The organism is Rhodoglobus sp. GW821-FHT12B09 (genome assembly GCF_058809925.1).
In genome coordinates this window covers 65,346-177,796 of sequence record NZ_JBXATB010000001.1, presented here as the reverse complement: position 1 = coordinate 177,796, position 112,451 = coordinate 65,346, and the positions used below count along the sequence as shown (strand labels likewise).

General features: G+C 70.1%; 108 protein-coding genes (1 of these 108 only partly in view). 27 read left to right on the top strand and 81 right to left on the bottom strand.

Annotated elements, in window-relative coordinates; translation table 11 throughout:
• Together AC1RTC_RS00850 and AC1RTC_RS00845 are read left to right on the top strand one after the other, a co-directional pair.
• Positions 1–1,807, top strand: the 3' portion of a protein-coding gene (locus AC1RTC_RS00850) for a glycoside hydrolase family 2 protein (RefSeq protein ID WP_493153561.1). The gene continues 593 nt to the left of window position 1, outside the view; 1,807 of the gene's 2,400 nt are visible here — the last part of the coding sequence; the start codon falls outside the window, past its left edge; its stop codon occupies positions 1,805–1,807.
• A 45-nt stretch (positions 1,808–1,852) separates the two neighbouring features.
• A complete protein-coding gene (locus tag AC1RTC_RS00845; protein ID WP_493153560.1) occupies positions 1,853–4,648 on the top strand; it encodes a GH92 family glycosyl hydrolase in 2,796 nt (931 codons plus the stop codon).
• Positions 4,649–4,774: 126 nt separating this feature from the next.
• Here AC1RTC_RS00845 and AC1RTC_RS00840 read toward each other — a convergent pair whose 3' ends face one another.
• The gene (locus AC1RTC_RS00840; protein WP_493153559.1) at positions 4,775–5,977 is read right to left on the bottom strand and encodes a serine hydrolase domain-containing protein; all 1,203 of its coding nucleotides are present in this window, start codon (positions 5,975–5,977) and stop codon (positions 4,775–4,777) included.
• Positions 5,978–6,146: 169 nt separating this feature from the next.
• On the opposite strand from AC1RTC_RS00840, the gene AC1RTC_RS00835 reads away from it, so the two are divergent.
• Complete coding sequence (locus AC1RTC_RS00835) at positions 6,147–7,286, top strand: GDSL-type esterase/lipase family protein (RefSeq protein ID WP_493153558.1); 1,140 nt, start codon at positions 6,147–6,149, stop codon at positions 7,284–7,286.
• Positions 7,287–8,160: 874 nt separating this feature from the next.
• Here AC1RTC_RS00835 and glgP read toward each other — a convergent pair.
• Positions 8,161–10,716, bottom strand: coding sequence for an alpha-glucan family phosphorylase (glgP, locus tag AC1RTC_RS00830; RefSeq protein ID WP_493153557.1), 2,556 nt, complete (start codon positions 10,714–10,716; stop codon positions 8,161–8,163).
• Here glgP and AC1RTC_RS00825 point away from each other — a divergent pair.
• A complete protein-coding gene (locus AC1RTC_RS00825; protein WP_493153556.1) occupies positions 10,706–12,844 on the top strand; it encodes a maltotransferase domain-containing protein in 2,139 nt (712 codons plus the stop codon). The genes glgP and AC1RTC_RS00825 overlap by 11 nt on opposite strands.
• The gene (glgB, locus tag AC1RTC_RS00820) at positions 12,844–15,024 is read left to right on the top strand and encodes a 1,4-alpha-glucan branching protein GlgB (RefSeq protein ID WP_493153555.1); all 2,181 of its coding nucleotides are present in this window, start codon (positions 12,844–12,846) and stop codon (positions 15,022–15,024) included. Before AC1RTC_RS00825 ends, glgB begins: the two co-directional genes overlap by 1 nt.
• 18 nt (positions 15,025–15,042) lie before the next feature.
• Here glgB and AC1RTC_RS00815 read toward each other — a convergent pair whose 3' ends face one another.
• Genes AC1RTC_RS00815 through AC1RTC_RS00805 form a run of 3 tightly spaced genes read right to left on the bottom strand, consistent with a single transcriptional unit; the run spans position 15,043 to position 18,067 of the window.
• Positions 15,043–15,423: a hypothetical protein gene (locus AC1RTC_RS00815; protein ID WP_493153554.1), complete on the bottom strand. Its 381-nt coding sequence runs from the start codon at positions 15,421–15,423 to the stop codon at positions 15,043–15,045.
• Entirely contained in the window at positions 15,423–16,334 is a 912-nt protein-coding gene (locus AC1RTC_RS00810; RefSeq protein ID WP_493153553.1) for a tetratricopeptide repeat protein, read from the bottom strand. The genes AC1RTC_RS00815 and AC1RTC_RS00810 overlap by 1 nt, the downstream gene beginning before the upstream one ends.
• On the bottom strand, positions 16,331–18,067 hold the full coding sequence (locus AC1RTC_RS00805; RefSeq protein WP_493153552.1) for a DUF8094 domain-containing protein: 1,737 nt from the start codon (positions 18,065–18,067) through the stop codon (positions 16,331–16,333). Before AC1RTC_RS00805 ends, AC1RTC_RS00810 begins: the two co-directional genes overlap by 4 nt.
• A gap of 272 nt (positions 18,068–18,339) precedes the next feature.
• Between AC1RTC_RS00805 and AC1RTC_RS00800 the strand changes: the two genes are divergently transcribed.
• Together AC1RTC_RS00800 and AC1RTC_RS00795 are read left to right on the top strand one after the other, a co-directional pair.
• Positions 18,340–20,391 carry a hypothetical protein gene (locus AC1RTC_RS00800; RefSeq protein ID WP_493153551.1) on the top strand — a complete coding sequence of 684 codons (2,052 nt, stop codon included), beginning with the start codon at positions 18,340–18,342 and terminating at the stop codon, positions 20,389–20,391.
• 49 nt (positions 20,392–20,440) lie between these two features.
• Positions 20,441–21,502 carry an AI-2E family transporter gene (locus AC1RTC_RS00795; RefSeq protein WP_493153550.1) on the top strand — a complete coding sequence of 354 codons (1,062 nt, stop codon included), beginning with the start codon at positions 20,441–20,443 and terminating at the stop codon, positions 21,500–21,502.
• Here AC1RTC_RS00795 and AC1RTC_RS00790 read toward each other — a convergent pair.
• The 11 genes from AC1RTC_RS00790 to rpsB form a co-directional block, all read right to left on the bottom strand.
• Positions 21,499–22,209, bottom strand: a complete 711-nt coding sequence (locus tag AC1RTC_RS00790) for an alpha/beta hydrolase (RefSeq protein ID WP_493153549.1) — start codon at positions 22,207–22,209, stop codon at positions 21,499–21,501. The genes AC1RTC_RS00795 and AC1RTC_RS00790 overlap by 4 nt on opposite strands.
• Complete coding sequence (locus AC1RTC_RS00785) at positions 22,209–22,502, bottom strand: Rv1322 family protein (protein WP_493153548.1); 294 nt, start codon at positions 22,500–22,502, stop codon at positions 22,209–22,211. The genes AC1RTC_RS00790 and AC1RTC_RS00785 overlap by 1 nt, the downstream gene beginning before the upstream one ends.
• A gap of 21 nt (positions 22,503–22,523) precedes the next feature.
• Positions 22,524–24,299, bottom strand: a complete 1,776-nt coding sequence (locus AC1RTC_RS00780) for a cation:proton antiporter (protein ID WP_493153547.1) — start codon at positions 24,297–24,299, stop codon at positions 22,524–22,526.
• 20 nt (positions 24,300–24,319) lie between these two features.
• Entirely contained in the window at positions 24,320–24,943 is a 624-nt protein-coding gene (locus tag AC1RTC_RS00775) for an aggregation-promoting factor C-terminal-like domain-containing protein (RefSeq protein WP_493153546.1), read from the bottom strand.
• A 46-nt stretch (positions 24,944–24,989) separates the two neighbouring features.
• Positions 24,990–25,541 carry a DivIVA domain-containing protein gene (locus tag AC1RTC_RS00770; protein WP_493153545.1) on the bottom strand — a complete coding sequence of 184 codons (552 nt, stop codon included), beginning with the start codon at positions 25,539–25,541 and terminating at the stop codon, positions 24,990–24,992.
• A gap of 14 nt (positions 25,542–25,555) precedes the next feature.
• Positions 25,556–26,431, bottom strand: a complete 876-nt coding sequence (locus tag AC1RTC_RS00765; RefSeq protein WP_493153544.1) for a phosphatidate cytidylyltransferase — start codon at positions 26,429–26,431, stop codon at positions 25,556–25,558.
• Positions 26,431–26,982 (bottom strand): ribosome recycling factor, encoded by a 552-nt coding sequence (gene frr, locus AC1RTC_RS00760; protein WP_493153543.1) that lies wholly within the window; start codon positions 26,980–26,982, stop codon positions 26,431–26,433. The genes AC1RTC_RS00765 and frr overlap by 1 nt, the downstream gene beginning before the upstream one ends.
• A 9-nt stretch (positions 26,983–26,991) precedes the next feature.
• A complete protein-coding gene (locus AC1RTC_RS00755; RefSeq protein ID WP_493153542.1) occupies positions 26,992–27,843 on the bottom strand; it encodes an EamA family transporter in 852 nt (283 codons plus the stop codon).
• Complete coding sequence (gene pyrH / locus AC1RTC_RS00750) at positions 27,840–28,550, bottom strand: UMP kinase (RefSeq protein ID WP_493153541.1); 711 nt, start codon at positions 28,548–28,550, stop codon at positions 27,840–27,842. The genes AC1RTC_RS00755 and pyrH overlap by 4 nt, the downstream gene beginning before the upstream one ends.
• A 675-nt stretch (positions 28,551–29,225) precedes the next feature.
• Positions 29,226–30,053, bottom strand: a complete 828-nt coding sequence (gene tsf, locus AC1RTC_RS00745; protein WP_493153540.1) for a translation elongation factor Ts — start codon at positions 30,051–30,053, stop codon at positions 29,226–29,228.
• Between the two features lie 30 nt (positions 30,054–30,083).
• A complete protein-coding gene (gene rpsB / locus AC1RTC_RS00740) occupies positions 30,084–31,130 on the bottom strand; it encodes a 30S ribosomal protein S2 (protein WP_493153539.1) in 1,047 nt (348 codons plus the stop codon).
• Between the two features lie 182 nt (positions 31,131–31,312).
• Between rpsB and AC1RTC_RS00735 the strand changes: the two genes are divergently transcribed.
• A complete protein-coding gene (locus tag AC1RTC_RS00735; protein WP_493153538.1) occupies positions 31,313–31,957 on the top strand; it encodes a M23 family metallopeptidase in 645 nt (214 codons plus the stop codon).
• Positions 31,958–32,093: 136 nt separating this feature from the next.
• Here AC1RTC_RS00735 and AC1RTC_RS00730 read toward each other — a convergent pair whose 3' ends face one another.
• A complete protein-coding gene (locus AC1RTC_RS00730; protein ID WP_493153537.1) occupies positions 32,094–33,002 on the bottom strand; it encodes a tyrosine-type recombinase/integrase in 909 nt (302 codons plus the stop codon).
• Between the two features lie 53 nt (positions 33,003–33,055).
• Positions 33,056–33,985, bottom strand: a complete 930-nt coding sequence (locus tag AC1RTC_RS00725) for a phosphodiesterase (RefSeq protein ID WP_493153536.1) — start codon at positions 33,983–33,985, stop codon at positions 33,056–33,058.
• Between the two features lie 116 nt (positions 33,986–34,101).
• On the opposite strand from AC1RTC_RS00725, the gene AC1RTC_RS00720 reads away from it, so the two are divergent.
• A complete protein-coding gene (locus tag AC1RTC_RS00720; protein ID WP_493153535.1) occupies positions 34,102–35,166 on the top strand; it encodes a hypothetical protein in 1,065 nt (354 codons plus the stop codon).
• Positions 35,156–35,488: a hypothetical protein gene (locus AC1RTC_RS00715; RefSeq protein ID WP_493153534.1), complete on the top strand. Its 333-nt coding sequence runs from the start codon at positions 35,156–35,158 to the stop codon at positions 35,486–35,488. Before AC1RTC_RS00720 ends, AC1RTC_RS00715 begins: the two co-directional genes overlap by 11 nt.
• A gap of 25 nt (positions 35,489–35,513) precedes the next feature.
• On the opposite strand, the gene dprA is transcribed toward AC1RTC_RS00715, so the two are convergent.
• The 7 genes from dprA to rplS all read right to left on the bottom strand — a co-directional run bounded on the left by dprA (position 35,514) and on the right by rplS (position 41,097).
• Positions 35,514–36,701: a DNA-processing protein DprA gene (gene dprA, locus AC1RTC_RS00710; RefSeq protein ID WP_493153533.1), complete on the bottom strand. Its 1,188-nt coding sequence runs from the start codon at positions 36,699–36,701 to the stop codon at positions 35,514–35,516.
• Positions 36,698–38,233, bottom strand: a complete 1,536-nt coding sequence (locus AC1RTC_RS00705) for a YifB family Mg chelatase-like AAA ATPase (protein WP_493153532.1) — start codon at positions 38,231–38,233, stop codon at positions 36,698–36,700. Before AC1RTC_RS00705 ends, dprA begins: the two co-directional genes overlap by 4 nt.
• A complete protein-coding gene (locus AC1RTC_RS00700; RefSeq protein WP_493153531.1) occupies positions 38,233–38,589 on the bottom strand; it encodes a YraN family protein in 357 nt (118 codons plus the stop codon). The genes AC1RTC_RS00705 and AC1RTC_RS00700 overlap by 1 nt, the downstream gene beginning before the upstream one ends.
• Before the next feature lie 331 nt (positions 38,590–38,920).
• Complete coding sequence (locus tag AC1RTC_RS00695) at positions 38,921–39,244, bottom strand: DUF2469 family protein (RefSeq protein ID WP_493153530.1); 324 nt, start codon at positions 39,242–39,244, stop codon at positions 38,921–38,923.
• 12 nt (positions 39,245–39,256) lie between these two features.
• Positions 39,257–39,913, bottom strand: a complete 657-nt coding sequence (gene rnhB, locus AC1RTC_RS00690; protein WP_493153529.1) for a ribonuclease HII — start codon at positions 39,911–39,913, stop codon at positions 39,257–39,259.
• On the bottom strand, positions 39,910–40,668 hold the full coding sequence (lepB, locus tag AC1RTC_RS00685; RefSeq protein ID WP_493153528.1) for a signal peptidase I: 759 nt from the start codon (positions 40,666–40,668) through the stop codon (positions 39,910–39,912). The genes rnhB and lepB overlap by 4 nt, the downstream gene beginning before the upstream one ends.
• Positions 40,669–40,746: 78 nt before the next feature.
• A complete protein-coding gene (gene rplS, locus AC1RTC_RS00680) occupies positions 40,747–41,097 on the bottom strand; it encodes a 50S ribosomal protein L19 (RefSeq protein ID WP_493153527.1) in 351 nt (116 codons plus the stop codon).
• 224 nt (positions 41,098–41,321) lie between these two features.
• Between rplS and AC1RTC_RS00675 the strand changes: the two genes are divergently transcribed.
• Positions 41,322–41,957, top strand: a complete 636-nt coding sequence (locus AC1RTC_RS00675; RefSeq protein WP_493153526.1) for a TetR/AcrR family transcriptional regulator — start codon at positions 41,322–41,324, stop codon at positions 41,955–41,957.
• The gene (gene map, locus AC1RTC_RS00670; RefSeq protein WP_493153525.1) at positions 41,954–42,727 is read left to right on the top strand and encodes a type I methionyl aminopeptidase; all 774 of its coding nucleotides are present in this window, start codon (positions 41,954–41,956) and stop codon (positions 42,725–42,727) included. The genes AC1RTC_RS00675 and map overlap by 4 nt, the downstream gene beginning before the upstream one ends.
• 42 nt (positions 42,728–42,769) lie before the next feature.
• Here the strand turns inward: map and trmD are convergent, their stop codons facing one another.
• The gene (trmD, locus tag AC1RTC_RS00665; RefSeq protein ID WP_493153524.1) at positions 42,770–43,447 is read right to left on the bottom strand and encodes a tRNA (guanosine(37)-N1)-methyltransferase TrmD; all 678 of its coding nucleotides are present in this window, start codon (positions 43,445–43,447) and stop codon (positions 42,770–42,772) included.
• A 242-nt stretch (positions 43,448–43,689) separates the two neighbouring features.
• Between trmD and AC1RTC_RS00660 the strand changes: the two genes are divergently transcribed.
• Positions 43,690–44,568, top strand: a complete 879-nt coding sequence (locus tag AC1RTC_RS00660; RefSeq protein WP_493153523.1) for a hypothetical protein — start codon at positions 43,690–43,692, stop codon at positions 44,566–44,568.
• 54 nt (positions 44,569–44,622) lie between these two features.
• Here the strand turns inward: AC1RTC_RS00660 and rimM are convergent, their stop codons facing one another.
• The 7 genes from rimM to AC1RTC_RS00625 all read right to left on the bottom strand — a co-directional run bounded on the left by rimM (position 44,623) and on the right by AC1RTC_RS00625 (position 50,164).
• Positions 44,623–45,264, bottom strand: coding sequence for a ribosome maturation factor RimM (rimM, locus tag AC1RTC_RS00655; RefSeq protein ID WP_493153522.1), 642 nt, complete (start codon positions 45,262–45,264; stop codon positions 44,623–44,625).
• Positions 45,265–45,267: 3 nt separating this feature from the next.
• Positions 45,268–45,504 (bottom strand): RNA-binding protein, encoded by a 237-nt coding sequence (locus tag AC1RTC_RS00650; RefSeq protein WP_493153521.1) that lies wholly within the window; start codon positions 45,502–45,504, stop codon positions 45,268–45,270.
• Between the two features lie 2 nt (positions 45,505–45,506).
• Complete coding sequence (gene rpsP, locus AC1RTC_RS00645; RefSeq protein ID WP_493153520.1) at positions 45,507–46,040, bottom strand: 30S ribosomal protein S16; 534 nt, start codon at positions 46,038–46,040, stop codon at positions 45,507–45,509.
• A 143-nt stretch (positions 46,041–46,183) separates the two neighbouring features.
• On the bottom strand, positions 46,184–47,119 hold the full coding sequence (locus AC1RTC_RS00640; RefSeq protein WP_493153519.1) for a DMT family transporter: 936 nt from the start codon (positions 47,117–47,119) through the stop codon (positions 46,184–46,186).
• Between the two features lie 76 nt (positions 47,120–47,195).
• On the bottom strand, positions 47,196–47,972 hold the full coding sequence (locus AC1RTC_RS00635; protein WP_493153518.1) for an LLM class F420-dependent oxidoreductase: 777 nt from the start codon (positions 47,970–47,972) through the stop codon (positions 47,196–47,198).
• A gap of 29 nt (positions 47,973–48,001) precedes the next feature.
• On the bottom strand, positions 48,002–49,555 hold the full coding sequence (ffh, locus tag AC1RTC_RS00630) for a signal recognition particle protein (RefSeq protein ID WP_493153517.1): 1,554 nt from the start codon (positions 49,553–49,555) through the stop codon (positions 48,002–48,004).
• 12 nt (positions 49,556–49,567) lie between these two features.
• On the bottom strand, positions 49,568–50,164 hold the full coding sequence (locus AC1RTC_RS00625) for a dihydrofolate reductase family protein (protein WP_493153516.1): 597 nt from the start codon (positions 50,162–50,164) through the stop codon (positions 49,568–49,570).
• Between the two features lie 117 nt (positions 50,165–50,281).
• Here AC1RTC_RS00625 and AC1RTC_RS00620 point away from each other — a divergent pair, with 117 nt between their 5' ends.
• Complete coding sequence (locus AC1RTC_RS00620) at positions 50,282–50,821, top strand: gamma carbonic anhydrase family protein (RefSeq protein ID WP_493153515.1); 540 nt, start codon at positions 50,282–50,284, stop codon at positions 50,819–50,821.
• Here AC1RTC_RS00620 and AC1RTC_RS00615 read toward each other — a convergent pair.
• On the bottom strand, positions 50,818–51,132 hold the full coding sequence (locus tag AC1RTC_RS00615; protein ID WP_493153514.1) for a hypothetical protein: 315 nt from the start codon (positions 51,130–51,132) through the stop codon (positions 50,818–50,820). The genes AC1RTC_RS00620 and AC1RTC_RS00615 overlap by 4 nt on opposite strands.
• A gap of 17 nt (positions 51,133–51,149) precedes the next feature.
• Between AC1RTC_RS00615 and AC1RTC_RS00610 the strand changes: the two genes are divergently transcribed.
• The gene (locus tag AC1RTC_RS00610) at positions 51,150–51,512 is read left to right on the top strand and encodes a hypothetical protein (RefSeq protein WP_493153513.1); all 363 of its coding nucleotides are present in this window, start codon (positions 51,150–51,152) and stop codon (positions 51,510–51,512) included.
• Here the strand turns inward: AC1RTC_RS00610 and ftsY are convergent.
• Complete coding sequence (gene ftsY / locus AC1RTC_RS00605; protein ID WP_493153512.1) at positions 51,509–52,378, bottom strand: signal recognition particle-docking protein FtsY; 870 nt, start codon at positions 52,376–52,378, stop codon at positions 51,509–51,511. The genes AC1RTC_RS00610 and ftsY overlap by 4 nt on opposite strands.
• A 103-nt stretch (positions 52,379–52,481) precedes the next feature.
• Positions 52,482–56,018, bottom strand: coding sequence for a chromosome segregation protein SMC (smc, locus tag AC1RTC_RS00600; protein ID WP_493153511.1), 3,537 nt, complete (start codon positions 56,016–56,018; stop codon positions 52,482–52,484).
• Between the two features lie 153 nt (positions 56,019–56,171).
• Between smc and AC1RTC_RS00595 the strand changes: the two genes are divergently transcribed.
• Together AC1RTC_RS00595 and AC1RTC_RS00590 are read left to right on the top strand one after the other, a co-directional pair.
• Positions 56,172–57,242 (top strand): GNAT family N-acetyltransferase, encoded by a 1,071-nt coding sequence (locus AC1RTC_RS00595; RefSeq protein ID WP_493153510.1) that lies wholly within the window; start codon positions 56,172–56,174, stop codon positions 57,240–57,242.
• Entirely contained in the window at positions 57,239–58,297 is a 1,059-nt protein-coding gene (locus tag AC1RTC_RS00590) for a GNAT family N-acetyltransferase (protein ID WP_493153509.1), read from the top strand. The genes AC1RTC_RS00595 and AC1RTC_RS00590 overlap by 4 nt, the downstream gene beginning before the upstream one ends.
• Positions 58,298–58,313: 16 nt before the next feature.
• Here AC1RTC_RS00590 and AC1RTC_RS00585 read toward each other — a convergent pair whose 3' ends face one another.
• Positions 58,314–58,805 carry a hypothetical protein gene (locus AC1RTC_RS00585; protein WP_493153508.1) on the bottom strand — a complete coding sequence of 164 codons (492 nt, stop codon included), beginning with the start codon at positions 58,803–58,805 and terminating at the stop codon, positions 58,314–58,316.
• 121 nt (positions 58,806–58,926) lie between these two features.
• Here AC1RTC_RS00585 and AC1RTC_RS00580 point away from each other — a divergent pair, with 121 nt between their 5' ends.
• Positions 58,927–59,601: a response regulator transcription factor gene (locus AC1RTC_RS00580; RefSeq protein WP_493153507.1), complete on the top strand. Its 675-nt coding sequence runs from the start codon at positions 58,927–58,929 to the stop codon at positions 59,599–59,601.
• A complete protein-coding gene (locus tag AC1RTC_RS00575) occupies positions 59,598–60,866 on the top strand; it encodes a sensor histidine kinase (RefSeq protein WP_493153506.1) in 1,269 nt (422 codons plus the stop codon). Before AC1RTC_RS00580 ends, AC1RTC_RS00575 begins: the two co-directional genes overlap by 4 nt.
• 6 nt (positions 60,867–60,872) lie before the next feature.
• On the opposite strand, the gene mutM is transcribed toward AC1RTC_RS00575, so the two are convergent.
• The 12 genes from mutM to AC1RTC_RS00515 form a co-directional block, all read right to left on the bottom strand.
• Positions 60,873–61,742 carry a bifunctional DNA-formamidopyrimidine glycosylase/DNA-(apurinic or apyrimidinic site) lyase gene (gene mutM / locus AC1RTC_RS00570; RefSeq protein WP_493153505.1) on the bottom strand — a complete coding sequence of 290 codons (870 nt, stop codon included), beginning with the start codon at positions 61,740–61,742 and terminating at the stop codon, positions 60,873–60,875.
• Between the two features lie 2 nt (positions 61,743–61,744).
• Positions 61,745–62,449, bottom strand: a complete 705-nt coding sequence (gene rnc, locus AC1RTC_RS00565; protein WP_493153504.1) for a ribonuclease III — start codon at positions 62,447–62,449, stop codon at positions 61,745–61,747.
• A gap of 54 nt (positions 62,450–62,503) precedes the next feature.
• Positions 62,504–62,707 (bottom strand): 50S ribosomal protein L32, encoded by a 204-nt coding sequence (gene rpmF / locus AC1RTC_RS00560; protein WP_493153503.1) that lies wholly within the window; start codon positions 62,705–62,707, stop codon positions 62,504–62,506.
• 18 nt (positions 62,708–62,725) lie between these two features.
• Complete coding sequence (locus AC1RTC_RS00555) at positions 62,726–63,283, bottom strand: YceD family protein (RefSeq protein ID WP_493153502.1); 558 nt, start codon at positions 63,281–63,283, stop codon at positions 62,726–62,728.
• A 136-nt stretch (positions 63,284–63,419) separates the two neighbouring features.
• Positions 63,420–64,739, bottom strand: a complete 1,320-nt coding sequence (locus AC1RTC_RS00550; protein WP_493153501.1) for an aspartate aminotransferase family protein — start codon at positions 64,737–64,739, stop codon at positions 63,420–63,422.
• A 66-nt stretch (positions 64,740–64,805) separates the two neighbouring features.
• Positions 64,806–65,984, bottom strand: a complete 1,179-nt coding sequence (locus tag AC1RTC_RS00545; protein ID WP_493153500.1) for an ABC transporter substrate-binding protein — start codon at positions 65,982–65,984, stop codon at positions 64,806–64,808.
• A 46-nt stretch (positions 65,985–66,030) separates the two neighbouring features.
• Complete coding sequence (locus AC1RTC_RS00540) at positions 66,031–66,792, bottom strand: ABC transporter permease (protein WP_493153499.1); 762 nt, start codon at positions 66,790–66,792, stop codon at positions 66,031–66,033.
• Entirely contained in the window at positions 66,789–67,574 is a 786-nt protein-coding gene (locus AC1RTC_RS00535) for an ABC transporter ATP-binding protein (RefSeq protein ID WP_493153498.1), read from the bottom strand. The genes AC1RTC_RS00540 and AC1RTC_RS00535 overlap by 4 nt, the downstream gene beginning before the upstream one ends.
• Entirely contained in the window at positions 67,571–68,464 is an 894-nt protein-coding gene (locus tag AC1RTC_RS00530) for an ABC transporter permease (protein WP_493153497.1), read from the bottom strand. The genes AC1RTC_RS00535 and AC1RTC_RS00530 overlap by 4 nt, the downstream gene beginning before the upstream one ends.
• Complete coding sequence (locus tag AC1RTC_RS00525) at positions 68,461–69,477, bottom strand: TIGR03842 family LLM class F420-dependent oxidoreductase (protein ID WP_493153496.1); 1,017 nt, start codon at positions 69,475–69,477, stop codon at positions 68,461–68,463. The genes AC1RTC_RS00530 and AC1RTC_RS00525 overlap by 4 nt, the downstream gene beginning before the upstream one ends.
• A 96-nt stretch (positions 69,478–69,573) precedes the next feature.
• A complete protein-coding gene (gene hydA / locus AC1RTC_RS00520; RefSeq protein ID WP_493153495.1) occupies positions 69,574–71,013 on the bottom strand; it encodes a dihydropyrimidinase in 1,440 nt (479 codons plus the stop codon).
• Positions 71,014–71,115: 102 nt separating this feature from the next.
• On the bottom strand, positions 71,116–71,964 hold the full coding sequence (locus tag AC1RTC_RS00515) for a nitrilase-related carbon-nitrogen hydrolase (RefSeq protein WP_493153494.1): 849 nt from the start codon (positions 71,962–71,964) through the stop codon (positions 71,116–71,118).
• A gap of 187 nt (positions 71,965–72,151) precedes the next feature.
• Between AC1RTC_RS00515 and AC1RTC_RS00510 the strand changes: the two genes are divergently transcribed.
• From AC1RTC_RS00510 to AC1RTC_RS00500, 3 genes are read left to right on the top strand one after another with little or no spacing between them, the layout of a single operon-like run.
• Complete coding sequence (locus AC1RTC_RS00510) at positions 72,152–73,117, top strand: putative F420-0 ABC transporter substrate-binding protein (RefSeq protein ID WP_493153493.1); 966 nt, start codon at positions 72,152–72,154, stop codon at positions 73,115–73,117.
• Positions 73,110–74,132, top strand: a complete 1,023-nt coding sequence (locus tag AC1RTC_RS00505; RefSeq protein WP_493153492.1) for a putative F420-0 ABC transporter permease subunit — start codon at positions 73,110–73,112, stop codon at positions 74,130–74,132. Before AC1RTC_RS00510 ends, AC1RTC_RS00505 begins: the two co-directional genes overlap by 8 nt.
• Positions 74,129–74,899, top strand: a complete 771-nt coding sequence (locus AC1RTC_RS00500) for an ABC transporter ATP-binding protein (RefSeq protein ID WP_493153491.1) — start codon at positions 74,129–74,131, stop codon at positions 74,897–74,899. Before AC1RTC_RS00505 ends, AC1RTC_RS00500 begins: the two co-directional genes overlap by 4 nt.
• 16 nt (positions 74,900–74,915) lie before the next feature.
• On the opposite strand, the gene AC1RTC_RS00495 is transcribed toward AC1RTC_RS00500, so the two are convergent.
• The 4 genes from AC1RTC_RS00495 to AC1RTC_RS00480 all read right to left on the bottom strand — a co-directional run bounded on the left by AC1RTC_RS00495 (position 74,916) and on the right by AC1RTC_RS00480 (position 79,917).
• Positions 74,916–77,150 (bottom strand): transglutaminase TgpA family protein, encoded by a 2,235-nt coding sequence (locus AC1RTC_RS00495; RefSeq protein ID WP_493153490.1) that lies wholly within the window; start codon positions 77,148–77,150, stop codon positions 74,916–74,918.
• A complete protein-coding gene (locus AC1RTC_RS00490; protein WP_493153489.1) occupies positions 77,137–78,456 on the bottom strand; it encodes a DUF58 domain-containing protein in 1,320 nt (439 codons plus the stop codon). Before AC1RTC_RS00490 ends, AC1RTC_RS00495 begins: the two co-directional genes overlap by 14 nt.
• 13 nt (positions 78,457–78,469) lie before the next feature.
• The gene (locus tag AC1RTC_RS00485) at positions 78,470–79,438 is read right to left on the bottom strand and encodes an AAA family ATPase (RefSeq protein WP_493154264.1); all 969 of its coding nucleotides are present in this window, start codon (positions 79,436–79,438) and stop codon (positions 78,470–78,472) included.
• 119 nt (positions 79,439–79,557) lie between these two features.
• Positions 79,558–79,917, bottom strand: coding sequence for a PLD nuclease N-terminal domain-containing protein (locus AC1RTC_RS00480; protein WP_493153488.1), 360 nt, complete (start codon positions 79,915–79,917; stop codon positions 79,558–79,560).
• A gap of 58 nt (positions 79,918–79,975) precedes the next feature.
• On the opposite strand from AC1RTC_RS00480, the gene cofD reads away from it, so the two are divergent.
• Positions 79,976–80,932 (top strand): 2-phospho-L-lactate transferase, encoded by a 957-nt coding sequence (gene cofD / locus AC1RTC_RS00475; RefSeq protein ID WP_493153487.1) that lies wholly within the window; start codon positions 79,976–79,978, stop codon positions 80,930–80,932.
• On the opposite strand, the gene AC1RTC_RS00470 is transcribed toward cofD, so the two are convergent.
• The 7 genes from AC1RTC_RS00470 to AC1RTC_RS00440 form a co-directional block, all read right to left on the bottom strand.
• Positions 80,907–81,479, bottom strand: a complete 573-nt coding sequence (locus AC1RTC_RS00470; RefSeq protein WP_493153486.1) for a CofC family guanylyltransferase — start codon at positions 81,477–81,479, stop codon at positions 80,907–80,909. The two genes, cofD and AC1RTC_RS00470, sit on opposite strands and share 26 nt — an antisense overlap.
• Positions 81,463–82,209, bottom strand: coding sequence for a coenzyme F420-0:L-glutamate ligase (locus AC1RTC_RS00465; RefSeq protein WP_493153485.1), 747 nt, complete (start codon positions 82,207–82,209; stop codon positions 81,463–81,465). Before AC1RTC_RS00465 ends, AC1RTC_RS00470 begins: the two co-directional genes overlap by 17 nt.
• Positions 82,209–83,210, bottom strand: coding sequence for a TIGR03557 family F420-dependent LLM class oxidoreductase (locus AC1RTC_RS00460; protein ID WP_493153484.1), 1,002 nt, complete (start codon positions 83,208–83,210; stop codon positions 82,209–82,211). The genes AC1RTC_RS00465 and AC1RTC_RS00460 overlap by 1 nt, the downstream gene beginning before the upstream one ends.
• A 49-nt stretch (positions 83,211–83,259) precedes the next feature.
• Positions 83,260–83,745 carry a hypothetical protein gene (locus AC1RTC_RS00455; protein ID WP_493153483.1) on the bottom strand — a complete coding sequence of 162 codons (486 nt, stop codon included), beginning with the start codon at positions 83,743–83,745 and terminating at the stop codon, positions 83,260–83,262.
• A 640-nt stretch (positions 83,746–84,385) separates the two neighbouring features.
• Positions 84,386–84,892 (bottom strand): DUF4365 domain-containing protein, encoded by a 507-nt coding sequence (locus AC1RTC_RS00450; protein ID WP_493153482.1) that lies wholly within the window; start codon positions 84,890–84,892, stop codon positions 84,386–84,388.
• Positions 84,893–85,090: 198 nt separating this feature from the next.
• Complete coding sequence (locus AC1RTC_RS00445) at positions 85,091–86,773, bottom strand: AAA family ATPase (protein WP_493153481.1); 1,683 nt, start codon at positions 86,771–86,773, stop codon at positions 85,091–85,093.
• Between the two features lie 142 nt (positions 86,774–86,915).
• Positions 86,916–87,599 carry a hypothetical protein gene (locus AC1RTC_RS00440; protein WP_493153480.1) on the bottom strand — a complete coding sequence of 228 codons (684 nt, stop codon included), beginning with the start codon at positions 87,597–87,599 and terminating at the stop codon, positions 86,916–86,918.
• A gap of 97 nt (positions 87,600–87,696) precedes the next feature.
• Between AC1RTC_RS00440 and AC1RTC_RS00435 the strand changes: the two genes are divergently transcribed.
• The gene (locus AC1RTC_RS00435; RefSeq protein WP_493153479.1) at positions 87,697–88,281 is read left to right on the top strand and encodes a TetR/AcrR family transcriptional regulator; all 585 of its coding nucleotides are present in this window, start codon (positions 87,697–87,699) and stop codon (positions 88,279–88,281) included.
• Here AC1RTC_RS00435 and coaD read toward each other — a convergent pair.
• Both coaD and AC1RTC_RS00425 read right to left on the bottom strand, forming a co-directional pair.
• Entirely contained in the window at positions 88,278–88,766 is a 489-nt protein-coding gene (gene coaD / locus AC1RTC_RS00430; protein WP_493153478.1) for a pantetheine-phosphate adenylyltransferase, read from the bottom strand. The genes AC1RTC_RS00435 and coaD overlap by 4 nt on opposite strands.
• Before the next feature lie 42 nt (positions 88,767–88,808).
• A complete protein-coding gene (locus AC1RTC_RS00425) occupies positions 88,809–90,938 on the bottom strand; it encodes an ATP-dependent DNA helicase RecG (RefSeq protein ID WP_493153477.1) in 2,130 nt (709 codons plus the stop codon).
• 39 nt (positions 90,939–90,977) lie between these two features.
• On the opposite strand from AC1RTC_RS00425, the gene AC1RTC_RS00420 reads away from it, so the two are divergent.
• Positions 90,978–91,805 (top strand): site-2 protease family protein, encoded by an 828-nt coding sequence (locus AC1RTC_RS00420; RefSeq protein ID WP_493153476.1) that lies wholly within the window; start codon positions 90,978–90,980, stop codon positions 91,803–91,805.
• Between the two features lie 10 nt (positions 91,806–91,815).
• Positions 91,816–92,367: a 16S rRNA (guanine(966)-N(2))-methyltransferase RsmD gene (gene rsmD, locus AC1RTC_RS00415; RefSeq protein WP_493153475.1), complete on the top strand. Its 552-nt coding sequence runs from the start codon at positions 91,816–91,818 to the stop codon at positions 92,365–92,367.
• A 4-nt stretch (positions 92,368–92,371) separates the two neighbouring features.
• On the opposite strand, the gene AC1RTC_RS00410 is transcribed toward rsmD, so the two are convergent.
• Entirely contained in the window at positions 92,372–93,367 is a 996-nt protein-coding gene (locus AC1RTC_RS00410; protein WP_493153474.1) for a thiamine-phosphate kinase, read from the bottom strand.
• Positions 93,368–93,391: 24 nt separating this feature from the next.
• On the opposite strand from AC1RTC_RS00410, the gene AC1RTC_RS00405 reads away from it, so the two are divergent.
• Positions 93,392–93,880 carry a DUF3515 domain-containing protein gene (locus AC1RTC_RS00405; RefSeq protein ID WP_493153473.1) on the top strand — a complete coding sequence of 163 codons (489 nt, stop codon included), beginning with the start codon at positions 93,392–93,394 and terminating at the stop codon, positions 93,878–93,880.
• A 12-nt stretch (positions 93,881–93,892) separates the two neighbouring features.
• On the opposite strand, the gene AC1RTC_RS00400 is transcribed toward AC1RTC_RS00405, so the two are convergent.
• The 18 genes from AC1RTC_RS00400 to AC1RTC_RS00315 all read right to left on the bottom strand — a co-directional run bounded on the left by AC1RTC_RS00400 (position 93,893) and on the right by AC1RTC_RS00315 (position 112,221).
• A complete protein-coding gene (locus tag AC1RTC_RS00400) occupies positions 93,893–94,978 on the bottom strand; it encodes a D-alanine--D-alanine ligase family protein (RefSeq protein WP_493153472.1) in 1,086 nt (361 codons plus the stop codon).
• Between the two features lie 2 nt (positions 94,979–94,980).
• Complete coding sequence (locus tag AC1RTC_RS00395; protein ID WP_493153471.1) at positions 94,981–95,982, bottom strand: NAD(P)H-dependent glycerol-3-phosphate dehydrogenase; 1,002 nt, start codon at positions 95,980–95,982, stop codon at positions 94,981–94,983.
• The gene (locus AC1RTC_RS00390; RefSeq protein WP_493153470.1) at positions 95,979–96,734 is read right to left on the bottom strand and encodes a lysophospholipid acyltransferase family protein; all 756 of its coding nucleotides are present in this window, start codon (positions 96,732–96,734) and stop codon (positions 95,979–95,981) included. The genes AC1RTC_RS00395 and AC1RTC_RS00390 overlap by 4 nt, the downstream gene beginning before the upstream one ends.
• The gene (gene murA, locus AC1RTC_RS00385; RefSeq protein ID WP_493153469.1) at positions 96,734–98,101 is read right to left on the bottom strand and encodes a UDP-N-acetylglucosamine 1-carboxyvinyltransferase; all 1,368 of its coding nucleotides are present in this window, start codon (positions 98,099–98,101) and stop codon (positions 96,734–96,736) included. Before murA ends, AC1RTC_RS00390 begins: the two co-directional genes overlap by 1 nt.
• Before the next feature lie 40 nt (positions 98,102–98,141).
• The gene (leuD, locus tag AC1RTC_RS00380) at positions 98,142–98,738 is read right to left on the bottom strand and encodes a 3-isopropylmalate dehydratase small subunit (protein WP_493153468.1); all 597 of its coding nucleotides are present in this window, start codon (positions 98,736–98,738) and stop codon (positions 98,142–98,144) included.
• Positions 98,738–100,231 carry a 3-isopropylmalate dehydratase large subunit gene (leuC, locus tag AC1RTC_RS00375; RefSeq protein WP_493153467.1) on the bottom strand — a complete coding sequence of 498 codons (1,494 nt, stop codon included), beginning with the start codon at positions 100,229–100,231 and terminating at the stop codon, positions 98,738–98,740. The genes leuD and leuC overlap by 1 nt, the downstream gene beginning before the upstream one ends.
• A gap of 159 nt (positions 100,232–100,390) precedes the next feature.
• Complete coding sequence (locus AC1RTC_RS00370; protein ID WP_493153466.1) at positions 100,391–101,467, bottom strand: FHA domain-containing protein; 1,077 nt, start codon at positions 101,465–101,467, stop codon at positions 100,391–100,393.
• Between the two features lie 432 nt (positions 101,468–101,899).
• Positions 101,900–102,916, bottom strand: a complete 1,017-nt coding sequence (locus tag AC1RTC_RS00365; protein ID WP_493153465.1) for a TerC family protein — start codon at positions 102,914–102,916, stop codon at positions 101,900–101,902.
• Positions 102,917–103,066: 150 nt separating this feature from the next.
• Entirely contained in the window at positions 103,067–104,290 is a 1,224-nt protein-coding gene (locus AC1RTC_RS00360) for an HNH endonuclease signature motif containing protein (protein WP_493153464.1), read from the bottom strand.
• 411 nt (positions 104,291–104,701) lie between these two features.
• Entirely contained in the window at positions 104,702–105,562 is an 861-nt protein-coding gene (locus tag AC1RTC_RS00355) for a type II secretion system F family protein (RefSeq protein WP_493153463.1), read from the bottom strand.
• 12 nt (positions 105,563–105,574) lie between these two features.
• Positions 105,575–106,537 carry a type II secretion system F family protein gene (locus AC1RTC_RS00350; RefSeq protein ID WP_493153462.1) on the bottom strand — a complete coding sequence of 321 codons (963 nt, stop codon included), beginning with the start codon at positions 106,535–106,537 and terminating at the stop codon, positions 105,575–105,577.
• Complete coding sequence (locus tag AC1RTC_RS00345) at positions 106,537–108,012, bottom strand: TadA family conjugal transfer-associated ATPase (RefSeq protein WP_493153461.1); 1,476 nt, start codon at positions 108,010–108,012, stop codon at positions 106,537–106,539. Before AC1RTC_RS00345 ends, AC1RTC_RS00350 begins: the two co-directional genes overlap by 1 nt.
• Positions 108,009–109,184, bottom strand: a complete 1,176-nt coding sequence (locus tag AC1RTC_RS00340) for a CpaE/TadZ family protein (protein ID WP_493153460.1) — start codon at positions 109,182–109,184, stop codon at positions 108,009–108,011. The genes AC1RTC_RS00345 and AC1RTC_RS00340 overlap by 4 nt, the downstream gene beginning before the upstream one ends.
• On the bottom strand, positions 109,181–109,894 hold the full coding sequence (cpaB, locus tag AC1RTC_RS00335) for a Flp pilus assembly protein CpaB (protein ID WP_493153459.1): 714 nt from the start codon (positions 109,892–109,894) through the stop codon (positions 109,181–109,183). The genes AC1RTC_RS00340 and cpaB overlap by 4 nt, the downstream gene beginning before the upstream one ends.
• A 27-nt stretch (positions 109,895–109,921) precedes the next feature.
• Complete coding sequence (locus tag AC1RTC_RS00330) at positions 109,922–110,941, bottom strand: TadE/TadG family type IV pilus assembly protein (RefSeq protein ID WP_493153458.1); 1,020 nt, start codon at positions 110,939–110,941, stop codon at positions 109,922–109,924.
• A complete protein-coding gene (locus AC1RTC_RS00325; protein WP_493153457.1) occupies positions 110,929–111,327 on the bottom strand; it encodes a TadE/TadG family type IV pilus assembly protein in 399 nt (132 codons plus the stop codon). Before AC1RTC_RS00325 ends, AC1RTC_RS00330 begins: the two co-directional genes overlap by 13 nt.
• An 81-nt stretch (positions 111,328–111,408) precedes the next feature.
• Complete coding sequence (locus AC1RTC_RS00320) at positions 111,409–111,597, bottom strand: Flp family type IVb pilin (RefSeq protein ID WP_493153456.1); 189 nt, start codon at positions 111,595–111,597, stop codon at positions 111,409–111,411.
• A gap of 87 nt (positions 111,598–111,684) precedes the next feature.
• A complete protein-coding gene (locus AC1RTC_RS00315) occupies positions 111,685–112,221 on the bottom strand; it encodes a prepilin peptidase (protein ID WP_493153455.1) in 537 nt (178 codons plus the stop codon).
• Positions 112,222–112,451 lie beyond the last annotated feature (230 nt).

The following is a 112,451-nucleotide window of genomic DNA, read 5'->3' as shown; positions in this document are numbered from 1 at the left end:
GGACGCGGCGGACCGGGGAGCCGTCCGCTTCGAGGTCGAGCTCGAGCGGGTGAGCGAGTCGCCCGTGACCGTGCGGGCCTCGGTCGGCGGCGTGACTGTCGAGGAGACGGTTGCTGCGGGGCGGGCATCCGTGTCGCTCGTCGTCGACGTCGACCACGTCGAGCGCTGGTGGCCGCGCGGGCGCGGCGAGCAGAACCTGTACGAGGCGGTGGTCGAGCTCGTGGGGCTCGACACGTGGAGCAAGCGCGTGGGGTTCCGCGAGCTCGAGGTCGAGCAGCTCGAGGACGCCGATGGCGAGGGCAGCAACTTCCGCGTGATCGTGAACGGCGAGCCGCTCTTCATCCGGGGCGTCAACTGGATTCCCGACAGCTCGTACATCGCCGCCGTCGGGCGCGAGAGGTACCGGGAGCGGCTCGGCCAGGGAGTCGCTCTCGGCATCAACCTCGTCCGCGTGTGGGGCGGCGGGGTCTTCGAGAGCGACGACTTCTACGACACGTGCGACGAGCTCGGCGTGCTCGTGTGGCAGGACTTCCTGTTCGCCTGCGCCGCCTACCCCGAGGAGGAGCCGTTCGGCACCGAGGTCGAGGCCGAGGCGCGCGACAACATCACGCGCATCATGGCGCACCCGAGCCTCGCGATCTGGAACGGCAACAACGAGTGCGTGTGGTTCTGGTTCCTGCACGACTGGCAGACCGTGCTCGAGGGCAAGACGTGGGGCGAGAAGTTCTACTTCGACCTGCTGCCCTCGCTCGTGGCCGAGCTCGACCCGCAGCGCTTCTACCTCGCGGGCAGCCCGTACTCGGGCGCGCGGGACCGCGAGCCGCTCGACCCGCGCCGCGGCGTCGTGCACTCGTGGGTGCCCGGCGACTACCGCGAGTACGAGGCGATCCGCCCGCGCTTCGTGTCGGAGTTCGGCTTCCAGGGGCCGCCGACGCGCGAGCTCTTCAACACCGTGGTGCACGTCCCTTCGCCGACGCCGTTCGATCCCGCGGTCGCCCAGCACCAGAAGGCGGCGTACGGCACCGAGCGCATCGAGGACGTCATGCGCATCCACACCGGCATTCCGGCCGACTTCGACGACTGGTACTGGACCGCCCAGCTCACCCAGGCCCGCGCCGTGAAGTTCGGCATCGACTTCTTCCGGGCGCTGTCGCCGTGGTGCTCGGGCACCATCGTCTGGCAGCTCAACGACTGCTGGCCCGTCATCTCGTGGTCGATGATCGACTCGTCCACGCGCTGGAAGCCGGCCGCGTACGCGATGCGCACGGCGTTCGCCGACCGCGTGGCCTCCCTGCACCGGGTCGACGGCGTCGTGCGCATCGCGCTGGGCAATGAGGGCCCGGATGCCTGGGCCGCCGCCGCCCGCATCGAGCGGTGGCACCCCTCGGGCCGCCGCGCTCACGGCACCGTCGAGGTGTCGACCCCCGCACGCTCGACCACGTGGATCGACCTCCCCGCCGAGGTCGGCCAGCCCGCCGCCGACGAGCTCATCGTCGTGACCGTGGGCGACGTGCGCGCGACGTTCCTCGGCGGGGTCGACCTCGACTTCGCCGACGCCGCGCCGGCGTTCTCCGTCGCGGTCGCCGCCGCCCGCGACGGCGTCGACGTGACGATCACCGCCGAGAGCCTCCTGCGCGAGGTGTGCCTCTTCCCCGGCTCGATCGACGAGAATGCCCACAGTGACAAGAACCTCATCACCCTGCTCCCCGGCGAGTCGGAGACGTGGCACGTCTCGACGAGCCGCCCCGGCGGCTTCACCTCCGAGTCGGTGCGCGCGCTGGTGCGGACGGCCCGGCGGGTTGAGTAGGCCGCCCGGGGCCGTATCGAAGCCGGGCGCAGCCGGGGTTCGCCCATGATCCTCGAACCGGGCGCGGGCCCCGCGCACGCCCCCGCCTCGGCCAGCGCCGGACTGTTCACCGACGCGCCGCTGCGCTACTCGGGCCGCGGGCGCGTCACCCTCGGCGACGCCGGCGCGGGCGACGAGCTGCGGTACGCGGTCTTCCCCGTCTACGCGGACGGCTTCGGCGCGACCGCGATCGCCGTCGACGTGCTCTTCGACGACGGCACGCGGCTGCTCGACCTCCCGGCGGTCGACCAGTACGGCCTGCCTGCAGACGCCCTCGGCTCCCTTGAGAGCCACGCGCTCATGCCCGACCAGTGGAACCTGCGCCGCATCGGACTCGGCGGCCGCCGGGCTGTCGCGCTCGAGGTCGTGTCGGAGACGGACGGAGAGGGCTGGCTCGACGGGGTGGCCGTCGGCGACCCGCGTCCGCTGCCGCGCGTCGACACCCGCCGCGGTAGCCACTCCTCCCCGTACCTGTCGCGCGGCAACACCGCCCCGTTCGTCGCGGTGCCGCACGGCGCGGTCTTCGCGACCCCGATGACCGACGTCTCGAACCCGCACTGGAACTACACCTGGAACGCCCACGGCCCCGGTCGAAAGCCGTCGCTCGCGGGCCTCGCGATCTCGCACTCCGCGAGCATCTGGATCGGCGACTGGGGAGTGGTGCTCTTCACCCCGCACGGCGACGGCGCCTTCGACCACGACAACGAGACCGCGCTGCCCCACCGCTACTCCGTCACCCGTGACGACGGCGTCCGCGCCGAGGCGACCGCGAGCGACTGGGGCCTCGTCCTCCGCTTCCGGTTCCCGGCCGGCTCGGGCGCGATCGACGTGTCGTCGTTCGGCCCCGCCGAGTTCGCCTTCGACGGCGGCCTACTGAGCGGCTGGGTGGACGGGTCCACCGTGCACGGCCAGGTCATCCCCCGGATGCACCTCCGCGCGGCAACGGAGGGCGTGCTCTCGTTCGACGGCACGACTCTGACGACCGGCCCCGAGGCGACGCTGCACATCGGCACGTCGCTGATCGGCGAGCCGAGCATCCCGGACGACTTCGACGCCGTCGCCCGAGACGCCGAGCAGCGCTGGGAGGAGCTCTTCCAGCAGGTGCACGTGGAGGGCGCTACCGACGACCAGCTCCTGACGCTCTACTCGAACCTCTACCGCATGCACCTCTACCCCACCAGCCTTGGCGAGCGGATGCCCGACGGCACGCTCGCGCACTGGTCCCCCGCGCGGGGCGAGGTGGTGCCCGGCGGGCTCAGCGCGAACAACGGCTTCTGGGACACCTACCGCACTATCTGGCCGGCGCTCGTACTGCTGCAGCCCGATCGCGCGGCGGAGCTGCTCGACGGCTTCGTGCAGCACCACCGGGAGGGCGGGTGGGTCCCGCGCTGGTCGGCTCCGGGCAGCCTCGACGCCATGGTCGGGACGAGCTTCGACATCGTGTTCGCGGACGCCGCTTCGAAGGGCGTCATCGACCCCGAGGCCGGGTACGGGGCGGTCCTGCGCGACGCTACCGCGCGCTCCGAGCATCCCGCAGACGGTCGCAAGGGGCTCGGCTCGTCGCTCTACCGGGGCTACGTCGACCGCACCACGCCCGAGGGCCTCTCGTGGACCATGGAGGGCGCCCTCAACGACTTCGGCCTGTCGGTGCTGGCCGGGATGCTCGGGCACGAGGCGGAGCGCCGGTACTTCGCCTCCCGGGCCCTCGCGCACGAGGCGCTGTGGGACGAGGCAACCGGATTCTTCCGCGGTCGCGAGGCATCGGGGGAGTTCGGCTCCGCCTTCGACCCGTTCGTGTGGGGCGGCGACTACACCGAGACGAGCGCCTGGACCATGGCGTTCGCCGCTCCGCACGCCGCCGCTGGCCTGCGCGACCTCGGCCCGCGCCTCGACGAGTACTTCGCGACGCCCGAGCGGGGAGACGAGAGCGTCCGCGGGGAGTACCCCACGGTCATCCACGAGATGATCGAGGCGCGCGACCTGCGCATGGGCCTCTGGGGGCTGTCGAACCAGCCGGCGCACCACATCCCGTTCCTCTACGCGCACGCCGGGCAGCCGGCCAGGATGCAGCGGATCATCGCCGAGGCTCGGCAGCGGCTGTTCACGGGCTCCGAGATCGGCCAGGGCTACCCCGGCGACGAGGACAACGGCGAGATGTCAGCCTGGTGGTTCTGGGCCGCGCTCGGCCTCTACCCGCTCACGCCCGGCTCGGGCGAGTACGTGGTGTGCGGCCCCCTGTTCGACCGGATGACCGTCGCGCTGCCCGGGGGCACCCTGGACGTGGTGTCTCACGGTTCGGGGCCCTATGTGCAGTCCGTGCTGGTGAACGGCGAGCCGTGGGAGCACATCGCTATCCCGCACGCGACCATCGCCGCGGGCGCGACCCTCGACTTCCTGATGGGCCCTGAGCCTTCCGAGTGGGGAGCCGCCTCCCGGCCGTTCTCGCACGCGGCCGATCGGCTCGTCGACGCGTCGCCGGGTGCGATGGTCTCGGTGCCCGCGCTCGTCGACGACGCGGGCGAGACCGTGGTGGCGCTCGACGAGGTCACGTGGGAGTTCGCCGCGCCTACGACACCCGAGCTCTACACGGTCACCTTCGCCCAACCCGGTACGCACGCGTGGCGGCTCGAGGCGTCGGACGACGGCGTTACCTGGACCGTGCTCGACGAACGGGTCGAGGCGACGGACTGGCCGATGCAGCTGCGGCCGTTCGAGGTCGCGACGGCGGCTGCGCGATGGTTCCGTGTCGTCGGGGACAGTACGCCCGTGACCCAGCTGGAGCTGCTCACGCGGGTCGAGTAGGCCGCCCGCGGCCGTATCTCAGCCGGGGTCAGCTCTCGCCCATGCGGAGGTTGTGACACCGTGCGGCTGCCGCCGCGGCCGCGTCGCGCCGCAACCTCCGCGCGGGTTTCGACACGGGCGCCCTACTCAACCCGCCAGCGCGGCCTTCACGGCCGGCAGGATGCGGTTCCAGCGCGGGTCGAACGTGCCCGGGGCCGGGTACGCCATGCGCTGGCTCACGTAGCCGAACGACACCCCCGAGCCGAGCTGCGCGAACCCGAGGCGCCCGCCCATGCCCGAGTGACCGAAGGACCCGGGGCCGAGCATGGGGTTCTCGTAGTTGCTGATCTCGAAGCCCACGCCCCACACCTGCTGGGTGCCGCTCTCCCACGGGTCCGCCCCCGTGCCGGGCTTGCGCACTCCGCCCGCCTGGTCGCTCGCCGCCTCCGCGACGGTCTCGGGGCCGAGCAGCCGCACGCCGTCGACCTCCCCGAGGCAGGCCGCGTACATGCGCGCGAGAGAGCGCCCGTTGGTGATGCCGTTGCCGGCCGGGATCGTGGCACCCCGGAACCGCGGCTGGTTGAACGGCTCGCTCCCCTGCACCCCGCCCACCCGGCGGAACAGCGGCATGAGCTGCACGCCCGAGAGCGCCGTCGAGCGCCAGATCGCGGGCTCCTCGGGAACGGTCACGACCGGTCCGAGCTCCACGTCGTCGGTGAGGCCCGCCAGATACTGGCTCTCGGCAGAGGCGGGCTGACCCACCCAGAGGTCCAGCCCCAGCGGTCGGGAGATGTGCTCGTCCACGTACTCGCCGAACGGCTGGCCGGATGCCCGCCGCACGACCTCCCCGACCAGGAACCCGAAGCTCAGGGCGTGGTACGCGAAGTACTTCGCCGTGTCGTACTGCGGCGCCTGTGCCGCGAGAGTGGACGTGGCCACGTCCCAGTCCGCCACGCCGAGGATGTCGTCGATCTCGATGACGGGAAGTCCCGCGCGGTGCGAGGCGAGCTCGCGCACCGTGATGCGCTCCTTTCCCGCCGCCGCGAACTCGGGCCAGTAGGTCGCGACCGTGGCGTCGAGGTCGACGACGCCGCGCTCGACGAGCTGGAGGAGCGCGATCGCGGCGACTCCCTTCGTCACGGAGAAGCCGATCGTCACCGAGTCGCGCTCCCACGCGCGGCCCGTGAGCGGGTCGGATCCGCCCCACACGTCGACCACGGGCACGCCGTCCACGGTCACCGCGAGGCTCGCCCCCGCGTCCAGTCCCTCGGCGATGTTCTCCGCGAACGCGTCGCGCACCCCCGCCCAGGCCGGATCCGTCTCGCCGTTGACAACCACACCGTCGTTCATGGCTATAGTCTACGTCGAAGTGCCAAAGCGCTTTATCACTTTTCGAGTTCGAGCCTGGAGTTGCGATGACGCAGTCCCGCCCCGTCGTCACGACGATCCCGCCCAGCACCGCCGCCGCCGTCGGGCTGCCCGACGGCCGCGGGTTCGCGGTCGGCTCGGGGGTGCACTCGTGGACGTTGTAACACGCTTCCCCTCGCCCGACATCGAGGTGGTGGGCGCCCTCGACCTCGAGCCCTCGGGCGGGGCCGCCCGCATCCGCCGCCTGCCGGCGTGGACCCGGCGCCAGGTGCCGACGGAGAACTTCGCCTTCGTGCTGCGCATGACCTCGGGAGTGCGCCTCGCGTTCGACACCGACGCGGACGAGCTCGAGCTCGTCGCCGACATCATCGGCATCAACCCGTACGGCGCGGTGCCCGTGCCCGCCGTGGTCGAGCTGCTGGTCGACGGAGCGCCCCGCGAGCGGCTCGTGGTGCCTCCCGACCGCATGACGCTCGTCGAGCCCGCGCACTACTCGGTCGAACGACAGGCAGAGCCCCTCAGTCTCCGATTCACCGGCCTCGGCACCGCGCCCAAGTCCATCGAACTGTGGCTTCCGCACACGGCCGCGTGCGACCTCGTGGCGCTCCGGTCGAGTGCGCCCGTGCGCCGCACCGCCGAGACGCGGCGGCGGTGGGTGCACCACGGGTCGTCGATCAGCCAGGGCGGCGAGGCCGAGGCCCCCACCGAGACGTGGCCGGCGCTGGCCGCCGCGCGTGCGGGCGTGGCCGTGCACAACCTCGGCTTCAGCGGGAACGCGGTGGGCGACCCGTTCGTCGCGCGCACCATCCGGGATCTGCCCGCCGACGTGCTGAGCGTCGAGATCGGCATCAACGTCGTCAACGCCGACCTCATGCGGCGGCGCTTCTTCGAGCCGGTGCTGCACGGGTTCATCGATACCGTGCGCGACGGGCATCCGGATGCCCCGCTCCTGCTCATCGGGCCGATCCCGTGCCCGGCCGTCGAGACGGTGCCGGGTCCGACGGTGTGGGACGACGCGTCCCGCACGACGGGCACGGCGGGCGACCCCCGGCAGCTCGCCGAGGGCGGCTTGAGCCTGACGGGCATCCGCGAGTCGATCGCCACGGTGCTCGCCGCGCGCGCTGACGACCCGCATCTGCACTACCTCGACGGGCGCGTGCTGCTCAGGCCGGAGGAGACTGACGACCTCGAGGACGGGCTGCACCCCAACGCGCGCGCGTACCGGCGGATGGGCGAGCGCTTCGCCGCGACCGCGTTCGGGCCGGGCGGTGCGCTAGCCCGGGTGCGCTAACCGCGGTGCAGCGGGCGCCGTCTAGCGGGCCGCGATGAAGAAGCCGATGACGGCGAGTGCGACGATCGCGGCGGCAGCGGCGAAGTAGAACGGCGAGAGGCCCTGGCGGCTCTTGCTCTCATTGCGGATCGACATTGCTCCTGGTTTCGGGTCAGGCGGAGAGCGGGTCATCTCCTGCTGCGAATCTAGAGTGTGGGCACAAGTGCGGACAAGGTGTGTCCCCCACCCACTTCGGGGGACATGAACGCAACTCACCAAATATTCGGAGCGGGGCCGCCACCGGATTGGCCCGTTAACGACGGTGAGCCGGCGCCTCGGGTGGCTGCCGGCTCGTCGTCGGATGGAACAGAGGTGGTGCCCTAGGACATGAGCGCGACCACGGCGGCGATGGCCACGAGGGCGATCGTCATTCCGATGGCGGCGATGAAGAAGGGCGAGAACGCCTTCTGCTTCGGCGCCGCCTGGTCGATAGTGCTCACTCGGGTTGTCCTGTCAATCGTTTCGGTACTCATGCGATGGTCCTGGATTCGGGTTTCCTGGAAGAGATCGGGTATCTCTTGAATCAATCTTCGCTGTCGGCACTAGGGGGGACAAGCCATGTACCCTCCCCACAACGGGGGCAGCCGATATACCGGCCCTGGCCCCCGAGTTTCCGGCGTTCTCGTCAATCGGGGGACGGGTTGGCTCCCGCATGAGGAGTACCGGCATCATGGAGGACAAAACGGGGTACAGGGATGCCCCGGCAGGCGATCCCGTGCGCATGCCCCCAGTTCGGGGCGAGACGACGAAATCCGCAGGTCGAACCGTCGAAAAGCGCTCTGTTCTGACTCAGGTGCAGCACTTTGTGACGGTTCGCCCGCGCGGGGGCGACGGTTTACTCCGCTACCGCGACCAGCCCCAGCTCGGCCGGGGAGGCCAGCAGCGCGTTCTGCGGCACCACCCGCACCGTGTAGCCGAAACTGCCGGCGCGGGCGAGCGGCACGGTGCCCGCGAAGGTCACGGGTGCACCGGGCTCCGACGCGAGGGCGAGCGGGGCGTGCTGCACGTCCTCGAGGCGGTCCCCGTCGCGCGCGCGGCCGTAGACGACCTCGACGGCGAGATCCTCGGGCGCCAGACCGCCGGTGTCGATGGTGGCGCGCAGGTGCAGGTCGTCGCCGACCTGCGGCACGGCGTCCACTCCCCCGGACTCCACGTGCGTGACGTGCACGTTGGGCCAGGCCGCCGTGACGCGGGCCTTCCACGCCGCGAGGTCGCGCGCCGGCTGCCAGGAGCTCGCGCTGATGGTGTGCTCCGCGGCGGCCGCCGGGATGTAGAGGCGCTCCACGTACTCCTTGACCATGCGGTCCGCGGAGAGCGCGGGCGAGAGCGTCGCAAGGGTGTGGCGGATCGAGTCCACCCAGCGCTTCGGCACGCCGTCCGCACCGCGCTCGTAGAACCGCGGCGCGATCTGGTGCTCGATCAGGTCGTACATGCTGTCGGCCTCGAGCTTGTCGCGCTCCGCGCCGTCCCCGGCGGAGTCGGCGGACGGGATGGCCCAGCCGTTGTCCTCGTCGTAGAACTCCGCCCACCACCCGTCCAGGATCGACAGGTTGAGCGAGCCGTTCAGCGCCGCCTTCATCCCGGACGTGCCGCAGGCCTCGAGCGGGCGCAGCGGGTTGTTCAGCCAGATGTCAGTGCCGGGGTAGAGCAGTTTCGCCATGCCGATGTCGTAGTTGGGCAGGAACACTATGCGCTTGCGCACCTCCGGCTCCATGCTGAACTCGACGAGCTTCTGGATGAGGCGCTTGCCCTCGTCGTCGGCCGGGTGCGACTTCCCCGCGATGACGAGCTGGATCGGCCGCTCCGGGTGGAGCAGGAGCGCCCGCAGGCGGTCCTGGTCGTGGAGCATGAGCGTGAGGCGCTTGTACGTGGGCACACGGCGCGCGAAGCCGATGGTGAGCACGTTCGGGTCGAGCAGCTCGGAGAACCAGGTCGGGTCGCCCACGCCGGGGTTCTGCTCCTGCCAGGCGGCGCTGACGCGGCGGCGCGCATCGGTGACCAGCTGCTCGCGCATCCGGCCCCGCACGGCCCACAGGTCCGCGTCGGAGACGGCCTTCGCCGAGGCCCAGTCGACCGCGGTGGTGTCGACGGAGCCGAACTTCTCCTGCGCGAGCTCGAGCATCGCGGGGTCGGTCCAGGTGGGGGCGTGCACGCCGTTCGTCACGGAGGTGATCGGCACGTCGTCCGCGTCGAAGCCGGGCCACAGCTCGCCGAACATGCCGCGCGAGACCTCGCCGTGCAGTAGGGAGACGCCGTTGGCGCGCTGGGCGAGCCGCAGGCCCATCACCGCCATGTTGAACATGGCCGGGTCACCGCCGGCGTAGTTCTCCTCGCCGAGGTTCACGACGTCCGCAACGGCCACCCCGGGCAGGAGGTCCGTGGAGAAGTACCGCGTGATCATCTCGATCTCGAACCGGTCGATGCCGGCGGGCACGGGCGTGTGGGTGGTGAAGACGGTTCCCGCCCGGACGACCTGCAGCGCCTCCGCGAAGCCGAGGCCGTCGCCGATGAGGTCGCTGATGCGCTCGAGGCCGAGGAATCCGGCGTGCCCCTCGTTGGTGTGGAACACCTCGGGGAACGGGATGCTCGTGAGCTCGGTGTACGCCTTGATCGCCCGCACGCCGCCGATGCCGAGGAGCAGTTCCTGCAGCAGCCGGTGCTCGCCGCCGCCGCCGTAGAGGCGGTCGGTGACCGTGCGCAGCGAGTCGTCGTTCTCCGGGATGTCGGTGTCGAGCAGCAGCAGGGTGATGCGGCCGACCTTCACCTGCCAGACGCGCGCGTACAGGGCCTTGCCGTCGGGCAGGGAGAGCGCCACCTGCGCCGCGGTGCCGTCCGGGTGGCGCAGGACGCTCAGCGGCAGGCCGTCCGGGTCGAGGACGGGGTAGCTCTCCTGCTGCCAGCCGTCGCGGGAGATCGCCTGGCGGAAGTAGCCGGCGCGGTAGAAGAGGCCGACGCCGATGATGGGCACGCCGAGGTCCGACGCGCTCTTGAGGTGGTCGCCGGCGAGGATGCCGAGGCCGCCGGAGTACTGCGGGAGGGCGGCGGCGATGCCGAACTCGGGCGAGAAGTAGCCGATCGAGGCTGGCGCATCGGTGAGCGACTGGTACCAGCGCGGCTTCTCCAGGTAGTCGTGGAGGTCGTCGACGAGGGTCTTCGTGGTGGAGACGAACGCGGCATCCCGGGCCAGTTCGTCAAGCCGGGCGGGGCCGACGGCGCCGAGGAGGGCTATCGGGTCGTGGCCGGTGACCTCCCAGAGCTCGGGGTCCACCGACCTGAACATCTGGCGCGTGGGCTCGTGCCACGACCAGCGCAGGTTGCTCGAGAGCTCGTCGAGCGCGGAGAGCGACTCGGGCAGGACTGTGCGGACGGTAAACCGGCGGATGGCTTTCACCCGAACCACCCTAGGCCAGTGGGATAGCCCGGATGTAAAGCGCTTGCAACCCCCACCGGTATCCTTCGGTGACAAACTACGAGGGAGTAGCGTCGAAGCCGTGACTACCGACACCGAGCACATCGACTACGTGCCGCGCCTGGGCCGCATCCCGATCCGCTACCTGACGCCGCAGCAGCCCGAGAACCGATGGCCGTCCAAGGCCTTCGCCGGCGAGGTGGTGCCCTTCGGCGCGACAGTCTTCCGCGAGGGCCACGACCTGCTGGGCGTGCACCTCATCATCACGGACCCGAGCGGGGTGTGGACAACCCACCGGATGCGCCCCGTCGCGCCCGGCACCGATCGCTGGCAGGCCGACGTGGCGCTGCCCGTCGCGGGCACCTGGACCTGGCGCGTGCGCGCCTTCGCCGACGAGTGGGCCACGTGGCTGCACAACGCCGAGATCAAGATCCCGGCGCGCATCGACGTGCCGCTCATGCTGCAGATCGGCCGCGGACTCCTCGCCCGGGCGGGCTCGCGGAAGGTGGTCCAGGACGCGATCGCCGCCTTCGACGACCCGGCACTCTCCGCCGAGAACAAGCTCGCCGTCGCGCTCGACCCCAAGCTGGCGCTCGCGATCGACGCCAAGCCGCTCGCCGCGCTCGTGACGGACAGCGAGTCCCTCGACCTGCGGGTCGAGCCCGCGCGCGCCGGCGTCGGCAACTGGTACGAGTTCTTCCCGCGCAGCGAGGGCGCCAAGCAGGCCAAGGACGGCACCTGGACCAGCGGCACGTTCCGCACCGCCGCGAAGCGCATCCCCGCGGTCGCGGCGATGGGCTTCGACGTGCTGTACCTGCCCCCGATCCACCCGATCGGCGAGGCGTTCCGCAAGGGGCCGAACAACACCCTCGACCCGAAGCCGGGCGACCCGGGATCGCCCTGGGCGATCGGCGGGGCCGCCGGCGGGCACGACACCGTGCATCCCGATCTCGGCGATCTCAAGGACTTCGCCTACTTCGTCGGCGTCGCCACGAAGCACAACATCGACGTCGCCCTCGACTTCGCGCTGCAGGCCTCCCCCGACCACCCCTGGGTCGCCGAGCACCCCGAGTGGTTCACGACCCTCCCGGACGGCTCGATCGCGTACGCGGAGAACCCGCCGAAGAAGTACCAGGACATCTACCCGATCAACTTCGACAACGACCCGGAGGGAATCCGCGAGGAGGTGCTGCGCCTGCTGCGGCACTGGATCGGGCTCGGGGTGCGCATCTTCCGGGTCGACAACCCGCACACGAAGCCCCTGCAGTTCTGGGAGGTCGTGCTGCACGAGATCAACGCCGAGTTCCCCGACGTGGTGTTCCTCGCCGAGGCGTTCACGCGGCCGGCGATGATGCAGTCGCTCGCGCAGGTCGGTTTCCAGCAGTCGTACTCGTACTTCACCTGGCGGAACACGAAGGAGGAGCTCGCCGAGTTCTTCGAGTCGATCTCGCACGAGACCTCGGGATGGTTCCGGCCGAACCTCTTCGTGAACACCCCCGACATCCTCACCGAGTACCTGCAGTTCGGCGGCCCCGCCGCCTACAAGATCCGCGCGACGCTCGCCGCGACGGCCTCGCCCAGCTGGGGCGTCTACGCCGGCTTCGAGCTGTACGAGGATGTCGCGCGCCCCGGCAGCGAGGAGAACATCGACAACGAGAAGTACGAGTACAAGGCCCGCGACTGGGCTGCGCACGAGAAGGCGGGCGACTCGCTCGCGCCGTACCTGCAGCACCTGAACCTGATCCGCGCGGCGCACCCCGCCCTGCGGCAGCTGCGCAACCTCGACGTGCACTGGAGCGACGACGAGTCGATCCTCGTGTACACGAAGTACCTCGCCGCCGAGCACAACGGCGGCGCCGCGGACGCCCTCATCATCGTCGCCAACGTCGACCCGCACTCGGTGCGCGAGACGACTGTGCACCTGGACCTCACGCGCATCGGCCTTGCCCCGGATGCCCGGTTCCAGGTCACCGACCTCATCACCGGCGCGACCTTCGAGTGGGGCATGGACAACTACGTGCGCCTCGACGCGTTCGGCGAGCCCTGCCACATCCTGCACGTTCACACCGAGCCCCCCAAGAACACCGAGCCGACGAAGAAGGGCCGCTGATGGCTACCAAGAAGGTCGCTCCGGACCTGCCCGAGCTGCATCCCGACCACATCGGCTCACTCGCGAGCGGCTCGCACCCCCGCCCGCACGACGCCCTCGGGCAGCACCCGGTCGACGGCGGGTTCGTCATCCGCGCCGTGCGGCCCCTCGCGTCCGCGGTCACCGCGGTGCGCGCCGACGGCAGCCGCATCGCGCTGTCGCACGTCTCCGACGGGCTGTGGCAGGGCTTCGCGCCCGCCCCCGGGCAGGCCTACCGGCTCGAGACCGAGTACGAGGGCGGACCCACCTGGACCGCGGACGACCCGTACCGCTTCGTCCCCTCCGTGGGCGAGATCGACCTCTACCTGTGGGGCGAGGGCCGCCACGAGCAGCTCTGGCACGTGCTCGGCGCACACTTCCGCCCGCACGAGGACGTCATCGGCACGTCGTTCAGCGTGTGGGCCCCGCACGCCCGCGCGGTGCGCGTCGTCGGAGACTTCAACGACTGGAACGGGGTCGGCCACGCGATGCGCCGCCTCGACGACAACGGCGTCTGGGAGCTCTTCGTGCCCGGGCTCGAGCCGGGCGTCGCGTACAAGTTCGAGCTGCTCACCCCGTCTGGCGAGTGGGTCAAGCGGGCCGACCCGATGGCGCGCTACACCGAGGTGCCGCCGCAGACGGCCTCGAAGGTCGGGCAGTCGCTCTACGAGTGGGGCGACGGCGACTGGATGGCACGGCGCGCGGCCACGGACCCGCACAACTCCCCCATGAGCGTCTACGAGCTCCACGTGGGCTCCTGGCGCCCGGGACTCGACTACCGCTCCCTCGCAGACGAGCTCATCGCCTACCTCCAGCAGACCGGGTTCACCCACGTCGAGTTCATGCCGCTGGCCGAGCATCCCTTCGGCGGCTCGTGGGGCTACCAGGTCACCGGGTACTACGCGCCGACGTCGCGTTTCGGGCATCCGGACGACCTCAAGTACTTGATCGACAGGCTGCACGGCGCCGGCATCGGCGTGATCATGGACTGGGTGCCGGGGCACTTCCCGAAGGACGAGTGGGCGCTCGCGAAGTTCGACGGGCAGGCGCTCTACGAGCACAGCGATCCGCGCCGCGGCGAGCAGATGGACTGGGGAACCCTGATCTTCGACTTCGGCCAGTCGCAGGTGCGCAACTTCCTGGTCGCCAACGCGCTGTACTGGCTCGAGGAGTTCCACATCGACGGCCTGCGCGTCGACGCCGTGGCATCCATGATCTACCTCGACTACTCCCGCAAGGAGGGCGAGTGGCTGCCGAACAAGTACGGCGGGCGCGAGAACCTCGAGGCGATCAGCTTCCTGCAGGAGGTCAACGCCACCGCGTACAAGCGCAACCCCGGCATCGTCATGATCGCCGAGGAGAGCACCTCGTGGCCCGGCGTGACCAAGCCGACCGCGGAATCCGGACTCGGCTACGGCCTGAAGTGGAATATGGGCTGGATGCACGACTCCCTGCAGTACATGCAGGAGGACCCGATGTACCGCTCGTACCACCACAACGACATCACGTTCTCGTTCATCTACGCGTTCAGCGAGAACTTCCTGCTGCCGATCAGCCACGACGAGGTCGTGCACGGCAAGGGCTCGCTGCTGCACAAGATGCCCGGCGACCAGTGGCAGAAGCTCGCCAACGTGCGCGCCTACCTCTCGTTCATGTGGGCGCACCCGGGCAAGCAGCTTCTCTTCATGGGCAGCGAGTTCGGCCAGCCCTCCGAGTGGAGCGAGGAGCGCGGACTGGACTGGTGGATTCTCGACCAGCCCGTCCACCAGGGGCTGCTGTCGCTCGTGTCGTCGTTGAACGCGGCCTACCGCTCCCACCCGGCGCTGTGGGAGCAGGACAACGACTCCGCCGGCTTCGAGTGGATCGACGGCGGCAACTCCGCGCAGAACGTCGTCGCGTTCCTGCGCTGGTCGCGCTCCGGCGCCCCCCTGGTCGGAATCTTCAACTTCAGCGGAACCCCCATCGGCCCCTACCGCGTCGGCCTGCCCTTCGCGGGCGTCTGGGACGAGGTGATCAACACCGACGCCACGGAGTTCGGCGGCTCGGGAGTGGGCAACTACGGCTCGGTCACCGCGACGGACGAGCCGTTCCAGGGGCGCCCCGCGTCGGTGGAGCTGACCCTGCCGCCGCTGGGCGGCCTGTGGCTCGCGCCGCGGGGGTAGCGGGCGGACGAGACAGGCCTACTGCTCGTCGTCGAGCCGTTTCGCGAGCACCGTGCCCGGCTTCACCGTGAGCATCGAGCGCAGCACGGAGCGGCGGCCGAGGGCCGCCGGGGCGGCGTCTGCCGCGCGCAGCAGCTCCTTGGTGCGGGGATGCCGCAGCTCGTAGCCCGCGAAGTCGAAGAGTGTCGAGTACCCCGCGTCCTTCTCGAGCGTGACCGTGCGCGAGCTGCGCAGCCCCAGCACCAGCGCGGCCACGATCGCGGCGAGCGACAGGCCAGCTAGCACGAGGCTCGCGGGAGGGGCGAGGAACAGCGCGACGACCCCGAGCACGAGCGCAGCCACCCAGGCCACGCGGCCCCAGACGTCGAGCTCTGCAGCGGTGCGGCCCGGGACGAGCATCAGTAGAGCAGGCCCGTCAGGCGGCGGCGGGCCGCGATCACGCGCGGGTCATCCGCGCCGGCGATCTCGAAGTACTCGAGCACGCGCGTGCGCACGGTGTTCTTGCCCGCGGCGTCCAGGGTCGGGAAGAGGTCGAGCAGCCGCCCGAACGCGTCGTCGAGGTGGCCGCCGCTCACGTCGAGGTCGGCGACCGCGAGCTGGGCGGGGAGGTCGTCGGGACCGGAGGCGGCCGCCGCACGGACTGTCGCGGCATCCGCACCCTCCAGGCGCGCCAGCAGGGAGACCTGGGCCAGGCCGGCGACCGCGAGCTGGTCGCGCGGGTTCTGCGCGATCGCGGTCTCGTACTCCTTGATCGCCGTCGCGAAGTCGCCCGCGGCGATCGCGTCGTAGGCCTCCTGGTGGTGCGGGGGCAGCGGCTCCTCGACGGGCTCGGCCGGTTCGGCAGAGTCGTCGGCCGACACCGGGATGGAGCCCTGCACGCCGTTCTGCGCGGCGAGCTGCAGCACCTGCTCGATCACGTCCCGCAGCTCGGCCTCGGGCAGCATGCCGGTGAAGAGCTGGATGGGGCGGCCGCCCACGACCGCCGCGACGGTCGGGACCTGCTGCACCTGGAAGGCCTGCACGAGCTGCGGGTTCGCCGTCGCATCCACGGTCGCGAGGGCGACACGACCGCCGTACTGCGCGACCAGGCCGCCGAGGGAGGGCTCGATGCCCTGCCCGAAGAACTCGACGATCACGGGGACCGTCGACGAGAGGTCGAGGATGCCCGTGAAGGTGGCGTCAGACGCCGAACGCACTACACCGCCCGCGCCGGCAGCCGGCGCTCCCCCGGCGGGTGCCGGAGGGCGCACGAGCGACGAGAGATCCACGGCTCCGCGAAGATTCGCGCCGCCGAGTGGTGCGTTGGTCATCCGACCTCCCCTGCCTTGACAAGGCCCTGCGTGTAGCCGAGCAGAACGATCTTCGCATCAGTGCCGGCCGGCGGCACGTAGAACAGCAGCTGATCGCCGTAGGTCGCGATCACGCCCTTCGTGCTGATGGCGAGGCCGGAGAGCGCCTTGACCTGGCCCGACGGGTTTACCGCCGCACCTGCCTCCACGGGCGTCACCGTCGTGATCTCGTTGAGGTTGACGGCGATGAGTGCGCCCGCGTCGTTGGTCGCGAAGGCGATCGCGTCCGCGGCGCCCAGGGCGTGCCCGAAGGTCACGGTCGCGGTCGACGGGAGGTCGGCGCGCACCTTGGCCTTGTACGTGACACCCACGCTGCTGCGCAGGCTGTCGCCCTCGGCCTCGAAGTCGAGGTATGCGTCGCTGTCGACATCCTTCTCCAGGATGTCGGCGTAGCCGAGCGCGAGCTCGTCGGGCGAGAGCCTGAGCACGGAGCTGTCGTCGGCGAGGCGGGAGGTGCCGAGCGCGGCGGGGGCGACCTTCGGCAGCACGGCGGAGGGCTCGAGGGTGACCGCGTAGGAGACCTTGTAGTTCGAGCGCGGGTCCTCCTGCTCGAGGAAGATCGCGAGCGGCGGGATGGTCGAGTCCTTGTCGTCCTGGATGACGGCGAACACGGTGCGTGGCCAGGTGTCGGTCTGCTGCGGCAGGGTCACCTTGACCGGTCCCGCGGGGAAGGCAGCCAGCGCCGGCTGCGAGGAGTCCGCCGTCGTGATCGCGTAGTTCGCGACCCGGAGCTCGAGCGCGGCACCCTGGAAGCGGGTGCCGAGGAGCGTGGCATCCTTGTCGGCGTCGGCCTTGGCGGCGGTCGCACTGATGTCGGCGACAATGCGCTGCACCTGGCGGACCGTCGCGGCGGGCGGCGGGACCTCGGCGCCCTCGGGCACAGCCGTCGGGCTCGCTGAGGGGCCGGTGCCGGTCGCCAGGTCGGCCGTGCAGCCGGCGAGCACGAGGGCGCCGACGAGGACCAGCGGGATCGCGATCATGCCCGCCGCGGAACGGCGGCCGGTCGACGGCTTCTCGATGGCGGCCTTGCGGCTCGGCTTGTAGAGGGGCTTGCGCGGCACCTTGGGCATCTTCTGCGGCTTGCGGCGCGGTCCGCGCGAGCTGCGCATGTGGTTGGTGGCCCACAGCAGGAACGCGAGCCCGAGGAGCAGCGCGACGGCGCCGGCGATGATCAGCGGGCCTGCCCACGGCGTCGAGTTGTCGAGCGGCCAGGAGATCGCGACCTTCGACGGCGCCGGCTTCACCCCGTCGGAGATGACGATGAAGGAGATGTCGGCGGGCACCTTGACCGTGAGGCCCAGGGAGTCGGCGCGGGCGTACTCGTCGAGCCACAGGTCGGAGCCCTTGATCGTGGGCACCTCCTTCTCGGCGCCGGGAACCAGCTTGCTCGTGAGCTCGCCCGTCTCCTTGTCGAAGCCGATCTCGGTGTACTCGGTGTCGCCGATCCAGGCGAGCACGTCGGTGGTGCGCCCGTAGGCGGCGATGATCTCGTCAGCCCCGGAGAGGGTGACGGTCTGGGAGCCGTCGTACGCGTTGAGCGCTGCGCCGTCGATGACGGTCACGGCGGCCCCCGTGGACGACGTCTCCGAGAGGTGCACCTCGTCGGGCTCGAGCAGGATGGTGCGCTGGGCGATGCCGGCGCCGATCATGACGGCAGCGACAACGAAACTGACAATGGCGAGAACGAACCGCACGGATTACTCCTTTCGTGTTGCCGGTAGGACCCATAGTCCTCAACACCCCTCCGCCGCATTCAGGCGGGCGCTCGCACTAGGGACGAGAGGAAGGGCTCACGCACAAGCGCGGATGGCAACAACAAAGACGTTCAAGAATAGCGGACGCCCTTGGACCGGCCTAACCCATGGTCTGGGAAGTTGCTGGGAGTGAGGTGGGAGCGGTCGCCGTTTTGCCCGTCCCCCGAGGGGGATAAACTCGCCTGATCCCCCCTTCGTTGCTAGGAGAAGCCATGGCCGCAGACGACACGACCTTCAGCACCGAGATGCGCGGCTACCGCAAAGAAGAGGTCGATTCCGCGATCCAGGAGCTGCGCCGGGAGCTCATCAAGGCCAACGCCGACCGCGCGGAGTCGGCGAAGGAGGTCAAGCGCCTCCTCGCCGTGAACGAGGACCTGCAGGCCGAGCTCGACGAGTCGGGAAGCCCCACCTACGCCGGCCTCGGCACCAAGCTCGAGAACACCCTGCGCGTGGCCGAGGAGCAGTCGACACGGCTCATCAGCCAGGCCGACATCGACGCCGAGAACCTCCGCACGTCGACCGCGGCCGAGATGGCGAAGCTGCGCGCCGAGACCGAGGCGCAGTCGAAGCGCATCACGGATGACGCCACCGCCGCCGCGACGAAGCTCCTGGCCGACGCCCGCGAGCAGGCCGACACGCTGCTCTCGCGCACCCGCTCCGACGCGGAGGCCCTCACGGCGGACGCGACCCGCGAGGCCGCAGCCCTCCGCGGCGCCGCCGCCACCGAGGCCGCCGACGCGCGCACCACCGCCAAGCGCGAGGCAGCAGCCCTGCGGGCCGAGGCCGAGCGCGAGGTCGCCGAGCTGCGCGCGACCGCCACCCGCGAGGCCACGGAGGCGCGGGAGGCCGCCGCCGAGCTCGCGCGCGACGCCGAGAAGGGCCGCGCCGACTACGAGAACGAGAACGCGAGGCTGCGCGCCGACCTGGCCCGCGATCTCGAGCAGGGGCGCACCGACCTGGCGCGCGAGCTCGAGACCGGCCGCGCCGAGCTCGAGGCGGAGATCCGCACGGCCCGCGAGGCCCTCGCGAACGACACCGCGGCGGCGCAGGAGAAGCTGGCCAACGACACCGCTGCCGCGCAGGAGAAGCTCCGCGTCGAGACGCAGGCCGCGCGCGCGAAGCAGCAGGCCGACGCCAAGGCGGCGGCCGACGCACTCGCCGCCGACACGGAGGCGGCGCGAGCGGCACTCGAGGCCCAGACCACCGGGGCGCGCGACGCCCTCCAGGCGGAGACCGAGGGTGCGCGCGCCGCGCTCGAGGCCGAGACCTCCGGCGCCCGCGCTGCACTCGCCGCGGAGACGGCCGGCGCCCGCACCGCACTCGAGGCCGAGATCACCGGCCGCAAGGCCGAGCTCGAGGCCGAGATCACCAGCCGCACGGCAGCGCTCGAGGCCGAGGTCGCGAGCACGAAGGCCGCGCTGCAGTCCGAGGTCGAGTCGACGCGAGCGGCACTGGAGCAGGAGCTGGCCTCCGCGCGCGCAGAGCTCGAGCACGAGCTCAGCACCGGCCGGGCCGACCTCGAGGCGCGCACCCTGGCAGCGCGCAACCAGCTGACCTCCGAGAGCGCGTCGGCGCGGGCATCCCTCAACGCGGAGATCGCCGAGAAGCAGGCAGCACTCAACGCGGAGATCACCGAGCGCCGCGCCGCCCTCGAGGCGGAGGTCGCCGAGACTACCGCGCGCCTCGCGAACGACGTCGAGAAGCAGACTGCCGACCTCGCACGCGACATCGCCCGCCAGCGCGCACAGCTCGCGAGCGAGACCGAGACCACCCGCGCCGCCCTCGCCCACGAGCGCGACGAGACCCGCTCCACCCTCGAGCGCGAGGCGACGGATGCCCGCGCCGCCCTCGAGGCGGAGCTCTCCGCCCGCCGCGACGAGGCGGAGAAGGAGGCCCTCGCCAAGCACCAGGAGGCCACCGCGCAGACCCAGCAGTACCTGGAGGAGGCGCAGGCGCAGCTCGCCGAAGCCGTGCGCCAGGCCGCCGCGAAGCGCCAGGAGGCCGCCAACCTCGACACGACCGCCAAGAACGAGGCGCGCGCCGTGCGCGAGGCGGCGGCAGCCCACGCCAAGGAGCTGGTGGACGCGGCCGAGGCCCGGGCCACAGCGCTCACGGACGACGCGGAGCGCCGCAGCACGCAGCTCGTTTCTGACGCCGAGGAGCGTCTCGCCAAGATTAGGATGGAGCGCGACACGGTGGCCGGATACTTCGAGAACCTTCGGGGCGTCCTGTCCGAGGCCGAGAAGGTCGCCTCCGAGTCGTAGCTCGTTCTCCTTCGCTGTCTCCGACAGCCCCGACGACTGAGGTGCCGCCGTGAAGATCCAGAACCCGTTCCGCCTCGGCCTCTTCGGCGGCCTCGGAGTGCTCGTCGCCGTCGCCATCGGCGCGACCGTGGGCAACCTCGCGACGATCCTCACCTACATCGGCGCCGCGCTGTTCCTCGCGCTCGGCCTCGACCCGCTCGTCACGTGGCTCGAGAAGCACAAGTTCCCGCGGCCGCTCGCGATCGTCACGGTGCTCGTCGCCGTGCTCGGCGTGTTCGTCGGCCTGGTGTTCGCGATCATCCCCGTGATCACCGAGCAGGTGAACAAGGCGGTCAAGGCCGTGCCCGGCCTGATCAACGGCTTCCAGGACGGCACGATCGCGGAGAACATCCAAAACGCCCTGCCGTGGGTCAACGTCAAGGACATCGTCAAGGGAATCAACGAGTGGTTCACGACGCTCGACTTCACGAGCATCGGCGGCGGCGTGCTCACGGTCGGCATCGGCATCGCGACGGGCGTCACCGGCGCCGTGGTCGTCCTGATCCTCACCATCTACTTCGTGGCCTCGCTCTCCAACCTCAAGCGCGGCCTGTACCAGCTCGTGCCGGCGTCCAAGCGGCCCAAGTTCATCGACCTCGCCGAGCAGGTCGCGGCCGCCGTGGGCCGCTACGTGATCGGCCAGGGCTCGCTCGCGCTCGTGAACGGCGTGCTGTCGTTCATCGTGCTCACCCTGATCCTGCCGCTCTTCGGCCTGCCGATCAGCTACTCCGCGCTGCTCGCGTTCATCGCGTTCCTCGGCTCGCTCATCCCCCTCGTCGGCACCGTCTCCGGCGCGGCCGTGATCACCCTCCTCGTGCTCATCTTCAACGGCCCGCCGAGCGTCATCGTCGTGGCCATCTACTACCTCGTGTACATGCAGGTGGAGGCGTACTTCCTCAACCCGCGCATCATGGCCCAGGCGGTCAAGGTGCCCGGCGCCGTCGTGGTGATCGCGGCTCTGGCGGGCGGCACCCTGCTGGGCATCCTCGGCGCGCTCATCGCCATCCCCGTGGCGGCGGCGATCCTGCTCATCATCAACCAGGTCGTCGTGCCGAGGCAGAACGACCTCTAGTAGGCGGTCGGCAGGGGCAGTGCTGCGGGATTCACCCGCGCCACGATCTCGCTGAGCACGCGGTAGGTCTGCGCCTCCCCCACCCACAGGTGGCGGCCGCCCTCCACCGCGACGAACTCCGTCTCGGGCACCACCGCGAACCGGGCTGCGGCCTCGGGCGGGCGCAGGAAGTCGTCGAGCTCCGGCACGACGGCCACGAGCCGCTTGCCGCTGCCGGCCCAGGCGGCGAGCTCGGCGTCGGTGGTGCGGCGCAGCGGCGGCGAGAGCAGGATCGCGCCCTCCACCGGCTGGGCGAGGCCCCACTTGAGGGCGACCTCCGTGCCGAACGACCAGCCCAGCAGCCAGGGATGCGGCAGCTCCCGCTCGCGGACGAAGTCCATGGCCGCCTGCAGGTCGAAGCGCTCGTCCACGCCGTCGCCGAACTCTCCCTGCGATGTGCCGCGCGGAGAGCTGACCCCGCGGAAGTTGAACCGCAGCACCGCAACGTCGGCGAGGGCCGGCAGTCGCGCCGATGCCTTGCGCAGGATGTGGGAGTCCATGAAGCCGCCGTGCGTCGGCAGCGGGTGCAGCGCCACGAGGGTGGCGACCGGGTCCCCCGACTCCGGCAGCGCCAGTTCGCCGACGAGGGTGAGGCCGTCACCGGTGTGCAGCTCGATCTCCTCGCGGATCGCGGGAAGCTCGGTCGCGCTCTTGATCTCGTCGGGCATCAGGGCCTGATCTTCCAGCAGTGCAGGTGCCAGTGCCTGCGGCCCGCAAGGTCGTCGGCCTCGCCCATGATGCCGTCGGCTCGCCACGTCACGGTGTGGGCGATTCCGGGCTCGATCTCGAGCCCGCACCCTGGGCAGATGTAAACCTTGACGGCGTTGCCCGCCGACAGCGGCTGCACGTTCCACAGCCCGTCCCGCTTCGAGACTGTCGTCTTCGCCCCGAGCAGCGCGCGGGAGAGGTCGAGCTCCGGCTCCTCGCCGCGGCTGCGGCGCGGTCGGTTGGAACGAGGCATACGTCCAGCTTACGAGACGCGCTAGCCGCCGCCGGGGTTGTCCATCTGCTCGAGCCGAGTCTCCTCGAGGTCGATGAGCGCCTGGGCCCGGTTCAGGATGCGGGAGGGGTAGGTCCCCTCGGACTTCGCCTCGAGCAGCGCCTCGCGCTCCGCCTGCAGGACTTCGCGGCGCAGGGCGCGGTACTGCCGCTGCGGCGAGCGGGTCAGTCCCGCCTCCCCCGCCCCGTGGTCGGCGCGCTCCCAGGCCGACTCGGCGGCGAGCAGGGTGTCGTTGCGCACCCGCTCGATCACCTCCTCGTCGATCTTCTCGCCGCCGGGCAGCTCGAAGTCGGGGTTGTCGAGCACCGCGAGCCCCGCCTCCCCGATCTCGTCGAGGAGCGACGCCAGCTCGCGCCGGTCGGCGGTCTTGTCGGTGCCCTGGATGCCCGTGAGCCTGATGAGCCACGGGAGCGTTCCCCCCTGCACCAGCAGGGTCGTGACCGCCACCGTGAAGGCGATGAGGACGAGCTGGGCGCGGTACGGCGTTCCCTCGGGCAGGGACTGTGCAGCGGCGAGGGTCACGACCCCGCGCATCCCGGACCAGCCGAGCACCACGCCGCCGCGCCAGCCCAGCCCCTCGGACGTGAGCTGGGCAACGTCCGCCTTGCGGCGCGCGTGCGACTTCTCGATGCGGGCTTTGCGCCGCTGCACGCGCTCGTTGCCGGCGAGCTCGGGCACCGCGTCGATGCGGCTGCGCATCCGCGACACCACGACGCCCCACCGGCGGGTCTGCCGCTCGTTGAGCGCGTCCTGCCGCCGCAGCAGGAACACCAGCGGCACGAGGAAGGCGAAGCGGATGACGAGCACGAGCAGGGTCATCCCGAGCCCGATGTAGATCGCGGTGTCGGCGCTCAGGTCGAACTTGTGGGTCTCGTCGATGAGAGCGCTGATCTGCACCCCCATGAGGAGGAAGACGCCGTTCTCCAGGACGAACTGGACGGTGCGCCAGTTCAGCCGCTCGGAGATGCGCGCCTGTGCGGAGAACCGTTTAGCGCCGTTGTGGCCGGAGTAGAGGCCGGCGACCACCACCGCGAGCACTCCGCTGGCGTGCACGAACTCGGTGGGCAGGAACGCGAGGAACGGCACGGCGAACGAGATCGCGGTGTCGAGCATCGAGTCCTTGAGCTTCGACCGCACCCATACGGTCACGAACCCGACGACGAGGCCGATCGCGATGGCGACGATGACCGCGAACGCGAAGTCGCCGGCGATGTCCCAGAACGCGACGGTGCCCGCCGTCGCCGCCACCGCGGAGCGCAGCAGCACCAGCGCGGTCGCGTCGTTCACCAGGCTCTCGCCCTCGAGGATCGTCACGAGGCGCGGCGGCAGCCCCAGCTTCTTGCCGAGGGCCGTCGCGGCCACCGCGTCCGTCGGGCTGATGACGGCGCCGATCGCGATGCCCGCAGCCAGGCTGAGCCTCGGGAACAGCAGGTAGAGGATGAAGCCGGTGACGACGGCGGTCACGATCACGAGCGCCACACTCAGGGCGGAGATGCTCGCGATGTTGCGCCGGAAGTCCACCACCGGCACGTTGAGCGCGGCCGAGTAGAGGATGGGCGGCAGGAGCCCGATCAGGATGATCTCGTGCGGCACCTCGACCGGGGCACCGGGGATGAAGCTGAAGCCGAAGCCCACGACGATGAGGATGAGCGGGGCAGCGACGCCGAGCTTCTTGCTGAAGGCCCCCGCCGCGACGATGGTGACCAGTGCCACGACCCCGAGCAGCAGGAGCCTGATGATGTCGGCGCTCTCACCCATTCCGCCAGTTTATGGGCGGACTAGTACCAGCCCTGGTCCTCCGAGTGGGCCCAGGCGCCGCAGGGGGTGTCGTAGCGGCCGCTGATGTAGCTCAGGCCCCACGTTATCTGGGTCGCGGGGTTCGTTGCCCAGTCGGAGCCGACCGCGGCCATCTTCTCGCCGGGGAGGGCCTGCGGGATGCCGTAGGCGCCGCTCGACTCGTTGAACGCGTAGATGTTCCAGTGCGACTCCCGGTCCCACAGGGCCACCAGGCAGTTGTACTCGTCGTCGCCCAGGCCCATCGACTTCAGCATCGAGTAGGCGATCGCCTGCGCGCTGCCCGGATCGGGCACTCCCGCCGCGGGCGCCGCACTGGCGGGCGCCTCGACCACCGGCTCCGAGATCGTGAAGCTGTCGCGCCCGGGCGCGTTGCTGTAGGTGCCGTCGACCGCGAGCGTCTGCCCCTCGCGAATCTGGCCGGGGGCGTACGCGTACGCCGTCGAGGTCGCCATGGGCGGCGCGATGCTCACCGCGAGGAAGGCGAAGGTCACGAAGGTGGCGAACAGCGGGAGCGACCACGGAGCGCGGACATGGCGCCCCGAAACGTCCCCGCCCGCGCTCTTGAGCTGGGCGCGGAGCTCGATTACCCGCGCGCTTGTCCCCACGTCGGTCGATTTTAGCCGACGGGACCGGAAAAGCCTGAGAGGCGGGTCAGCGCACCGCGAGCATGACGTCGATCACGGCGTCGAGAAGGAGGTCGACCTGCGTCTCGTTGTAGCCGCGCTTCACGCTGCGGAACACCACGGTGCGCACCTGGTCGACGCTCATCGGCTTGCCGTGCTGGAAGTAGCCGACGAGTCGGTCGGCGAAGGCGTCGACATCCTTCGGGCTGTAGCCGGTGGTGAGCAGGCCGACCCGCGAGAACCGGTGGCCGGGCTCGCGGGCGAGGCGGTCGAGGATGGACTGCGCTGAGCTGCGGGCCTTCGCGTACCAGGCGGCGTCGCCCACCTCGGCGAACGCGCGCTCCCGCTCGCGCGCGGCGAAGGCGTCCTCCAGGCGCTCGAGCGCGGCATCGACGTGGTTCGTCGAGTAGCCGCCCTTCTGCATGCGGAAGGCCATCGTGCGGATGCTCTCGGCGTTGAGCACGGACAGCTGGCCGGCATCGGCCGTGTACGCGCGGCGCGCCTCCTCGAGGAAGTCCTCGACCTGGTCGACGTCGTAGCCCTGCTTGGACTTGCGGCTCCGGGGGAAAGTTGTGCTCACGCCCCTATTGTGCCCTACGCGAAGATGAGAAACAGCGCATAGGCGACGGCGCCGGAGAGCAGCGCCGAGTCGAGGCGGTCGAGGAATCCGCCGTGGCCGGGCAGGAAGCTCGAGATGTCCTTGATGCCCAAGTCGCGCTTGATGAGCGACTCAGCGAGGTCTCCGGATGTCGCGGTCAGCACCATCGCGAGGGCGAGGATGACCCCCACCCACCACGGCTGCTGCAGCATGAAGATCGCCAGCAGGATTCCGGCGATGAGGGCCGCGGCGACGGAGCCGGCGAACCCCTCCCACGTCTTCTTGGGGCTGATGGTCGGCGCCATGAGGTGCTTGCCGAACGCGAGTCCGCTCGCATAGGCGCCCGTGTCCACCGCCACGACGACGATGAGGAAGGCGAGCGTCCACCACTGGCCGCCGTCCTGCGCGGTGAGGAGCACGGTGAATCCGGCCATGAAGGCCACGTAGATCATGATGAGCGCGCCCGCACCGAGATCGAGCAGGACGTTCTTCGCCGAGGCGCGGGCGCTCGGCCGCACGAGCTCCACGAGCCGCCAGAGGCTGATCACGGCGATGCCGCCGAGGGTCACCCACCAGTGGCCGTCGTCCAGCCAGTAGAACGTCGCCGGCACGACGGCGACGGCGGCGACCACGGTCGGAACGCGCGGGATATCGCGGCCCGCCGACCGCAGTGCCGTCGCGAGCTCGTAGGCGACGAACGCCACGAGGGCGCCCGCGAACACCATGTAGAGCTCTTTGATGATGAGCAGGCTGACGAGCAGCGAGCCGCCCAGGAGCAGGCCGACGCCGATGGCGCGCAGGAGGGGTCGCCCGGTGCGCGCGTTGATCTTGTCGTTCGCCGCGCGCGCCTGGGTCTCGAAGTCTGATGCCATCAGACCTCGAGCAGCTCGGCTTCCTTTTTCTTGAGCGCGTCGTCGATCGCGTCGACGTGCTGCTTGGTCGCGGCGTCGAGGTCCTTCTCGGCGCGGGCGATCTCGTCCTCCCCGACCTCCTTGAGCCCGTCGAGGTCGTCCTTCGCCTTCCGGCGGATGTTCCTGAGCGAGACCCGCGCCTGCTCCGCCTTGTCGCGCACGATCTTCACGAACTCGCGGCGGCGCTCCTCGTTGAGCTCGGGCAGGGTCGCGCGGATGACGTTGCCGTCGTTTCCGACGCTCGCCCCCAGGTTCGCCGCGCCGACGATGGCCTTCTCGATGTCCTTGAGGGCGCTCTTGTCGAACGGGGTGATGAGCAGGGTGCGCGCCTCCTGGTTGACCATCGAGGCCAGCTGGGCGAGGGGCGTCGGCGTCCCGTAATAGTCGACGAGCACCTTCTGGAAGAGCGCGGGGTTCGCGCGGCCGGTGCGCACCGTCCCGAAGTCGTCCTTGGCGGCCTCGACGGCCTTGCCCATCTTCTCTTTGGCTTCGGCCAATACGTCGCTGATCATGTACTGAGTTTAGAGGGCAAGCAGGGCCACACCGGCAAGCACGACCCCCGCGCCCACCAGCCGCTGCACCGGATGCGGCTCGCGGAACAGCAGCCACCCCGCCAGCCCCACGAGCACAACGCTCACCTCGCGGCCCGGCGCGACGATCGACACCGGCGCCAGCTGCATCGCGAACAGGATCGCGATATAGGAGACGGGCGAGAGGATGCCGACGACCAGGGCGTCGCGCCAGTGCCTGCCCGCGACCTCCCGGAGCCGCTGGGGCCGCGCGAGCGCGAGGGGAGCCAGCAGCACCGCCTGCCCGACAGTGCTCCCCAGGCTCAGTACCACCGGGGCCACGGCGAGGGCCGTGACCGCGTGCGCGTCCCAGAGCGTGTACGCCGCGATCATGCAGCCCGTGAGCAGGCCGTAGGCCACGCCGGGCCCGGCCGCGCGCATCCCGTGCAGACCGCCCGCGAAGCCGATCACCATGACGCCCGCGATGACGATCGCGGCGCCGATGACGGCGTGCAGGCCCGGCCGCTCCCCCAGGAACAGGATCGCGACAACCACCGTGATGAGCGGCCCGCTGCCGCGGGCGAGAGGGTAGACCACGGAGACGTCGCCGGCCCGGTACCCGCGCTGCAGCAGCAGGAAGTACGCGATGTGCAGCACGGCGCTCACCGAGCCCGCGAGGAGCACGAGGTTCCAGTCCACCTCGTTGTGGAGGACGAGGGCGAACGGCAGCACGAACACGGATGCGACGACCGCCTGCAGCCACACGAACGTGGGGCCGCCCGCGCCGGTGCGCTTGATCCAGAGGTTCCACGAGGCGTGGGTGACCGCCCCCACCGCGATGAGGGCGAGGACCGCCGGCGTCACTTGCTGACGAGGGTGCCGATACGGTCGCCGCGGATCGCCTTGGTGAGATTGCCGGCGGGCTCCATGCCGAACACCACCATGGGCATCCCGTTGTCCATGCACAGGCTGAAGGCCGTCGAGTCGACGACCTTGAGGCCCTGCACGAGCGCCTCCTGGTAGGTGATCTCGTCGATCCGCTTCGCGTCGGGGTTGTGGCGCGGGTCGGAGTCGTAGACGCCGTCGACGCCGTTCTTCGCCACGAGGACTACCTGCGCGTCGATCTCGAGCGCCCGCTGCGCCGCCACGGTGTCGGTGGAGAAGTACGGCAGGCCGGCGCCGGCGCCGAAGATGACGACGCGCCCCTTCTCGAGGTGGCGCTCCGCGCGGCGCGGGATGTACGGCTCGGCGACCTGCGTCATCGAGATCGCGGACTGCACCCGCGTCGCCGCCCCCGCCTGCTCGAGGAAGTCCTGCAGGGCGAGCGCGTTCATGACGGTGCCCAACATGCCCATGTAGTCGGCGCGGCCGCGGTCCATGCCGCGCTGGCTGAGCTCGGCGCCGCGGAAGAAGTTGCCGCCGCCGACCACGATCGCGATCTCGACCTCCGCGGAGGCCGCGGCGATCTCCTTCGCGAGGCTCGAGACGACGTCGGGGTTCACGCCCAGGGATCCCCCGCCGAACGCCTCCCCCGAAAGCTTCAGGAGAACCCGTCTCTTGCGTTCCGTCATGGGTGCTCCCTCTCGCGCGCGTACTCGTTACAGGCTACCGGGCCGCGGGTCGGGCGCCGAACGCGCGGGGGGCAGTACCGTCGCGTGCCGCCGCCCGGTCGCGTCCCGTCCCGCCGCATGCGCCCTTTCCGCCCGGTCGCGTCCCGTCCGTCCCGTCCCGTCCGTCCCGTCCCGTCCGTCCCGTCCCGCCCCGCCCCGTTCCGTGCCGTCCCGCCGCCCCGTCCCGTGCCGTCCCGTCCCGCCGCCCCGTCCCGTGCCGTCCCGTCCCGCCCGTCCCGTCCCGTTCCGCCGCCCCGCCCGTCCCGTCCCGTCCCGCCGCCCCGTCCCGTGCCGTCCCGTCCCGCCGCCCCGTCCCGCGCCGTCCCGTCCCGCCGCCCCGTTCCGCCCCGTCCCGCCGCCCCGTCCCGCCGCCCCGCCCCGCCCCGCCCGTCTCGCCCGTTCCGTTCCGGAGGACGGCACGCCGTCCGCGGCGGTCTTACGAGCTGTGCTGCGGCGCGCCGTCCTCCCCACGAGACCCCGAGACCCCGAGACCCCGAGACCACCAGCCCCGAGACCCCGAGACCCCGAGACCACCAGACCACCAGACCACAAGCACCGAACGCGCGGCCGTGACCGGCGTCCGGGCATGCAAAAGGGCCCGGGATGCGGCATCCCGGGCCCTTCGTACTGTGCTGCTTAGGCGCCGACCTTGAAGCGGGCGAAGCCGGTCACGTTCAGCTTGGCGTCGGCGACGACCTTGCTGATGGTGAGCTTGTTGTCGCGGGCGTAGTCCTGCTCGAGCAGGGCGACCTGCTTGAAGAAGGCGCCGACGCGGCCCTCGACGATCTTCGGGAGGGCGGCCTCGGGCTTGCCCTCGCCACGGCTGATCTCCTCGACGATGCGGCGCTCGTTCTCGACCTCGGATGCCGGGACGTCCTCCTTCGAGAGGTACTGCGGGTCGGCGAACGAGATGTGCTGCGCGATGCTGCGAGCGGTCTCGACGTCATCACCCTCGTACGCGAGAACAACGCCGACCTGCGGAGGCAGGTCCTTGTTGGTGCGGTGCAGGTAGATGGAGAACTTGTCACCAGCGATGCGGACGATACGGCGGAGCTCGACCTTCTCGCCGAGGATCGCGGCCTCGTCGTCGATCAGCGCGGCGACGGTCTTGCCGTCGACGGCGACCGCGAGGGCTGCATCCAGGGTCTCAGCGCCCGAGTCGGCGAGCGCGGCGAGCACCGTGTTGCCGAGCGCGACGAACTTGTCGCTCTTGGCGACGAAGTCGGTCTCGCAGGCGAGCTCGATCATCGTGGTGGCGGTAGCGCTCTCGACGGCGGCGATGAGGCCCTCGCTCGTGGAGCGGTCGGCACGCTTCGCGTTGCCCTTCGCGCCCTTGAGGCGAAGGATCTCGACGGCCTTCTCGAAGTCGCCCTCTGCCTCGACCAGTGCGTTCTTGGTGTCGACCATGCCGGTGCCGAGGCGCTCGCGCAGGGCCTTGATGTCAGCGAGACTGACGTCTGCCATTTTGAGTGTTCCTAACTGGTTGCGCGAGAGTTACTTCGCGGCGGGCTTCTTGGGGGCAGCCTTGGCTGCGGGCTTCTTCTCGGCGTCGGTGGCCTCGGCTTCGAGCTTCGCCTCGGCGGCCTCGTCGGACTCGACGTGGTGCTCGGGGACGATGGTCTCGTCGGCGGCGGCCTCGTGCTCGGCGACGACGGCGTCTGCGTCGTTCTCCTCGACGGGGACCTCGGCGGCGATGACCTCGGCGACAGCCGCGGCATCCGGAGTACCGCTCACGGCGCCGTCAACGGCCTCGATCTTCTCGGCCTCGGTCTGCGGGGTCTCGGAGGCCGCGAGCAGCTCCGCCTCCCACGCGGCCAGCGGCTCGACCTCGGCGCCGTCCTCGGGCTTCTGGTGGCGCTGGATGAGGCCCTCGGCCGCAGCGTCCGCGATGATGCGGGTCAGCAGGCCGACGGAGCGGATGGCGTCGTCGTTCCCGGGGATCGGGTACTGGACGTCGTCCGGGTCGCAGTTGGTGTCGAGGATCGCGATGACCGGGATGCCCAGCTTGTGCGCCTCGTCGATCGCGAGGTGCTCCTTCTTGGTGTCGACGATCCACACGGCCGACGGGGTCTTCGTGAGGTTGCGGATACCGCCCAGGCTCTTCTGGAGCTTGATCAGCTCGCGCTTCTGGATGAGGAGCTCCTTCTTCGTGTAGCCGCTCTTCGCGGTGTCGTCGAAGTCGACCTCCTCGAGCTCCTTCATGCGCGCGAGTCGCTTGGAGACCGTCTGGAAGTTGGTGAGGAGGCCGCCGAGCCAGCGCTGGTTGACGTACGGCTGGCCGACGCGCTGCGCCTGCTCCGCGATCGAGCCCTGGGCCTGCTTCTTGGTGCCGACGAAGAGGATGGTGCCGCCGTGGGCAACCGTCTCCTTGACGTAGTCGTAGGTCGCGTCGATGTGCTTGAGCGACTGCTGCAGGTCGATGATGTGGCTGCCCGAGCGCTCGGTCAGGATGAATCGCTTCATCTTCGGGTTCCACCGACGGGTCTGGTGTCCGAAGTGAACGCCGCTGTCGAGCAGCTGGCGGATGGTGACGACGGCCATGGCCGTGCTCCTTAACTGGCATGGCTCAGCCATGCCTACTCAGTTGATATCGAGGCCGGTCGGTCTCGAACCTGGTGCCCGGGCACACATCCGCACTCTTTCGAGAGACTGGTGGTTGTGTGCGTCGCCTAGATCGGCAGAGGGCACGCGTAGTCACCCGGATTACTCCGAGTGCTTCGGAAATGATAGCACTGCTCCCCCTCCACGGCGTAGCTGCGGAGTTCCCCACCGGTTCGCCGCGGCATCCCGTCGCCCTGTGCCCTGTCGACAATCATGGCGGGATGCCCCACGCCCTCGCCCTCGCACTGCTCGTCGCCCTCGCGCCGCCGTGGGGGTGGCCTGTCGACCCGCCCCACGCCATCGTGCGCCCGTACATCGCACCGGAGACTCCGTACTCCGCCGGCCACCGCGGCGTCGACCTCGCCGCACCCGGCGGCACGGTCCGCGCCCCCGCCGACGGGGTTGTGCACTACTCCGGCAGGGTGGTGGACCGTCCCGTGCTGTCGATCGCGCATCCCGGCGGCGTGCTCACGAGCTACGAGCCTGTCGAGTCAGTGCTCGCGGCGGGCGACCGCGTGGTGCGCGGGCAGGTGCTGGGGGTGGTCGTTGCGGGTCACTGCGCCGATGCGTGCCTGCACTTCGGCGTGCGCGTGCACGGGAACTACGTATCGCCGCTGAACTGGATCGGCGGTCTTGAGCCTGCCGTGCTCCTGCCCGCGCGTGCAAGCGCCCGCCCACGGTCGAGGGCCACGGATCATCTCTACCCTCGAAGACCCGTGGGCGAGCGCTCGCCCCTCCACCTGCGAAGGGCGGTGCCACGCGGTTAAGCGCGTAACAGCATGTTATTCGACAAACCAGCTATCGTGGCCGGCGCCGGACTGCGCGGATCGCGCAGCACGCGTCAGCTCAGGCAGCTCGCGCAGCTCGCGCGGCTCACGCACCCGACCGCGCAGCTCACGCAGCTCACGCGCGAGGGTGGGCCAGACGGTAGCTCTCTTTGAGGCGCTCCGCGGAGACGTGGGTGTACAGCTGAGTGGTGCCGAGCGACGCGTGGCCGAGCATCTCCTGGACGGCGCGGAGGTCTGCTCCCCCGTCGAGGAGGTGGGTCGCCGCGGTGTGCCGGAACGTGTGCGGCCCCGCCGGGCCCGAGCCCGGCACGCCGGCGAGCAGGCCGGACACCAGCTCGTACACCGCGCGGCTGGTCAGCCGGCTGCCCCGAGCGCCGACGAAGAGCGGGGATGCCGAGGCCCCCTCCTTCGCGAGCGCCGGCCGGCCCCGGTCCAGCCAGGCGACGACAGCCTCGCGCGCCGGGACGCCGAACGGCACTACCCGCTCCTTGGCGCCCTTCCCGAGGACCCGCACCGTGAGGCGGCCCAGGTCGACATCGCCGATCGCGAGCCCGGTCAGCTCGCTCACGCGCAGCGCCGAGGCGTAGAGGAGCTCGACGATCGCGAGGTCGCGGAGCGCGACGGGGTCGCCGGTGTCCGCGCGCGCGGCAACCTTGGCGAGAATCACCTCCATCGAGTCACGGGAGAGCACACGGGGCAGGTGGTGGTCGGATTTGGGCGCCTTCAGGCGAGCCGCGGCATCCCTCGGAGTTGCCTTCGTCCGCGCCAACCACGCACTGAAGCTGCGGGCGGACGCCGCCCGGCGCGCGAGGGTCGACTTCGCGAGGCCGTCCTGGGACGACCGCCAGAGCCAGTCGCGCAGCAGTTCGAGATCGAGGTCGTCGGGGTCGGAAGCACCTCGGGCGGCCGCGAACTCGACGAGCTGGGCGAGGTCCGAGCGGTAGGAGCGCACGGTGTGCTCGCTGAACCCGCGATCAGCGGCGAGGTACGACGCGAAGTCGTCGACGGTGCGCTGGAGGTCCACGGGACAATCGTCGTCCACCCACTGCCCTCCGGGACGCAGGGCGGTGGCGTTTCTCAGTTCGAGCTCTCGACCTCGGCCGCGTTGAACGACGAGTTCTTCGCCGACAGCACCTCGATGCGCCGCTCGGGGGTCATGGCCTCGATCTGCGCCCACGCCGCGGCGGGCTGGCCGGTGACCTCCGGGACGTCCCCGACCGGGATGATCGAGTGGACCAGCTGCTCCTCGTAGACGTGCACCACGTTGACGGACTGGCCGAAGTCCACACCCGAGAGCAGGCGGTCCTCCGCGGTCAGGTCGAGCGTGTAGCAGGTGGCCGAGGCGACCGAGACGGGGATGCCGGCGAAGGTGCTGTGCGTGGAGTAGTGCAGGTGGCCCGCGAGGATGCCGCGCACATCGGTTCCGCGGAGCACCGCCGCCAGCCGGGGCTGGTCGTTCAGCTCGAGGATCCCCATCGCCTCCAGCAGCGGGGTCGGGATCGGCGGGTGGTGGAGGGCCAGGATCGTGCCGTGAGGAGCCGGGCTCAAGAGCACATCGGCGAGCCAGTCGAGCTGGTCGTCCGTGATCTCCCCGTGGTGGTAGCCCGGAACTGTGCTGTCGAACGAGATGATGCGCAGGCCGTCGATGTCGTAGACGCGGTCCTGCGGCGCGTCCGACTCCTCGTCGAACAGGAGGCGCGAGTAGTCGGGGCGCTCGTCGTGGTTGCCCATCACCCAGATGACCTGGGCGTTCATCCGCGCTGCGGCCGGCTCGACGATCTCGCGGAGGCGCACATACGCGTCAGGCTCGCCGAGGTCTGCGAGATCGCCGGTGAACACGATGGCCTGGGGCTTGGCGGTCGACCGCTCCAGCTGGGCCAGCGCCTGCCCGAGGTGCTCGATCGTGTTGACCTTGCCGTACAGGGGGCGCCCGCCTGCGAGCAGGTGCGTGTCGCTGATGTGGGCGATGACGTGGGAGGCGGCGGGGTACTGGCCGAGTTGGATCACGGACCAAGACTATTCGCCCGCGGTGAACGGCATGTGGATAGATCCGAATCCCTCAGAACCATACTTGTATGGTCATACTCCAGTGAGGGCGATGGTCGCCCGCGAAAGGAACAACAATGAACGTGCTGGCCGGCATTACGGCACTCGCTCTCGTTGCCTCGGGCGCTGTGCTCAGCGCGCCGACAGACGACCCCGGCGGTGTCCTCGACTCGCCCGTCGTGAGCGGGATCATCGACGACGCTGCCGCGGGGGTCGAGCAGGCCGACGCTGTCGTGGCCGACGCGGGAGGCTCGACCGTGACCCTCCCGATCGACTCCGGCGAGCCGGTCACTCTCGCGACCGAGGAGGGCCCGGCGCTCTCGATCTCCCTTCCGCAGTCGTCGACGGGCAACTCCGAGGCGGCTGCCGAGAACGGGGCGGTGGTGCACGACCTCAACGACGGCACCGTCATCCTCCCCATCGCGAAGGACGACGGGTCGGTTCAGATCCTCTCCGTGATCGACGGGCCGGATGCCCCGCACACCTTCTCGTACGTCCTCGACGCGTCCGGCGGCGTCGCTCTCGAGCAGCAGCCCGACGGCGGCGCGCGCGTCCTCAGCGCCGACGGTGACGAGCTGGCATCGATCGCCGCGCCCTGGGCCGTGGATGCCTCCGGCACCGCGGTGCCCACGTCGTACACGATCGACGGCGCGACACTCACGCAGCACGTAGACGCGGCGGAGGGCGCGAGCTACCCGATCGTCGCCGACCCCGCGGTGACCCAGACGCGCTACGAGTACAAGTACGTCAACGTCTCCAAGACCTCGAACTTCACCAACAAGGCCCGCCAGCTCGGCATCTGCAAGGTGACCAGCGGCGGAGCCGGAACGAAGTGCTCCATCTCGAACTCCTACAGCGTGGACACGACCGTCGACCTCTCCTTCGGGCTGAGCAGGGCGGCCGTCAGCGCCGGCATCAAGATCAGCGCCACCCAGTCGGCGTCCGGCACCGTGTCGTGCACGTCTCCGCCTCTTCCCGCCGGGGCCTCCTACAAGGCCTGGGCGGTCGGAACCCGCACCACGTACCAGATCCAGAAGTGGAAGATCGTGAAGGCGGGCGGTCGCACGATCACCTCCCTCGAGGGCACCTCGGGCAGCCTGACCGCGTTCAGCCCTGTCGTCGGGTTCGCCTGTGGCCAGTAGCGCGATTCCGGATGACGACGTCGCTCCCCTGACGGCGGGACCGCACTCGCGGCGCTCCTACATCGCCCTGTGGATCGTTGACCTCGTGTTGCTCGCGGTCGGTACCGTCCTCACCGCACTCCAGAATGTCTACGTCACCGAGTCGGCACCCGATGCCAACGGGGTGTACCCGACCGTCGCCGTCTTCGTCGGCGGCTGGGGTGCCGGTCTGCTCGGGGCCGGAGTGGCGACCCTGATCGTCCTGCTGTTCCTGAACGCCTTCACGGGCGGACCTCTGTTCATCCGTGAACGGGTCGAGGCCGAAGGGGACCGGCCGCACTGAGCGGACCCGGGCGGAACGGGGTGACTCATCGAGCACCCCGTTTCGTCCAGCCCCGGTCCACTTCCCGCACGAGGCCGTCGAGCGCGAGGCGCCCGAGCTCGGACTTCGTCTCCGCTACCGAGAGGCCGGACCGAGCGGCAAGGTCGTCCGGGGTCCTCGGAGCGCGCGTGCTCATCGCGTCGAGCAGCCGGGTGCTGCGGCGCGGAGTGGAGCGCGTCTCCTCTGCCTCGGGCTCCCCCGCCAGCTCCGCCATCTCGGCGGCCGTCGTCACGAGAACGGCATCCCCCTCCCGCACCAGCCGGTGGCAGCCCGCAGAGGCGGCGCTCGTGACCGGACCGGGCACCGCTCCCACCGGTATGCCCGCATCCGCCGCGTGATGCGCCGTGTTGAGCGCGCCGGAGCGCCAGCCGGCCTCGACGACCACGGTGGCGAGGCTCGACGCCGCGATCAGGCGGTTTCGTTGCAGGAACCTCCACCTGGTCGGCGCCGAGCCGCAGGGAAGCTCCGAGGCGACGAGGCCGTGCTCCACGATCCGGGTGAGGAGTGCGTCGTGCCCGCTCGGGTAAAAGCGGTCAACGCCGCCCGCCAGGAAGGCGATCGTGTTTCCATGGCTAGCGAGAGCAGCCCGGTGGGCCATGCCGTCGATGCCGTAGGCGGCACCCGAGACTATGGCGAAACCGCGGTCAGCCAGCGCCGCGGACGCCTCCATCGTCACGTGCTCGCCGTAGCCCGTCGCGGCACGAGCGCCCACGAGTGCGATGGACCGCGAGAGGGCCGCAAACGCCTCCTCGCGGCCGCGCGTCCACAGCGCGAGCGGCGCGTGCCGGTGCAGCCCCGCGAACCCGGCCGGCCACGCGGGGTCCCCCGGAACCCGGAGTCGCACTCCGTACCTCGCCGCCTGCCGGAACCACTGCAGCATCATGGGCGGCTGGAGCCGCGGCATCCAGCGATCCAGCCCCAGTTGCACGTCGGCCGCCTTCAGCTCCGGCCCCTCAAGTTCGCTCGCTGGTCGCCGTTCCATCACCGCAGCGAGCGCTCGGGCAGCGCCCAGCTGCGCCACGAGCAGGCCCGCAACCCCATCGCCCGGCTCGACCAGCCCCGACCAGACCGCGTGGGCGAACCGGGTCTCGATCTGCTCGCGGCCGAGCCCGCCCGGCGACACGGCGCGCACGAGCTGCGCCACCTCCGCCTCCGTGAAGCCGAACATGGTCATGATGAGATAGCCCTCCTCAGGTACAGCGCCTGCCCTACGTGGTCCGCGTCCGGTCGCGCCGCCCCCGCCAGATCGGCAATGGTCCAGGCGACCCGCAGCACTCTGTCGTAGCCGCGCATCGTGATGCCGCCACGTTCGAGAGCGCGGTCGAGGGATGCCGTCACCGAGGCGCCGAGGCGCACACCGGGGCCGCGCAGCCATGTCCCGGGAACCTGCGAGTTGACCGCCCAGGGAGTGCCCGCCAATCTCTCCCCCGCAGCGGACCGTGCGGCCGCCACCCGTGCCCGGGCATCGGCACTCGTCATCCGCGCCGACTCACCGGACATCCGCAATTGGGCGGCCGTGATCCGCTGCACCCTGAACTGGATGTCGATGCGGTCGAGCAGCGGACCGGAGAGGCGGCCGATGTAGCGCCGCCGCGAGTGGGGCGGACAGGTGCACTCCGAGTCGCGCGCGCCATACTGGCCGCACGGGCACGGGTTCGCGGCCATGACGAGTTGGAACCGGCCCGGGAAGTGCGCAACGGCGTTCGCCCGATGGATGGTGATCACGCCCGACTCGAGGGGCTGGCGGAGTGCGTCGAGCACTGAGCTGGGGAACTCCGGCGCCTCGTCGAGGAACAGCACCCCGTGAGAGGCGCGCGCGGCGGCCCCCGGCCGGATCTGGCCGCTGCCGCCGCCGACGAGTGAGGCGGCGGTTGCCGTGTGGTGCGGCGCCTCGAACGGCGGCCGCGAGGAGAGGGATGCGCCCACGGGCATCCCGGCCAAGGATCTCAACGAGCTGACCTCAAGAGCGGCGTCCGCGTCGAGGTCGGGGAGCAGGCCCGGCAGTCGGGCGGCGAGCATCGTCTTGCCCGCGCCGGGCGGCCCGAGCAGGAACACGTGGTGACCGCCCGCAGCAGCGACGAGCATGGCCTCGACCGCGTCGTCGCTGCCGACGATGTCGGCGAGGTCGGGCTCGTGGTCGTCGTCAGGCGAAGGCGCCGTCCGGAGGATCGGCTCGACAGCCTCCGGTTCGAACTGGCCGCCGTGCCAGATCACCGCGTCGCGGAGTGAGGCGACGGAGATGATCCGCACGCCCGGCACCAGGGCAGCCTCGTCCGCGTTCCCGACCGGGACCATGACGGTCTCGAAGCCCGCGCGCGAGGCGGCTAGAACGGCCGGCAGGATGCCGTCGATCGGTCGCAGCCGCCCGTCGAGCCCGAGCTCACCGAGGTGGAGGACGCGCCCGATCGAGTCCGTGTCGACCGTCCCGGCGGCGGCGAGCGCCGCGAGGGCGATAGCGAGGTCGAATCCCGAGCCCTGCTTGGGCAGGGCGGCCGGCGACAGGTTGACCGTGATCTTGCGCGCGGGAAGGCCGCAGCCGGAGTTGGTGGCCGCGGAACGGACGCGGTCCTTCGCCTCGCCCAGAGCTGCATCGGGCAGGCCGATCAGCACGAACGCGGGCAGACCGTTCGAGAGATCGGCCTCGATCTCGACCACAGCCCCGCGCAGGCCCAGCAAGGAAACCGACCACGTGCGCCCGATGCCCATCAGAGCACCCGCTCGAGGTGCTCGACCGCGATCTCGCCGACGCGTGGGGCGATGACCGCGACGGCATCGATCCGGATGCGCCCGTGCTCCTCCGGGTGGGCGAGGCACCACGCCCCCGCCAGCCGCTTCAGCCGGGCGAGCTTGCGCGGTGTGATCGCCTCGAGCGGATGCCCGTAGTCGACGCTCGACCGCGTCTTGACCTCCACGAACACCAGCTCGTCGCCGTCACGGGCGACGATGTCGATCTCGCCGTGGACACAGCGCCAGTTGCGCTCGACGATCGTGTGGCCCGAGCGCACGAGGTGCCGCGCCGCGATCGCCTCGCCCCTGCGCCCGAGAGCGTCTTTTGCTGCCATGGGTCAAGCGTCGGGCGGTGGCGCGGTCGCGGCGCGCACCCGGACCCCATCCGTGGTGGAGAGCCGGCGGTCTGTCAGTGGGGAGGAGCCGCGATGATGCCCCGGATGGCGGCGATCGACCGCGATGTCGTCTCGTGCGGGCGCACGCCGAGCCGTTCCTCTGTGAGGAGGCAGAGAGATCCGCCCGATCGGCGGACAGGCCGAGGGCCGTGACGACGCGGGTTCGGAAGTCGGCCTCGGAATGTCCTACAAACTGTGAACGACGCAGGGTGCCGGGCGAGGCACCCGCGAGGCTCTCCCACCGCGAGATCGACCGCCTCGAGAACTCCCGCTACTCGTCGAGCGCGAGCTCCTTGGGCAGCTCCAGCTCTTTGGCTGACAGCTCCTCCACATTGACGTCCTTGAACGTCAGCACGCGCACCGACTTGACGAAGCGGTCGGAGCGGTAGACATCCCACACCCAGACATCGTTCATCGTCAGCTCGAAGTAGAAGTCGTGCTCCGTGTCCTGGCGGACCAGGTCGACCTCGTTCGCCAGGTAGAACCGGCGCTCAGTCTCGACCACGTAGCGGAACTGGCTCACGACGTCCCGGTACTCCCGGTACAGCGCAAGCTCGACCTCCCGGTCGTAGTCTTCGAACTCGTCTTCATCCATGCTCAGGCCAGTCTAAGCCTGAAGCACCGGACGTTCATGAAGCCAGGTCTGCCTGTGCAGCTCCGACGGCCCCAGGCTGTCGATCGCGGCGTAGTGCTCGGTCGAGCCGTAGCCCTTGTTGCCACTCCAGCCGTACCCGGGGAACGCGGCATCCGCGTCGATCATCAACCGGTCGCGGTGGACCTTGGCGATGACGGATGCCGCGGCCACCGACGCGCAGTCGCGGTCCGCCTTGACGCGGGTGCGCACGCGCGGGGGCTTCGCGAGGCCGGGGGTGAGCCAGTCGTGGGAGCCGTCCAGCAGGATGACGCTGTCGTGGATCGCGAGCCCCGCCTCGTGCAGCTCGGTGAGAGCGCGCCGTCCCGCGAGGGCGAGCGAGGCAATGATCCCGATGGCGTCCACCTCGAGCGCCGATGCGAGGCCCACGGCGGAGAAGTGCGACCACTTCCGCGCGAGCGGCGCCAGCTCCTCGCGGCGCTTCTCGCTGAGCATCTTCGAGTCGCGCAGGCCTGCGGGATGCCTCCCGATGCCGACGCCGACGACGGAGAGCCCGACGGCCACCGGGCCGGCGATTGCACCACGGCCGACCTCGTCGCACCCGATCACGAACTGGATGCCCTCGCGGTGCATGGACCGCTCAAGGCGCAGGGTCGGATCCGCGACGGTCATTTGCTCTCGGCGGCGTCCACGTCGTGGAACGTCACAGGGTAGTTGTCGAGCCACGTCCAGCGGTCGATGGGCCAGCTGATCAGGAGCGCGCGGCCCACCACGTTGTCGATCGGGACGAAGCCGCCGGTGGGGTCGTCCCGGTGGTACGCGGAATCCGCCGAGTTGTAGCGGTTGTCGCCCATCACCCAGAGCTTGCCCGCGGGCACCGTGACCTCGAAGTCGTCACGGGTGGCCTTCGTGATGTCCGGTGGGAGGTTGATGTACGGCTCCTCGAGCGGGACGCCGTTGACGGTGAGCTGGCCGAAGTCGTTGCAGCACACAACTGTGTCACCGGGCAGGCCGATGACCCGCTTGATGAGGTGGTCGTTGCTGTCGGGCGCGCTGAGCCCGACGAACGCGAGCACGGCATCCACGGCTCCGACGAACCAGTTCACGGGCTGGTCGACCTGCGGCGTGAGCCAGCCCCCGGGGTCGCGGAAGACGACGACATCGCCGTGCTCGATCGGCATGAGCTTCGGCTCGAGCTGGTTCACGATGATGCGGTCGTCGATGTGGAGCGTCTCCTCCATCGACGACGAGGGAATGTAGAACGACCTGATCAGGAACGTCTTGATGAGGAACGAGATCAGCAGTGCCGCGAGGAAGATCAGCACGATATCGCGGAGGAAGATCTTCCAGCCGCGCTTCTGCTTCGACTTCGGTGCACGGACGGGCTTGTTGCCTGCGTCCGCGTCGTACTCCGTGCGATATGTCACTTAAACCCCTGAGCTCCCAGCAAGCATAAGCGGGCTGGGAGCTCAGGAAAGTCGAAACGCGGAGGCCGCGAAACCGAACTAGGAGAAGTCGCGCTTCTCCTTGATCTTGGCCTTCTTACCGCGCAGGTTGCGCAGGTAGTAGAGCTTCGCGCGGCGCACGTCACCGCGGGTGACGAGCTCGATGTGGTCGATGATCGGGGAGTGCACGGGGAACGTGCGCTCGACGCCGACCTGGAAGCTCACCTTGCGCACCGTGAAGGTCTCGCGGACGCCCTCGCCGGAGCGGCCGATGACGACGCCCTGGAACACCTGGATACGCGAGCGCGTGCCTTCGACGATGTTCACGTGCACCTTGACGTTGTCGCCGGCGCGGAAGTCGGGGATGTTGTCCTTGAGGGATGCTGCATCGACGCTGTCGAGGATGTGCATGAGTTTTCGCTCTCTGCGCCCGCCACAGGTCGAACGCGTATTCAATGATGAAAGAATGGAGTGTCGCGCCCGAGTACTGAACCGGTTCCCCTGTGGCAGAGCCGTCAAGCAGGCACGAACGGCAATTCTCGCACAGAACCACCACGGGTTGCCACTCAGCAGGCTCAGAGGTGCGCCGAGCTATCTTCTGGGTGCGCCCACCATTGAAAGTTGAGCAGTACACCATGAACGACACAACCGACTTCGTGCCGGCAACCGTCCGCACCGAGCCGGTGCAGCAGCGCTCCGCGGAGCGCATCACGAGCCTTCTCGACGCAGCGGCGGACCTGATCGACCAGAACGGCATCGACGGCCTCACCACGAGCGACGTTGCCACGCGCTCAGGCTCCTCGGTGGGCGTGGTCTACCGCTACTTCCCCAACATCCAGTCGCTTCTGCGCGCACTCGCCTCCCGCAACATGGAGAGGTTCACGAACGACATCTTCGGGGCTCTGTCGGAGCAGCCAGAGGGCTGGATGGACGCGATGAACGCCGCCATCGACGGCTACGTCCACCTGCTGCGCACCGAGCCGGGCTTCCGCGCTCTCGGCTTCGGCGACGTCATCGACAAGCGCTTCATCCAGCCCGACCAGTCGAACAACTCCGTGCTCTCGAAGCAGTTCATGGACCTGTTCACCCGCAAGTACGGGCTCGTGCCCTCCGCCGAGCTCTCTCTCGACCTCGAGATCATCGTCGAGATCGCGGATGCCCTCCTGCACCGCGCCTTCCTCTACGAGCGCCAGGGCGACGAGCGCTTCATCGAGAAACTGCGCACCATCGTGTTCGAGTACATGGGCAAGCACGAGGCCCTCGCCTCATGATCGAGCTGCGCACCCCCGCCGAGATCGACCGGATGCACGCCGCCGGCACGTTCGTCGCGGGCGTGCTCGAGGCGACCGCCGCGGCATCCGCCGTCGGCACGAACCTGCTCGAGATCGACCGCCTCGCGCACGACATGATCCGCAAGGCGGGCGCCGAGAGCTGCTACATCGACTACCACCCGTCGTTCGGCGCCTCCCCGTTCGGCAAAGTGATCTGCACGTCGGTGAACGACGCAGCACTGCACGGCCTCCCGCACGACTACCGCCTGCGCGACGGCGACCTGCTCACCCTCGACTTCGCGGCCTCCGTGGACGGCTGGGTCGCGGACTCCGCCATCAGCTTCGTGGTCGGCACTCCACGGGAGGAAGACCTGCTGCTCATCGACACGACCTCCCGCGCGCTCGATGCCGGTATTGCCGCCGCGGTCGTGGGCAACCGCATCGGCGACATCTCGGCGGCGATCGGCGAGGTCGCCCACGCAGCTGGATACAGCGTCAACACCGACTTCGGCGGCCACGGCGTGGGCCGCACCATGCACGGCGACCCGCACATCCCCAACGACGGCCGTCCCGGGCGCGGACTCCCGCTGCGCGCCGGCCTGGTCTTCGCGATCGAGCCGTGGTTCATGATCGGCACCGACCGCATCTACACGGACAAGGACGGCTGGACGCTCCGCAGCGCCGACGGCTCGCGCGCGGCTCATTTTGAGCACACCGTCGCGGTGACGGAAGACGGCCCGCTCGTTCTGAGCGCGCGCAAGGGTAGTTGAGCAGGGGCTTCGACACGACCGCGGGCGGCCTCCTCGGCCCGCCTAGGACAGCAGGTCGGGGCGGCGCAGGCGCGTGCGCTCGAGCTGCTGCTCGCGGCGCCACGCGGCGATCGCGCCGTGGTTGCCGCTGAGCAGCACCGGCGGCACCTCGAGCCCGCGCCACTCGGCGGGCTTGGTGTAGCTCGGGTACTCGAGAAGCCCGCCCTCGTGACTCTCCTCGTCGAGGCTCGCGGCGTTGCCGATAACCCCGGGCACGAGGCGTCCGACGGCCTCGATCATCGCCATCACGGCGACCTCTCCCCCGTTGAGCACGTAGTCTCCCAGGCTGATCTCGCGGACCCGGGCGACGGATGCCGCGTGGTCGATGACCCGCTGGTCGATGCCCTCGTAGCGGCCGCAGCCGAAGACGAGGTGCGGCTCGAGCGCGAGCTCCCGCGCGGTCGCCTGGGTGAACCGCTCCCCCGCCGGTGACGGGAACACGACTACCGACTCGGGCGTGACGACGGAGTCGAGCGCCTCGCCCCACGGCTCCGGGCGCATGACCATGCCCGCACCGCCGCCGTAGGGGGTGTCATCCACGGTGCGGTGCCGGTCACGGGTGAAGTCGCGCAGGTCGTGCACTGCGACGTCGATGATGCCCGCCTGCCGTGCCTTGCCGAGCAGGGAGACATCGAGCACGCCGAAGAACTCAGGGAAGATCGTGACGATGTCGATGCGCACCTGACCAGCGTACGGGCGAGTGCCCCGCCCCGCGCACGCGCCGCCCCGCGCACGCCCCGCCGCCCGCACGCCCCGCCCGCGCACGCCCCCGTCGCGTGCGGCGGAGGACGGCGCGCCGCCGGACTGCGGCCGTCCCCGGCAGGGCCGGCGTGTCATCCTCCGCAACGAGAGCTCAGGGAACTACCGCACAGAGTGGGGCTCAACGCCCACGGCCGGCACATCCCGCAGGGACCATTCTGCCCATGACAGATCCACTACTCACCGCGCGCCGCCTGGGTGGCGCCGCGCGCACCGCAGCACTCACCTCAGCCGGCGCCACCCCCGGCGACATCAGCTCGGCTCTGCGCCGCGGCACCCTGGTCCGGCTGAGAAAGGGCTGGGTGGCGCTGCCGGATGCACCGGGCGAGGTCATTCGCGCCGTGGAGATGGGCGGCCGGGTGGCCTGCATCTCCGCCGCGCGGCTCCACCGGCTCTGGACGCCCAGGGAGGACGAACGGCTGCACGTTGCGGTCCCGCGGCACGCCGGCCGCGCGGGCGAGCATCCGCCGGACGCCGTTCGGCACTGGCAGTCGGACTCGTGGGCGCGGCATCCGTTCGTCGTTGAGCCGGTGGTCGACCTCGTGCGGCAGATGCTGCTCTGCTGCGAGCGGGAGGACGCGCTGGCCGTGATCGACTCGGCACTCAACACCGGGACGCTGTCGAAAGCTGCACTGTCGAGGCTGGTGCGCACCCTTCCGCCGCGGTTCCAGACTGTGCCTGACGAGGCAGATTCTCGCAGCGAGTCAGGGCTCGAGACCTTCTGCCGTGTTCGCTTCGTGCCCATGGGACTGCCCGTGCGAACCCAGGTGCGCATTCCCGGCGTCGGGAACGTGGACATGGTGATCGGAGACCGGATCGTCGTCGAAGCCGACGGGAAGGAATGGCACGAAGGAGCGGACGCCTTCATCAGGGACCGGTCGCGGGACCTCGCGCTCGTGCGCTTGGGCTACGTCGTCATCCGCGTCGGGTACCCACATGTCGTCCACGAGTGGGAGCTCGTCGAGCTGGCCGTGCGGGGACTTGTCGCGCGCGGTGAGCACCGATGGAGCGCGGCGCACCGCCGGGCGGGGCTGGCGCGCTGAACGCCGTCCGTTCGGGAGGACGGCGCGCCGGAAAACCCGCGCCGTGCGGCACGACTACGGCGTGCCGTCCTCCGCAGCGGGAGGGGCGGGGGCGGGAGGAGCAGGCGCGGCGGGGGCAGCGGCGGCGGGCTCGTCGTCCTCCGCGACCTCTTCGAAGAGGCCCAGCGGCGGGGTGACCGTCATCGTGCCGGCCGAGATGTCGACGGATGCCACGATCGCCTTCACGAACGGAACCAGAACGTCGCCCGTGCTCGTCGCGACCGTCAGCAGGTCCTGCGCCGGGAAGTGGTCGATCTGCGAGACGGTGCCGACCTCGGCGCCGTCGCGGAGCACGCGCAGGCCGACGAGCTGGTGGTCGAACCAGGCGTCCTCCTCATCGGACTCCTGGTCGAAGTCCTGGTCGATCCAGAGGATCGCCTTGATGAGGGTCTCCGCCGCGGTCCGGTCGTTGACGTCCTTGAAGAACGCGACCGGCTGGGCGTTGTAGAACTTCAGCTCGAGGAGCTCGAGCTTCTTGCCGTGCCACTCCGAGCTCGTCGGAACCTGCAGCGAGAACGTCGCGCCCGGGATGAACCGCTTCTCGGGTGCGTCGGTATAGAGCTCGACCTTGATCGCGCCCTTGAGTCCGTGCGCCTTGGTCAGCCGTCCCACGCGCAGCTGCGTGTGGGCGGGCTGAGGAGCCTTTGGCCCGGCCAAGGTCTAGTAGTCGGTGTCGACCACGTCGACGCGCACCTTGCGGCCGTCGGCGAGGGCCGAGACCAGAGTGCGGAGCGCCTTCGCGGTGCGACCCGCGCGACCGATCACGCGGCCGAGGTCCTCGGGGTGCACGCGCACCTCGAGGACATCGCCGCGCTGGGAGTTCTTTGCCACGACCTGAACCTGGTCAGGGTGATCGACGATCCCCTTGACCAGGTGCTCGAGTGCAGGAGCGAGCAAGACTAGGCCTTGTCGGTGTCGGCAGCGGCGTCGTCAGCAGCTGCGTCGTCGCCGACCGGCGCCTCAGCGGCAGCCTCGGCGTCGGGGGCTTCGGCGGCAGCGCCGTCCGAGACGACGTCCTCGGCGACGGGCGCCTCGTCAACGGGCGCCTCGGCCGGAGCCTCGTCGACCTTCGCGACGGGCTTCTCCGTCTTGGGCTTGAGGACCGGCTTCTTCTTCTCGTCAGCCTGGAACTCGACCTTGGCTTCCTTGGTCTTCACCGTGCTCTTGGCGTTCTTGTCGCCCTTGAAGATGCCCCAGTCGCCCGTGAGCTTGAGGAGGGCCTCGACCTGCGGGCTCGGCTGGGCGCCGACGCCGAGCCAGTACTGCGCGCGCTCGGAGTTGATCTCGATGAACGAGGGCTCCTCCGTCGGGTGGTACTTGCCGATCTCCTCGATCGAGCGGCCGTCGCGCTTGGCGCGAGCGTCAGCAACGACGATGCGGTAGAAGGGTGCACGGATCTTGCCCATGCGCTTGAGACGAATCTTGACAGCCACAATTCTCCTGAATTCAATGTTTTGGTGGCGAACCGCTAGCCGTGAGCGTGGGGGCACACTCGGCACAAAAGCTCTGGTGGATTCCGTCGCGGCAGATTAGAGGGTCGGCGCGAACGGACTCGACTGGCTATTCTGCCATGTTTCTAGGCAGACAGAGAATCGGTTTCGGCGGGCTGGGCAATCCGGGGGCGCCGGCGGGAGAGCGCGACGCCCACGAGGCACACCGCGCCGCCCACGACGGCCAGTACCGCGGGCACCTCCTGGAACACGAGAACGCCCATGATGATCGCCAGCGGCGGCACGATGTAGGTGGAGACCCCGAGCTGTCCGGCGGGCATGCGCGAGAGCGCGTAGGCCCAGGTGCTGAACGCGAGCGCGGTCGGGACGGCACCCAGATAGAGCATGCCCAGGATGCCCTGCGCCGGTGCATCCCGCAGCCCTGTCGCCAACTCGCCGGCGAACGGGAGGCACACCACCATGCCGATGGCACAGCCGAGCCAGGTGACCTGCGCGTTGGGCAGCCGCTTGAGCGCGGGCTTCTGCAGCAGCACGCCGGCCGCGTAGGTCACGGCGGCGACAAGTGCGAGTACGACACCGACGCCGTTGCCGAAGCCCGTGGTGCCCGTGCCGAAGCCGATGAGGACGACGCCCAGGAACGCGACGCCCGCGCCGATCGCGAGCCACTTCGGGATGCCCTCGCGCAGGAACACGCCGGCGCCCAGGGCGATGAGGATGGGGCCGATGTTCACGATCATCGCCGTGGTGCCCGCATCGAGCGTCTGCTCCGCGGTGTTGAGCGCCACGTTGTAGGCGCCGAACCACAGCGCGCCGAAGCCGATGATCTGCAGCCACTCCCGGCGGTTCGGCGCAACCCACTTGCGGCCGAGGAGCACGACGATGCCCAGCAGGGCGGTGCCGACGACGAGGCGGCCGAGCGCGAGCGCGCCGCCCGTGAAGTACTGGCCGGTGCCCCGGATCACGATGAAGGCGCTCGCCCACGCGACGATCGTGACCCCGATGGCGATGAAGACGAGCGGGGTGGGCGCGAGAGCGCTGGGGGCAGTTCGGTTCTGGGTCACGTGCCCACGCTAGCGACGGCGTCCGACCATCGGGCCCGATGCCGGGCACGATGGCCGAAAGCCGCCGAAAGTATGGCTAGTTCTGCGCGTCCCGCCACGCGAGCCAGCGCTTCACCGGCGCGAGGTCGTACTCGGGACCGGTGATGCCGAGGGTGAACAGGGTCACGCCGAGCTCGCGAAGCTGGTCGGCATACGCCTCGTCGCGGTTGCGGAGCTCGTTCGAGATCTCGATCTGGCTGACGTCGCGGCCCACCGCGGCGCCGTGCTCGGCGAGGATGTCGAGCTTGCGCTGCAGGTCGTCGGGCGCGGTGAAGCTGTGCCAGATGTCCGCGTGCTGCGCGACGATGCGGAGGGTCTTCTTCTCCCCGCCGCCGCCGATGAGCACGGGGATCTTCCGCGTGGGCGGAGGGTTCAGCTTCGCCCAGCGCGCCTCGATGCGGGGCATGGCTGCGGCGAGGGCATCCAGCCGCTGGCCCGCCGTGCCGAACTCGTAGCCGTACTCGTCGTAGTCGCGCTCGAACCATCCCGAGCCCGTGCCGAAGATGAAGCGCCCACCGCTGATGTGGTCGAGGGTGCGGGCCATGTCGGCCTGCAGGTCGGGGTTGCGGTAGCTGTTGCAGTTGACGAGCGTGCCGAACTCGACGCGGCTGGTGAGCTCGGCCCACGAGGCGAGCTCGGTCCAGGCCTCGAAGTGCAGGCCGTCGGGCTCGCCGCTGAGCGGAAAGAAGTGGTCCCAGTTGAAGAGGATGTCGACGCCGAGCTGCTCGAGCTCGCGAACCGTGTCGCGGATCTTCGGATAGTCGGCGTGCTGGGGCTGGACCTGGACACCCAGGCGGACGGGTCGTGATGTCATAACTTCACGCTACCCCGCTCGCGAGGGAACTACCGCCCGAGGAACTTCTGCAGCGACGCGAGCTCTTCCTCGGAGGGTCCGCCGGGCTTGGAGCCCAGGCCGAACCCCGAGCCGGCAGCGGCGGCGGGCTTGAGGGACTCCCCGGCCGCGAGCGCCGCGTTCTCCGCGGCGCGCTTGGCGGGGTTGCCCGACTTCGAGCCCTTCTTCTTCGGCTGCACCTTCGCGGCGCCGAACTTCTGGCCGGGGATCGGCCCCATCCCGGGGATCTGCGGGGTGCCGCCGCGCGCGACGGTCTTCATCATCTTCGCCGCCTGCTCGAAGCGGTTGACGAGCGCATTGACCTCGGTGACCGTCGTGCCGGAGCCCTTGGCGATGCGCACCCGGCGCGAGCCGTTGAGCACCTTCGGCACCCGGCGCTCCTGGATGGTCATCGACTGGATGATCGCCTCGGTGCGGGTGATCTCCGACTCGTCGAAGTTGTCGAGCTGCTGGCGCATGCCCTTCGCGCCGGGGAGCATCCCGAGCATGTTCTTGATCGAGCCCATGTTCTTGAGCTGCTGCATCTGCGCGAGGAAGTCCTCGAGGGTGAAGGTGTCGGTCGCGAACTTCTCGGCGACCTTGCGCGACTCCTCCTCGTCGAAGTTCTTCTGGGCCTGCTCGATGAGGGTCAGGATGTCGCCGAGGTCGAGGATGCGGCTCGCCATGCGGTCGGGGTGGAACGGCTCGAAGTCGTCGAGGCCCTCGCCCGTGGAGGCGAACATGATCGGGCGGCCGGTGACGGAGGCCACCGAGAGGGCCGCGCCACCGCGGGCGTCGCCGTCGAGCTTCGAGAGCACCACGCCGGTGAAGTCCACGCCCTCCTGGAAGGCGCGGGCCGTCGTCACGGCGTCCTGGCCGATCATGGCGTCGATGACGAACAGCACCTCGTCGGGGTCGACGGCCTTGCGGATGTTCGCCGCCTGCTTCATGAGCTCGGCGTCAACGCCGAGGCGACCGGCGGTGTCGACGATGACCACGTCGAACTGCTTGCGCGTGGCCTCCTTCACCGCGTCCTTCGCGACGCGCACCGGGTCGCCCTTGCCGTTGCCGGGCTCGGGGGCGAAGACTGCCACTCCGGCCTGCTCCCCCACCACCTGCAGCTGGGTGACGGCGTTGGGCCGCTGGAGGTCGGCCGCGACGAGCATCGGCGTGTGGCCCTCGGCCTTGAGCCACTTCGCGAGCTTGCCCGCGAGCGTCGTCTTACCGGCGCCCTGGAGGCCGGCGAGCATGATGACGGTCGGCGGGTTCTTGGCGAACTGGATGCGGCGGGCCTCCCCGCCGAGGATGGTGATGAGCTCGTCGTTGACGATCTGGACCACCTGCTGCGCGGGGTTGAGCGCCTTGGACACCTCGTCGCCGAGGGCCCGCTCGCGAACGCGGCCCGTGAACTCCTTGACCACTTCGAGGGCGACGTCCGCGTCGAGCAGCGCCCGGCGGATCTCGCGAACGGTGCCGTCCACGTCAGCGGGGCTGAGCTTGCCCTTGCCGCGCAGGTTCTTGAACGTATCGGCGAGACGATCCGTGAGGTTTCCGAAGAGTGCCATGGTGCACTCAGTTTAACCGCGGTCGGCGGTCCGGAATGTCTGAATCGTCACCCCTTGGGAATCGGTCCTCGAGTCAACGAGGCTCATCGCGATGCGCGGGCCGTTGTCGGCGAACAGCCGCCGGCCCTGGCCCAGCACGACGGGTACGACCATGAGCTCCATCTGGTCGACGAGCCCGTGCTCCAGAAGCCACTGAATGAGGCGGCTGCTGCCGTGCACCTGCAGCTCGCCGTCGCCGCTCGCCTTGAGGGCCGTCACTGCCGCCAGGAGGTCGGCGCCGAGGACTGTCGTGCCCGCCCAGGCCGGGGCGACGAGCGTCCGGGATGCAACGTGCTTCGGCTTCGAGTTCAGCGCCGCCGCCACGGGGTGCTCCCGGAGCTCCTCCAGAGTTCCCCAGGACTCGAAGAACAGGTCGTAGGTGCGGCGGCCGAACAGGAAGGCGTCGGCGCGCTGGTAGGTCGCGGCGATGTGCTCGCGAGTCGAGTCGTCGCCCGCGCCGAGCGCCCAGCCGCCACGGTCGAAGCCGCCCCTGCGGTCCTCCTCACTGGCGCCGCCGTTGGCCTGGGTCACTCCGTCAAGGGTGAGCTGGGTGATGGTGGTGAGTCTCATTGCCGGTCTCCTGTCGTCGGCGCCCCCGCTGGGCGGCCTTCACTCACTCAACGAACGGGCCGGGCCGAATCCGACAGAAACGGTCAGAACGCGACGAGGTCGCTTACCGTGGAGCGCATGGCACTCATCGTCCCGATCGCGGGCAGCACCCCGTCCGTTCCCGCCTCCGCGTGGGTTGCTCCGAACGCGACGCTCGTCGGCTCGGTCACCCTCGGCGAGCGCGCCAGCGTGTTCTACGGCGCGGTACTGCGCGCGGACGTCGACGCGATCTCGGTCGGCGAGGGCTCGAACCTCCAGGACAACGTCGTCGTGCACTGCGACGCCGGCAGACCGACGACCATCGGCGCGAACGTGAGCGTCGGCCACGCCGCGGTGCTGCACGGCTGCACCGTCGAGGACGGCGTGCTGATCGGCATGGGCGCCACGGTGCTCAACCTCGCGGTGATCGGCGCGGGCTCCCTCGTGGCGGCGGGAGCGGTAGTGCTCGAGGGCACGGTGGTGCCGCCGGGGTCACTGGTCGCCGGGGTGCCCGCGAAGGTGCGGCGCGAGCTCACGGACGAGGAGCGCGCGGGCATCCGGGAGAATGCCGCCCGCTACCTCGAGTACGCCGAGGTGCACCGGGGCGCCGCGACGAACGGGACGAGCCCGGCCGCCTAGGCCGCGAGGTTGGCCAGGTAGAGGGCGAGAACCCCCGCGAAGGGCAGGAGCGCCACGATGATGGTCGCGATCGGAAGGCTCTTCGGCGCACCCTTCGCCAGGCGCACGATGGCGATGACGATCGCCGCGAGGCCGAGCAGCAGTCCCACCACGAAGAGCACCTGGAACAGCACCGACCCGGAGCCGCTGCCCGTGAGGGCCGCCGAGACGCCGAGTATGAAGCTCACCGGAACGAGGAGCGCCGCGATGATCGCGGCGATGAGCGGGATGACCCCGCGAGCGGGCTGGGCGGTCGCAGTCGGGGTCGTCATGTCGATACCGTAGCGGCATGGCAACCCCGCTGTCTGCACATCCCGACTGGATCGAGCACCGCCGCCCCGGCGACCGCGAGCTTCTCGGCTGGATGCAGCCGGAGGGCGACGGCTTCGTCGTCATCGACCTGCTCGGCCGGCGGCGCAGCGGGGTGCTGGACTGGCTCGACGCGGAGGAGGCGCTCGAGGAGATCGGGATCGGCTACCTCGCCGACATCTACGAGCTGAAGCTCGAGTCGGGCGAGTGGCTGCGCGTGCGCCTCGCCGAGGTCTCCCCCGCGCGGATCATCGCGAAGCGGGACGACTTCGGCGACATCAACGCCGACCAGGTCTACTACCCGCTTCCGTTCCCGATGCCGGCGACCCTGCGGCCGCGCTAGCCGACGAGGCCCTGCACGAACACGTGCGGGGTGAATCCCGTGAGGTCGCCGATGCCCTCGCCCTGGCCGACGAGCTTGATCGGGATGCCCGTGCGCTCCTGCACCGCGAGCACGAAGCCGCCCTTGGCAGAGCCGTCGAGCTTCGTGAGCACCAGCCCGGTCACGCCGGCGCTCTCGATGAACGCCTCGGCCTGCGAGAGGCCGTTCTGGCCGGTGGTCGCGTCGAGGACGAGCAGCACTTCCGCGATCTCGACCTGCTTCTCGAGCACGCGGCGGATCTTCCCCAGCTCGTCCATGAGCCCGCTCTTGGTCTGGAGCCGGCCCGCGGTGTCGATGAGGACGATCTCGATGCCCTCGCGCTGGGCGCGCTCCACGGTCTGGAAGGCGACGGATGCCGGGTCCTGGCCCTGCTGCTGCGGCTTGACGATCGCGGCTCCCCCGCGCTCCGCCCAGGTCGCCAGCTGCTCGACGGCGGCGGCGCGGAAGGTGTCTGCGGCCCCCACCACGACGGTGCGGCCGTAGCCGGTGAGGAACTTGGCGAACTTGCCGATCGTCGTCGTCTTGCCGACGCCGTTCACGCCGACGACGAGCACGACGGCCGGCCGGTTCGACAGGTGCAGCGTCGGGTCTAGGCGCGCGAGGCGCTCCTCCAGCGTCTCGCGGAGCATCCGGCGCAGGTCGGCGGGATCGGTGGTGCGGTACTTGGCCACGTTGGCGCGCAGTTCCGCGACCACGGAGTCCGTGATATCCGGGCCGAAGTCTGCCGAGAGGAGGGCGTCCTCGAGGTCCTCCCACGTGCTCTCGTCGATGGTGGCGCGGGAGAACATGCCCTTCAGGGCGGAGGAGAGAGACCAGCTGGGTGCCATTCAGACAGGCTACCCACAGGCGGGTTGAGTAGCGCGCCAGCGCGTATCGAAACCGCGTTTCGGTTTCCCACTCGGTTTCGATACGCGCGCCAGAGCGCGCTACTCAACCCGCCGGGGTCGCGACGCGCTGGCCCACCACGGCGCTGATTCCGTCCGCGCGCATGCTCACGCCGTAGAGGGCGTCGGCGATCTCCATCGTGCGCTTCTGGTGGGTGATGACGATGAGCTGGCTCGTCTGGCGCAGGTCCTCGAAGATCGTGAGCAGGCGCCCCAGGTTGGCGTCGTCGAGCGCGGCCTCCACCTCGTCCATGATGTAGAACGGACTGGGGCGAGCCTTGAAGATCGCGATGAGCAGGGCGACCGCCGCGAGGGAGCGCTCACCGCCCGACAGCAGGCTGAGCCGCTCGATCTTCTTTCCCGCCGGCTTCACGGTGACCTCGATGCCGGTCGTGAGCATGTTCTCCGGGTCGGTGAGGTGGATGCTGCCGGTGCCGCCCGGGAACAGGATCGGGAATACCTGGTTGAACGCCGCCTTCGTGTCCTCGAAGGCGCTGCCGAAGATGTCCTGCATCTTCTCGTCGATCTCCTCGATGATCGTCAGCAGGTCCTTGCGGGTGTTCGTGAGGTCGGTGAGCTGCTCGGTGAGGAACTTGTGCCGCTGCTCGAGCGCCTCGAACTCCTCGAGCGCCAGCGGGTTGACCCGGCCGAGCTGGGCGAGCTTGCGCTCGGCGGCGGCGAGGCGGGCCTGCTGCTCGATGCGGACGAACGGCTTGGCGGGGTGAGCAGCGGCCTGCGGCGCATCGACACCGGCATCTTCTGGCGCGCTACTCGACCCGCTCTCGTCCGGCACCGGCACCTCGGGCCCGTACTCCGCCACGAGCACGTCCTCCACGAGGCCGAGCTCCTCGCCCGCGCGCTCGAGGAGCGTCGACAGGTGCAGCTTCTTCTCGTAGATCTGCATCTCGAGGCCGTGCACGTTCTCGCTGATCGCGAAGAGCCGCTCGCGCAGCGAGCTCTCCTCGCGGCGGAGGGTGGCGAGCTCCTCGTTCTGCTGGCTGCGCTCGCTCTCGCGGGCGGCGAGGCGCACGCGCGCCTCCGACACCGACCTGTCCACCGAGTCGAGCACGGCGGGCAGCGCGGCGATCACCTGGTTCGCGGCGGCGACCTGGCGCTGGCGGATGACGGTCAGCCGCGCCTGCTCCTCCGCCGCCTCGCGCTCGGCGATGAGCTGCTCGGCGAGGGACTCGGCTCGCGCGCGCTCGGCCCGCACCCGCTCGCGGATGGTCTCCAGCTGGATGCGCAGCTCGAGCTCGGCGGCCCGTGCCGCCTCGACCTCGGCGAGAACGCCGTCGCGGGCGGAGGCGTCGAGCATCGGCTTCGGCGCCGACTCGAACGCCTCCCGGTCCGTCTTGGCCTTCTCGACCGCCACCTCGGCCTCGCGCACGTTCTCGGCCGTGGTGCCGAGCGTCGCGGAGAGCCGCTCCCACTCCGCCTGCGCGGCCTCGAGCTGGATGCGGAACCGCGAGAGCTGCTCCGACTGTGCGGCGAGGGCGGCGTCGTACTCGCGCAGCGCGGCGAGGGCCGTCGCGGCCTCCTCCTTCGCCGTCTCCAGCGCGCCGCGCTTCTCGGCGAGGGCGAACTTGGTGCGCTCGATCTGCGTGGTCACGGTCGCGAGCTTGGCGGCGGCGGCATCGCGCTCGGCGACCAGCTCGACCCGCGAGCGCTTGGCGCCGGAGCCGCCGCGCAGCACGAACTGCGTCAGCACGTCGCCCTGCCGGGTGACGAATGTCGCGTCGCCGATCGCCTTGTAGGCGGCGCGGGCGGCATCGAGGTCCTCCGCGATGTAGACGCCCGCGAGCAGCCCGAGCACCCCGCCGGGGGCGGTCACGACGTCGGACGCGGCACGCACGCCGTCGACCTTCTTCGTCGCGGGGGCAGTGCCGTCGGCCACGACGACCTCGACGCGGCCGAAGTCCTTCGCGGCGGACTCGGCGAGCGCGTCGAACGCCGACGATGCCGAGTCGGCGAGCACCGCGTCCGCCAGCGACCCGAGCGCTGCGGCGATCGCGGCCTCGAACCCCGGCTCGATCTTCAGGTGCTCGGCGACGAGGCCCCGGATGCCGGCGAGCTTCGCGCCCACGAGAGCGCTCGAGCCGTCCTTCTGATCCACAGCGAGCGAGAGGGCCGAATTGCGGGCGGCGAGCGCATCCCGCTCGCGCTCGGCAGCGTGGAGGTCGTCCCGCAGCTGCTCGATCTCGGCCTGCAGTCCCGCGACCACGGCCTCGGAGGCCTCGTACGCGGCGTCGAGCGACCCGTCGCCCTCCTCGCCCGTGGCGGCGACCGCCTCGAGGGCGACGAACTCGGTGCGCGTGGCATCCCGCCGCTGCTCCGCCTGCTCGAGCGCGTTCTGCTGGCGCAGGAGCTCGCCGCGAGCGGCCGCGAGCTTGGACTGAGCGACGTCGACGCGGGAGGCGAGCCCCGCGAGCTCGAGCTCGTGGCGGGACACCAGGGCGCTCTGCGCGGAGATCTCCTCGTCGAGGGAGTCGAGGGACGCCTTCGCGGTGGCGGTCGCGGCGGCGGCGGTGCCGACGGCCTCCTCGGCCTCGGCCACTCCGGCGGCGAGGCGGTCTGCCTCGTCGCGGGCCTCCTGCACGGAGGCCTGGCTGATCGTGGAGCCGACGCTGGGGCCGTCGCCCTGCTGCCCGAGGAGCGCGAGGCGCTGGTTGGCGAGCGTGTAGAGGTTGCGCAGGCGCTCCTGCGCGGACTCGAGGCCGAACGCCGTGCGGCGCGCGAGGTCGACGGCGTCGCCGACCTGGGCCTGCTCGAGGCGGCCCTCCCGCAGCTTGTTCTGGTCGAGCTGCTCCTGCAGCACGATGCGCTCGGTCTTGCGCTCGGACTCGCTGCGGCTGAAGTCGGTGATGGCGGCGCGGAGCTCGACAACCTCGTCCGCGAGGAGTCGCGCGCGGGCATCCCGGACTATCGAGGCGATGGAGGCGGCCTCCTTGGCGATCTCCGCCTGCTGGCCGAGCGGCTTGAGCTGGCGGCGGATCTCCCCCGCGAGGTCGGAGAGGCGCGTGAGGTTGGCCTGCATCGCGTCGAGCTTGCGGAGCGTCTTCTCCTTGCGACGGCGGTGCTTCAGGATGCCCGCCGCCTCCTCGATGAACCCGCGGCGGTCCTCGGGGCTGGCGTGCAGCACGGCGTCGAGCTGGCCCTGGCCGACGATCACGTGCATCTCGCGCCCGAGGCCGGAGTCGCTCAGCAGCTCCTGCACGTCGAGGAGCCGGCACTGGTCGCCGTTGATCGCGTACTCGCTGCCGCCGTTGCGGAACAGCGTGCGGGAGATCGTGACCTCGGAGTACTCGATGGGCAGCGCGCCGTCGGCGTTGTCGATGGTGAGGATGACCTCTGCACGGCCGAGCGGGCCCTTCGTCGCGGTGCCGGCGAAGATGACGTCCTCCATCTTGCCGCCGCGGAGGGTCTTCGCGCCCTGCTCGCCCATGACCCAGGCGAGGGCGTCCACGACGTTGGACTTGCCCGAGCCGTTCGGGCCGACGACGCACGTGACGCCCTGCTCGAAGGCGAAAGTGGTCGGCTGCGCGAAGGACTTGAACCCCTTCAGGGTCAGGCTCTTCAGGTACAAGGCGCAGCCTTTCCGTGCAGGGGGATGATCGCTCTAAGGTACCCGACGGCCGCACCTCACGGTTCCGTCACGATCGGTTGACACCGTCGGGCGCCGTTGTAGTCTGGTCGGCTGCTCAACCGGCGGCACCGGATTCCCACGAGGAGCATCACCATGCCCGCCTTCACGATCGACGAACTGACGATCCCCGACACGCTCGACGGCCCCGGCGGAGCCGACTTCATCCGCGCGATCGAGGTGAGCAACGAGGTCGAGGCGCTCGGCTACGGCACGCCCGACCTCGCGTACGAGCCCGACGAGGAGCTCGCCATCGTCCACAACCCGCACGAGCCCACCCGGATCGTCGTGGCCCGCGTCGAGGGACAGATCGTCGCGCGCGGCACGCACGAGACGACGGTCGGAGAGGACGCGGACACCTCGTGGCTGGCCGTCAACGTGCTCCCCGAGTTCCGCCGCCGCGGGATCGGCACGGCGCTGGCCGACGCCGTGGAGGGCATCGCCCGCGAGGAGGGCAAGGCGAAGGTGGTCCTCTACGCGCCGATCGCCGAGGGCCCCGGCGAGCGCCTCCCCTCCCCGACGGGCTTCGGCTCGATCGTCGCCGGCGGCGACGGCGTGCGGTTCCTGCAGAAGCGCGGCTACACCTTCGAGCAGGTCGAGCGGCTCAGCCGGCTCGCGCTGCCCGTCGAGGGGCTCGACGGGCTGCTGGCGGCCGCGCAGGAGCGCTCCGGCGCGGACTACCGCCTGCACACCTGGCACGGGAGCACACCGGAGCAGTGGCGGGCCGATATCGCCAACCTCGGCACCCGCATGAGCACGGACGCCCCGACGGCCGGCCTCGAGGAGCCCGAGGACGTCTGGACCGTCGAGCGCGTCATCGAGTCGGACGAGCGCGCCGCCCGGGAGAGCCCCCGGGTGCGCCACGTCGCCGCCGTCGAGCACGTTCCCACCGGCCACCTCGTCGGCTACACGGTGCTCTCCGTGCCGCCGCAGCTGCACCGCGCCGTCGACCAGTACGCCACGATCGTGCTCCGGGAGCACCGCGGCCACAAGCTCGGCATGCTGCTGAAGGTGGGCAACCTCGCGCACCTCGCGCAGCAGCGGCCGGGGCATCCCTCGGTCATGACCTTCAACGCCGAGGAGAACCGGCACATGCTCGACGTGAACGAGGCCGTCGGCTTCGTGGCGATCGCCAACGAGAGCGCCTGGCGGAAGGACCTGCGGTGAGCTTCACGATCGAGCGGATGACCATCCCCGGCACCCTCGACGAGCCGGGCGGCGCGGACTTCGTCGAGATGGTCGCCGTGCGCAACGCGATCGAGGCGGAGACCTCGGGCCTCGCCGAGATCTCGCCGACGCCGCAGGACCTCCTGCCGCACTGGCAGGACCCGTACTCCCCGCAGGTGCTGTTCGTCGCGCGGGTCGACGGGCACATCGTGGGCCGCGGCGTTCTCACCCTGCCCATCGAGGAGGGGTCGCGCGTCGCGCGCCTGCGGCCCGAGGTTCTCGCCGAGTTCCGCGGGCGGGGGATCGGCGCGGCGCTGCTCGAGGCCGTGGAGTCGGCCGCGCGCGACGCCGGTCGCACGGTCTTCGAGACCGAGTCGATGGCGATCCCCTCCGAGGGCGAGCAGCTCCACTCCCCCACCGGGTTCGGGTCGGTGCCGGCGGACAACGCCTCCGCCCGGTTCGCGCTCCGGCACGGGTACGCGCTCGGGCAGGTCGCGCGCGGCAGCCTGCTGCCGCTGCCGTTCGACGCCGCGGGCGCGCTCGGGGCTGCGGCCGAGGCATCCGGGCCCGCTTATCGCACCGAGGCGTGGACAGGGGCGATTCCGGATGCCCGGCTCGACGACCTCGCCCACCTGCACTCGCGCATGAGCACGGACGCCCCGGCCGCCGCCCTCGAGGTCACGCCCGAGGTGTGGGACGCGGACCGGGTGCGCGCCCTCGACGACCTGCGCGCCAAGACCGGGACGGCGATGCTGACCTCCGTGGTCGAGCACGTCGAGTCGGGGCGGCTCGTCGCCTTCAGCGAGCTCTCGGTGCCCCCGGACACCGCCCTCGCCGTGCACCAGCAGGACACCCTCGTGCTCCGGGAGCACCGCGGCCACCGCCTCGGGATGCTCGCCAAGCTCGCGAACCTCGAGCTGCTCGAGCGCGAGCACGCCGGGCACTCCTCGGTCATCACGTTCAATGCCGAGGAGAACCGGCCGATGCTCGACGTCAACGAGGCGATCGGATTCGTGCCGTTCGTGTACGAGGCGGTGTGGGAGAAGCGGGTGTGAGCAGGGCCGACCTCGGTCAGCGGCAGTTCTGCCACGCGTCGCTGGCCTGGATGCGCTCGGCTGTCGCCTGCGCCTTCGGGCCGTAGCCGCCGTCGAGGGCGGTCTCGGCGATGTCCTTCGCCAGGGCGGGCCGCTCGGACTGGTCGGCGTTGCGCAGCTCGACGAGGTCGCTCGTGAGCTCGGCCGGCAGCTGCGAGATCACCGACAGGCGGTGCGCGCGCAGCTTCTGGGCTCCTGCCTGCACGCCCGGCCCGTACTCGCCCGAGAGTGCCCCGTCGCGGATCTGCTTCGCCTCGTCCTTCCGGTCGGCGGGGTCGAGGCCGCGCAGCGAGGAGAGGTCACCGCGGAGGCCCGCCGGCAGGCGCAGCCAGGCGTGCAGCAGGTGCTCTCCGAACTGGCAGTCGGATGAGGCATCCGCGCCGCTCGTGGGGGCCGCGGAGGCGGCGACCGCACCCGTGGAGAGCAGTGCTGCGGTGATGACGGTAGTGGCGATGATGCGGAGTTTCATGATCGTTCCTTTCGGTTGGTGAGACCACGATGCGCGGGCAGTGTTCGAGGCGCGTGCGGCGAATGTTCGAGGCGTGTAAACCTGCGCGCCCGGGCAGGAACAGATGCACTTGAATGGGCACATGGTCGAAGGGCGCGGTCTCGTTGTCGTCGTGGAGGACGAGCCCTCGATCGCGGACATCCAGCGGCTCTACCTCTCCGAGGCCGGATTCGGGGTGCACGTCGAGCGGGACGGGGTTTCTGGTCTCGCGGCGGTCCGCAGGCTGCACCCGGTCGCGGTCGTGCTCGATGTCGGGCTGCCCGGGATGGACGGCATCGAGCTCTGCCGCGCGCTGCGCGCCGCCGACGACTGGACCCCCGTGATCTTCGTCACCGCGCGCGACGAGGAGGTCGACCGCGTGCTGGGCCTCGAGCTCGGCGCCGACGACTATCTCACCAAGCCGTTCTCGCCGCGCGAGCTCATCGCGCGCATCAAGGGCATCCTGCGGAGGCAGGACGGCCCTGCGGCGACACCTCCGCTGACCGTCGGCTCCGTGACCCTGGACCGGGCCCGGCGCACCGTCGTCGTCGACGGCCGGGACGCCCAGCTCACCACGACAGAGTTCGATCTGCTCGCCAAGCTCATGTCGGCGCCCGGACAGGTCTTCTCGCGCGAGCAGCTGCTCAGCACCGTGTGGGGCCACGTGGACTACGGCGGCGGCCGTACCGTCGACGTGCACGTCGCCCAGGTGCGCGCGAAGCTCGGCGAGGCGAGCCCCATCCGCACGGTGCGCGGCGTCGGGTACACGGCATCATGAGGTCGCTGCGCGCCCGGGCGACGATCGTGACCGTGGCCGTCTCGGTGATCGCCGTGCTCATCACCGGCCTCATCTCGCTGCAGCTCGTGCGCTCGTCGCTCAACGACGAGGCCCGCGACCAGCTCGCCGCTCAGGCCGATGTGCTCGCGCAGCGACCGGGCCTCGTCGACGGCGCTCTCGTCAACAACGCCCTGGACGGCACCCTCACGGCGGTGGTGGTCGACGGGACCGCGACCGGGGCGGCGGCGGAGTACGTCGACAGGGTGATCCTCGCGCGGCTCGCTGCGGGCGAGAGCGTCTCGACCTCGCGGCGCGGCGTGCTCATCGAGGCCCGCCCCACGGCGGACGGCGCCGTCGTGCTCGTCGAGCCGTCGACAACCGTCGAGCGCGCTCTCGGCAGGGCCACGACCCGCATCCTGATCGCACTCGGGATCGGGCTCGCGGTCGCGGTTCTCGGCGGCACGCTTCTCGCCCGCAGGCTCTCCCGCCCCCTCGCGGATACTGCGGCGGCGGCCCGCAGGCTGGCGTCAGGCGAGCGCGGAGTCGCGGTGCCCGCCACCACGACCACCGAGATCGCGGACGTCGCCGCTGCCCTCTCGGCGCTCGACACCGCGCTCGTGACCTCGGAGGGGCGGCAGCGCGAGTTCCTGCTCTCCATCTCCCACGAACTGCGCACACCGCTGACCGCGGTGCGCGGGTATGCCGAGGCCCTCGCCGACGGGATTGTTCAGGACCCGGCATCCGTCGGCCGCACCCTCGTTGCCGAGACCGAGCGGCTCGACGCCTTCGTGCGCGACCTGCTCGAGCTCGCGCGCCTCGAGGCCGACGACTTCAGCATCGCCCTCGCCGATGTCGACCTGGCTGCCCTCGCCGAGAAGGTCGCCCTGGCGTGGGCCAGCACGGGCACCGTCGTGACCACGGGCGCCGGCACGGCCCACACGGATGCCCGCCGCCTGCGCCAGGTTCTCGATGGGCTCGTCGAGAACGCCCTCAGGTCGGGAGCCTCGACGGTCGCCCTCCACGTCTCCCCCACCGCGATCTCGGTAGCGGACGACGGGCCCGGCATCGACCCCGCCGATCTCGCCGTCGCGTTCGAGCGGGGAGCGCTGCACGCGCGCTACCGCGAGGTGAGGGCCGTGGGCACGGGTCTCGGCCTGTCGATAGCGGCGCGACTCGTGGGGCGGATGGGCGGCACGATGCGCGCGGAGAACGGGGCGACGGGTGGAGCGGTGTTCACCGTGGAGCTGTTCACGGCGTCCGCTTGACCGTCATCACCGCAGGCGCTGGCACCACGGGCAGAAGTGCGAGCCGCGGTTCATGAACTGCTCGCGCACGATCGGCCGGCCGCAGCGCGGGCACGGCTCGCCCTGCTGCCCGTACGCGTTGAGCGAGTGCGCGAAGTAGCCCGACTGCCCGTTGACGTTGAGGTACTGCTCGTCGAAGCTCGTGCCGCCCTCGGCGAGCGCCTTCGCGAGCACGGCCCGCACCTCCGCGAGCAGCACCTTCGCGCGCGGGCGTGACAGCGTCGCCGTCGGCTGCTCGTAGTGGATCTTCGCCGCCCACAGCGACTCGTCCGCATAGATGTTGCCGATGCCGCTGATCAGCGTCTGGTCGAGCAGCGCCCGCTTGATCGTCGTGCTCTTCTTCGCGAGCCGCGTCAGGAACGCCGCGTCGTCGAACCGCTCGTCGAGCGGGTCGCGCGCGATGTGGGCGACCGCGGTCGGCACGAGCTGCAGCGGGTGGTCCTTCGTCTGCACGAGGGTGTCGATGGCCATCGAGCCGAAGATGCGCTGGTCGACGAAGTTCAGGCGAAGAGCACCGTGCTCGGGATGCACGAGCTCGAGCCGAATGCGGGTGCGCAGGTCGTCCGTGGCCCGGTCGCGCAGCAGCACCTGTCCGCTCATGCCGAGGTGCAGGACGAGCGCCTCCTGGCCCCCGTCGAGCGGGATCCACATGAACTTTCCGCGGCGCTCTGGCGCGAGCATCCCGCGCCCTGTAAGCCTGTCGACGAAGTCCTCGCTGGGTCCGGGATGACGGCGCAGCGAGCGCTCGTCGTAGACCGCGACGGATTCGACAGTCGCCCCGGTGACCGCCGGTTCGAGGCCGGCGCGCACCACCTCGACTTCGGGCAGCTCGGGCACGGCTAGACCAGGGTGGCGGAGAGCTGCGTCCAGGCGTCGAGGGCCGCGGCCATCTCGGCCTGCTTCTTGCTCGACCCGGTGCCGGTGGCGATCTCGACCTTTCCGAGCAGCACGGTCGCGTGGAAGCGCTTGGAGTGGTCAGGCCCGCTGTCGGTGACCTGGTAGTTCGGCAGTCCCCGGCCGAGGCGGGCGGCGAGCTCCTGCAGGCTCGTCTTCGGGTCCATCGCGGCGCCGAAGCGCTCGGGGTTGTCCATCAGCGGGACGATGAGGCGCAGCACGAGGGCCGTGGCCTTCTCGCCGCCGAGGGAGAGGTAGGCGGCGCCGATGATCGCCTCGACGGTGTCCGCCAGGATCGATGACTTGTCGCGGCCGCCGGTGAGCTCCTCGCCCTTGCCGAGCCGAACGTGGGCGCCGAGTCCGATCGCGCGCGCAACCTCGGAGAGCGCGACACTCGAGACCAGGCTCGCGCGGCGCTTGGCGAGCTCGCCCTCGTCGAGGGTCGGGTTGTCGCGGTAGAGCATGACCGTGACGGCCTGCCCGAGGATCGAGTCGCCGAGGAACTCGAGTCGCTCATTGTGGGCGAGACCGCCGTGCTCGTAGGCGTAGGAGCGGTGGGTGAGGGCCAGCTCCAGCAATTCGGGGTCGATGGAGACACCGAGCACGTCTGTCAGACCGGACCCGGCGCGCTCAGCTTCGTCGCCACTCATGCACTACCTCGATAGAGGATTTACTCGGTATCGCCCGGCAGGCGAACCCATGAGCTAAACGTCGGCGACCTTGCGGCCCTTGTACTCCAGGTACAGGGGCGTGCCGGCGGAGTCCTCAACGACCTTCGCGCGGTGCGGGAGGCTGTAGGTGGTCTTGCCGTTCTCGATCGTCTTGACGAGGGTGGGGGCGTCAGCCTTCCACTGGGCGCGGCGCATGCGGGTGGAGGCCCGCGACATCTTGCGCTTGGGAACTGCCATGGCTATCTCTTCTCTGTGTTAAGACTTGGTGTTTTCGTCGTTCAGGCCTTCGAGCCCGGGCTGTTCTGCCAACTTCGACAGGGCCGCCCACCGTGAATCGACGGGAGCCTCATGCTCGTGACCCGGGTTGTCCAGAAGCCGCACCCCGCACTCTGGGCACAGGCCGAGGCAATCTTCCTGACAGACCGGTTGGAACGGTAGTGACAAGACCACCGCATCCCTGACCACGGGTTCCAGGTCGACGTGATCGTCGTGAACCATGTAGTCAAAAGCTTCGTCGAAAGAATACGCGAAAAGCTCCTGGAATTCGACCTCGACCGGCACCTTCACATCGATCAGGCATCGGACGCACTCGCCCTCGGCCACAGTTTCGACGCCGACGGACGCGAGAATGCCGTCGTGGAGCGACTCGAGCCGGGCATCCACGTGCACGTTCGTGCCCTGGCGGACGCCGATCACCGCGTTGCCGAAGCCCTCGGGCTCGGCGACGTCGAGCGACTTCTCGCGCATCTCCCCCGGGCGGTGCATGAGGTCGTAGACCGGGATGCTGTAGGGGGTCTGGATGTGGTGTGACACGAGCAACAAGCTTACGCGCTGGCGCGGGCCGACGCCCGGGGCGGGGAACGTTCCGCCCGCTCGCCTAGCGTGAGATCCGGCGATCGTCGCTCGGGACGGCCCCGGGAGCGACGATCGTCGGATCTCACCGCGTCAGCTAGAGCGCGGCCTCGACCTCCGTGAACGCCTCGTCGTAGATCGCGAGGGCCTGGGCGACCTCGTCGGGCGTCACGATGCACGGCGGCACGACGTGGATGCGGTTGTCGGCCGCGAACGGCAGCAGCCCGCGGTCCATGAGCGCCTTCTTGAGCTGCAGGATGACGCCGCCCGAGACCGGCTGGCGCGACTCGCGGTCGTCGACCAGGTCGAGCGCCCAGAAGACGCCGAGGCCGCGCACGTCGCCGATCAGCTGGTGCTTGTCGGCCAGTTCCGCGAGGCCGGGAGCCAGGTGGTCGGTGCCGATGGACTTGGCGTTCTCGACGACCTTCTCGTCCGTCATCGCGTCGATCGAGCCCACGATCGACGCCATCGCGAGCGGGTGGCCCGAGTAGGTGAGCCCGCCGGGGAAGACCTGCGACTCGAACACGTTAGCGATGGACTCCGAGATGAGCACGCCGCCCGCCGGCACGTAGCCCGAGTTGACGCCCTTCGCGAAGGTGACGAGGTCGGGCGTGACGCCGCCGTCGATGCCCTGCCAGGCGAACCACTCCCCCGTGCGGCCGAAGCCGCACATGACCTCGTCGAAGATCAGCACGATGCCGTACTTGTCGCACAGTGCGCGCACGCCGTGGAGGTAGCCGGGCGGCGGCACGAGCACGCCCGCCGTACCGGGGACCGTCTCGAGGAGGATCGCCGCGATGCCGGTCGAGCCCTCCGACTGGATGACCCGCTCGAGGTGCTGCAGGGCGCGCTCCGTCTCCTGCTCGGGCGACGATGCCCAGAACTCGGAGCGGTAGAGGAACGGGCCGAAGAAGTGCGCGTGCCCGCGCGCGTACTCGTTCGGCTGGCGGCGCCAGTCGCCTGTCGCGACGATCGCCCCGCCCGTGTTGCCGTGGTAGCTGCGGTAGGTGGAGAGCACCTTGTCGCGGCCGGTCGTGAGCCGTGCCATCCGGATCGCATTCTCGTTGGCGTCCGCACCGCCGTTGGTGAAGAACACCTTGCCGAACGGGCCGCCCGCCTTGGAGATGATGCGCTTGGCCGCCTCGCCGCGCGCGAGGTTCGCGTGGGCGGGAGCGACGGTCGCGAGCACGTCGGCCTGCGCCTTGATCGCCCCGATGATGGCCGGGTGCTGGTGCCCGAGGTTGGTGTTGACGAGCTGGCTCGAGAAGTCGAGGTAGTGCTTGCCGTCGTAGTCCCACACCTCGCTGCCGGCGCCGCCGGCGATCACGAACGGGGTGAGCGCGCCCTGCGCCGACCAGGAGTGGAACACGTGCGCCCGGTCGAGGTCGTACGCGAGCTGGCCGTCTTCTGAAGTCATTGCTGTTCCTTACGAGATGGAGCGGGGCCGGCCCGGGCCGACCCCGCTCACTGTATAACCAACTGCCTACTGGCCGCCCTCAGTGAGGGTCACGTCGATCGGCGTGTACGCGCCGTCAACCGTCACACCGTCGGCCTTGAGCTCGTCGAGAGCCTTCTGGATGTAGGTGTTCGAGTACGCGGAGTCCGCGGGCTCGGCCGTGATGAGGTTGAGGCCGTCCTGGTTGACGGCCGCGAGGGCGCCCTTGACGGTCTTGTCCCACGCCGCCTTGTCCACGAGGCCGAACGGCCCGCCCGCCCAGATGAGCTTGTTGACCTCGTTCATCTGCCACAGCTGGTGGACGGGGCCGACCGGGAAGGCGGCCTCGGCGTTGATCGCGGCGTTGTACGTGATGTCGGCGGCCTTCTCGGGGTTGTCCCGCGCGAAGATCCAGCCCTTCGTGACGGCCTTGAGGAAGCGGACCGCCGCATCGGCGTACGCCGGGTCCTCCAGGCGCTTCGTGTCGGCCCACAGCGCGTCTTGGAGCATCGCACCGTCGGTGTCCTCGTAGGAGACGACGTCGAAGTCCTCGGGCGTGTAGAGCTTGCCCGTCGCCGGGTTCACGACCTCGAGGATCTGCGCCCACTCGTTGTACGTCATCGCCTGCGCGGCGTCGACGTCGCCGTCGAGGAGGGCGTTCATCGAGAAGTCCTGCGTGGTGATGGAGACCGACGTGGAGTCGAGGTTCTCCGCGGCCATGGCCGCGAAGATCTCCCACTCGTTGCCGAAGCCCCACGAGCCGATGCGCTTGCCCTCGAAGTCGGCGACGGATGCCACGCCCGTGTCCTTGAACGACACCTGCAGGGTGCCCGACTTCTGGTAGACCTGCGCGATGTCGGTGAGCTCGGCACCGGTCGCCTCGAGGGTGCCGAGCACCTTCGGGACCCACGCCACGGCGAAGTCGACGTCGCCGGCCACGAGCGCGTCCTGCGGCACGATGTCGCCGCCCGACGGGACGATGTCGACGTTGTCGAAGCCCTCGTCCTGGAAGTAGCCCTGGTCGAGCGCCACGTAGTAGCCCGCGAACTGCGCCTGAGGCAGCCACTGCAGCTGCAGCTTGATATCGGTGATCGGCGTGAAGTCGCCGGTGTCCGTGCCCGGGTCGGCGGCCGGTGCGGCGCACGCGGCGAGCGCGATAGCCGAGATGGCCGCGACGGATGCCACGGTGAGGGAGCGTCGCAAAGAAGGACGAGTGCTGTGTCTCATGCTGTTCCTTTCGTTGGTGTGCGGATGGAGCAGGTGGTGCAGCCGGTCAGACCGGCCTTCCCCTCGTCACGAGCCGCTCGAGCAGCGACATGACGAGGAAGAGCACGAGGCCGATGGCGATGCCGCCGGCGACATAGGCGAACGCGAGAGCGGCATGGCCGGACTTCGCGTAGCTGGCGATCGCGGTGCCGATGCCGTCGGCGGGGCCGCCGAAGTACTCGGCCACGAGGGCGGCGATGACCGCGATCGAGCTCGCGATGCGCAGGCCGGTGAGCAGGTACGGCAGGGCGGTCGGGAGCGTCAGCACGCGGAAGGTCTGCAGCCCGGATGCCCCGGCCGACCGCAGCACGTCGCGGTGCACCGGCCGCGTCTGCCGCAACCCCCGCAGCACGTTCACGAAGACGGGGACGAAGGCGGCGATCGCCGCGACGTACTGCCGCCCGAACTGGCTGGACGCGCCGAACATCGTGTTGAGGATCGGCGTGATGGCCACGATCGGGACGACGGCGATCGCCGCGACCAGGGGCGCGAGCATCCCGTCGACCGGCCTGAAGGTCGCCGCGAGGGCGGCCAGCACGATCGCGACGACGGCCCCGACCGCGAGGCCGACGAGGGCGTTGGTGGCGGTGATGCCCATGTCCTCGAGGATGATGTCGTAGTGGTCGGCGATCTGGCCCACGATCGCGACCGGGCTCGGCAGCGCGCGCGGGGCGGCGTGAAGCACGTCGACCACGAGGAACCACAGGGCGAGGATGATCGCGCCGACGGCGACCGGGGCGACGAAGCGCAGTGGCGCAGGCAGGGTCATCGCTCGTTCGCCCGCTCGACCGGCGCCCCGTGGAGCGCCTCGCGCACCGCGGTCACGCGCTCGAAGTACTCGGCCGACTCCCGCAGGGCCTCGGTGCGGGCATCCCCCAGGCCCATCGTCAGGATGTCGGTGATGCGGCCGGGGCGCGGGCTCATGACCACGACCCGGTCGGAGAGGAACACCGCCTCGGGGATGGAGTGCGTCACGAACACGACCGCCGCGCCGGTGTCCGCGGCGATGCGCGCGAGCTCGCCCTGCAGGTACTCGCGGGTCATCTCGTCGAGGGCGCCGAAGGGCTCGTCCATGAGCAGCAGCCGCGGCTGCTCGGCGAGCGCCCGGGCGATCGCGACGCGCTGCTGCATGCCGCCCGAGAGCTGGTCGGGGTAGCGGTCGACGAACTCCTCGAGCCCCACGAGCGCGGCGAGCTCGGCCACGCGCGCCTGGCGCTCGGACTTCGTGACCGCGTGCAGCTCGAGCGGCAGTCCGATGTTGCCGGCGACCGTGCGCCACGGCAGGAGGCCCGCCTGCTGGAACGCGATGCCGTAGTCCTGGTCGATGCGGGCCTGGCGGGCGGGCTTGCCGAAGATCTCGAGCTCGCCCGTCGACGCGGGGTCGAGGTCGGCGATGAGCCGCAGCAGCGTCGACTTGCCGCAGCCGGAGGGGCCGATGAGCGAGACGAACTCCCCGGGCTCGACGGTGAGCTCCACGTCGGTGAGCGCGACCACGTCCCCGGTCGTGGTCGCGAACGTCTTGCCGATGCCGGTTGCCTTGACTGCACTCATGCGGTTGCTTCTCCCCTGCGGTAGTTCTTGAGGCCGAGGCCGATGAGGGCGACGGATCCGGCCGCCACGAGTCCCAGTGCGATCGAGCCGAACGTGGGACCCCACGGTGCCGCCGGGTCACTGGAGCCCTGCCCGGCCAGCTGGATGAGCATCCGGCCGATGCCGCCGCGCATGCCGATCGAGACCTCCGCGACCACCGCGCCGACCACCGCGTTGGCGGCGGCGAGCCGCAGCGCGGGCAGCAGGTGCGGCACGGCGGCAGGCAGGCGCAGCCGGAACAGCGTCTGCCAGTACCCGGCGGCGTAGGTCTTCATGAGATCGAGGTGGATGCGGTCGGGAGACTCGAGGCCGCGGAGCACGCCCACCGCCACCGGGAAGAACGCGAGGTACGACGCGATCACCGCGACCGAGAGCCACTGCGGCCACGGAACGGCGCCCGCGCGGTCGACCTGGGATCCGATGCTCGCGATGAGCGGCGCGAACGCGATGAGCGGCACGGTCTGACTCACGACGATCCACGGGAGCAGCCCCCACTCGGCGAGGCGCCAGCGCTGCATCACGAGCCCGAGCAGGGCGCCCACGGCGACGCCGATGAGCCAGCCGACCGCCGCGATGCCGAGCGTGGTGAGCGCCGCGGTGACGACGGGGACGACGAGCGGCGGGGTGTCGCCCCCGCTCGCCGACTGGAAGAGCCGCGCGACCATGTCCCAGATGTGCGGCATCGCGCGGTCGTTCGTGCGCGGCAGGATCATGACACCCGAGCCGGTCTCGCCCGCGACGGCGCCGACGACGAGGCCCTCAGCGGGACCGAGGAGCTTGTAGAGCTCCCAGGCAGCGAGTACTGCGAGGACGCCGAGGGCGCCCCATCCGATGACGGCTCCGCGCCTCATGCCTTCGCCACGACGTGCTCGCGCAGGGCGGGCATCACGGTCTCGCCGTACTGGCGAAGGGTCTCCTCCTTGTTGTCGTGCTGGAGGTAGCCCGCGAACTGGTCGACGCCGAGCTCCTTCAAGGCCGTGAGCTTCTCGATGTGCTGCTGGGCGGTGCCCAGCACGCAGAACCGGTCGACGATGTCGTCGGGCACGAAGTCGACGTGGTCGTTGCCCGCCTTGCCGTGCGAGTTGTAGTCGTAGCCCTCGCGCGCCTTGATGTAGTCGGTAAGGGCCTTCGGCACATTCGACCCCTCGCCGTACTTGGCGACGATGTCGGCGACGTGGTTGCCCACCATTCCGCCGAACCAGCGGGTCTGGTTGCGCATGTGGTCGACGTCGGTGCCGATGTACATCGGCGCCGCGACGCAGAACTTGACGGACATCGGGTCGCGCCCGGCTGCGGCCGCGGCATCCCGGACCGTCTTGATCATCCACTCGGCGATGTCGAGGTCCGCGAGCTGGAGGATGAAGCCGTCGCCCACCTCGCCCGTGAGCTTGAGCGCGAGCGGGCCGTAGGCGGCGACCCACACCTCCACCTCCGAGCCCTTCGACCACGGGAACTGCAGCTGCGAGCCGTTGTACTCCACGGGCCGCGAGTTGGCGAGCTCGCGGATGACGTGGATCGACTCGCGCAGCTCCGCGAGCGTCGTCGGCTTGCCGTTCGTCACGCGCACCGCCGAGTCGCCCCGCCCGATGCCGATCACCGTGCGGTTGCCGTACATCTCGTTCAGGGTGGCGAAGACGGATGCCGTCACCGTCCAGTCACGGGTCGCCGGGTTGGTCACCATGGGGCCGACGATGACGCGGTTCGTCTCGGCGAGGATCGCGCTGTAGATCACGTACGGCTCCTGCCAGAGCAGGTGCGAGTCGAACGTCCAGACGTACTCGAAGCCGTACTGCTCCGCGAGCTTGGCGAGGTGGACGGTCCGGCTGGCCGGGGGGTTGGTCTGGAGTACTGCGCCGAATTCCATGTGGCTGCTTTCTTGGGTTCTGCGGGTTGAGTAGGCCGCCTGCCGCCGTATCGAAACCTGGCCTCGATACGGCCCTGGCGGGCCTGCTCGACCCGCCTAGATCAGGTACTGCGAGAGGCCGCGCTTGACGAACTTGCCGTCGCCCTTGGCGCCGAGGTACTGGTTGTCGTCGACCACGACCTTGCCGCGCGAGATCACGGTGTCGACGTGCCCGTCGACCTCGAAGCCCTCCCACGCGGAGTGGTCCATGTTCATGTGGTGGGTCTTGCCTTCGCCGTAGCCGATCGACGTGTGGCCGTTCGGGTCGTAGATGACGATGTCGGCGTCGGCACCGGGCTGGATGACGCCCTTCTTGCCGTACAGGCCGAACATGCGGGCGGGCGTGGTCGCCGTGATCTCCACCCAGCGCTCGAGCGAGATCTGGCCGTCGACGACGCCCTGGTAGAGCAGGTCCATCCGGTGCTCGACCGAGCCGATGCCGTTGGGGATCTTGCGGAAGTCACCGAGGCCGAGGTCCTTCTGGCCCTTCATGCAGAACGGGCAGTGGTCGGTGGAGACCATCTGGATGTCGTTCGTGCGCAGCGACTGCCACATGGCGTGCTGGTGGCCCTCCTCCTTGGAGCGCAGCGGCGTCGAGCACACCCACTTGGCGCCCTCGAACTTTCCCCACTCCTCGCTCGAGGCTCCGAGCTGCTCCTCGAGCGAGAGGTACAGGTACTGCGGGCACGTCTCGCCGAACACGTTCTGCCCGTTGTCGCGGGCCCAGGCGAGCTGCTGAACAGCCTGCTTCGCGGAGACGTGCACGACGTACAGCGGTGCGCTGGTGAGGTCGGCGAGCATGATCGCGCGGTGGGTCGCCTCCTCCTCCATCTGCCAGGCGCGGGCGATGCCGTGGTAGTAGGGGTCGGTCTTGCCCGCCTCGGCGAGCTGGGCGGCGAGCACGTCGATCGCCGGTCCATTCTCGGCGTGCATCATCGTCATCATGCCGGTATCGGCGGAGACCTGCATGGCCTTCAGGATCTGCGCGTCGTCCGAGTAGAAGACGCCCGGGTAGGCCATGAACAGCTTGAAGCTCGAGATGCCCTCGTCGGGCAGCGTGCGCATCGCGGCGAGCGAGTCGTCGTTGACATCGCCGATAATCTGGTGGAACGCGTAGTCGATCGCGCACTGGCCCTCGGCCATGCCGTGCCAGGTCGCGAGGCCGTCGAGCACCCTCTGGCCGTACGTCTGCACGGCGAAGTCGATGATCGTCGTCGTGCCGCCCCAGGCCGCCGCCCGCGTTCCGGTCTCGAAGTTGTCGGAGGCAGACGTGCCGCCGAAGGGCAGCGACATGTGCGTGTGCGCGTCGACGCCGCCGGGGATCACGTACTTGCCCTGCGCGTCGATGACGGTGTCGACACTGCCCGCGACGTCGAAGCCGAGCAGGCTCGAGCCGGGGGCGAGAACGGCCACGATCGTCTCCCCGTCGATGAGCACGTCGGCGAGCGAGCGACCCGTCGAGGTCACTACCGTGCCGTTCTTGATGAGGGTCTTCATTGGTACTCCTTACAAATCTCGCCGGTCGAGCAGGGCCTTCAGCCCCGTATCGAAACCATGGCCTCGATACGGCCGCGGGCGGCCCACTCGACCCGCGTGGAACTACGGCTTGGGGATGCTGGTGTAGGACTCGGGGCGGCGGTCGCGGTAGAACTGCCAGTCGTCGCGCATCTGCTGCACCATGTCCATGTCGAGGTCGCGGATGAGGATCTCCTCGTGCTCGCCCGAGCCGCGCTCGCCCACGAAGTTGCCGCGGGGGTCGATCACCTGCGAGGTGCCGTAGAAGTCGACGGCGAGCTCGCCGTACTCGTTGTCCTCCCGGCCGACGCGGTTGGGCTGCAGCACGAAGTAGCCGTTGGCCACCGCGGCGCACGGGCCCTCGACCTCCCACAGGCGGTTGCTGAGCCCCGGCTTGGTCGCGTTCGGGTTGAAGACCATATGTGCTCCGTTGAGGCCGAGCTCGCGCCATCCCTCGGGGAAGTGCCGGTCGTAGCAGATGTAGAGGCCGATCTTGCCGACCGAGGTGTTGAAGACGGGGTAGCCCATGTTGCCGGGGCGGAAGTAGAACTTCTCCCAGAACCGGTCGAGGTGCGGGATGTGGTGCTTGCGGTACTTGCCGAGGATCGTTCCGTCGGCCTCCACGATCACCGCCGTGTTGTAGTACACGCCCGTGATGTCCTCCTCGTAGATGGGGAGGATCATGACGATGCCCAGCTCCTTGGCGAGCGCGGCGAAGCGCTGCACGATGGGGCCGTCGGCCGGCTCGGCGTAGCGGTAGTACTTCTTGTCCTCGGTGATGCCGAAGTAGGGGCCGTAGAACAGCTCCTGGAAGCAGATGACCTGTGCGCCGTCGGCGGCCGCGTCACGCGCGAACTGCTCGTGCTTGGCGAGCATCGACTCCTTGTCCCCGGTCCAGGTCGTCTGGGTGATTGCGGCGCGTACTACGGTCATGCATACCTCCGGGGTCAGACCCTCATCATCGAGGGCGAACGTTTCCCCATTGTTTCTGTTTGTGACGGCCGCGTAAATAGACTGGGTGAATACAGACCCGTGCGCCGTGTATGGCGTGGTGTGCTGCCCACGTGTTGGGGCAGAAGGTCGATCCGACCCCTCACAGCCATGCCCACCGGAGGCCACTTTGCCCACGCTCGCCCGTGCCCTGCCCATCGTCCTGCTCGCCTCTGCCGCCCTCGCCGGCTGCGCCGCGACACCCGCCGCCGCGCCCACTCCGAGCGCCGTCTCGCCCGTGACCGTCGACAACTGCGGCACCTCCGTCACGTTCGACGCGGCGCCCGAGCGGGTGATCACGATCAAGTCCACGTCGACCGAGATGCTGCTCGCACTCGGCCTGGGAGACCGCATCGTCGGCACCGCCTTCCAGGACGGACCGGTGCCCGAGGAGTGGGCGGCGGATGCGGCATCCCTCACGTCCATCTCCGACAAGGTGCCCAGCGAGGAGGTCGTGCTCGAGAAGCAGCCCGACCTGGTCTACGCGGGCTGGGAGTCGGCGTTCGCGGCGGACGGCGCGGGCGACCGCACCGAGCTCGCCAGCCTCGGCGTCAACTCGTACGTCTCGCCGTCGGCCTGCCAGAGCGCCGAGCAGCCCGCGAAGCTCAGCTTCGACAACGTGTTCGGCGACATCAAGCAGATCGCCTCGATCTTCCGGGTCGACCCCGCTCCCCTGCTCGCCGAGCAGCAGAAGACGCTCGACTCGATCGACGTCGACGGCGGCGGGCGCACCGCGTTCTGGTACTCGTCCGGGTCGGACACCCCGTACTCCGGCGCCGGCATCGGCGCCCCCGAGCTCGTGCTGGAGACCGTGGGGCTCACCAACATCGCGGCCGACGTGAAGGCGACGTGGGCACCGCTGAGCTGGGAGTCGGTGGTCGACGCCGACCCGTACTTCATCGTGCTCATCGACGCGAGCTGGAACACCGCGGCCTCGAAGATCGAGCGGCTCGAGAGCAATCCCGCCACCGCGAACCTCGACGCCGTGATCAACAAGCGGTACCTCGTGCTGCCGTTCGCGTCGAGCGAGGCCGGTGTGCGGACCGTGGAGGCCGCGGCATCCCTGTCGAAGCAGATCGCGGAGCTCGATGGCTAGGTCTCGACAGGCTCGATCACCGATAGTCATCGGCGCGGCGCTCGGGGCAGCCCTCGTCGCGTCGATCGTCGTCGCGGTCACGATCGGCCCCGCGAGCATCACGTTCGGCGAGGTCTGGGGCTCGATCGGCAGCCACCTCGGGCTCGGCGCCTCGCCGCTGCCGCCCCTGCGCGACGGCATAGTGTGGGAGCTGCGGCTGCCGCGCGTGCTCACCGCCGCCGCGGTCGGGGCCGGGCTGGCGATCGCGGGAGCCGTCATGCAGGCGATCACCCGCAACCCGCTCGCGGACCCGTACCTGCTCGGCCTCTCGTCGGGCGCGTCCCTCGGGGCGGTGAGCGTCGTGCTCCTGGGGGCGTCGCTGCTGCTGCCCGTCGCGGCGTTCCTGGGGTCGATGGCGGCGCTCGTGCTCACGCTCCTGCTGGCGAGCTCGCTCGGCGCGATCACGCCCACGCGCACCGTGCTGGCCGGGCTCGCGGTCTCGTCACTGGCGGGGGCGATCACCAGCCTCGTCATCTTCTGGACCGCGACCGGCGACTCCTACCGCGAGATCCTCGGCTGGCTGCTCGGCTCGCTCGCGGGCGCCCGGTGGCCCGCGGTCGCCATCGCCGTTGTCGCTCTCGTGGTGGCGGGCATCCCGATCGTGCTCACCGGCCGCCTCCTCGACGCCTTCGCGTTCGGGGATGTCTCGGCCGCCTCGCTCGGCATCAACGTGCCCGCGACCCGCTGGGCCCTGCTCGCGGCCACGGCCCTGCTGACCGGGGCGATGGTCTCGGTGAGCGGATCGATCGGCTTCGTCGGGCTCATCCTGCCGCACGGCGTGCGGCTGCTCGTGGGACCGGGGCACCGGGCGCTCCTACCGCTGAGCGCGCTCGTCGGCGCGATCTTCCTGCTCTGGGCGGACACGGTCGCGCGCAGCCTCTTCGACCCGCGGGAGCTGCCCGTAGGCATCGTCACTGCCATCATCGGGGCGCCGATCTTCGCGCTCCTGCTGGGCCGTCGCCGGAGCGCGACATGACCGGCCTCGAGGCGTCGCGCGTGCGCATCCTCGCCGGCGCCACGCTCATCATCGACGGCGTCGACTGCACAGTGCCGGCAGGGAGCGTCTCGGCACTCGTCGGGCCCAACGGCGCGGGCAAGTCGACCCTCCTGCGCACCCTCGCGGCGGTGCACAGGCCCGCCGAGGGCAGCGTCTCGTTCGACGGGACCGAGCTGCTCACTGCTCCCCGGCGCGAGCGAGCGCGCATCGTCGCCTTCGTCGAGCAGGACACGGCGACCGAGACGGCCATGTCCGTCGCCTCGGTCGTGGGGCTCGGCCGGCTGCCGTACCAGTCCCTGTGGGGCGAGGGGCCGGACGAGGTCGTGGCCCGCTCCCTCGACGCCACGGGCATGAGCGCCTTCGCCGACCGCGAATTCGCCACCCTCTCCGGCGGCGAGCGCCAGCGCGTGATGCTCGCCCGGGCCCTCGCGCAGGAGCCGTCGCTGCTGCTCCTCGACGAGCCCACGAACCACCTCGACATCGGCGCGCAGCTCGAGTCGCTCGGGCTGCTGCGCCGGCTGGCGGACGGCGGGATGACCGTGCTCGCGGCCCTCCACGACCTCGGTCTCGCCGCCACGTACGCGGACCACGTCATCGTCCTCCGGGACGGCAGGGTGGTGGCTGCGGGCCCCACGGCGGAGACGCTCACCCCGGCCCTGCTGCGCGAGGTCTACGGGGTCGAGGCGACCGTGCTGGTCAACCCCGTGACCGGCCGCCCGGTGCTCGCCTTCAGCCCGCTGGACTAGCGGCTCGCCGGCCGGGCTACTCCGCGCTGCTCGGCGCCGGCAGCCACCCCGCGACGAGCGACCGCGGCGCGAGGAACGACACGAGCGCGCGGAGCGGCCCGGCCTTGCGGCGCAGCGACCACAGCACGGCCCGGAGGTCCGCGGTGTCGGCGCCGCTCGGGCGGTCGGCGAAGGCCTCGCGCTCGAGGGCGGCGCGCAGGCGGGCGAGGGCGGCGGCACCGCGGTCGTCGAGGTGCGGCGCGAGGTCGAGGGCGAGCTGGCGCGGGGTGCGCGTCATGCTCGTCGCGAGGCCGAGGTCGTCGGCGGTGTCGCGGAGCTCGTCCCAAGCGGCGGCCGCGGAGCCCCGGGAGGTGAGCGCCGTCCGCCTCGCCCGGCGGATGGTGCGCACCGCGAACGGGGCCAGCAGCAGCGCCACCAGCGCCGCCAGAAGGGCCCACCACCCGGAGAGGGAGCGCAGCGGAGCATCCGGACCCGCTATCGGGGTGGCGCTGGGCGTCGGGGCCGCAGTGGGGGCGGTGGTGGGCACCGAGGTCGGCGGGGCGCTACTGGTGGCGGGCGGCGGCGGCACGGACTCGTCGACGTCCGGCGTGCTCGGGTCGTCCTCGGCGAGCGGGGCGAAGGCCGGCGGCACTCCGCGGCCCGGGGTCGGCTCGAACCGCACCCAGCCGATGCCGGCGAAGTACAGCTCCGGCCAGGCGTGGAGGTTGTGCGTGGTCACGCGGTACTCCGTGCCGCTGGGCAGCGAGTTCGCCTCGCCCGGGGTGAAGCCGACCACCACGCGCGACGGGATGCCGAGGCTGCGGGCCATCGACGCCATCGCGGAGGAGAAGTGCACGCAGTAGCCCGACTTCGCCTGCAGGAAGGCCGCCAGCACGGACGCGCCGGAGCCGTCGTACCCGTTCTCGACGGGCGCCTCCTCCGAGTAGGTGAACTCGCCGCCGCGGAAGTACTCCTGCAGCGCCACGGCCTTCTCGTAGTTCGTGGCCGCATCGCCCACGACCTCGAGGGCGGTCTGGCCGACGATCGCCGGCATGTCGCTCGGGAGGGCGAGGTAGCGCTCGAGCCCCGGCTCGACCGTGGTCCCCGCGGCGAGCAGCTGGTCGACCGAGGGCGAGATGGTGACGCTCTGCACCTCGTACTCCTGGTTGCGGGCGTTGGAGCTCCCGGTGCGGATCGCCAGGGCGTCCGGCTCCCACGACCACGAGCCCTCGAGGCCCGTGATGCTCATGGGCGCGTACGGCACCGGCAGCCAGCGGCTCAGGATGTTCCCCACCGTGATGTCGCTCGTCGTCGCGGTCGTGGGGATGCTGGCGCCCAGGCCGGGCGCGGGCCCGATCGCAGCCACGTCGTTGCCCTTGATGACGTCGGTCGAGCTCGGCTTCCACGACTCCCCCGTGAAGTCGTCGAGCGCCGTGAGCCGCAGGTACACCCCGCTGGGCGCGGTGGTCGTGTACGTGAGCGCGAGGCTCGGGTCGCCCTGACGCAGGTCGTCGCCGAGGGTGATGATCGGGTTGATGCCCGTGGCGGTGCCGGATGCCCCCTGCTCCCCCGGCTCGGGCGGCGAGACCTCGGGCAGCGCCAGCGGCACGAGGAGCGCGACGACCACGGCCGCCGCCGCAATGCCGACGCCCGCAGCGCGGCTCGCCGGGCGGGATCTCACGAGCAGCAGACCCACGAACGCCGCCGCGGTGAGGGCGAAGAACAGACCGTCGTCGAGCGTCGGGTCGACGAGGCTCGGCACGAGCAGGAGCACGAGCAGGGGCAGGCCCGCGAGTGCGGTGAAGCGCAGGGTGAGGGCGAAGAGGTCGAGCACGACGCAGATGACCGCGACGCCGAGGCACAGCAGGTAGACGATCCCCTGGTCGGCATCGGCCGGCAGGCTCTGGCTTGCGATCGAGGCGGTTCCCGCCGCCTCCAGCTCGCGCAGCGCGCCGATCGTGTCGAGGGTGGGCACGAAGCCGAGGAGGGCGGAGCCGGGCGCGAAGAACAGTGTCAGGGTCCCGACCGCGGCAGCGGCCGCCCCGAGCGATCCCCACGCCGGGCGGCGGGCGAACGAGCGCACCGTCGCCGCCGTGCCGAGCACGATGGCCGCGACGAGCATGATCACGAGCCACCACTGCATGTCGGTGAGGATGCTGCTGAGCGCCGCAGCGGAGGTGCCCACCGCCACGAGCAGCACGCCGCTCGTGAGCCAGTCGAGCCCGCGGCTGCGCTCCGCCTCGCGGGCCGCCGGCACCCTACGCGCCGGCACGCGCGCGCCCCGTCTCGATCACGACGGCCTCCCAGGCCGCCGCGTGGTCGTCGTCCGCCCGCACCGGCACGACGAGCCAGCCCGCGTCCGCCAGGCGCTCGCCCACCCCGGTCGGCGCGCTGTCCACGCCGAACGACCGATTGATCACATCGACGGATGACACGTTCTGCACCATGAACGCGACCGAGACGTCGCCCTCCAGCCCCTGCCCCGCGAGCCAGTCGGTCGTCTCCCCGTCCGGGCTGCCCACGATCGCGATGGTGGGACCGCCCCGGCGCGTGCGCGGCTCCGCGTGCTCGTGGTCGTCGACGAGCCCGAAGGACGCGAGCCCGACGAGGAACTCCTCCTCGCCCCACGCCCGGCGGCCCTTGCGCCCCAGGGCGGCGAGCTGGGCCGGCCCGGTCTCGACGATGCGGACGAGGAATCCGGACCGGCGCAGGTGCACCGCGACCGAGCCCAGCATGCGGACCACCCACTCGAACGACTCGCTCTCGGCCCCGTCGGCGTCGTCGCCCTCGCCCGAGGCGTCGCGGTAGCCGCTGCGCCGGGTGTCCACGATGATGCGGGCCTCGGGCAGGCTGCGCTGCTCCTCCTGCCGCACCATGAGATCGCCGTGCCGGGCGGTCGCGCGCCAGTGCACCCGCCGCATGGCGTCGCCCGAGCGGTACTCGCGCGTGATGGTGTCGTCATCGTCGCCGGCCGAGCGGCGCTGCACGAGCCGGGACTCGCCGTCGCCCGCGGTCGTGCTGAGCCCGGTCGCGGGCAGCGGCACGATCTCGGGGGTCACGACGATCGGCTGCGGCTGCCCCGTGGTGAGCGAGCTCGATGCGAGGCCGAAGGCGTCGACCACGTCGACGCCGAGCGGGCCGACGGAGAACACCCCGCGGCGCGGCGGTCGCAGCTCGTACCGCAGCTCCACCGTGTTGCCGCGGGACGAGAACCGCGCGCCGCGCGGCTGGAGCGCGGGCAGGTCGGCGTCCGGTGTCCGGCCCGGCCGCCACGGTAGCGTGTCGCGCCAGCGCGAGCGCGTGCTGCGACGGTAGGCGAGGTTGCGCACGTGCATCGTGACGGATGCCGCGGCCCCCGCCTCGAGGATGTGCGGGCTGAACGTGCGAGTGACCGACAGCCGGGGCCGAGCGAGCCACACGAGCGCGAGGGCGCCGACCGGCAGCCCCACGAGCAGGATCGAGACGTACAGGAGCTCGCGCAGCCCCATCGAGTAGGCCAGGACGCTCGACAGCAGGGAGGCGCACAGGAACACGACGCCTCGGCGCGTGAAACCGACGCGCACCGGCCGCTGCGACATGGTCCCGGGCGCCCTAGGACGACGCGCTGATCGGCACGGGGGTGTCGGCGATGATGCGGGCGATGATGTCGGGGACGCTGCCGCCGGAGAGGGTGGATGCCCCGGGGCCGGCGCGGCGCGCGGCGATGAGCCGGTGCCCGAGCACGGGGATCGCGAGCGCGTCGATGTCGTCCGGCAGCACGAACTCCCGGCCGTCGAGGGCCGCGCGGGCCTTCGCGGCGCGCACCAGCTGCAGCGTGGCCCGGGGGCTCGCGCCGAGGCGCAGGTCGCGGTCCTGGCGGGTGGCCTGCGCGATGGCGACGGCGTACTGCTCGACCGCGCGGCTCGCGTAGACGGCGCGGGCGGTGGCGATCATGTCGGCGAGCTCCGAGCTCCCCACCACCGGGCGGACGGCCTTGAGCGGGCTGGAGGTGGCACGCTGCCTGAGCATGGCGAGCTCTGCCGGGGCATCCGGATACCCCATCGAGATGCGCGCCATGAACCTGTCGCGCTGCGCCTCCGGGAGGGGGTAGGTGCCCTCCATCTCGATCGGGTTCTGGGTGGCGACGACGATGAACGGGGTGGCGAGCGCGTAGCTGCTGCCGTCGACCGTGACCTGGCCCTCCTCCATGCTCTCGAGCATCGCGGACTGCGTCTTGGGGCTCGCGCGGTTGATCTCGTCGCCGATCACGATGTTCGCGAAGATCGGGCCGGGCTTGAACTCGAAGACGCGCTCGGCCTGGTTGTACACCGAGACGCCCGTGATGTCGGCCGGGAGGAGGTCGGGGGTGAACTGGATCCGGCTCACCGAGCAGTCGACGGTCTTCGCCAGCGCGCGGGCGAGCATCGTCTTGCCGACCCCCGGCACGTCCTCGATGAGGAGGTGCCCTTCGGCGAGGAGCACCGTCAGGGCCATCTCGACCGCATCGCGCTTGCCGTCGATCACCGTCTCGACGGTCGAGAGGATCGCCTGCGCCTTCGCGTGGAAGGCGTCGTAGGCCATCGGCGCTACGTCGGGCACGTCGTCGTGCTGGGTCTCGAGGTTCGACACGCTATGAGTCTGCCATGGGTAACGAAAAGGTCACGCTGGGAGTTCGCTGCGGGTATCCGTTCGGATTGCACTCAGGAATCCGACTCCCGGGCCCGCCGCGCCTTCAGCTGCGCCTCGAGCCGGCGGATCTCCGCCTGCTTCTCGTGGAAGGCGATCTCGCGCTCGACGGCAGCCAGGTCGTCCTCGGTGCTCGAGCCCTGCGGGAGGCTCTCGCGGCGCCGCGGGTCGCCGAAGCTGCCGTGGTCGGCCGGGGCGGTGCGCTCCTTGCCCACCACGAACCAGAGGATCGAGCCGATGAGCGGCAGGAACACGATGAGCAGCACCCACGCGACCTTCGGCAGGTACCGGATGCGCCAGTTGTCGGACGTGACCGCATCCACGATCGCGAAGACCATCACCCCGACGAGGAGCAGCGAGAGCAACTGAGCCATACTCCGACCCTATCGACCCGGGGAAAAGCTCTCCACCCCCGCAGGCTACGGTTGACCGGTGAATGTAGTTGTCCTCTCCGGCGGCGTCGGCGGCGGCCGGTTCCTCCTCGGCGTGCGCGAGCACTTCGCCGGCACCGACGCCGAGATCACCGCCATCGTCAACGTCGGCGACGACATGTGGCTCACCGGCGTGCGCATCGCCCCCGACCTCGACTCGATCATGTACGCGCTGGCGGGCGTCAACGACACGGAGCGCGGGTGGGGCCGGGCGGGCGAGAGCGAGCGCGTGAGCGGCGAGCTGCGCGCCTACGGCGTCGGCTGGCCGTGGTTCACCCTCGGGGACCTCGACCTGGGCACGCACCTCACCCGCACCCACTACCTGCGCGAGGGACTCGGCCTCGCCGAGGCCACCCGCCGCATCACCGCGCGCTGGCCGCTCGGCGTCACCCTCCTGCCCTCGACGGACGCCGAGGTCGAGACCCACGTGGTGACGGCCGAGGGCACGATGCACTTCCAGGAGTGGTGGACGCGCCACCGCGCTGCGATGCCCGCCCTCGGCTTCGAGTACCGCGGCGCCGCGCTCGCGCACCCCGCGCCCGGCGTGCTCGAGGCGATCGCGTCGGCCGACGTCATCTTCCTCGCGCCGTCGAACCCCGTGGTGTCGACCGGGCCGATCCTCGCGATCCCGGGCGTGCGAGAGGCGATCCGGGATGCCGCGGCGCCGGTCGTGGGACTCTCCCCCATCATCGCGGGGGCCGTCGTCCGCGGTATGGCGGACGCGTGCCTCACCGCCATCGGGGTCGAGACGAGCGCGTCGGCGGTCGCGCTGCACTACGGCTCGCGGGCGAGCGGCGGCGTGCTCGACGCCTGGCTCGTCGACTCGAGCGACGCGGCGGCGGTCGGCGAGATCGAGGCGGCGGGCATCCGGACGCGCGCAGTGCCCCTGTGGATGACCGCCCCGGCGACCACCGCGGAGATGGTGCGGGCGGCTATCGACCTGGCCGGAGGAGCCTGAGGGTACGCGGGCCCAGCCGCTCCTGCGGGATCGCGGCGAGCGCCTCGGGTGAATCGACGTCGAGGCGCAGGCCGCTGGTCGCGGGCAGGTCGAGCTCGCGGTAGCCGAGCGCGCGGTGCCTGTCGCGCGAGCCCGCGCCGAACGCGGGGACGCGGCCGGTGATCAGGGAGGTGCCGGTGCCCTCGGCATCGGAGACCATCACGCTGTCCTGCAGCGCCGGCTCGAGCTCCTCGGGCCGCAGGGCGGGCAGGTCCGCGAGCAGCACGGCAGCGGGGCCGTCGATGGTGGCGAGCGCACGGGCGATCGCGCCGTTGAGCCCGTCCCCCGGCTCCTCGACCATCACGGATGCCCCCAGCACCGCGAAGGCGGACGACAGCCCGACTCCGCCGATCACCAGCACCGGAGCCACGGCGAGCGCCGCCTCGACAGTATCCAGCGCCATCGCCTCCGCGAGCGGGAGCCGGCGCTCGTCGTCGCCGAACCGGGACTTGGCCGCGGCCGTCCCCTTGACCGGGACGACGATGGTCCAGCTACTGCTGGGCGGCATGCAGGCCCGCCCGGTAGCCCTCGTCCCAGGCCTCCTTCGTGCCCAGCCGGAACATGTCGCTCTCCGACGGCCGCACCAGCGACCGCGCGCCGGGCAGGTCGAGGTCGCCCACGACGTGGCCGAGGCCCCGCACGACCGCCACGGGGAGCCCGCCGGACTTGCCCTTGACGAGGTCGGCGGCCGACGCGATCTCGTCCGCGGTCGCGCCCACCGTGGCCTCGAGCAGCCTGCCGTTCGCGTCGGTGCTGCCTCGGAGGTCGTCGAGAACGCGGATGCCCGCGGCCCCGATCGCTGCGTCCGCCTGCCCCTCGCGCCACGGCCTGCCCAGGGTGTCGGTGATCACGACCCCCACGGTCACGCCGAAGCGCTCCCGCAGGGCGGACGCGAGGGCGCGCGCCGAGGCATCCGGATCCTCGGGGAGCAGCAGCACTTGGCCCTCGGGGGTGTTGCTCGAGTCGACGCCGGCCGCGGCGAGCACGAGGCCCAGCCGGTTCTCGACGATGCGCGTCGCGCCGCGCGTGGCGACCACGCGCACGCTCTCGGCCGTGATCGCGTCCTCGCGGTCGGCGGCCTGCACCAGTCGGCCCTCCGCCTTGCTCACGACCTTCGATGTGACGGCGAGGATGTCGCCGTCCTCGAGCTGCCCGGCGACCGCGTCGCCGATGATCCTCACCAGGTCGTCGCCCGGCACGATCTCGGGGATGCCCGGCACGGCCCACACGGCCAGCATCAGCGCACCAGCTTCGGCAGGACATCCCGGGAGAACACGTCGATCCACTCCTTCTGGTTGCGGCCAGCGTTGTGCAGGTAGACCCGGTCGAAGCCGAGGTCGAGGAACTCCTGGATGCGCGCGCGGTGCCGGTCGGGATCGGCGGTGACGAGCATCCGCCCCTCGAAGTCCTCGGGCCGCACCAGCCGTGCCAGCTGCTCGAGCTCGAACGGCGAGCGCACGTCGCTCTTCGAGAACCGCATGGCGCCGTTCGGCCACTCGGCGAGCGCGCTCGCCATGGCCTCCTCGTCGGTCGGCGCCCAGCTGAGGTTGAGGCGCAGCACGCGCGTGAGGCTCTCGGGCTTCCGGCCCGCCTCGCGCGCGCCCTCCGCGAAGCGCTGCAGCAGGGGCGCGATCTTGTCGAGGGGAGCCCCCTCGGTGATGAGCCCGTCGACGGTGCGCCCGGCGCGCTTGGCCGCGACGGGGCCGGATGCCGCGACCAGGATCTCGGGGGCGACGGGCGGCATCGTCCACAGGCGGGTGGACTCGAGCCGGTAGAACTGGCCCTCGTGGCGCACGTCGCGGCCCGCCAGGCCGGACGCGAACAGCTTCTTGATGATCTCGACGGCCTCGAACATCCGGTTGATGCGCTCCGGGGCCTCCGGCCAGTACTGCCCCACGACGTGCTCGCTGAGCGCCTCGCCGCTGCCGAGGCCCAGCCAGTGCCGTCCCGGGTACATCGCGCCGAGCGTTGCGCTCGCCTGCGCGACGGTCGCGGGGTGCCACCGGAACGTGGGCGTCGTGACGCCGGTGCCGAGGTCGCCGGTCGTGACCTGTCCGAGCGCGCTCAGCACGTTCCAGACGAAGGACGCCTCGCCCTGGTGCGGGAGCCACGGCTGGAAGTGGTCCGTGGCCATGACCCCGCGGAAGCCGTGCCCCTCCGCGTACTGCGCGAGCTCGATCGCCTCCAGGGGCGGGAACCGCTCGAGCATCGCGGCGTAGCCGATGTGCGGGAGGGTCATGGGTCTATTCTCGCGCGCTTGCGAACCCCGCCGATCCGTGGCCCGCGGTCTAAGTTACTTCGAAGGTCGCTTGAACAATACGCTGCACACTCGCGACCTCTTCGAGCCGTGTGCGGTGACCTTCCTCCTCAACCAACTTCCCGACAACTGCGAGAACTTCGCGCCGACTGTCTGCGGTGAGCACCGTTTGGTAGTCAGCTTCGTTAAGGTCCGCACGGACCAGACCTCCCGATCTATCGCCAAGAGACCTACGGAAAACAACCACGCCTCCGTCCCGTTCCGAGTCTTCGTGGCGCGCCGAAGACTTCACCTGCACCAGAATTTGCTGGGCTCCGGTCTCCGCGGTTTCAAAGAGGTTGGCGGCGAGTCTCCTAAAGAACTCGGCATGTGCGTTGTTGAAATCTACCGTTCGGCGTCCTGACTCAACAGGCGCTGCGTCCGCCCAGTCGAAACTGACGCTAAGCGACCGGATCGTTTCATTGGCGAGCAATTCTGCCATCGCAATGCTCAACTCGTATGACACGCCTTTGCTCACGAGTTCATTGGCCTGCCTGCCGCTTGGCGCTCCCTCAGTCAACTCGGCCAGCGCAACAGATGCGCTCAACGCCTCGAATATGGTCAATAGAACTTGGCGCGAGTAAGGAGCGAACTCGACGGGAAACCCAAGATCGCCGACACTCCACCCCGGGCCAACGCCAACATGACTTATCAATGGAAGTATGAAACTTCCCCGCTTCGTCTGACCCACGCGCACTCGCGACGCTTCGTCACGAGCCCTCTGTCGAACTCGTCTTCCGAAATAGCCGCGACGGTGATCGACCGCGGCGGCTCCGAATATTACGACCCTTCGAACCGTCGATATAAGCTGATCCGCTGCGCCCAACGAGAGCCCATCATCCAACGTGGCGCTATCAACAACCCTCCATTCGACCACATCAGATCCAAAATGTATGATCTCGCTTTCAAGATCGCTCGGCGCGAGGCCGTGCGATTCAGCAATGCTTTCTAGGGCAACCTGCAGCCGAAGGCCAGCGTCGGGTTGAAGGTTCGAAGATGGGACTAGCACGTCGAAGTCACCCCTCTTCCAGAGGGCCCCGTTCGCTTTTGTCAGCGCGGGGATCCATCCGTTTCGCGTAAGCCAAAATTCGACATCCAGTGAGGAGAGGCGTCCAAGATCATGCATCCCACTCACCCCGCGCTTCGTCAACAAACCTCGCAACGGCGCGGGCGGTAAGTAGGTTAGAGGCGGGCATCTTCAAACGCACGGTCGCACTGTTTGGGGATTGAGGCAGGCCCGAGATTCGAAGCCAACGCGCCTCATGCAACAGGCCTGTCTGCATCGGAACGTGCCCCACCCAGGACGAGCGTTCGCTCCCAATCGTCACGACAACGAGGTACGCCGGCGCCATCCTGCCACTATCAGCGAGGGCGTTGTATGTAGCCACGTCCAGATCGAACACCATTGCGCCGTCATCATCGAACTCAGGCACTGACGTCGCTTTGAGCTGCACATCCACGCTGACTCCCCGACGTCGCAGCACCACATCGACGCCGTACATGTCGTTCTGAACCCATTCCGCCGCGACACCCGCGCTTGCACTGATTGCCTGAACGAAAGCACGACTGAACCACTCTTTGTACTGTTGTTCATGTGGTTGTGCCCGCGCACTCAGCACCGCCATGATCGTCCTTTGGATCGTCGACTAGGTTGGGCAATCGTAGCTGAACCTGACTCAGAAACATGGTGGAACGAGACGCAAATTGGCCTCAGAAAGGTTAATCGAATTCGCGGCAGATGCGGCTACCACCGAACTGGCGGGGCGTGCCGCGACTGCGGCTGAGACTCGTTGGCGTTCGATGATCGTGGCGGACTGGGCTCGTCAGTTGTTTGCTGCCCGAATGTGCGCAACCAATCTAGAGATTTGTGCCCCGAGATCGTCCGGAAAATCAACACCCGAATCCCAGGTTGAGATCACCCTTCGAGCGATCGCACTCTTATCGTAGGCAGTCACCCCATTGGGATTTGGTAACGGGTTTTCGAATCTCGTGCCACGCCATGCGAATCGCCGTGAGGGATTCACAAGCGCGGCGGCCTCCCGAAGCATATTGAGTGGGACATAGTTCTCAATTGTGTAGCCGTGCGTCACCCACGCGAATCCCTCTACTTCGTCTGAGTCGAATTCCCTCTTCACGCGTAGTTTGGTTGCGTTCATCCGTTGCCCGACCTTCTTGCGGTCAGAGTCGATCACTATTGCGAGGTGATGATTCAGCATCCGGAGGTCGATGAACTCGTTGACTTCCTGATCCGTCGCCGTGAGGTTCTTCAAGAGACTCCCGCCGTAGAACATTAGCGAGTAGTGGACACCTTCAGCGAGATCGGGCGCTTCTAAGGCCAACCATTTCGAGATGTAAATCCGGTCGGAAGGGCCCTCTACCCACACGACAAAATTGGATTGGAGAAGGTCCGACGGACGATATCCAAGGTCTGCGCTCACGCGCGCCAAGGCACCGACCCTTGTCGCGGGCGCGACAATCGAGCGAGCGTCCTGCATCGTCACATGGCTGACGCTTGCGACGTTCGCGTCCAACATGTGCGCTGAGTGGGTCGCAATCAAATACTGGTTCGTCGTGTGCGACGCCAAGTAGGAGAGCAATCTTCGCTGTAGCACCGGGTGAAGGTGCACCTCCGGCTCCTCGATGCACACGATGTGATTTTCCAGCACAGTTGCCGCCGCTGCCATGATGATCACTTCGTGCAGCCCAGTTCCGAGATTCTCAAGCGGAAGTTCGACACCGTTTGAGATCACGTGAATCACATCCTGATTGGCGGGAATTGTGATGCGCGCCGACGGATCCTCCAACACCGTTGCCACGAACAGGTTGACCTCGTTGAACTTGTTCCGGTCCTCCAAGTGCTCCATCCCTGGCCGCTCAAGCTGCGCAAGGCGTTTGATTAGTCCACGACCGCTGTGATCCTGTCCTTCCAGACTTTCCGCGGTAATTGACCGCAAGGCCTCGATGGTGACAACTGGGGAAATCGATTGCCCGAACGGTATTTGGCTGATCATCCAGTTCATAACTATCTCTTGCTGTTGAAGGCCCGTTCCCCCGGATATCGTGTCGCTGAAAAGGCGCCACGCAGTCTCTTCCTCGGGGGTGAACGCGGCTTCCTGCAGAGCTTGCTCTAGGGTCCCCACGTCCACACACAGGCGCTCGTTCGGTTGAGCGCCAGCGCGAACAATGCAGCGAATCCAAACAAGCTCATCGGATGACAAGTTGTACAAGGTTGTGTCGAATAGGCGCTTGAGTGCCAATCTGAGATGAGGTTTGTATTGGTGTTGCTCGATCCAGTCTCCGGCTTGTTCCCAGAATTCTTCGGTCGGACGGAAGGCTATTGAAATCGCAAAGTCGGTAGATACGTTTTGGCCTCGTGGCTGATCTAAGCCTTGTGGGTGCCCCGGCCAAGCACCGTTTGCAAGGTGCCAAAGAAAGTTCTGTGCGAACCGAAGCACGTTGGACTTTCCAGTGTTGTTCTGGCCTATGACTAAGTGCACCTTGCCCATTGGACCGATCGGCTCGATTGGGCCGTGAAAGCTCCTATAGCCCGAGAATCCAAATCCCTCAAGCAAGCCAACTCCCAACGCCGTCGGAGCCTCAGTCGAGGTCGACTCATCCTTCCGCGATTGCAGGGCCGACTACAAGCTTCTACTCCGCCTGCCCGTTCGTCAGCTGCGCGTAGATCGCCGCGGATGCCGCGACCAGGAGGTTCGCGTCGTCGTCGGAGTTGACCTTCGCCTGCACCGCGACGGCCAGGTTGCCCTCGCGCACGATGTAGGTGCGGATCGTCAGAAGCTGGTTGTCGACGCCCGCGACCGTGTCGAGGCGGAAGCCCTTGTCGTCTTTCGCCGCTTCGGACACCGTGACCTCGACCTGATCCGTCGACCCGTTGTTGACCGCCGTGAACTTCGGGCAGTCCTCGTTCGCCTTCTGGAACTCGGCGATGAACTTCTGCGCGGCACTGTCGCTGCCGAACAGCCGGGCCTTCACACCGATGACCGTCGAGCCCGAGGTGAGGTTCGGAAGGGCGTAGAAGGTATCGGCGCTCTCCTTGTCCTGGTCGGCGAGGATGAGCAGCCGGGCGGAGTTCGCGCACGACGCCGGGTCGATGCCCGCGTCGGCGTCGGTCACACCGGCGACGTAGTTCTTGACGGAGTCCGTGGCGATCGTGTTGCTCGACGACGTGAGCCCCAGCGAGGTGAGCGATCCCTGGGTCACCTGGCCGAAGAGGATGGCTTTCGCGTCGTCATCCGTGAACGTCGCCTTGTCGGCCGCGCATCCCGAGAGCGCGAGGACCGCGATGAGCCCGACCGCGAGGAGTCTCTTCTTCATGGGGTTGAGGGTATCGAGAGTTCGGCGGCGAAGCTGCGAGTGCGCCGGATGCCCTTGCCACCGGCAGGGAGAAAGAACGTTCCGCTACCATCGAGATATGGCCGACACCGCCGCGCGCAAGCCCTCGGAGGCACGCCAGCGCCTCCTCGACACGGCATCGGGCATCTTCTACCGCGACGGGATCCACTCCGTGGGCGTCGACCGCGTGATCCTCGAGGCCGGCGTCACCCGCGCCACCTTCTACCGCCACTTCCCCGGCAAGGAGCACCTCGTGCTCGCGTACCTCCAGGCCGAGGACGGCGCGCTGCGCGAGCAGTTCGCCGCAGCATCCCGCAAGGGCCTCGACGGCGAGGCACTGCTCGAGGCGATCATCCAGACGATCGCCGACGACGTGAGCCGCAACCACACGCGCGGGTGCCCGTTCATCAACGCGTCAGCCGAGTACCCGGATGCCCAGAGCCCCGTGCGCCTGACCGTGGCGTCGCACCGCGCCTGGTTCCGCGGGCAGCTGCGCGATGCCCTCCAGGCTGCCGGGCGCGACGACGCCGAGGAGCGCGCCGGCGCTCTCGTGCTGCTGCGGGACGCCGCGCTGGTGGGCGGCTACCTCGACGGGCCGGACACGGTCAGGGCGACGTACCTGCGCAGGGCGCGGCAGGTCGCGGGGCTCGCAGGGCTCGGCTAAGCCCGCGGCGACTGCAGGTAGTTCGCCACGGCGTTCGGCACGTACGGGCTCACGTCGCCCCCGAGGGAGGCGACCTGCCGCACGAGCGAGCTCGACACGTGGGCGTGCGCCGGGTTGGGGAGCAGGAACACCGTCTCCACCCCCGCGAGATCGCGGTTCACGATCGCCATCGGCGTCTCGTACGCGACGTCGATCTGCGAGCGGATCCCCTTGACGAGCACACTCGCCCCGACATCCGTGCAGTAGTCGACGAGCAGCCCGACGCTCCAGCTGGTGACCTTGATGTTGTCCGGGAGACCCGCCTCGCGCACCGCCTGCTCGATGAGCGACACGCGCTGCGCGATGGGGAGGAGGGCGGTCTTGCCGGGGTTGTGGACGACGAGGACGTGGAGTTCGTCGAAGAGCCCCGCGGCCCGCTCGATCACGTCGATGTGCCCGAGCGTAATGGGGTCGAACGACCCGGGAACGACGGCGATCCGGTGCATGCTGCCCACCATACCGGGCGGAGGTTTCCGCTGAGTTAACTGTCAGTTCTTCGCCAGGAAAGCCTCAGACTCGGCGTCGAGGCGCCGCTCGAGCGCCTGCCGGAGAGCGGGGTGCCGCTCGAGCGACGGGTCGTCCGCGAGCACCCCGGCCGCGACCTCGCGCGCCTCCGCGATGAGCTCGCCGTCCTTCGCGACGCGCACGAGCCGCAGGCTGGAGCGGCCGCCCGACTGCGTGCTGCCGAGCACGTCGCCCTCCTGCCGCAGTTCCAGGTCTTTGTTGGCCAGCTCGAACCCGTCCAGGGTGGATGCCACGGCCTCGACCCGCTCGCGCGCCAGGGTCAGCTCCTCCGCCGAGGTGACGAAGAGCGCAAGCCCCGGCACTCCCCCGCGCCCGACCCGGCCCCGGAGCTGGTGGAGCTGCGAGACCCCGAACCGCTCCGCGTCGAGCACGACCATCGTGGAGGCGTTGGGCACGTCGACGCCGACCTCGATGACGGTCGTCGCCACGAGCACGTCGATCGAGCCCGCGGCGAACTCGCGCATCAGCTCGTCCTTCTCGGTGCTCGGCAGCCGGCCGTGCAGTGCCTCGATGCGGCGTCCCGCGAGCAGCTCGTTCGAGCGCAGGGAGGAGAGGACGTCGGTCACGTTCGCGGACGGCCTGTCGCTCGCGAGCAGCGCGCCCTCGGTCACGGTCTTGTCGATCGCGGGCACCACCACGAAGGCCTGGTGCCCCTTCGCGAGCTCCTCCGCAACGCGCTCCCAGACGCGCGCGATCCACCCCGGCTTCTCCGCGAGGGGCACCACGAAGCTCTCGATCGGCGACCTCCCGGCGGGAAGCTCGGCTATCGACGAGACGTCGAGGTCGCCGAACACCGTCATCGCGACCGTGCGCGGGATCGGCGTCGCGGTCAGCACGAGCACGTGCGGCGGGAAGACGCCCTTCAGGCGCAGGGTCTCGCGCTGCTCGACACCGAACCGGTGCTGCTCGTCGACGACGACGAGCCCGAGGTCGTAGAAGTCGACCATCTTGCCCAGCAGCGCGTGCGTGCCGACCACGATGCTCGCCGAGCCGGAGACGATCGCGAGCATCGCCTTCCGTCTCTCGGCCACCGGCAGCTGCCCCGTGAGCAGCGTCGGCCGCAGCCGCGCGGCGAGGTCGGGCCCGAGCGTCCTCACGATCGAGCGCAGGTGCTGGTGCGCGAGCACCTCGGTGGGGGCGAGGAGCGCGGACTGGCCGCCCGATTGCGCGACCGCGAGCATCGCGCGAAGCGCCACGAGCGTCTTCCCCGAGCCGACCTCGCCCTGCACGAGGCGGTTCATCGGCACGGGCTCGGCGATGTCGCGCGCGATCTCCTCCCCCACGGTGCGCTGGTCGCCGGTGAGGGTGAAGGGCAGCGCGGCGTCGAAGCCCTCGAGCAGCGGCCCGGCAGCCCGCGCGGTCGCCGCGGACTGGCGCAGCCGGGCGCGCTGCTGCAGCAGCGCGGCCTGCAGCACGAACGCCTCCTGGAAGCGCAGGGCCTTGCGAGCCGCGCCCCAGTCCGAGTCGATCGACGGGCGGTGGATGAGCTCGAGGGCACGGGCGAACGGCATCAGCCCGCGGGACTGCCGCACGGCATCCGGAACCGGGTCGTCGAGCGGGCCGAGGGTGTCGAGCACGACGCCCACCGCCTTCTGGATCTGCCAGCTCGCGACGGTGGAGGTGGCCGGGTAGATCGGGATCGGCAGCTCGGCCCAGGCGAGGGCCTTGAGCGGGTCGGGGTCTTCGTCGAACAGCTCGTAGTCGGGGTGGGCGAGCTGCGCCGAGCCCTTGTAGTCGCCGACCTTGCCCGCGAAGATGCCCCGCGCCCCGGGCTTGAGCTCGTTGGCCCGCCAGGCCTGGTTGAAGAACGTGAGCGTGAGCTCGCCGCTGCCGTCGCTGATCCTCACCTCGAGGATCGACCCGCGCTTGGCGCGCATGGGCCGGTTCGTCACCGAGACCACCTCGGCCACGATGGTGACGTTCTCCTCGCGAGGGAGCTCGGTGAGCGCGCTCAGCTCGCCGCGCCGGGCGTAGCGGCGCGGGTAGTGGCTGAGCAGGTCGCCGACGGTGTGCAGGTCGAGCCCCTTCGCGAGCGCGGCGGCACTGCGGTCGCCGAGGGCGCGGACCAGCGGTTCGTCGAGAGGGGATGCCACAGCACAACGGTACCCGCACGCCGTGACAGGATTGCGGGCATGACGGAGCAACCGCGGTACGGCCAGCTGGGCCCCGTGCCCGTACCCCCGCCGGGCGGAGGGGACGCCGCTCCGCCCCGTCCGCCGCAGCCCGTGCGCTGGGCGCCGAGCCCGGTCTTCCTCGGTATCCTCGCCGCCGCGATCGTGACCGGCTGGGCCCTGTACAGCGGCCTCGGCGACCGCGGGATCATGACGTTCCTCTTCGTCGCCTGCGCCTGGGTCGTGACGCTGTGCCTGCACGAGTTCGCGCACGCCTTCGTCGCCTTCCGCAACGGCGACTCCTCGGTCGTCTACCGCGGCTACCTGACGCTCAACCCGCTGAAGTACACGCACGTGGTGCTGAGCCTGGTGCTGCCTCTCGTGTTCCTCCTGCTCGGCGGCATCGGCCTGCCCGGCGGCGCGGTGTTCATCGACCGGAACGCGCTGCGCACCCGCTTCGCCCACAGCGCCGTGTCGGCCGCCGGGCCCCTCACGAACCTCGTCGTCGCGATCGTGCTCGCGACCGCGATCTTCATCGGCGAGGACGGCAGCGCGTTCTGGGCGGCCCTCGCGTTCCTGCTGTTCCTCCAGGTGACCGCGACGATCCTCAACCTCCTGCCGATCCCCGGCCTCGACGGCTACGGCGTCATCGAGCCGTACCTGCCGAAGTCGTGGGCCGGCCAGGCTGCCCGGGTCGCGCCGTTCGTGTTCTACGGCTTCATCCTGCTGCTGTGGATCCCGACCTTCAACCAGGCGTTCTTCGGCGCGATCTTCGGCATCATCCGCCTGCTGGGGGTGCCGCCCATCCTCGTGCAGACCGGGCTGCACCTGTTCCAGTTCTGGATGTGAGGCTCGCACTGTGACACGCATCATCGCAGGCTTCGCGGGCTCCCTCACCATCGCCGTCCCCGGCGCCGGCACACGGCCCACGAGCGACAGGGTGCGCGAGGCGATCTTCTCCGCGCTGGAGGCACGCGACGCTATCGACGGGATGCGCGTGCTCGACCTCTACGCGGGCTCCGGCGCCCTCGGCCTCGAGGCCGCCTCCCGAGGGGCAGCCCACGTCACCCTCGTGGACCGCAGCATCAAGGTAGCGAAGGCGAACGCCGCCCTCATCCTCCGCCAGGCCCCGCCGGGGCTCGCTATCGAGACCAGCGGCGCCCCCGTGCAGTCGTTCCTCGACGCTGCCCGCTCGTTCTGGGACCTCGTCTTCCTCGACCCGCCCTACGACCTCGGGCTCGCCGAGCTCAGCCACAACCTCGAGGCGCTCGTCCCGCGGCTCTCCCCCGGCGCGACAGTCGTGATCGAGCGCAGCTCGCGCACGCCCGAGCCCGAGTGGCCGGCCGGGCTGGAGTTCGAGCGCCGCAAGGACTACGGCGACACCGCGCTGTACTGGCTCTCGACCGGCTGAGCGCCTAGCCCGCCGCGCCGTCCCAGTTCTCGTACGGGTCCCAGCCGGATCTAGCGAGGTACGGCACGCCGTCCACGAGCACGCCCTCCCCGTCGACGACCGTGCCGATGCGCCGGAAGCCCCCGGGCAGCGCGGTGCCGGGCGGGAACGTCGCGAGCAGCGAGTGGTCCTCTCCCCCGTCGAGGCACAGGCGCGGGTCGTGCGGCACGTCGAACGGGAAGCTCGCCGCCACAGCCTCGGCCGAGAGGTCGAGCGCGACACCGCTCGCGAGCGCGAGACGCCGGGCGTCGATCGCGAGCCCGTCGCTCAGGTCGAGCATGGCGGTGGCGCCGGCGGTCGCGGCGGCGGAGCCGTCCGCGATCGGCGGGTGCGGCGCGAGCTGGGCGGCGATGGCGGCGGGATGCTCGCGCTTCAGCGCGGCGGCGGCCGTGGCATCCGGAGCCGGGGCACTGCCGAAGAGCAGTCGGAGCCCGTGCGCGGCGGCACCGAGCACGCCCGAGACCGCCACGGTGTCGCCCGGGCGCGCCCCCGCGCGCGTGACCGGCGCGCGGCCCTCGAGGTCGCCGAACGCGGTCACGGCGATGGTGAGCGTCGGGGAGACGGAGAGGTCGCCGCCCACGACACCGCAGCCGGGGGCGAGCGCCCCGCAGGCGTCGCGCAGCCCGTCAGCGAACGCCTCCAGGAACGCGACCTCGGTGTCGGCAGGGGCAGCGAGCGCGACGACGAGCGCGGTCGGGACCGCCCCCATCGCGGCGACGTCGGAGAGGTTGGACGCCGCGGCCTTCCAGCCGAGGTCGTGCGGCGTCGACCAGGCCAGTCGGAAGTCCGGGCCGTGGATCATCATGTCCGTGGTGATGACGAGCCTGCCGTCGGGCGCCGCGAGCACGGCGGCGTCGTCGCCGGGGCCGAGGAGCTCGCGCTCGGCGTCGGGCAGGCGCGGGAAGATGCGGCCGAGTACCCCGGTTTCGCCGAGCGAGCCCAGGGTCTCGGGGAGCGTCATGGTTCACACGATAACCTGACCGGGATGAGAACGCCGATCCGGGCCGCCCTGCTGGCACCCCTGCTCCTGCTCGCGCTGTCCGCGTGCTCCGCCGCCGTCGCCCTGCAGCCCGCGGAGGACGCCACCGACCCGGACTGCGCGCGCGTCGTCGTGGCCCTCCCCGACACGGTCGCGGGCCTCGCGGCCCGCGAGACGAACGCCCAGGGCACCGGCGCCTGGGGCAGCCCCGCGTACGTGCTGCTGCGCTGCGGCGTGCCGGCCCCGCCGCCCACCTCCGCCGAGTGCGTGCGCCTGGACGGCATCGACTGGATCCGCAACAGCGACGACGACCCGAACTTCGTCTTCACCACGTACGGCCGCACGCCCGCGGTCGAGGTCATCATCGACAGCGACGGCGACCCGGATGTCGACAACGACGGGGTCTCGGGCTTCGAGGCGCTCACCGACCTGTCGTCGGCGGTCGCGCTCATCCCGCAGACCAACAAGTGCGTCTCGCCGGAGGACGCGGGCTAGCCCCGCAGCTCGCTAGCGCACCGTCTCCAGCCCCAGCTCGATCAGCTCGTCGATCAGCTCCGGGTAGGTCATCCCGCTCGCCGACCAGCACTTGGGGAACATCGAGATCGGCGTGAACCCCGGCATGGTGTTGAGCTCGTTGACGATGAACTCGCTGCCCGTGTAGAAGAAGTCCACGCGCGCGAGCCCCGAGCCGTTGATCGCCTCGAACGCGCGCGCGGCGATGCGCTGCATCTCGGCGAGCTCGCCGTCCATGAGGGATGCCGGGCACACCAGTTGCGCCGCCGAGTCGTCGAGGTACTTGGCCTCGAAGTCGTAGAAGCCGTCGCCCGCGATCACGATCTCGCCCGCCAGGCTCACGCGCGGAGCCGAGCCGCCTCGGCCCGACAGCACGCCGCACTCGATCTCGCGGCCCACGATCGCGCTCTCGATGAGCGCCTTGCCGTCTTCCGCCCATGCCACGTCGAGCGCCGCATCGAGGTCGGCGGCCGAGGTGACCTTGGTGACGCCGACCGACGAGCCCGCGCGCGCCGGCTTCACGAACACCGGCAGGCCGAGGGATGCCGCGCGCCCCCGCCAGAGCGCGTTGTCGGCCGCCCACTGCGCCGGGGAGACCGTGACCCACGGTGCCACCGAGACGCCCGCGGCCTCGAGCGCCGTCTTGGTGAAGTGCTTGTCCATGCCGAGGGCGGAGGCGAGGACGCCGTTGCCCACGTACGGCAGTCCCAGGAGCTCGAGCAGCCCCTGCACGGTGCCGTCCTCCCCGAAGGGCCCGTGCAGGATGGGGAAGACCACGTCGACCTCGCCGAGCGAGCGGGTCGTGCCGTCGGCATCCGTCACCCGCAGCTGCCGCGAGGCGGACGACTCGGGCCACTGGACGCGCGAGCCGTTGTCGCTGACCATCGGCATGTTCGACGGGTCGAGGGCGAACAGCGCGGAGTCGTCGGGCTGCAGGGTGAACGCGCCCTCGAGCGTGATGCCGATCGGGATGACGCGGTACTTGTCGCGGTCGATCGCCGAGAGCACGCCGCCCGCCGTGGCGCAACTGATCGTGTGCTCGGAGGACCGGCCGCCGAAGAGGAGGGCGACGGTGAGCATGGCTACTCTCCTTGCGGTACGTCGTCGGTGGTGAGGTGCGGGGCGATGTCCCGCGGAGCCAGCGTACCCGCAAGCACCTCCGCGACCTGGCTCACGATCGGCATCTCGACGCCCTTCGCGAGCGCGAGCTCGAGCACCGGCGCCACCGACGAGAGGCCCTCCGCGGTCTGGTTCATCTGCTTGATGACCTCGCTGAAGCTGTAGCCCTGGCCGAGGAGGCGGCCCGCCGTGTTGTTGCGGCTGAGCGAGCTCTCGCAGGTGGCGATGAGGTCGCCGAGGCCCGCGAGGCCGGCGAGCGTCTCGGCACGGCCGCCGTACGCCACGGCGAAGTCGGTCATCTCCGCGAGGCCGCGCGTGATGATCGCGGCCTTCGTGTTCTCGCCGTAGCCGACGCCGTCGACGATGCCGATCGCGACGGCGATGAGGTTCTTGAGCACGCCCGCGAACTCGGTGCCGATGACGTCGGTGTTCACGAAGGAGCGGAAGTAGGGGTTGCTCGCGGTCGTGGCAACGGCAGTCGCGGTCTCGAGGGTGTCTGACGAGACGACCGCGGCGGTGGGCTGCTCCTTCGCGATCTCGAGCGCGAGGTTCGGCCCGGAGACGACGGCGACGCGGTCGGAGTCGATGCCGAGCTCCTGCAGGATCACCTCGCTCATGCGCGCGCGGGTGCCCTTCTCGACGCCCTTCATGAGGGAGACGATGACCGCGCCCTCGGGGATCAGGTCCTTGATGATCCGCAGGTTCTCGCGCAGCGACTGGGCGGGCACCGAGAGGTAGACCTGCTCGGCGTCGTCGAGCACGTCGTGCAGGTTGGCGCTCGCCCACAGGCCGCGCGGCAGGTTGATGCCCGGCAAGTAGTCGCTGTTGCGCTTGGACTGGGTGATCTCGCGGGCGAGCTCAGACCTGCGAGCCCACAGCCCGACGTCGGCGCCGCCGTCGGCGAGGATCTTCGCGAACGTGGTGCCCCAGGAGCCGGCCCCGAGTACTGCGACCTTGGTGCTCACTCGAACCGCCCGATCTCGCTCTGGCCGTGATCGGCCGGGTCCCACCGCTGCGCCGGCGGAGTCTCGTTCCTGAGCTCGCCGAGCATGGTCGCGAGGGTGTTCATCAGGAGGTTCGTGGCCTCGGCGAGCGCCTTGCCGTCCGACGACCTGCCCTCGTACTTCGAGAGGTCCAGCGGCGGCCCGAACACGATGTCCACCGGCTTGCGGGGGAACAGGCTGATCCGCCCGTAGCGCGGGAGGATGCGCTGAGCACCCCAGCTGACAGCAGGAATGAGCGGGATGCCCGCATCCAGCGCCGTCCGCACCGCGCCGAGCTTGCCCCGCATGGGCCAGAGGTCGGGGTCGCGCGTGAGCGTGCCCTCGGGGTAGATCACGACCGCGTGCCCGGCCGCGGCGATGGTGCGGGCCTGGGCGAGGGTCTTGGCGCCGGAGCCCCCCGCGCGCTGCACCGGCACCTGCCCGGCCCTCCTCAGCATCCAGCCGAGGACCGGCACCCGGAACAGCGAGTCCTTCGCCAGGAAGCGCGGCATCCGCTTCAGCTTGTACATCGCGTAGCCGATGACCACGGGCTCGATGTCGCTGTAGTGGTTGGGCGCGACGACCACGGAGCCCGTGTCGGGCAGGTTCGCCGCGCCGTGGACGCGGTATCTGCCGACGAGCTCCATGAACGGGATGAGCAGCGTCGCGAAGGTGCGGAAGATCGCCGTCTTCTCGCGGCTCGCGCGCGGAGCCGAGTCACCCTCGACGCGCATCAGCCCTCGTAGACGAAGTCGGCGCCGAGCTGCTCGAGCTTGTCGATGAAGTGCTCGTAGCCGCGGCTGATGATGCCGACGTTGCTGACCGTCGACTGGCCCGAGGCGGTGAGCGCCGCGATGAGGTGGCTGAAGCCGCCCCGCAGGTCGGGGATCTCGATGTCCGCACCGTGCAGGTCGGTCGGGCCGATGATGACGGCGGCCTGCTCCAGCGGGCGGCGCGGCACGCGGCGGCTGATGGACTCGATGCCGTCCTTGTGCACCACGATGTTGGCGCCCATCTCGATGAGCGCGTCCGTGAAGCCGAACCGGTTCTCGTAGACGGTCTCGTGCACGACCGAGCGGCCCTCGGCCTTGGTGAGCGCCACGATGAGCGGCTGCTGCCAGTCGGTCATGAAGCCGGGATGCACGTCCGTCTCCACCACGACCGGCTTGAGCGGCGTGCCGGGGTGGTAGAACCGGATGCCGTCCTCGTGGATCTCGAACTTGCCGCCCACCTTGCGGAAGATGTTGAGGAACGTCATGAGCTCCTGCTGGCGCGCACCGCCGACGAAGACGTCGCCCTCGGTGGCGAGCGCGGCGGAGGCCCAGCTCGCTGCCTCGTTGCGGTCGAAGAGCGCCGTGTGGTTGTAGCCGTCGAGCTTCTCCACGCCCTCGATGAAGATCACGCGGTTGGGCTCGACCGTGATGATCGCGCCCATCTTCTGCAGGATCGCGATGAGGTCCATGATCTCGGGCTCGATCGCGGCGTTCTTGAGCTCCGTGACACCGGAGGCGAGCACGGCGGTGAGCAGCACCTGCTCGGTGGCCCCGACGCTCGGGTAGGGCAGCTCGATGTTCGCGCCGTGCAGCCCGTTGGGAGCCGTCAGCCGGATGCCCTCGTAGCTCTTGTCGACGATGGCGCCGAACGCGCGCAGGGCATCCATGTGGAAGTCGATCGGGCGGTCGCCGATACGGCACCCGCCGAGGTCGGGGATGAGCGCCTCACCGAGGCGGTGCAGCAGCGGCCCGCAGAACAGGATCGGGATGCGGCTGGAGCCGGCGAGCGCGTCGATCTCGTGGAACTGCGCCTTGAGCACGTTGCCCGGGTCGAGCAGCAGCTCGCCCTCGCCCTGCTTGGTCACCGAGACGCCGTACGCCTCGAGCATCCCGGTCACGACGTTGACGTCGCTGATGTCGGGCACGTTCTTCAGGATGCTCGGCGTCTCCGCGAGGAGAGCGGCGACCATGGCCTTCGTAGCGAGGTTCTTGGCCCCGCGGATCTCGATCCGGCCCTTGAGGGGCTTGCCGCCGTTGATGACGATCTTGTCGGACAGGAGTCCCACTCTCTCGGCTGCCTTTTGGGCATCCTTGGTAAGAGAATTCATGCTCACCCTCTGTCTTGGTCGTGTGGCCGGAAGTGCGGTGCTACTTGGCCGGAAGTGTGCGCGGCCGCCACGCCTCGCGCTTGGCCTCGAATGCCGTGATGTCGGCCTCGTTGCGCAGTGTGAGCCCGATATCGTCGAGCCCTTCGAGCAAACGCCACCTAGTGTAATCATCGATGTCGAAAGCGAACTGGGCCTTGCCAACGGTCACCGTCTTGGCAACCAGATCGACCGACACCTCTATTCCCGGATGCTCGTCGATAATCAGCCAGATCGTCTCAATATCGGCCTCGGAGAGCTGGGCGGCGAGAAGCCCCTGCTTGCCCGCGTTTCCGCGGAAGATGTCGCCGAACCGCGGGCTCAGCACGGCCTTGAAGCCGTAGTCGCGCAGGGCCCACACCGCGTGCTCGCGGCTCGAGCCGGTGCCGAAGTTGGGGCCGGCGACCAGCACGTTGCCGCCCGCGAACACCTCGCGGTTGAGCACGAAGTCGGGATCCTGCCGCCAGGCGAAGAACAGGGCGTCGTCGAAACCGGTCTTCGTCACGCGCTTGAGGAACTCGGCGGGGATGATCTGGTCGGTGTCGACGTTCGCGCGCTGCAGCGGCACGGCGATGCCGTTGATGACGTTGACGGGTTCCATCAGTTCACCTCGTTCGCTGAGCTTGTCGACACCGGGTCTCGATACGCCCCTTCGTCGCTACTCGACCAGCCGAGGTCCCACGGGCTGGAGAGCGTGCCGCGGATCGCGGTGGCCGCCGCGACGAGCGGGGAGACGAGGTGCGTCCGGCCGCCCTTGCCCTGCCTGCCCTCGAAGTTTCGGTTGCTCGTGGAGGCGCAGCGCTCCCCCGGCGCGAGCTGGTCGGGGTTCATCCCGAGGCACATCGAGCAGCCGGCGAACCGCCACTCGGCGCCGAACTCCTCGACGATCTTGTCGATGCCCTCGGCCTCGGCCTCGATGCGCACGCGCGCCGAGCCCGGGACGACCATGACGCGGACGCCGTCGGCCTTCTTCTGGCCCTTGATGATGCTCGCGAAGGCGCGCAGGTCTTCGATCCGGGAGTTCGTGCAGGAGCCCATGAAGACGGCGTCCACGCGGATGTCCTTCATCGGCGTTCCGGCCTCGATGTCCATGTACTCGAGGGCGCGCTCGGCTGCCGCACGGTCGTTGGGGTCGCTGAAGTCGGCCGGGTTCGGAACGGGCTCGCTCAGCGAGACGCCCTGGCCCGGGTTGGTACCCCAGGTCACGAACGGCTCGAGCGTGTTCGCATCCAGGTACACCTCGGCGTCGAACACGGCGTCCTCGTCGGTGGCGAGGGTGTCCCAGTACGCGACGGCGGCGTCCCAGTCCGCCCCTTCGGGCGCGTGCGGGCGGCCCTTCAGGTAGGCGTAGGTCGTGGCATCCGGAGCCACCATGCCGGCCCGCGCACCGGCCTCGATCGACATGTTGCAGATCGTCATGCGGCCCTCCATGGAGAGGGACCGGATGGCACTGCCGCGGTACTCGAGCACATAGCCCTGGCCGCCGTTCGTGCCGATCTGGGCGATGACGGCGAGGATGATGTCCTTCGCGGTCACGCCGGGGCGCAGTTCGCCCTCCACCGTGATCGCCATCGTCTTGAACGGGGCGAGCGGAAGGGTCTGCGTGGCGAGCACGTGCTCGACCTCGCTCGTGCCGATGCCGAGCGCCATCGCGCCGAACGCGCCGTGCGTGCTGGTGTGCGAGTCGCCGCAGACCACCGTGATGCCCGGCATCGTGAGGCCCAGCTGCGGGCCGACGACGTGCACGATGCCCTGCTCGATGTCGCCGAGCGGGTGCAGGCGCACGCCGAACTCCGCACAGTTGTCGCGCAGGGTCTGGATCTGGAGGCGGCTCGTCAAGTCTTTGATCGGCTTGTCGATCGCGAGCGTCGGGGTGTTGTGGTCCTCGGTGGCGATCGTCAGGTCGGGGCGGCGCACCGGGCGGCCGGCGAGGCGGAGGCCGTCGAAGGCCTGCGGGCTCGTGACCTCGTGCACCAGGTGCAGGTCGATGTAGATGAGATCGGGGTTGCCGTCCTCGCCCTTGACGACGAGGTGGTCGTCCCAGACCTTCTCGGCGAGGGTCCGGGGAGCGGAGGTGTTCTGGGTTTCAGTCATGATGCTGTCTTTCTTCGATCGAGGGGCCCGAGCCTGTCGCGCCGTCAACCGTCGACAGCGAACTCCGCGACGAGGGAGGCCAGGGGGCTAAGCCTCGTCGCGGCGACGAAGAAGTCGACCGAACTGCATGGATCGAGATTACCACCCGGCCTGCCGAGCTCAGTCCTTCTCGACTCTGATGACGTAGTTGCCGAGCACGAGGTCGGAGCCCGCGGGCACGTCGCCGCGCACGCCGGCGGCCAGAACGAGCTCCGAGCCGTTGGGCAGCGCGATGATGACGCCGTTGGTGGAACCGAGGTCGGTCACCCAGAAGTTTGCCGCGTCGGCCTCGAGGAGGGCGTGCACCTTGGAGACCGACTTCGTGGTGTCGGCGACGGAGAGCAGCCGTGCCGCGGGCCAGCGCGGGTCGGCCGCCTTCACCTGTCGCCCCACGAGAACCTGGCCGCCGACGCCCTGCTGCGCCCCGCCGTCGAGGACGATCCGCCACCCGGTGGCCGAGCGCCGGTCGGAGACGACGGTGGCGTCGTTCTCGTCGTCGTTCTCGTCGTCGGGAGTGGCGTAGGGGTCTGCGGTGTCGTGGGCCGGGGCGGGGGTGGCCGGGGCGGGGGTGCGGGATGCCTCGGGCTCCGGGCTCGCGGGGGCGGGCTCCGGCTGGGCTGGGGCGGGCTCCGGCTGGGCTGGGGCGGGCTCCGGCTGGGCGGGGGCGGGCTCCGGCTGGGCGGGGGCGGGCTCCGGCTGGGCGGGGGCAGGCTCCGGCGGAGCAGGAGCAGGAGCAGGAGCAGGCGCAGGCTCCGGCTGAGCGGCGGCGTGCTCCGGCTCCGCCCGATGCTCCGGCCGCGTGGCGACGAACGGCACCGCGCCCTCCTGCGCAGCTTCCGCGGTCGGCTCAGGCTGAGCGGTCGGCTCAGCCTGCGCGGTCGGCTCAGCCTGCGCGGTCGGCTCAGGCTGAGCGGTCGGCGCAGCCTGCGCAACAACCGCCGCAGGCATCACGGACGACTGGATCTCCGGCGACTGGATCTCCGGCGACTGGATCTCCGGCAACTTGACCACCGGCGGCGGCGCAATCGGCGATTCCGCGACCGGGGGCGGCGGCGCGACGACCTGGAGCGAGGGGATCTCGCTGGCGATCGGAAGCCCGGTGAAGAGGAACGCGTTTGTCGACTGCCGCGCCGTGAGGCCGCCGGGCGGCGGCGCGATGCCCACGGGCGGCGCAGGCTGAGCGACGGGCTCCACCACGGGCGACGCGTCGGCGGGGGCGCCCCATCCGCTGGTCTCCCCCGCGACCGGGAGTTGGGGCGGGGCCGGCGCGGGCGGCGGCGACACGAGGGCCGGCGGGGCCGCGGGAGCCGGGGAAGCAGCATCGGCGCCAGGCGCAGGACCACCAGCGGCACCGGGAGCAGCAGCGCCGGGAGCATCAGCAGCACCGGCACCGGCACCGGCACCGGCACCACCACCACCAGCACCACCACCACCAGCACCGGCACCAGCACCAGCACCAGCACCAGCACCAGCACCAGCACCAGCAGCACCAGCACCAGCCGCCGCTGCGTCAAGCCGGGACGCGCAGGACCCGCAGAACATCGCACCGGGACGCGACACGTATCCGCAGTTGGGGCAGGGCGTCATGTTTGACAAGCTACCAACGATTCGGAACTGAGAGAAAAACAGCTACGAGGCGACGCGCTTCTTGTCGATCCGGATCTTGATGAGGCTCGCTATAGTTGCCACCGCCATCGACGCGATGATCACCGCGAGCGAGGTCCAGGTCGAGATCTCCGGCGCCCACTCCACGCCGCGCCCGCCGTTGATGAACGGCACCTCGTTCTCGTGCAGCGCATGGAAGACGAGCTTCACACCGATGAAGGCGAGGATGAACGCGATCCCGTAGTGCAGGTACACGAGCTTGTCAATGAGGTCGCCGAGCAGGAAGTACAGCTGCCGCAGCCCCATGAGCGCGAAGATGTTGGCCGTGAACACCAGGAACGGGTCGGTCGTGATTCCGAAGATCGCCGGGATCGAGTCGAGCGCGAAAATCAGGTCCGTCGTCCCGATGGCGATGAAGACGACCAGGATCGGAGTGAACACCTTCTTGCCGTCGATCACGGTGCGCAGCTTGCCGCCGTCGAACTCGTTCGAGATCGGGATGCGCTTGCGCAGGAACCGGATGACACCGCTCTCGGTGTCCTCCATGTCGTCGTGGTTCTCCCGAACCTGCTGGATCGCCGTGTACACGAGGAACGCGCCGAAGATGTAGAAGATCCACGAGAAGTTCTCGATGAGCTGCGCGCCGAGCAGGATGAAGATGCCACGCAGGATGAGCGCGATCACGATGCCCACCATCAGCACTTCCTGCTGGTACTTCCGGGGCACGCTGAACCTCGTCATGATGATGACGAACACGAAGAGGTTGTCGATCGACAGGCTGTACTCGGTGACCCAGCCGGCGATGAACTGACCGGCGTGCTCGGCATCGCCCAGGATGAGCATGAGCAGCGCGAAGACCAGGGCCAGGCCCACATAGAGGCTCACCCACAGGGCGGACTCTCGCGTGCTGGGCACGTGGGGACGGCGGTAGGCCAGCACGAGGTCCGCGACGAGGATCAGCACGAGAACGACCAGAGTGACGATCTCGAAGGTGGGGTTGAGGGGGCTTTCGCCGGTAGTCAAGAAGTGGAGCACGCGCATCCGTTCAGGAGGAGGGGTCGGGAAACAACCGAAAGTCTCTCCCGCAGCCGTTTCACTCGTCTGCCGCTGGCCCGGAACTGCATCGCTGCAGAACGTACTGACGGGCCCAGCGAGGTGGGATACTCCCCTTCGCACCGCAATGCTACAGGCTCACGACGTGTCAGCGCCCGGCGCTCGGTAGATCTTTCCGGCGGGCGAAACCCAGTCGTAGCCCGCGCCAGACGGTGCCGGGGCATACTCCCAGGGGCTGGCGTGCTTGAGGGAGTGATGCCCTCGACACAGGAAGGCGAGATTGTCGACGCTCGTCGTGCCGCCCTTGGCCCAGTCGCGGATGTGGTCCAGATCGCAGAACTCCGCCGGTCGCTCGCAGGTGGGAAAGGCGCAGGTCGAGCCGCGCACGCGTGTGGCGGCCTTCAAGTCTGCCGGGGGCGAGTAGCGCTCCTTGCCGACGGAGAGCACCGCTCCGGTCTCCGGGTGGGTGAGGATGCGCACAAAACTCGGGGCGTCGGCAGCCAGTTCGCGGGCGGTCTCGATCGAGATCGGCCCGTAGCCGTCGAGGATCGCCGGCACGTCGGACTTGCCCAGCAGCGAGAGCACCGGCACTGTGACGTGCACATCGGAGCGGAGCCGACGGCCCTTTGACGCTTCGAATGTGCCCGTGAGCAGGGCATCCCGCAGCACATCGGCGCGAAGCTGCGCCAGCGTGCGGGGCTCCGTGGGGCCTTGCAACCTCTTCGCCAGCTCGGTGCCGCGGGAGAAGATCGCCTGCACCTCGTGCATGGGCAGGTGCAGGATCAGGTCGCCCATTCCGTCGCGACCGGCGACAATCACGGCCTCGCGGTTCTCCGCGGCCGCTCTCGTGCGCCGGGCGATCGTGGACGGGTCAAGCCCCTCGCGGACCCTGCGGGCCGCCCGGCCGAAGGAGGCCGCTGTGCTCGTCGTCGCCACAGGCACCACGGCCTTCTCGAATGCGTGAAGCTGCTGAGGCTCGAGGCCGGCACCCACGTCGACGACGACCTGTGCGTGGCGGTAGCTGATCTCGCCCGCCCTCAGCGCGTCCATGGCGAGGGGCAGGTCGCGCATGAGCATCCGCGCCTCGCCGAATAGCCGCTCGACCTGCCGCTCCGGCACTCGAAGCGCGCACGACACCTCGGCGCGCAGCGACCGGAACGACATGTCGCGAGTGGCGGGTGTGGAGTGCGCGGCGGCGGATTCCTCCAGCTCGCTCCACACGCGGAGCGACTCGAGCATCTCGGTGCGCGCAGCCGTGAGCGTCGAGATCATCGCATCGATGCCGATGAGTGAATCGAGCATCTCCGCGCGGGCGTCGGCCATGCTCCCCCGCATGCCCGTCGGCGCATCCATCAAGCTCATACCAGTATTAGACAGTAGACCACCGACATTTCCGCCGGTGGAGGGTGCGGGGGTGGAGGGCTTTGCCACGACGAAGGCTGGGGAGGGGAAGCCACGGACGCGGGAAGGGCAGCGCGCGGGAAGGGCAACCACGGACGCGGGAAGGCAGCGCGCGGGAAGGGCAACCACGGACGCTGGAAGGGCAGCCCGCGAGGAGGGGCAACACGCGAGCGCGCCGCCGCGCCAGGGGTAAGGGGTAAGGGGTAAGGGGTAAGGGGTAAGGAACCAGGACCCACGAGCCAGGAGCCAGGAGCCAGGAACCAGGAACCAGGAACCAGGAACCAGGAACCAGGAACCAGGACCCAGGAACCAGGGCTCAGGGAGCGACAGCCGGGGCAGCGACGCACCCAAAGAGGTCGGGCAGCCCCGCCGCTACCGCACCCCCTCGAACACCATCACGAGGTTCACCACCGCCGGCCCGAGAACGACGATGAACAGCACCGGCAGGATGCACAGCATGAGCGGGAACAGCACCTGCACCGGCACCTTCATCGCCTTCTCCTCCGCGCGCTGCCGCCGTTTCGCCCGCAGGTCCTTCGACTGGGTGCGCACGACGTTCGAGACCGAGACCCCGTAGGCGTCGGCCTGCATGATCGCCCGCGCGAACCGCTTGAGATCGGTCACGCTCGTGCGCTCGGCAAGCGCGGTGTACGCCTCCTTGCGTGAGAGGCCGACCCGCATGTCCTGGATGGTGCGCATGAGCTCCTGCGCGAGCGGCCCGGTGCCGTGCTCGCCCGCCCGGATGATGGCAGTCTCCAGCCCGAGCCCGGCCTCGATCGAGATCGTGATCTGGTCGAGGGTGTCGGCGAGCTCCTCGCGGATCGTGTCCTGGCGCTCCTGCGCCCGCCCCCACACCACCAGGTCAGGGGCGAAATAGGCAACGACCAGCACGGCGAGCGCGAGCAGCACCCGGAACGGCGACGGCTGCGGCGCGACGAACAGCACTCCGAGTACGAGCGCAACGCCCGCCAGCACCACCTTGGTCCGCATGATCTTCCCGACCGACCACGCCGTGGCGAGGCCCGCGAGCGCGAGGTTGCGCTCGACCCGGGCGACCAGGGCGGCCGGCGCGAGGTAGCGCGGCCCCGAAGGACGGGCTGCGGGATGCACGAGCGCACGCGCCCGCACCGAGAGCGGCGCGCGCCCCGCCCCGGGAGCGAGGGCGAAGGCGAGCACCGGCAGCGCCGCGGCGACGAGCACGACCGCCACGATCGCGATCAGCAGTGTGTCCATGGTGCGGTCCCCCTAGAACTTGATCTTCGTGATCGAGCGCATCCACACGGCGCCGACGATGAACAGCACGATCGAGACCACGATGAGCACGAGCCCGATCGTCGTTGTGAAGAAGATCGTGAGGTAGCCCGGCGAGACGACGCTCAGGATGATCGCGATACCGATCGGCAGCGCCATGAGCACGTTCGCCGAGATGCGGCCCTCCGAGCTGAGGGTGGCGACCTGGCGGCGGATCTGATTGCGCTCCCTGATCGTCTCCGACACGTGGTCGAGCACCTCGCTCAGGTTGCCGCCCACCTCTCGGTGGATGTCGACGGCCTGGGACGTCCACGCGAGGTCGTCGCTCTTCATCCGACGCGCCGCGCGCATGATCGCCTCGCCGAGGTCCATGCCGAGCCGGTTCTCGTTGATGACGCGGGCGAACTCCTCGGCGGTGGGCGACTCGGCCTCGCGCGAGACCGCGTCGATCGCGCGCGCCAGGCTGTGACCGGCCCGCAGGCCGCTCGAGATGAGCTGCAGCGTGTCGTCGAGCTGGTCGGCGAACCGCGCGCGGCGCTTCCGGGTGCGGTAGCCGAGCACCGCACGGCCGCCCAGCGGAACCGCGACCACGAGCACCACGTAGACGAGCCACGCGAGCGGCGAGCCCACCGAGACCGCGACGGCGGCCCCGAGGAGCGCGACCGCGATGGTGATCACGGCGAGCACCACGACGTAGGCGCCGGGGCGCATCCGCACGCCCGCGAGCTCGAGGTCGTCGATCGTCACGAACGAGAGGCCGCGTCGCTGCATCGCGGCATCGGTCACGTTGGCCGCACGGTCGCCGAGCAGGCGCAGGGCATCCGTGCGAGAAAGGCGGGGGCTCCGCGCCAGGCGGGACCCGCGCCCCCGCGACAGGGGTGTGCGCGACGAGAGCAGGGCGAACAGGCCGAGCACGACGGCCAGCGCGCAGACGGCGAAGCCGATCCAGAGCTCCATCAGCGCCACCCCTCCAACGGCTCCGCCATGAAGAGGCCCTTGTCGAACGGGATGCCCAGCTCGACGAACCGGTCGGTGAACCGCGGGCGCACGCCGGTGTACTTGGCCTCCCCGATCACGTGGCCGTCGAGGTCGAGGCCCGCCTGCTCGAAGGCGAAGGCGTCCTGGAGGGTGACGGTGTCGCCCTCCATGCCGAGCACCTCGGTGATGTGGGTGACACGGCGGCTGCCGTCGCGGAGCCGGCTGACCTGGATGATCACGTCGACGGCAGAGGCGATCTGCTCGCGCACGGCGCGCAGCGGGAGGTCCATGCCCGCCATGAGCGCGAGCGTCTCGAGGCGCGCGATGGCGTCGCGGGGCGAGTTCGCGTGCACGGTCGAGAGGGAGCCGTCGTGGCCGGTGTTCATCGCCTGCAGCATGTCGAGGCTCTCCCCGCCGCGGCACTCGCCGACCACGATGCGGTCGGGGCGCATGCGCAGTGCGTTGCGGACGAGGTCGCGGATCGTGATCTCCCCCTTGCCCTCGATGTTGCTCGGCCGGCTCTCGAGCCGCACGACGTGCTCCTGCTGGAGCTGCAGCTCGACGGCGTCCTCGATCGTCACGATGCGCTCGTCCGCCGGGATGAACGACGACAGCACGTTGAGCAGTGTCGTCTTTCCCGTCCCGGTGCCGCCGGAGATGATGATGTTCATCCGCGCGTTCACGCACGCGTTCAGGATCTCCGTCATGTCGGCCGTGAGCGTGCCGTACTCCACGAGGTCGTGGGCGCGCAGCGGCTCCTTCGCGAACTTGCGGATCGTGAGCGACGAGCCGCCGACGGCGAGCGGCGGGATGATGGCGTTCACGCGTGAGCCGTCGGGGAGACGGGCATCGACCAGCGGTGAGGACTCGTCGATGCGGCGGCCCACGCGTGAAACGATGCGCTCGATGACGCGCCGCAGGCGCTCCTCCGAGCGGAAGCCGTTCGCGGTCCGCACGAGGCGGCCCTTGCGCTCGACGTAGAGGTGGTCGGCGCCGTTGACCATGATCTCGGTGACTGTCGGGTCGTCGAGCAGGCGCTGGAGCGGGCCGAGGCCGAGGGCGTCGTCCGCGAGGTCGCGGATCAGCGCCTGGCGCTCGTCGTCATCGAGAGTCGCCGCCTGGAGGTCGATGATCGACGCGAGCTCCTGCCGCGCGATCGCGTGCAGCTGCTGCTCGCTGAGGTTCGGGTCGTTCAGGCGGGTGCCGAGCCGCTCGTAGAGCGCCTCCGTCGCGGCCGTGCGGGCCTCGTCGCTGATCACGGGCGCGTCGTCGAAGCCGCGCTCGATGTCGGGCACGAGCTCGTCGGTACTGAGATCAGTGCCCGGGTCGTGGACTGCGGCGCGCGGCACGTCGTCGTAGAAGTCGTCGGACAGGGCGACCTCGGGCGGGGGGACGTAGCTCTGGCCCGCGGGGCGCTGATTGCGCGCGGCCTGGAGGCGATCAGACAGGCTCATGACACCTTCTCCTTCCGGCTGGCCTGGCGCCAGCCCTTCCTCGTCGGTTCCGTCGAGAGCCGCGTGACGAGCACCCGGAGGCTGCGGGACGCCCTGTCCCTGGGCTGGTCCACGATCACGGGCAGTCCGCGGTTGCTCGCGGCGGCAACGCCCTTCGTGCGCGGGATCACGATGTCGACGCGCGACCCGATAGCCGCCTCGATGTCGGCGACCGTGAGCCCGGAGGAGCGGTCGCCCTGGTTGACGACCACCTGCCGCGACTCGGGCAGCAGCCCCAGCTCGTCGAGCACGTCGAGCTCCTTGCGCATGCCGCGCACGCTCGACACGTCCATGCTCGTCACGGCGACCACGTCGGTCGCCTGCTCCAGCACGGTCAGCGTGTGCTCGAGCAGCCCCGGCGAGGTGTCCACGACGACAAACAGGAACTCGTCAGCGAGCTGGTGCAGCAGGTGGCCCACCTGGGCCGCGGTGATCCGGTCGGCAGTGGCCGGCGACTCCGGCGAGCACAGCACGAACAGGCCGGAGGGATGCCGCGTGAGCGCCGTCTTGAGCACGAGCGAGTCGCGCGCGGCCCCCTTCGCCACCGCGTGCTCGAGGAAGTAGACCGGCTCGAGCCCGAGCGTCGAGGAGGCGTCGCCGAACTGCAGGTCGAGGTCCACGAGCACCGCGCACCCCGGCTGCACCAGCGCCAGGCCCACGGCGATGTTGCACGCGATCATCGTCTTGCCCACGCCGCCCTTCGGCGAGGCGACCGCGATGGTGCGGCCCGGGCCGAGGCGGCGCAGGGAGGGTGCCGGGCGGCCTGCGGCCGCGGCATCCATCGCGAATTCGTGCGCGCGCGCCACCATGAGGTCGATCGCGTCGAGGTCGACGGTGGTCGGGAGAACATCGCTGATGCCCGCGCGCATCGCGTCGACCATGATGTCCGGCTCGTCGCTGACGATCGCCATCGAGTCGGCGTGCTGGCGGCCCGCCGAGGCGAGTGCGAGCGCGAGGTGGCGCGGCAGCTGGTGGCCGAAGACGATGAGCTCGGGGCGCTCGGCCATGCGGCCCAGGCGGCCCGAGAACTGCTCGGGGTCCGTGGCGGGGATCACCACCATCTCCTCGGAGACGACGAGCCGCACCTGCCGCTCGAGGCGGCTGTCCGGAGCGACGAGCACTATCCGGCTCACCCTGCGAACACCCCCCGGGTGACGGCGCCCGCGGCGGGCGCCGTCACGTCCTTGGTCTGCTTGGACAGGTACACCTGGCCGAACTCGAGCTGGTAGACGATGCGCTGGGCCTGGTCGGCCGTGACCGCGAGGTTCACGAGGATCACGCCGGAGGTCTGCGCCGTCGCGGGATCGATCGTGCTGTCGTGGACGACCGAGGTCACGAGCACCTTGCTCTCCACGAGCTGGGTGCGGGCGGGGTCGACGTTGTCGGTCGGCAGGCTGCCGAAGACGCCGACGAGGTCGCCCGCGACGAGCGCGCCGCCCACCACCCGCTGCACGTCGAGGGAGACCGAGATCTCCTGCAGCCCCTTCGGCACGGCCACCGTTCCGCCGTTCGCGCCGAAGTCTGCGGGCTTGACGAAGCGCGACGCGAGCACCTGCTCCCCCGGCTCGAGAGACACTGCCGCGACGAGGCCGTCGAGGTCCGCGGCATCCGTAATGGCGCCGTCGGCGACGTACGCGACCGGCACCGACCTGAGGTCGACCGTGGTGCCGAGGTCGGAGCCGGCGGTGCCGGCCGGGATCTCGTCCTGCACGACGAGCACCTCGGTGAGCTTCGCACCGTCGAAGGCGCGCTCGTCCGCGCCGCGGACGTAGCTGATGAGCAGCACCGCCCCCACGACCGCGAGCACTGCGGCGAGCACCACCGCGATGATCCTGGTTGTCATTCTGATTCCCCCATGTTCTGTACTGAGTTATGCGACGAGCTGCACTCCCGCGACGCGCTGCTTGGCCTCGTCGGGTGTCAGGTAGCCGACCAGGTAGCCCTGGAGGCCCTGGCAGGCGGGTAGTTCGAGCCCGAGGAGCTCCGGGCACTTCGGGCTGCCGGTGATGTTCTTCGGCCCGCCCAGGCTCAGGCCGGCGAGGCTGAGGCTCTGGAAGTCGTAGCCGGTGAGCTGGATGAGGGCGTACTTCTCGACCTTGTAGCCGTGGCCGAGCAGCACGCCGTTCACCACGATGTCGGTCAGCGCGTGGCTGTACACGGGCACGATGACCTCCTTGCCCGGGAGCGAGTTGACCATCGAGACGCACTCGGAGGGCAGCAGGTTCGAGAGCACGCCGCCCACGTAGGTGAGCAGGTCGACGTCGAACGTGCAGTCGTCGCCGACGGCCCAGCTCGCGCCGAGCACCCCCGTCACATCGCCGAGGAGCCCGCACGAGGTGGTGAAGAGGTTCAGCACCCCGAGCGCATCGGTGCGCAGGAACACCTTGGTCGTGGCCGACGGCGCCGGCAGGGCGCACTCGTGGAACGCGAGCGGCAGCGGCGTGACGGGCTGCGTCCACTGGGCGGTGGCGGAGGCCGTGAGGCCCTTCGAGGCATCCCCGAACAGGCCCGCGAAGATCCCGATCTGCGTGCTCGTCGCGGTGACCTTGACGGTCGACGACGTGAACACCGGGATGCCCACACTCGCGTCGCCCAGATTGTCCGTGCCGAGCTCCGCGGCGGTCGCGCTCGCGGTCGCGAGGACGGTGGACGCGCAGCCCGCGAGCGTCGTCCCGGACGAGCCCGCGCACTGCTGCGCAATACCGAGGGCCGCGGCATCCGCCGCCTCTTGGAGCTGCGCGCGGCGGGCCTGGGTGGCGCCGATGTCGATGACGAGCGCCGCCATGGCCAGCACGGCCGTCATGGAGATCGCCACGATCACCGCGACCGCGCCGCGCTCATCGTTCAGTCGACCGCGCGTCGGCGCGACGAGTGGGCTCAGCCGAAACATCTGCGCGTCGACTTTCCCTCGAGGGCGATCGTGGCCCCGAACATGCCCGTGAGGTAGGGCTTGTCGTAGTCGATCGTCACCGAGACGTTGGTCGTCGACGAGCACGTGCCGGGCGTGATGACGATGTCGGCGGCGGTGAGCGCCGGCGTCAGCCCGATGGCGGCGTTGATCACCGCGGTGCGCGCCTGCCCGACGTCGCCGGAGACGGCCATCGTGCGCGCGCCCTCGCGGGCCGCGCTCGTGAGCATCAGCTGGGCGTTGAACACCGAGCCGTACTCGATGATGCCGATGAGCACCAGTATGAGCACCGGGAACACCAGGGCGAACTCGACTGCGGCAGCGCCGCGGTCGCTCCCCCAGGTGTCCCTGCTGAATAGCCGTCGCATCGCAAACCCTCCCCGTTCACACGCAGGCGAAGAGCAGCGGGCGCCCCGCGAGGGGCGGCCCGTGCTCGAAAGGGCGAGTTGCTACTTGAGCTTGTCGTTGATGTCGTCGAAGAAGCCCTGGAGGTTGGTGCCCAGGAGCGCGACGGCGGCGACGATCACGACGGCGATCAGGCCGACGATGAGGCCGTACTCAACAGCGGTGGCGCCGGTCTCCTCGCGGGTAAGGCGAGCGCGGGCGTCGACGAACAGCTTGGTGATGGTGTTGAACATGACAGTTCCCCCTGCATGTCAATGCGCGATGGCCCCCCTTGGCGCACTTGAACTGTAGCGCTTTCACCGACCGATATATGGCCCGCCTTAGGGGGTGGCGAAGGGGGTTGACGCGACGGCGATCCAGAGGCCGAGGAGCATCCACGGGCCGAACGGAATCGCGGTCTTCCGCGTCGCCCTTCGCGCCACGATGCCGATGAGCCCGACCGCCCCGCCCAGGAGGAACCCCGCGAACGCCGCCACCACGAGGGCCGTCCAGCCGAGGTAGCCCGCGTACAGGCCGACGAGCGCCGCGAGCTTCACATCGCCCAGGCCCATTCCCTGCGGCGAGATGAGCGCGAGCACGAGGTAGAGCCCGAACAGCGCCGCCCCGCCGGCGAGCGCGGTGAGCCACCTCGACAGGCCGCCGTCGAGCACTGCAGCACCGAGCAGCAGGGGCACGGATGCCCCCACCGCCGGCAGCACGATGCGGTTCGGCAGCCGCCGCTGCGTGAGATCGATCCACGCCAGCGCGGCGCCCACCACGACGAGGCCCAGGAACGGGAGCAGCGCCCAGCTGCCCCCGAGGCGCCACAGGGTGATCGCGGCGGCTGCTGCCGTGCATCCCGCGATCGCTGTTCGCATGGGGAGCAGTATGGCGGAGGCGGTGCGCAGCGCGGGCCGCGTCTGCTCACGATGGGGAGAACAGATATCGTCGCGCCATATACACGAGGCCGCATTGTCTGCCACCCTCGTCCTCAGCGTTTGCCCCTAGACGAACGAGCAGGACGGAAGCCGAGGATGGGGGGGGGGGGGGGGGGGGGGGGGGGGGGGGGGGGGGGGGGGGGGGGGGGGGGGGGGGGGGGGGGGGGGCG

Excerpts from the sequence above, each read along its gene's own strand:
- AC1RTC_RS00780 (WP_493153547.1), bottom strand. The coding sequence starts at position 24,299 with ATGGGTGAGAGCGCCGACATCATCAGGCTCCTGCTGCTCGGGGTCGTG.
- map (WP_493153525.1), top strand. The coding sequence starts at position 41,954 with ATGATCGAGCTGCGCACCCCCGCCGAGATCGACCGGATGCACGCCGCC.
- ffh (WP_493153517.1), bottom strand. The coding sequence starts at position 49,555 with ATGGCACTCTTCGGAAACCTCACGGATCGTCTCGCCGATACGTTCAAG.
- AC1RTC_RS00435 (WP_493153479.1), top strand. The coding sequence starts at position 87,697 with ATGGCCGACACCGCCGCGCGCAAGCCCTCGGAGGCACGCCAGCGCCTC.
- rpmF (WP_493153503.1), bottom strand. The coding sequence starts at position 62,707 with ATGGCAGTTCCCAAGCGCAAGATGTCGCGGGCCTCCACCCGCATGCGC.
- AC1RTC_RS00360 (WP_493153464.1), bottom strand. The coding sequence starts at position 104,290 with ATGAGCTTGATGGATGCGCCGACGGGCATGCGGGGGAGCATGGCCGAC.
- AC1RTC_RS00845 (WP_493153560.1), top strand. The coding sequence starts at position 1,853 with ATGATCCTCGAACCGGGCGCGGGCCCCGCGCACGCCCCCGCCTCGGCC.
- AC1RTC_RS00620 (WP_493153515.1), top strand. The coding sequence starts at position 50,282 with ATGGCACTCATCGTCCCGATCGCGGGCAGCACCCCGTCCGTTCCCGCC.
- AC1RTC_RS00735 (WP_493153538.1), top strand. The coding sequence starts at position 31,313 with ATGATAGCACTGCTCCCCCTCCACGGCGTAGCTGCGGAGTTCCCCACC.
- AC1RTC_RS00660 (WP_493153523.1), top strand. The coding sequence starts at position 43,690 with ATGACAGATCCACTACTCACCGCGCGCCGCCTGGGTGGCGCCGCGCGC.
- AC1RTC_RS00705 (WP_493153532.1), bottom strand. The coding sequence starts at position 38,233 with ATGGGCATCGGGCGCACGTGGTCGGTTTCCTTGCTGGGCCTGCGCGGG.
- AC1RTC_RS00420 (WP_493153476.1), top strand. The coding sequence starts at position 90,978 with ATGACGGAGCAACCGCGGTACGGCCAGCTGGGCCCCGTGCCCGTACCC.
- AC1RTC_RS00355 (WP_493153463.1), bottom strand. The coding sequence starts at position 105,562 with ATGGACACACTGCTGATCGCGATCGTGGCGGTCGTGCTCGTCGCCGCG.
- AC1RTC_RS00575 (WP_493153506.1), top strand. The coding sequence starts at position 59,598 with ATGAGGTCGCTGCGCGCCCGGGCGACGATCGTGACCGTGGCCGTCTCG.
- AC1RTC_RS00390 (WP_493153470.1), bottom strand. The coding sequence starts at position 96,734 with ATGCGCGTCGAGGGTGACTCGGCTCCGCGCGCGAGCCGCGAGAAGACG.
- rplS (WP_493153527.1), bottom strand. The coding sequence starts at position 41,097 with ATGCACATCCTCGACAGCGTCGATGCAGCATCCCTCAAGGACAACATC.
- AC1RTC_RS00485 (WP_493154264.1), bottom strand. The coding sequence starts at position 79,438 with ATGGCCTACGACGCCTTCCACGCGAAGGCGCAGGCGATCCTCTCGACC.
- AC1RTC_RS00505 (WP_493153492.1), top strand. The coding sequence starts at position 73,110 with ATGGCTAGGTCTCGACAGGCTCGATCACCGATAGTCATCGGCGCGGCG.
- frr (WP_493153543.1), bottom strand. The coding sequence starts at position 26,982 with ATGATCAGCGACGTATTGGCCGAAGCCAAAGAGAAGATGGGCAAGGCC.
- AC1RTC_RS00825 (WP_493153556.1), top strand. The coding sequence starts at position 10,706 with ATGGCTTTCACCCGAACCACCCTAGGCCAGTGGGATAGCCCGGATGTA.
- leuC (WP_493153467.1), bottom strand. The coding sequence starts at position 100,231 with ATGACTGAAACCCAGAACACCTCCGCTCCCCGGACCCTCGCCGAGAAG.
- AC1RTC_RS00330 (WP_493153458.1), bottom strand. The coding sequence starts at position 110,941 with ATGTTTCGGCTGAGCCCACTCGTCGCGCCGACGCGCGGTCGACTGAAC.
- rnhB (WP_493153529.1), bottom strand. The coding sequence starts at position 39,913 with ATGACCGTCGCGGATCCGACCCTGCGCCTTGAGCGGTCCATGCACCGC.
- pyrH (WP_493153541.1), bottom strand. The coding sequence starts at position 28,550 with ATGACGGAACGCAAGAGACGGGTTCTCCTGAAGCTTTCGGGGGAGGCG.
- AC1RTC_RS00470 (WP_493153486.1), bottom strand. The coding sequence starts at position 81,479 with ATGCCGCCCAGCAGTAGCTGGACCATCGTCGTCCCGGTCAAGGGGACG.
- AC1RTC_RS00315 (WP_493153455.1), bottom strand. The coding sequence starts at position 112,221 with ATGCGAACAGCGATCGCGGGATGCACGGCAGCAGCCGCCGCGATCACC.
- cpaB (WP_493153459.1), bottom strand. The coding sequence starts at position 109,894 with ATGACAACCAGGATCATCGCGGTGGTGCTCGCCGCAGTGCTCGCGGTC.
- AC1RTC_RS00695 (WP_493153530.1), bottom strand. The coding sequence starts at position 39,244 with ATGGATGAAGACGAGTTCGAAGACTACGACCGGGAGGTCGAGCTTGCG.
- glgB (WP_493153555.1), top strand. The coding sequence starts at position 12,844 with ATGGCTACCAAGAAGGTCGCTCCGGACCTGCCCGAGCTGCATCCCGAC.
- rnc (WP_493153504.1), bottom strand. The coding sequence starts at position 62,449 with ATGAGTGGCGACGAAGCTGAGCGCGCCGGGTCCGGTCTGACAGACGTG.
- AC1RTC_RS00635 (WP_493153518.1), bottom strand. The coding sequence starts at position 47,972 with ATGACATCACGACCCGTCCGCCTGGGTGTCCAGGTCCAGCCCCAGCAC.
- AC1RTC_RS00815 (WP_493153554.1), bottom strand. The coding sequence starts at position 15,423 with ATGCTCGTCCCGGGCCGCACCGCTGCAGAGCTCGACGTCTGGGGCCGC.
- AC1RTC_RS00525 (WP_493153496.1), bottom strand. The coding sequence starts at position 69,477 with ATGGAATTCGGCGCAGTACTCCAGACCAACCCCCCGGCCAGCCGGACC.
- AC1RTC_RS00585 (WP_493153508.1), bottom strand. The coding sequence starts at position 58,805 with ATGAAACTCCGCATCATCGCCACTACCGTCATCACCGCAGCACTGCTC.
- rpsB (WP_493153539.1), bottom strand. The coding sequence starts at position 31,130 with ATGGCCGTCGTCACCATCCGCCAGCTGCTCGACAGCGGCGTTCACTTC.
- AC1RTC_RS00545 (WP_493153500.1), bottom strand. The coding sequence starts at position 65,984 with ATGAGACACAGCACTCGTCCTTCTTTGCGACGCTCCCTCACCGTGGCA.
- AC1RTC_RS00800 (WP_493153551.1), top strand. The coding sequence starts at position 18,340 with ATGGCCGCAGACGACACGACCTTCAGCACCGAGATGCGCGGCTACCGC.
- AC1RTC_RS00610 (WP_493153513.1), top strand. The coding sequence starts at position 51,150 with ATGGCAACCCCGCTGTCTGCACATCCCGACTGGATCGAGCACCGCCGC.
- AC1RTC_RS00405 (WP_493153473.1), top strand. The coding sequence starts at position 93,392 with ATGAGAACGCCGATCCGGGCCGCCCTGCTGGCACCCCTGCTCCTGCTC.
- AC1RTC_RS00325 (WP_493153457.1), bottom strand. The coding sequence starts at position 111,327 with ATGCGACGGCTATTCAGCAGGGACACCTGGGGGAGCGACCGCGGCGCT.
- AC1RTC_RS00810 (WP_493153553.1), bottom strand. The coding sequence starts at position 16,334 with ATGACCAACGCACCACTCGGCGGCGCGAATCTTCGCGGAGCCGTGGAT.
- murA (WP_493153469.1), bottom strand. The coding sequence starts at position 98,101 with ATGAATTCTCTTACCAAGGATGCCCAAAAGGCAGCCGAGAGAGTGGGA.
- hydA (WP_493153495.1), bottom strand. The coding sequence starts at position 71,013 with ATGAAGACCCTCATCAAGAACGGCACGGTAGTGACCTCGACGGGTCGC.
- AC1RTC_RS00500 (WP_493153491.1), top strand. The coding sequence starts at position 74,129 with ATGACCGGCCTCGAGGCGTCGCGCGTGCGCATCCTCGCCGGCGCCACG.
- AC1RTC_RS00615 (WP_493153514.1), bottom strand. The coding sequence starts at position 51,132 with ATGACGACCCCGACTGCGACCGCCCAGCCCGCTCGCGGGGTCATCCCG.
- AC1RTC_RS00595 (WP_493153510.1), top strand. The coding sequence starts at position 56,172 with ATGCCCGCCTTCACGATCGACGAACTGACGATCCCCGACACGCTCGAC.
- tsf (WP_493153540.1), bottom strand. The coding sequence starts at position 30,053 with ATGGCAGACGTCAGTCTCGCTGACATCAAGGCCCTGCGCGAGCGCCTC.
- AC1RTC_RS00535 (WP_493153498.1), bottom strand. The coding sequence starts at position 67,574 with ATGAGTGCAGTCAAGGCAACCGGCATCGGCAAGACGTTCGCGACCACG.
- AC1RTC_RS00580 (WP_493153507.1), top strand. The coding sequence starts at position 58,927 with ATGGTCGAAGGGCGCGGTCTCGTTGTCGTCGTGGAGGACGAGCCCTCG.
- AC1RTC_RS00365 (WP_493153465.1), bottom strand. The coding sequence starts at position 102,916 with ATGCGCGTGCTCCACTTCTTGACTACCGGCGAAAGCCCCCTCAACCCC.
- AC1RTC_RS00440 (WP_493153480.1), bottom strand. The coding sequence starts at position 87,599 with ATGAAGAAGAGACTCCTCGCGGTCGGGCTCATCGCGGTCCTCGCGCTC.
- AC1RTC_RS00490 (WP_493153489.1), bottom strand. The coding sequence starts at position 78,456 with ATGTCGCAGCGGCCGGTGCGCGTCGGTTTCACGCGCCGAGGCGTCGTG.
- AC1RTC_RS00345 (WP_493153461.1), bottom strand. The coding sequence starts at position 108,012 with ATGAGCCTGTCTGATCGCCTCCAGGCCGCGCGCAATCAGCGCCCCGCG.
- coaD (WP_493153478.1), bottom strand. The coding sequence starts at position 88,766 with ATGCACCGGATCGCCGTCGTTCCCGGGTCGTTCGACCCCATTACGCTC.
- dprA (WP_493153533.1), bottom strand. The coding sequence starts at position 36,701 with ATGACCATGTTCGGCTTCACGGAGGCGGAGGTGGCGCAGCTCGTGCGC.
- AC1RTC_RS00675 (WP_493153526.1), top strand. The coding sequence starts at position 41,322 with ATGAACGACACAACCGACTTCGTGCCGGCAACCGTCCGCACCGAGCCG.
- AC1RTC_RS00350 (WP_493153462.1), bottom strand. The coding sequence starts at position 106,537 with ATGGAGCTCTGGATCGGCTTCGCCGTCTGCGCGCTGGCCGTCGTGCTC.
- AC1RTC_RS00460 (WP_493153484.1), bottom strand. The coding sequence starts at position 83,210 with ATGACCCTCCCGCACATCGGCTACGCCGCGATGCTCGAGCGGTTCCCG.
- AC1RTC_RS00625 (WP_493153516.1), bottom strand. The coding sequence starts at position 50,164 with ATGAGACTCACCACCATCACCCAGCTCACCCTTGACGGAGTGACCCAG.
- leuD (WP_493153468.1), bottom strand. The coding sequence starts at position 98,738 with ATGGAACCCGTCAACGTCATCAACGGCATCGCCGTGCCGCTGCAGCGC.
- AC1RTC_RS00765 (WP_493153544.1), bottom strand. The coding sequence starts at position 26,431 with ATGGCATCAGACTTCGAGACCCAGGCGCGCGCGGCGAACGACAAGATC.
- AC1RTC_RS00540 (WP_493153499.1), bottom strand. The coding sequence starts at position 66,792 with ATGACCCTGCCTGCGCCACTGCGCTTCGTCGCCCCGGTCGCCGTCGGC.
- AC1RTC_RS00700 (WP_493153531.1), bottom strand. The coding sequence starts at position 38,589 with ATGGCAGCAAAAGACGCTCTCGGGCGCAGGGGCGAGGCGATCGCGGCG.
- AC1RTC_RS00410 (WP_493153474.1), bottom strand. The coding sequence starts at position 93,367 with ATGACGCTCCCCGAGACCCTGGGCTCGCTCGGCGAAACCGGGGTACTC.
- AC1RTC_RS00445 (WP_493153481.1), bottom strand. The coding sequence starts at position 86,773 with ATGGGCAAGGTGCACTTAGTCATAGGCCAGAACAACACTGGAAAGTCC.
- AC1RTC_RS00530 (WP_493153497.1), bottom strand. The coding sequence starts at position 68,464 with ATGAGGCGCGGAGCCGTCATCGGATGGGGCGCCCTCGGCGTCCTCGCA.
- AC1RTC_RS00320 (WP_493153456.1), bottom strand. The coding sequence starts at position 111,597 with ATGTTCAACACCATCACCAAGCTGTTCGTCGACGCCCGCGCTCGCCTT.
- AC1RTC_RS00480 (WP_493153488.1), bottom strand. The coding sequence starts at position 79,917 with ATGGCTCAGTTGCTCTCGCTGCTCCTCGTCGGGGTGATGGTCTTCGCG.
- AC1RTC_RS00465 (WP_493153485.1), bottom strand. The coding sequence starts at position 82,209 with ATGCTGGCCGTGTGGGCCGTGCCGGGCATCCCCGAGATCGTGCCGGGC.
- AC1RTC_RS00790 (WP_493153549.1), bottom strand. The coding sequence starts at position 22,209 with ATGCCCGACGAGATCAAGAGCGCGACCGAGCTTCCCGCGATCCGCGAG.
- ftsY (WP_493153512.1), bottom strand. The coding sequence starts at position 52,378 with ATGGCACCCAGCTGGTCTCTCTCCTCCGCCCTGAAGGGCATGTTCTCC.
- AC1RTC_RS00450 (WP_493153482.1), bottom strand. The coding sequence starts at position 84,892 with ATGGCGGTGCTGAGTGCGCGGGCACAACCACATGAACAACAGTACAAA.
- AC1RTC_RS00550 (WP_493153501.1), bottom strand. The coding sequence starts at position 64,739 with ATGACTTCAGAAGACGGCCAGCTCGCGTACGACCTCGACCGGGCGCAC.
- AC1RTC_RS00785 (WP_493153548.1), bottom strand. The coding sequence starts at position 22,502 with ATGCCTCGTTCCAACCGACCGCGCCGCAGCCGCGGCGAGGAGCCGGAG.
- AC1RTC_RS00515 (WP_493153494.1), bottom strand. The coding sequence starts at position 71,964 with ATGACCGTAGTACGCGCCGCAATCACCCAGACGACCTGGACCGGGGAC.
- AC1RTC_RS00400 (WP_493153472.1), bottom strand. The coding sequence starts at position 94,978 with ATGCTCACCGTCGCCCTCCTCTTCGGCGGCCGGTCCTCCGAGCACACG.
- AC1RTC_RS00840 (WP_493153559.1), bottom strand. The coding sequence starts at position 5,977 with ATGAACGACGGTGTGGTTGTCAACGGCGAGACGGATCCGGCCTGGGCG.
- AC1RTC_RS00720 (WP_493153535.1), top strand. The coding sequence starts at position 34,102 with ATGAACGTGCTGGCCGGCATTACGGCACTCGCTCTCGTTGCCTCGGGC.